This is a genomic window from Dyella sp. LX-66 (genome assembly GCF_018599165.1).
In the GTDB taxonomy this organism is placed as follows: domain Bacteria; phylum Pseudomonadota; class Gammaproteobacteria; order Xanthomonadales; family Rhodanobacteraceae; genus Dyella_D; species Dyella_D marensis.
Map to the genome: position 1 here is coordinate 230,687 of NZ_JAHFVJ010000005.1, position 115,343 is coordinate 346,029.

Here is a 115,343-nt window from a genome sequence, read left to right on the forward strand (position 1 = left end):
TTTGTCGAAGGCCTTGGGCACCCAGTCGGCCGGCAGGCCGTTGTCGTCGAGCGTGGAGCTGGACCAACCCACGATCTGGCGCTGCAGCCGCGCATCCTGCGTGCGCCAGAAACCGTCGAAGCCGGGAATGCTGTCGCAGTGGCTGAACACCACGTACACCGGCAGCGCGTAGGCGAACGCATCCTGCAGCTCGTGGATGCGCGCATAGGCATAGCGGCCCATCGCCGCGCGCTGCTCCGCCGTGGCCTGGCACAGGCGCTCGGCCGAAATCACCCACACGATGCCGTCCAGCGCGCGGTCCGGGCGCAGGCTGTCGATATCGGCCAGCATCTCGCTCCAGCGCGCACCGGGTGTGTCGGTAGCGGAGCCGTCGATGCCGGCCGCGGGTTTCAGCGGTTCGCCCAGCACACTGTCCGGGTCGATCAGGATGCCGCGCTCCAGGAACAGCCACTGGCTGTTGGGCACGGCCTGGCTGAGATACGCCTCTTGCCTGGCTTCGCGCTGGTGCGTGGCGCGCTGCATGTCCTTCGGCAGCGAGGCGGCGAGGCTGCTCTTGCCGTCGCCGGGGAAGCCCATCAGCAATACCCACGAGCTCTTGTAGCGCCAGTCGCGGCGCGCCCACAGATAGCGCAGCGCGCGTTCGATCACCGCATAGCGCCGGCGCATGCCGTCGCGGAAGCGCACCCACCAGCTTTGCCCATCGCGGTTCTGCGCGGGGCGCGCGGCAATAGTCTTGGAGCGCGCGCGCCACATCAGCCAGGCGATCAGCAGGAAGGCCAGCGCGGCCAATACCGCCAGCACCAGGAACAACGGATCGAAGCCGCCACTGGACGCGGCGGCGGTGCTGGCAGCGGCAGCGGGTGCGGGGTTCGGGCTCATGTCGCTCCGCTGTTGATCGCGTCCAGCAGCGACCAGGTGAGCAACAGCCAGACCAGGGACGACAGCACCAGGTAGATCGCCGCGCCATAGGCCGCGGCGCGCAGCCACGGCGCCAGCGCGATGCGCGTGTTGTCGCGGTCGGAGACCACCGTGTAGTCATAGGCCTGCGGAAACGCGCGCGCCTCCACGCTGCCGAGCTTGCGGCCGCTGGCCAGCGGATACAGCCGGGCGCGGTACTGGCGCAGTTTCTTCAAGCCTTCGGCACCGCGGTACATGCCCTGGAAGCCCAGCTGCATCGCCAGCAGCAGTACGGCGGCAAGATCCGCATCCAGCGTGCTGCGCTCGCCCGCGCCCATCAGGTCGTCGACCAGATCGAAGAAGCGCCGGCCGGCCACGCGCGAGCGTTCCACCGTGTATTCGAGCAGGTGCTCGGGCCAGTGCTCGGCGCCGGCCCAGTGCAGTTCGAGAATGAAGATCTCGTCGGCCAGCGCCACCATCGCGTAGCGCGCGCGGCGGTAGGCTTCCAGCTCCGCGCTGGTGGCCGCGGCCTGCACGTCGCGCGACTGGCGGTCCAGCACGGCCAGCAGCCGGTGCGCGATGCGCTCCACGCTCTGGTGCGCCTCCATCTCCCCGTGCGGGTTGCCCGGCTGCAGCAGCCGCGTCAGCTCGCCCTTCTGGATGGCGAGCTTGACCTGCGCGACTTCCTCGTAGAACGCCGCGAAGCGCCCCAGCAGGAAGTTGGAGGAGGCAACCGTTCCGTTCATGGCCGCGCGGTCGCTCCCTCGCGCGGCAGGTACAGGGTGATCGCGGCGGGCACGTGCTCGTCCGGCTCGCCGAGGATGACGAAGGTGTGGCCTTCGCTGATCAGCGGCCGCGCCGCGCCGTCCTCGCCTTCGATGGTGGCGTTATTGACTTCGTAGACGAAGGCGCCGGGACGCAGGTTGATCGCGGCCACCTGCTGCGGCGTGGCCTCCTTCACCGTGGCGCCGGGATAGCGGCGGCGCACCAGCAGGTAGATCAGCTCCTCGTTGGCCATGCGCGCGCTGCCCAGCCACTGGCTCATGGTGGCGGCGTTCTGGCCGGCGCGCGGCGCCAGCTCGATCAGCAGCTTGCCGGTGTCGATGCCGCGCGGCAGCTGCAGGCGGAAGCCGGAATTGCCCACGCGCTGGAATTCCAGCACACGGAAGTTGGCATTGAGCCGGTTGAGCTGGTCGCGCACGTAGGCAATCGCGCGGGTGAAGCCCGGCACGCAGTCCTCATGCTCGTAGGCGCCCAGCACCGGCGGCGGCGGCGCGCCCGGCGTGGCGGCGACGAAGCCCACCAGCTGCGACAGGCCCAGATAAAGATCGGCCGGATGCGTATTCGGCGACTGCAGCATCACGTCGAAAGTCGGCATCGCCATCACCAGATGGCGCGCGGCCTGCACCTGCGCACTGCTCTCGCTGTCCAGGCGCGGCTGGCCGCGGTCGTCCAGGCGCACGCCGAGCAGTTCGCGGTATTTCTTCCACAGCAGTTCCGACAGCGAGGCCAGCGAGCGCTGCAGGCTGCCGTCGCCCTGGAACGCCGAGGCGCCGATGCTGAGCATGGGCGGATGGAACGGCGCCAGGTGCACGCCGCGCGAATCGCCGTACAGCTCCAGCAAGGGCACCGAGCAATAGCTCTTGGCCACGTTGTCGCCCGCGGCCAGGCTGAGCTTGGGCCGCATGCGGTCGACCACGATCTCGTCCTTGCCGGTGTTCTCGTCCGCCTCCAGGTTGCCGCGCTCGATGGTGTAGCGCTGCATGTCGCCGATATCGCTGGCCGCGCCCTTGCCGCGCACCGGCACGCGCAGATGCACGCGCACCTGCTTCTGCTGGTTCCAGTCGGTGCCGCTCAAATCCAGCGACAAGCCCGCCGGCGCGAAATGGCCGGGATAGTCGATCACCAGTCCGTCGGTCATCACGCAGCGCAGGCGCTGGAACACCACCCGGCCCTTGCTCAGCTCCGTGGGATCCAGCGCCATGTCCAGCACGCCCCAGGCATGCGGTTGCAGCATCACCAGGCGGCGGTGCAGCAGGTTGTTCCAGTAGATGTCGTTCTGCTGGAAGTGATGCGGCGACAGCAGCATGCCCTCCGACCAGGAGACCGATTCGGGCAGGCTGTCCAGCGTGTCGACGGTGGCGTTCATGGCGCTTCCCCTGCTGTCGCGTTCATGGCTGTTCGGTCACGGCGAGCTGGGTGGCCTGCAGCCACACCACCGCCCGCCTGAACTTGGTGAGATCGGCGCGCGCCTGCCCGTCCGCCGACAGATAGTTGGCAAAGGCATACACGGCCACCGCCTTGCCCGCGCGCTTGGGCAAAGGCACCGGATCGATCACCTGCGCGGGCGGGATCTCCAGATGCACCGCATCGACCGACGTGCCCAGCCCGTTGATCAGCGCAGTCTTCTGCGCGAACCACTCCGGCCCGGTCTTGGGCAGCATGGCTTCGTTCTTCAGGTCGTACAGGAACACCAGGTCCAGCTGCACCGCCGAATTGAGATTGGCGCCCGGCGGCGCGGCCACGCGCACGCTGGACAGCGTGGTGGTCGGCGTGCGGCCGAGCAGCTTGTTGACCGAGCTGCAGCCGGCCAGCGCGGCCAGCAGCAGCAACAGCAATAGAAGTCGCGCGCGCATCAGCTCAGCACCAGCACGGTGACCTGCGCGGGCGTCAGCGACACCCCCACCATGTTCGGCAGCAGGCCGTTCTGGCCCACCAGCCCCAGCATGTGCGTGCACGGAATGCCGCCCATGAACACCTTGAAGCTGCCCAGGATCGAGCGGAACGGCCCCATGAACAGATGCGAGACCACGCCGCCCTCCGCGCCCGGCTGGTCGCCGTTGCTGAGCGCGCCCACGGTGACCAGGTTTTCCGCCAGGCCGCCGCCGACGATCACCTCGAACTGCGCGGGGATGTCCGCGAACGACAAGGCGATATTCGGAAACGGCATCGGCGTGGGCACGCCCAGAATCGGCACGAAGCACACGTCCGGGAAGGCCAGGTTGAGCACGCCGAGATTGGTGTTGACGAACATGTGCTTATCCCAGGCTGATGCGCTCGGCATCGATCTTGGCGTCCTGCCGCGCGGTGATCATGGCCTGCTCGCCATGCAGCCGCAGGAACTGCCGCGCGTCGAGCAGGAACTGTTCGACCTGGCCGACATAGGTGCGCGCGGTCTGCACCAGCGACTCCGCGGCGCTGGCGAACAGCTGCCGCCCGCTGAGCGCGAGCGCGCCCTGCACCGCCGTCACCTCCACGCCCTCGCCGGCGCGCAGCGCGATGTTGCGCGTGGCGGCGATATCCACCTCGGCCTGCCGGATCGACACGGCGTCGGCGCCCGGCACCGCCAGCGTGGCGCGGCCGCCTTCGGCGCGCGCCAGCACGTGCAGCACGAAGCACTCGCCGTCGGCGGTGGCGACCAGCAGCACGCGGTCGCCCGCCTGCGGCGTGACCAGGCAGGACACCGCCTGGCGCGCGCAGCGGCCGTCGTCCAGGCGCCAGCCGTCGCGGCCGGCGGCATCGCGGATGGTGGCTTCGAACCAGGCGGGCGCGGCCGCTTGAACGGGTTTGGCTTGGCGGGCGGCGAACATCAGGCGGTCTCCAGGGCAAGGGCGCGGGCCTCGGCGGCGAGGCGGGGGGACGAGGTGCCGCGCAGGCGCTTGGTCTGCGCCGCGTGCAGGTCGGCTTGAAGAAAACGGGTGTTGTGGAAGCTGGCGTGGTCCAGCCGCGCGTGGCGGAAACCGACGCGCCCGCCGCTGGCATGGTCGAAGCGCGCATAGCTCAGCGTGGCGTGGCCGAAGTCGACCTCGGTCAGCCGCGCGTGATCCCACACGCTGCCGGTGCCGCGCGCTTCCACCAGCGACACCTGCCGCAGCTCGGCGGACTGGAACAGCGCGCCTTCGCAGGACAGGCCGGCCGCATCCACGTCATTCCAGCTGGAATCGAGCAGCAATGCATTGTCGAGTTTCGCTTCGCGCAGGCTGGCCTTGGCGAAGACAGCCTTGCGCAGATTGGCCTCGCGCAGATCGGCGCCGTCCAGCTGCGCGCCGGTGAAGTCGGCGCTTTCCAGCAGGCAGCGCTGCAGCACCAGGCCGCGCAGGTCCATGCCGCCGAAAAGCCCGCCTTGCAGCACGGCCGATTGCGCGACCAGGCCGGTGACGTCGATCACGCGGAAGTCCGCGCCGGGAATGACCGCCTGCGCCAGCGTCGCATGCGCAAGCACCAGGCCAGCGACGTCGCATTGGGTGGCGACGGTGCGATGCAGGAGCGCATGCGCGAAGCTGGCCAGGCGCAGATCCGTCTGGGTGAAGGCCGACAGCGCCACTGCCGCCTTCGTCCACGCCGACGCCGACAAGTCGACCAGCGCAAACGAACACTGCTGCAGGTTCGCTCCGCCCCAGCGCGAAGCGCCCAGCTTGCAGCGCGTGAAGCTGCAGCTTTCGAAGGTCGCGCCGCTGAAGTCGGCATCGCGCAGATCGCAGTCGATGAAATTCACATGCTGCAAGCGCGCGCCATGCAGATCGGCGCCGTGCCAGCTCACCTGGTTGAACAGCAGCGATTCGATCGCGCGCCCGCTGCCATCGAGCACGCCCAGGTCGACGCCGTTCACCGGACGCCCCAGGCGCTGCAGGTGGGCGATATCGTCCCAGGAGATGGCCGCCTCGCTCATGGCAGCCTCCGCCCCGGCTCCAGCCGCACGCCTTCCAGCCGCGCGTGGTCGAAGCGCGCCTCGGCGCATTCGGCCTGCACGAAGTTCGCCTCGCGCAGATCCGCGTCGCGGAAATCCGCGCGGCGGCACATGGCCTGGTAAAAATCCGCCGCTTCCGCGTGGCAGCCGGTCAGCTCGCCGCCCATGAACAGCGAGCGGTAGAACAAGGTGCGTTCCAGCACCGCATGCGGCAGGCGCGCGCCGCTGAAATCGCATTCGCGGAACTGCCCCTCGGCCAGGTTGGCATCGGCCAGGTTGGCGCCGCGCCAGCTGCTGTGGTCGGCGCGCACGCGCTGCAGGTCGGCGCGCGACCAGTCCGCGCCGCCGCCGCCCTGCACGCGGGCCAGGTCGGCGCCGGCCCAGTGGCTGTCGGTAAGGCGGCATTCCATCAGCACGCTGCGCGACAGCGCCGCCTCGCGCCAGTCGCTGCCGGCCAGGCTGGACCCCAGCGCCACTGTGCGCTGCCAGGCCGCATGCGCCCAGCGGCTGCCGTCGGCCTTGGCATGCAGCAGCACGCAGTCGGCCAGGGTGGCGTGTTCCAGATTGGCGCCTTCGAGCACGATGTTCGGCGCGATCCAGCGCTCGAAGCGCGCACCGGCCAGATCCGCGCGGCTCCAGTCGGCATCGCCGGCCTGCGTGCCGGCGAAGCTGGCGCCGCGGAACACGGCATCGTGCGCGCGGGTGCGGGCGAGGTTGGCGCCATCGAAGCAGGCGGCGGCGCAGTTGGCCGCATCCATGGTGGCGCCGGTCAGCGCCACTTCGCTCAAGTCCGCGCCGTCGAGCTGGGCGCCGCGCAGATCGGAAGCCTCCAGCAACGCGCCACGCAGATCCGCACCGGACAGCATGGCGCCGCGCAGGTCCGCGCCGGCCAGATCGCAACCGTGCAGCGAACCGCCTTCGCGCACGCGCAGCAGCAGCCATTGGCCGATCGCGGCCGCCACCGCCGGTTGCAGCGGCAGGCCCGGCACGCTCGGCTGCGGCGAGGCCAGGCGGCCCTTGCGCTGCAGTTCGTGAATCTGTTCCACCGCTACCGCCGGCACGCCGGCCAGCGCGCCGAACTCGCTGAGCGCGCCCATCGCGCCACCCTGCCCGGCCGCGCGCGCCAGCGCTTCCTCGGTGGTGGTCGGCACCGCGGGCGGCAGCTCCGGCAACTGCGCCAGCTGCGCGGCGGCTTCGTCGCGCCGCGCCTGCGCCTGCTCCTTCGCTTCGCGTCCGATGCGTTCGACGGCGTCGAGCATCGGACTGAGATCGAAATCGCCGCGGCGGATGGCGGCTTCGCCAGGTGCCGGCAAATCCACCGCCAGCGGTGCTGGCGCCGGCGGCGGCGCGGGCATGCCGGACGAGGCTTCGAATTCCGCGGCCAGGCCCGCCTCGCGCGCCGCGCGCACGGCGACGCGGCGCTGCTGTTCTTCCTGCACTTCCGTCTGCCGCGCGGCGCGCAGGGCGGCGTCGGGTTCCGGCGTCAGCTGCGCTTCGTTGAAGACATGGCGCGCGGCGGTATCGCGGTTGAGCCGCAGCGCCAGCACCTCGCCGTAGTGCGACAGCGCACGCGGCGCATCGTCGGCATGTTCGTAGGCCACCATCAGCGCTTCCACATCCAGCGCCAGGCTGTCCTCCACGTCGATCTCGCCGCGGTGGATGGTCACGCCCAGCTCCGCATCGGGGAAGAACCACACCGTGTCGAAGAACAGCGCCACCTCGTCCACCGCATCCGCCGGCTGGCCCGCGCGATGGGCAAACGCGCGCGGCCGGAACTCCGGCAGGCAGCCTTCGATCACCGGCAGGCGCGGATGCATGCCTTCCAGGCGATACGCTTCGCCGCCGGCAAAGAAGCCTTCGATGCGCTGGTCCAGCGGCGCCGCGTTGAAGAATTCCGGATGCGTATCGTCGGCCAGCCCCGGATAGGCCTCGCTGCGCCAGCGCTTGCCGTAGCTGCCGATCCACTGCCGCCGCGGCGTCCAGCCCACGTCGAGCTGGCCGAAGCCGGCCGGCGCATAGCGCCGGCGCGGGCCGCGCACGGGCCGCTGCGGCGGTTCCACATTCGGCATGTCGCCGTGGTTGCGGCCGAAGAACGCGGCGAGCGGATTGCGCGCGTAGCCGCGGCCTTCCGGATTCGCCGGATGGCCCGCACCGCCGTAGGCGCGGCTCCAGGTCAGCGGCATCTGCGTAAACGGCAGTGGCTCGGTCACCTGCAGCCAGGGCAGCATGCCGTACATCCACTGGCGGTCGCCGACCACGCGCAGGCGCTTGTCCACGCCACTCAGTTTCGCACCGCCGGATTTCGTGTCGCCCACCACCAGGCGCACCATCTGCTCGGTCACCGCCAGCCCGTTCGCCGCATGCGCGCTGCCGGCCAGCAGCACTTCGCCGCGGGTCTTGGGCATCAGCTCGTCCAGCGGCCGGCCCGGCGGCAGCGCTGACATCACCTTGCGCCACTGCAGGTTGTCGCGCAGCAAGGCATCCGGCCGCCCGCCCAGCGCAAAGAAACCCAGCGTCGCCACCAGCAGGCGGTCGCGCCCCTGCCAGCGGTAGGGGCGGTGCATCAGGCCGAGGGTCATCGGTTTGACGATCTTCATGCGCGCCTCATACGTAGATATAGACCACCGGAATCGACACGCTCAGGCCGACGATTTCCATCGAGATGCGTGCGCCGGCAATGGTCACGGAGGTGCCCACGCCGGTGATGTCCACCGTGCTGGACGAACCGTGGATGCTCATGCGCGTCTCGCTGCCGGTGACGCCGACTTCGGTGCTGTCGCCAGTGACGGTGATGCCGGTGCTGGCGCCGGTGACGTTCATGCGGGTGGTACTGCCGGTGACGCCGATCTCGGTGCTGACGCCGGTGACGTTGACGCCGCTGCTGACGCCGGTGACACCGATATTGGTGGAGGTGCCGGTGACATTGGTCTGGATGGCGCTGCCGGTCACCGAGGTGGACTCGCTGCTGCCCGTCGCCGAAACCTGCGCGGAGATGCCGGTGACCGACGTGCTGTCGCTCATGCCGGTCAGCGAGGTCTCGGTGCGCACCCCGGTAAGCGAGAGCTGGTCGGCCAGGCCGGTCAGCGAGATGCCGGCGCTACGTCCGACGGTGGACATGCTGGTGGTCATGCCGGTGGTGTCCACCGCGTTGTTCATGCCGGTGGTGCTGATGCTGCTCTGCACCGCCGTGGTGCTGACGTTGTTGACGATGTTCTGGGTGGTGATGCGGGTGGCCGTGCCTTCCACTTCGTCCTGCGAATAGGTATCGCCGGTGATCGTGCTGTAGCTGGTGCTGTCGCCGATGGTGCTCTTGCTCCAGGTCACCGCCGCTTCCATGGTGCTGTAGGTGCTGCCATAGGATTCGGAGCGGCTGAGCAGGCCGCTGGCGCCGTTCTCGGAGGTGGAATAGCTGTAGCTGGCGCCCTGCGAAAAGCTGGTGTCGCGGTACTGGCCGCTCTCGTAGGCGCCGTTGACGATGCTCACCGCGTGGTCGAGGTTGTAGGCCGAATGCAGGCCGTAGCGGATGCTCTGCCCGTCGCCGTAGCTGGTGGAGTAGTTGCTGCCCACATGCGTGTTGGCGGTCCAGCCCGACGGGGTGACCACCAGGCTGCCGTTGGGTGCGATCAGCTGCTGCACTTCCGGCAGCTCCGACTCGTCGCTGGCGCGCGTGACCAGCACGGTGGCGCCGATCTCCGGCACCGTGTTCATGCTGGCCGACAGCTTCACCCACACCGGCCCGGTTGCCGCGCCGGGGCTGGAGAACTGCACGTACACGCCCTTGGCCATCAGGTTCGGCGGCGCGGCCTGGCTGTCGCGCAGGCGGCTGGTGGCCGGATCGAAATTGGCCGGCTCGTAGTAGCGCCAGTCGGTGGGGCCGCGCCCGGCCATGTCCACCACCTTGGCCAGGATGCCGCCCTGCTGGGTGTCCTGCACCGAGAACGCGGTGAGCATGGCCGCCGCGTCGGTGGATTCGAACTGGTTGGTATAGCCGCCGTCCGCCGTGGCTTGGTGCGTGACCTTGCTCAGCACGAAGGCCTTGTTCTCCAGCGACGGGCGCACCGGCGCGGGCGCCGTGCCCTCGGCCATGTCGCCGCGCATGGTGAACTGGGTGCCGACGCGAAAGCCCGCGCAGGTGCTGCTGCCGGTGAGCTGCCGGCCGGAAGCAACCAGCGTCGATGCGGTGGTGCGCACGTACTCGCGCACGGTGCCGCTGCTCATTCCGTACTGATAGGTGCGGTACTGGTTGAACGGCAGTTCGCCCGGATCCGCCGGCGTGAACGCGCCGAAGGTCTGGAAGGTGGGGATCGGATCCTCGTCCGGCGCGTTTTCCTGGTGCGCGAAGCGGCCGCTGACGCCGGTGCTGGTCAGCGACTGCTGGTAGCTGTACTGGAACACCACGTCGTCCTGCTGCATACCCAGTTCGTCCAGCGCGGTGTAGGTGTAGCGCAGCGGACGGTCGAACGCCTGCAGGTAGGCCGGACGGTTGGCGAACACCACCGTATGCCCGTTGCCGGTGTGCTTGAAGTAGTAATAGATATGCGCCTTGGACATGATCCGGCGCAGGAATTCGTAGTCGCTTTCGCCGGCCTGCAGCCAGTCCTGCACGCGGGCGATGGCGATATTGTCCTCGCCGGAAACGGCATCCAGCGAATAGTCGATGTAGTGCTTGCGCATCAGGTCCGCGATCACATCGCGCACGCTCATCTGGGCATGCACTTCGTAGCGGTTGGTCAGGTTCAGCCGCCACAGCGCGGGCTTCATGCCGACGCGATAGACGCCCGGCTCGTCCATGGCGAAGGAGCCGACGATGCCGTTGTAGAAACTCATCGACGGCGCCGAACCGCTGCGCAGCGCCTGCGCGAAACGCGCGGCGGCATCCGGCGCCTGGCCTTCCACCGGGCGGTTCAGGCCTACCGTGACGGGGCGGCCGACCAGCGCGTCGAAGGTGAGCGGTGGATTGAGTTTCGGATCGGTATTGCCGCGCAGCTGCAGCTGGAAATCGAAGGGCTCGGACACCGATTCCTGACCCTCGAACGAGAGCAGGCGGAAGGTCTCGTCGGCCAGCCAGCGGTTGCCCGACAGCCCGATGCCGCAATGCAGGTACAGCAGAGGCGAACTGGCCTGGCCCTGCTGGCCGATCGGATCGATCGCGGTGCGGCCGGCGGTGTCGGTGGGCAGCGCGCTCATGCGGCCTCCTGCACGTCGTCGGCGCGGATGGTGAAGGTCACCTCGCGCTTCGCTTCGGGACGTCCGCTGACCCAGGCGGTCTGGCCCAGGCGCAGGCCGTGGCCGCTGCCGAACCCGGCGAGGCGGCGCGGCTTGCCCATCCACGAGGCAGGGATATCGGCTTCGTCCACTTCGATGGTGACCACCGCGTCGACATGGCGATCGAACAGGTAATGCACCATCGCGGCCAGCCCGCGGTAGCCGTTGCCGAACTGCGCGTCGTGCGCGCCGCCCGGCAGGTGCGCGCGATCCGGCAGCAGCAGGCACAGGCGCGCATACGGCACCGGGCCGATGCGCAGGCCGATCGCCGCATGGTTCACCCATACGCGCTGGCCCAGCGGCGCGCCGTCGCCCAGCACGCGCCGGCCGAGCAAGGTGCGGTCGCGCGCTTCGATGTCGCGCCAGGCGCCGACCAGCGCCTGCACCTGCACCGGTGCCTGCAGATACACGCCCAGCACGATCTGCGCCTGCGCCGCGCTCTTGCGTCCGTTCGCCACCAGGCCGGCCAGGGCCAGCAGCGCGCGGCGCGGCACCGGCACGCGGCGCGCGAGAATCGCCGCGCCCTCGCCTTCGAAGGCCGACAGGCCCATCAGCGCGCCGGCCGCATCGGCCTGGCGTGTGTCTTCCGGCCGCACCGCGTCGAAGGCCGGCACACTGGCGGCCTTCAATTCATAGCGCAGCGTGCTGAGCCGGTGATTGAAGATGTCCAGGAACTGCGCCATCGCCGGATCGCGCTCGGCCAGGCGCTGGCGCGCCCAGTCGGCGAAGCTGTCCGGCATCGGCCCCAGCACGCCGGACAAGGCGAAATTGGCCACGAACAATTCCAGCCGCGGATCGTCCAGCGCCATGCTGCGCTCTTCGCGCAGGCGGCCCTTGGAGATCTCGCTGCCGGGAAACACCGGTGACATCTCGCCGCGGAAGCGCAGGCGCGGCGACACGTAGCGCGCGCCGTCGCGGCGCGCAGGCGTACCGCGGCGCGGCCACGACTGCAGCCGCACCCACTGGAAGAAATCGAAGCTGGCCGGCCGCCGCAGCAGCCGGTCGGCTAGAGGCTCACCTGTGCGCCAGTCAGGGGTGGCCATGACTTGAGCTCTCCTCGGCGGTCGGAAGATTCGAGAATCAGTTCGATGACGGTATTGACCTCCGCATAGAGCGCCAGGAAACGGTGCAGCACGCTGCCGAACAGCACCGCGCTGCCGCCTTCGAAATGGCCCAGGTCCACTTGCAGGCGCACCTGCAGGCAATCGACGAAGCCGCGCCAGGCATCGCGGCGCGGCATGCGTTTCTGCACGCGGCGGGTGGACATGGCGCGCAGGCCGTCGATCTGCCGGTAGCCAGTCAAACTCGCCGGCCCCACATGCAGGCGCAGCATGTTCTTCAGCACCGGCGGGCCGCGCTGGCCGTCCACCAGGGACAGATGATTGAGCGACAACTGCGACACCAGCGCCCACGGCCGCTCGCCGACCATCTGCGGCGGCTGGTTCGGCGTCGGTTTGCACGCCACCCGCAACGAGGTCACGGGGCCGGCACCTTCCAGGAACAAGGTGGTGCCCACCACCAGCTGCGACGGCAGGCGGCGGTTGGTGCACAGCGCGGTGCCGCCGATCATTTCCTCGGCCGGCAGCACGGTGTCGAATTCCGGGTCCAGGAAGGACACGAAGGTTTCCGTGCCGTGCACCGCGCCGGTCTGGTTGACCTCGCGGCGGGTGGCATAGAAGTAGTCGATCTTGTCCAGCCGCTGCATCTCGTCCAGCGCGAAGTACGGCGCGATCGGACGCGGGCTGCGGTCCGGGCGGATCGAGACCAGCTCGTCCAGGCTGTAGATCTCGCAGTAGCGGTGGTTCTGCTGGTCGGCGACCAGGCGGTATTCGTACTGGCGCTGGTCCAGCACGAAGGGCTCGATGCGCTGCGGAAACAGATTGATCAGCGGCAGGCAGTTCAGCCGCAGCAGATGCTTGTCGTAGTGGTGGTCCTTGGACGGCGGCACGTCGAGCAGGAACAGCAGCTCGAAGTCCTTGTCCACGCCGGACAGGTCCATGCCGGCCACGTCGAAGAACAGGAATTTCTGCGGGAAGGCGAAGTATTCCTGCACCAGCCGGTAGCCCGGATGGGTCAGCGGATTGGCGCCCAGCACCGCCTCCTTGTCGTCGAAGCCGCGCCACTGCAGCTGCGCGGCATCGAGATAGCGCAGCTCGCCGGTGGCGCGTACGCGCACCGCCATGCGCACCAGGTGCATGGCCAGGCCGTCGTACAGCGAATACGCCAGCTTGTGGTCGGCGTGGATGCAGAAGCGCAGCGACTTCATCTGCATCGCATGCACCGGCTCCTTGCCGGTACGCGTGATGGTGGCGCTGAGGATGGACGCGGTGCGGGTGTCGTTCGGGTCCAGCGGATAGGCGTTGGCCGCCATCGACTCCACGTGGGTGATCTTCAGCGGCCACAGCGGCGTGTCGTAGCAGGTGCGGAAGCGGCAGCGCACCTGCTGGCCGAATTCGTTGGTGGCCAGCGCGTAGACGTAGCGGCCGCGCTCCAGGGTGGCGCCGTGCGCGAAGTTGGCGCCGTCCGGGCGCACCTCGATCTCGCCCACCAGCATCGAGGGCAACGGCGCCTCCAGATGCGGATACAGCAGGCTCATCAGCGCATTGGGCAGCACCGCCTGGTCGGTCTCGAGCTGGTAGCGCAGGCGCCCCGCCATCCAGGCGAAGGACTGCACCAGCATTTCCACGTGCGGGTCGCTGCTGCGCCCGCCGCTCAGCTCCAGCGCCTTGGCGATGGCCGGGAAGGACGCGCCGAAATCCGCCGCCTCGTCGCGCAGCGACGCCAGCTCCTGCTCGAACCACATTTTGAGGCGGGGCACATCGGCATTCATGCCATGTCGTCCGGGCAAGGCAATTCGAAACGGAACGTGCTGGGCAGGTTGTCCACCTGCACGGTGCCGTGCACCACCAGCGCATACGGCTTGAGCGCCCTGCCCGTCGCCAGCCATTCCAGCCGCGGCGCGCGCAGGCGCGGTTCGAAGCGCGCGATCGCATCCAGCAACCGCGCGCCAAAACGTTCGTGGTCAGGCAGGCCGATGCCGGTGTCGACGATCGGCGGCATGCCGAAGTCGCACACCCGCGCACCGCCCAGGCCTACATAAGGCCGGCATTCGACGATGCGCTGGATCTGCGCGGCCACCGCGCCGATCGGGTCGAACGGCGGCGCCTGTCCCATGTCCGGCTCGCTGCGATTGACCAGCCGCTCGAGTAGAAATTGCACGACTGCTCCTCCACCGCTACGAGCGACTGCTAAGCCTCAATCCCCAAATTGAAATCCTTCTCCCGCCGGGAGAAGGTGCCGGCAGGCGGATGAGGGTTCGGCCGGAGCGGTGCACATCACTCTCGCGCTCCGCTCGTACCCTCACCCCAACCCCTCTCCCCGTGCACAAATTGGTAAACGGGGAGAGGGGCTCAAGCAGATCATGCTCAGGTAGTGAACTGACCGATCGGACGGTTGCGCGCGATACTCCAGCCCGACGCCAGGTTGCCCGAGGTATTCATGTCCGCCTCCTGCACCGTGTACGTCCACAGCACTTCGGTGAAGTTGAGCTTGAACTGCTCGGTGGGCATGTCGTCCGGGTTGGACTGGAACTGGATCTCGCTGATGATCGCGTCGCGCAGCTCGATGGTGAGGATGTTGGCGGTCTTCTCGCCGGAGTTGCGCGCGATATAGATCTTGGTCGGGTTCTTGTCGCCCTTGCCCAGCGGCTGCGCGCGCAGGCAGTACTCGTAGAACTTCACCGAGGTCTTGTCCACGTACTTCACGCAGGTGAACTCGGTGATGATCGGGCGGCCCGAGGTACGCGCCGAATTGCTCACGTCGGTGGTGATCTGCTGCTTCATGCCCTGGTGCACCGAGACCAGCTCCAGGCACTGCCCGAGCTTGAGCACCTCGTCGCGCCATTGGTCGTCGATCAGGCTGCCGCCGCCTTTCCAGCCGTTGGGGCCGCCGAAGATCGACGAGTCGCCGGGTTGCAGAAGTATGAGGTCCATGGTCGCTCCAGGTTCTTGATCGGGTGGCGTGTCGGGTCGCGGCTATGCGTCAGCCCGCCGGCAGATCCGCCACCAGGCGAATCGACGTGGTGAGTTCTTCCAGCTGGAAATGCGGCTTGATGAACACGGTGGCCTTGTACGAGCCGGGCGAGCCGGGCACGTCGGTCACGGTGATCTGCGCCGCGCGCAGCGGATAGCTGGCCTTGACCTCCTGCGAGGCGTTGTCGTCCAGCAGCACGTACTGGGCGATCCAGCTGTTGAGGTAGGCCTCGATATTGCCGCGGGTGAGGAAGGCGCCGATCTTCTTGCGCATGATCACCTTGATGTAATGCGCGAAGCGCGACGCGGCCAGGATGTACGGCAGCATCGCCGAGAGCTTGGCGTTGGCGTTCGCTTCGTCGCTGATGTACTGGCGCGGCAGGTTGGCGGTCTGGCCGCCGAAGAACGCGGCCTGGCCGGTGCCCTTGCAGTTGCACAGCGCGATGAAGCCCAGGTCGTTGAGTTCCTTCTCGCGGCGATCGGTGATCGACACCTCGGTCGGGCAGATCATGTTCACCAGGTCCGCGTCGTCGCGGTAGGTGAACACCGGCAGCCCGTCGACCAGGCCGCCGCCTTCCACGCCGCGGATCGCCGCGGTCCAGTGGTACAGCGCGAACGAGTTGGTGATGCGCTCCGCCAGCGCATAGGCGGCATTGCCCCACAGGAAGGCGTTGTGATCCGGGCCGTCGGGACCGGTCACCGTCTCCTCGTAGCGCAGGCCTTCGGCCGGGCGCGCATCCTTGCCGTACGGCAGGCGCAGCAGAACGTGCGGCAGGGCCAGCGCCACGTAGCGCGAGTCCTCGCTGCCGCGGAATTCCATCCACTGCGCCAGCTCGGGTGACTCGAACAGCTGGCTGAGATCGCGCGGCTTGGCCAGCTTGTCGAAGCCATCCAGGCCGAACAGGCCCGGCGCCGCCGCGGCCAGGAACGGCGCGTGCGCGGACGCGGCGATCTTGGTCATATTGGTCAGCAGCGACATGCTGGCCGGCGTGTGGTCGAATTCGTAGCCGCCCAGCAGCAGGCTGTAAGGCGAGCCGCCGTAGGTGCCGAATTCGGCCTCGTAGATCATCTTGAAGATGCAGCTCTGGTCGAACTCGGCCGCCTTCTCCAGCTCCTTGCGCAGCTCGTCGGCGCTGGCGTTGAGCACGCGCAGCTTCAGCAGGCGGCCGCTCTCGGTGCGCGACACCACGTAGAACAGGCCGCGCCAGGTGGCTTCGAGATCCTTGAACGACTTGGTGTGCAGGATCACGTCGAGCTGCCCGCCGATCTGCACGTCGATGCCGCCGGCGCGCTCGTCCATCAGGCCGTTGGAACCCAGCGCCACCTGGTGCAGGTCGTTATTGCCCAGCGGCACCAGGATCTCGTTGGTGAAGCGGCCGGCGAGGCGGCGTGCCTTGCTCAGCGGATCGATGGCAAGAAAAGCCTGCTGCCGGTCGGCCGCGACCGCTGCCTGGCGCTTGGCCAGCTCGGCGGCGGCATCGGCCTGCGCCTGCGCGGCAAGCGCGGCGGCATCGGCATCGTTCTTGGCCTTGGTCGCATCGACCACCGCCTTGTTGGCGTCGGGGACGGCGTCGCCCTTGGCCTTGCTGGCGGCGTCCTGCGCCTTGGACAGCGCGGCGGCGGCATCGCTGGCGGTCTTCTGCGCGGCGGTGAGCGCGTCCGCGGTGGTCTTGATGTTCGCCGTGGCCGTGGCCGATGCGGCGGCCGCCGCATCCGAAGCCTGCTTGGCCGCTGCCGCGGCCTGCGCATTGCCGGCCATCTGCGCGGCCAGGAAACCGACCAGCGCACCGGGCGTATCGGCGCCCGCCGCGTTCGGCGGCGGGTTGTCCTTGGCGTCGACGGCGGCGCCGGCCCAGTTGTCGGTCGCGTCGGCCGCAAACCCCACCTTCAAGGCGGTGATCGCCGCGCCGTCGGTGGTGGACCGGTCGAGCAAGGCCCCCAGCGCGTCGTTGCATTCGGCCATCGACTGCAGCGAACGCAGGTCGGCGCGCGCGTCATAGCGCTGGCGCAGGCTCGGCACCGCATTGACCACCGCCAGCGGCTCGAAATCCGACAGCGCGCTGAAATGCAGCTCGCCGGCAAGCACCTTGCCCCCGCCCGCGATGGTGTCCGCGATGCCGTTGAGTTTGATCATGGGCGAGCTGTCGGCCAGGATCTTGTCGAACGACTCGGCGTCGATATCGCGCATCCGCCGATCCTTCAGCGCCGGCAGCTCGCTCGCCGCCAACTCGCCCGACAGATTGGCGAACATGCCCACGATAAAGGCCAGCTCCACTTTCTCGCTCGAGCCGCCCGTTTCGACGTCGTAGGTGATGCGCACGCGCGGCGGCCGCACGCGCAGCAGCTTCTGTTGAATGCTCTCGACAGTCATGTACAGGCCTCGGTTCGGTGGGCGGCTGCAAAGTCCCTTCTCGCTAACGAACGCTGCCGCACGCGTTGCGGGAGGGATTATTCAAGAGGCGTGCCAACGGGTGGGAATGGCGGTGTGGTGCGGTTTCTTTGTAGTTGCGGGCAAGATCGCGCACATCAACCGTGTGTTTTTTCGCACGGCGATAGAGGGCGAAAAATGCGGCGGTTCAAGTGCAACGCGTTGAATCAAAGGCGCGTGTGATCCGCTGCATGCGGGCGAGAGAAAAAGATCACGCTGTGGTTGAAATTGCACGGCGGCGCTATCGCGCACACGGTGCTGTGCGATTTTTCAGCGCATCACGTGCAAATGAATGCTTCGATGAAGAGTTATCGCGAGCACCCACCCCTCACCCTGCCCTCTCCCCGGCGGGGAGAGGGGTGGAGTCGTGAGGTGTGCAGGAACGAAGAGCAAATGAATGCTTCGATGAAGAGTTATCGCAAGCACCCACCCCTCACCCTGCCCTCTCCCCGGAGGGGAGAGGGGTGGAGTCGTGAGGTAGGCAGGAACGAAGAGCAAATGAATGCTTCGATGAGGGTTATCGCGAGCACCCACCCCTCACCCTGCCCTCTCCCCGGAGGGGAGAGGGGTGGAGTCGTGAGGTAGACAGGAACGAAGAGCAAATGAATGCTTCGATGAGGGTTATCGCAAGCACCCACCCCTCACCCTGCCCTCCCCCCGGAGGGGAGAGGGCTGGAGTCGTGAGGTAGGCAGGAACGAAGAGCAAATGAATGCTTCGATGAGGGGTTATCGCGAGCACCCGCCCCTCACCCTGCCCTCTCCCCGGAGGGGAGAGGGGTGATGTCGTGAGGTAGGCAGGAACGAAGAGCGAAAGCTGGCCTCGGTTCTTGAACGTCCTCTCGGCCACGGCACGTTGAAGCGAGCGTTACGTAAACGCACAGTCGTTTCGTGTCGACTCTGGTTAATCCGTTGCCGCGGCCGTCCACTGCTCGTTCTAGTCGCGTCGCGAGCCTTTGCTCTTAGGCCATTTCTTTTGGGTTACTTTTTCTTTGGGCCAGCAAAGAAAAAGTGACTCGGGCGCCGGCAGGCGCACGAAATGCCCGCTGCATAAGCGGCCCATTCGCGTCACCGCGAAAATCGAGCGATACCGCCACTGGATCCCGGCCTACGCCGGGATGACGAGCAAAGAAGCCGACGACATCATTGCGACGCCGCCACAAAAAAACGCGTCACTCAGCCAAGCGGCGCAACCGCCAAATCTCCCGAGTCCCAAGCCGTCGACACTCGACAACCCCCTCCCCCTCCAACACCCTCAACCCCTCAACCACCACCTCAAGGGAAACCTCAATTCCCCCCGGCCGCAGCCACCACTGCTGAATCCCCTCAGCAGAATCCGCACAAGCTGGACTCGCCTCCAGATAGCGAGCAATCGCATCAGCCACGACACGTACGGAAGACCCAGTCACTCGCCCGCTCCGCCCGTTGGCATCACTCGTTCGAATCTTGCTCCTGTCCGACCACGGACGCGAGCCTGTACTTGCTCACCAGCTTGCTGAACGCACTGCGGTCCTGCCCCGCCATCCGCGCCGCCTGCGTGATATTGCCCCGCGCCCGCGCCATGGCCGACGCTACATAGCTGCGCTCGAAATCGGCGATCGCGCGCGCCTTGGCCTGCTTGAACGCGGCATCGTCGGCGGCCTTGGCGGGCGCTTCGGCCAGATCCTGCGGCGGGCCGCCCTGGATCAGCTGCCCCTCACACATCAGGTATTCGCGCTGCACGAAGTGCTCCAGCTCACGCACGTTGCCGGGCCAGCTGTAGCGCTGCAGCGAGGCGAGGAAGGTGGGATCGAAGCGCTTGCGCGAGGTCTGCGCGCCATACTGGCGATTGAGCCGCGCAAGGAAGGCCTCGGCCAGCTCCACCACATCGCCGCCGCGTTCGCGCAGGGGCGGCATCACCAGCGGCATCACCTTCAGGCGATACAGCAGGTCGCGGCGGAATTGCCGCGTCTTGACCAGTTCATCGAGATTGGCATTGCTGGCCGCGACCAGGCGCACGTCGGTCGAGCGTGTCTGCGTGCCGCCGACGCGCCGGTAGGTGCCGTCCTGCAGGAAACGCAGCAGCGAGGCCTGCGCTTTCGGCGAGAGCGTGTCGATCTCGTCGAGAAACAGCGTGCCGCCCTCGGCTTCGCTGACCAGGCCAGGCGAGGCCTGGCGTGCATCGGTGAAAGCGCCGCGCTCGTGGCCGAACAGTTCGCTTTCCACCAGCGAATCGGCCAGCGCGCCGCAGTTGACGGCGATGAAAGGGCGGGATGCGCGCGCACTCAAGTAGTGCACCGCTCTTGCCCCCAGTTCCTTGCCCGTGCCGGTCTCTCCCCCGATCAGAACGGTCACGTCGAATTTCGCGATACGGCGTATCTGCGCAATGACGTGAGCGAACTGCGGCGAAGATCCAAGCAAGTTGGACTCCGCAATATCGACCATGACGCCCCCTGTACGGGGCATCGCGTCCTTTGCTCCATGCGACTCCCCGGACCGCGGATGTTGCCCCTCACGGTGCGCAACCGCAATATGCATCGGCCAGGAAAAATTCGCGGAGCCCGCGCGTCGCCCTGGCGAAATGTCTTTTTCATGTGAAGACGCACATGCAGGTCGATGCGGCAGGGGGCCGTCCATCATGTTCGCCAAGCTTGGCTTGATCTTGCTGATCCTGTTGTTCGGTGCGCTCGCTTTTGCCGGCGGCATGATGGCGCCCGACGACTGGCGTGCGCCGATGCAGGCCTTCGCCGCGCGCTGGCGCGATCGTCCGGTTCCTGCAGCGCCGCATCTTCCTGCGGCAGCCGCTTCCGCCGCGGCACCGGCAACGGCCGCCAGCGCGGTGTCGACCAACGCCCTGCTGGTCACCAGCGACGTGAGCGCCGCCGCGCCCGCGCCCGGTCAACCCGCTTATGCCTTGCAGCTGGGCCAGTTCGTCGATGCCGGCGATGCGGATGCGCTGGAACGCTCGGCGCAGGGGCTGGGCCTGCCGCTGCTGCGCATCGCCGCCGTGGATCCCGACCATGCCGCATGGACGGTGCTTGCCGCGGGCCGCTTCCCTTCGCCCGCCGCCGCGCAGGATGCGGCGCCGCGCGTGCAGGCGGTGCTCAAGCTCGCCAGCACGCCGGTGATCCGGCTGCCGGAAGCCAAGCCCTCAACGTGAAAAGATGCCGGGCCGCGCGCGCGCCGGATCGCGCCAGCCGGCTTCGCCGAGTGTCGAAACGAAGCACACGGTGATCTGCGCCATGCCTTGCGAGGTGAAGAAAACGCGCTTGGTGGCGGACTGGCGGTCCGGCGTGACGAACCAGCGCTCGTCGCCTATCGCCAGGCCCCAGGACGAAACGCGGCATACCCACAGGTCGGCGATGCCGCGCGCGCTGACCAGGGCCACGCGCACCTCGGCCTCGCCCATCGTGTCGGTTACGTAGATGCGGGCCATGGCTTCCCCTGGGCGAGGGCGAGACATTGAAGCGCAATGGAGTGGACGTCAACTGCGAGCACCGACGCACGGGGTGGAATCCTTCTCCCTCCGGGAGAAGGTGGCGGCAGCCGGATGAGGGTGCGGGCGGAGCGGAGCACATCACTCTTGCGCTCCGCCCGTACCCTCACCCCAACCCCTCTCCCGATGGGAGAGGGGCTTCAGGCAAAGCGCGCGGCGTTGCCGCGAGCCCACACATCGAACGAACGCGGTGCACTCCCGGTAATGCGCTGCACCGTCGGCGTCATGGCCCGCCCGCGTCCTTCGCGCACCGCCTCCAGCGACTGCGCGATACCCCGCGCGAGCGGTTCCGGAATGCCGGTCGCCATCAAACCCTGCACGGTGTCCTCGATGCTTACGTCCACGCTGCGCAGCGTGCGGCCCAGCAAGCCGGAAAGAATGTCCACCTGTTCCGGCACGTTCAGCAGCTCGCCGCCGGTGAGTTCCAGCGTCTGGCCCGCCAGCGAAGCATCGAGCAGCGCGTGCACCGCCACCGCGGCGATGTCTTCCGGCGCGATCATCGGCGCCCTGCCGGTGCCCATGGCGTTGTAGACCACGTCCTCGGCGCGGATCGAATCGGCCCAGCGCAAGGTGTTGGTCATGAAGCCCGAGGGCCGCAGCACAGTGCTGCGCAGGCCGGATGCGGACAGCGTGTCCTCGTTGGCGCGATGCATTCTTCCCAGGAAAAACTCCGGATCGCCGGCAAGGATGCTGGAGAGAAACACCACGTGCGGCGCGCCGTTCGCCTTTAGCGCCGCGAGCAGTGCCGGAAATTCCGGCGGATTCGGCCCGGTGTTGAGGAACACCGCCTTCATCCCTAAGGCAGCCGCGCCCAGGGTGTCGGGACGGCTGAAGTCGCCGCGGGCGATTTCGACGCGCTCGGCCAGTTCGCCGAGCTTGTCCGGATCGCGTGCGAACACGCGCACCGCGTGTCCGGCTTCAAGCAATTGCCGCGCGATATGGCCGCCGATATTGCCGCTCGCGCCAGTGACCAGATACATGTCCGTTGCCTCGTTGTGGGTGGGGTGCGCAGACGATAGGCTCCGCCCTACAATGGAACAATCCGTCATTTCGCAACGTTCTGTTGCACAGGCGCAACAATCATGATCGACCTCAACGAGCTGCAGTACTTCGTGCAGGTGGCGCAGGCGCGCAGTTTCACCGCGGCGGGCGCGCACTTCGGCGTGCCCAAGTCCAGCGTCAGCCGCGCCATTGCGGCGCTGGAACAGCGCCTGGGCGTGCGCCTGATCGAGCGCACCACGCGCAGCATGGCGCTGACCGAAGCCGGCGAGATCTACCTGGAGCGCTGCCGCCGCGTGGTCGAGGAAGCGGAACTGGCCGACCTGTCGATCGGCTCCATGCAGGCCGCGCCGCGCGGGCGCCTGCGCATCGGCGCGCCGATAGCCTTCGCGCGCTTCATGCTCGGCCCGCGCCTGGCGGAGTTCTCGCGGCGCTGGCCGGAACTGCGCGTGCAGTTGCAGATCACCGCGGGCGAGTCCACACCGCAGCAAGCCAATCTCGACGTGCTGATCCGCCCCGGCCCGCTGGAGGATTCGTCACTGCTCGCGCGCCCGCTCGCCACTATCCGGCTCGGCCTGTACGCCAGCCCGGCGTATCTCAAGGGCAGGAAAGCGCCGAAGACGCCGGCGGATCTCAGCCAGCTCGACGCGCTGATCACCGCCTGCGGCCCGCTCGGCCAGCCGGCCGAACAGACCATGTGGCGCCTGCACCGCGGCAAGGAGGTGCAGGAAGTGCGCGTCGAGGCGCGCCTGTCCGTACCCGACCCCACCATCAATCACCAGCTCGCGCTGGACGGCGCCGGCGTGGCGATCCTGGCGCAGCATGGCGCGGCGCAGGCGTTGGCGAAGAAACAGCTGGTGCGCGTGCTGCCGGCATGGGAGCCGGAACCGGTGGAACTGTTCGCGTTGTATCCAGCGCGGCTCAATGCCTCGCCGAAGGTACGCGCGCTGCTGGAATTCCTGCGCGGCTGAGCTTCGTGCTCAGCCGGCGCCGTCTTCCTGCCAGCGCAGCACGCTGTAACTCAGGCCACCCTTCAGGGCCGTCAGGCGGAACGTGACGATCACGCTTGCCGATGTGCCCTGCCCGTCCGCCGCCGAGGCCACGATGGTGCGCACCAGCCCGCCGCGCCACGCACCGGCGGCCTGCCCGTTCGGCAGCACCGGCGGCGGTGCGCTGGTGGAGGTCATCGCGCGCAGCGCGGCGTAGCGTTCGGCCTTGGGCATGTCCATGTCCGGCTGGCTGGCCAGCACCAGCGGCGGCGCCAGCGCCAGGGTCGGCTCGGGGCGGCGCGACCACACCGTGATCGCGGGCGCCAGCTTGCGGTACAGCGCCGGCGTCATGCCCAGCACGGTCTGCAGCTGCTCGGGCATGTCGAATTCGCGATAGCGCGGTCCGCCGGCCAGCCCGGCTTCGGCGTAGCGCTTGGTGCCTTCTTCGCGGAACAGCTTGGCGTTCGTGTCGCGCGTTTCCTGGATATTCGCGGCGAGCTGCGTCGCAGTGGCGTCGTCGGCGCCGGCAGCGACGAACAGCCGCTGCAGCACGCGCGGATCGGCGGTGTTGATGTCGACCTTGCCCAGCTCGTCCTGGATGCGGATGTCGATATCGTGGTCCTGCAGCCGCAGGCTGTAGCGGCGCCCGTCGCCGACCCAGCGCCCGCCGCTGCGGCTGACGCATTCGGCCAGCGCGCGCATGGCGCCGGCTTCGGCCAGATAGCGCAGCTGCACGCGGTTGGAGAGATAGCGGGTCTGGATGGATTCGGTGCGCGCCAGCGTCGCGAAGCCGCCGAGCAGGATGGCCAGCAGCGTGCAGGCCCACAGCACGACGAGCAAGGCGATGCCGCGGCTGCGGCGGCGGTTCGCCACGCTCATGGCTTCGCTCCTTCCAGAGCCTTGGCCAGGGCGCCGACGTTCAGCGCATACGGGTTCTGCCGGATCGGCGCCTGCAGCCACAGCCAGGCGGTGGCGTCCTCGCGCCCGGCCCTTTTGCCCTCGTCGGCCTTGCCGCGTTCCAGTTCGATGGTCACCAGTTCCGGCGTGCGCCCGGCCACGTTCCAGCGATCGCGCCAGCTCGCATCGGCGCCTTCGCGATCGCGGCCGTAGTAGCGGAACCGTCCGCCGCGCACACCTTCCGCCAACGATTCCGATTCGAACGCCACGCTGGCGCCGCCGGAGGTCAGCGGCGCACTACCCAGCTCCAGTTTCAGGGCGCCCTTGCCGTCGTCCACCAGCATGAGCGCCTGCAGCTGCGGACCGGCGCGGTCGAGATAACCCGGCAGCGGCGCGACGAAACGCATGCTGTGTGGCTCGCCTTCGAACACCACGCCGTCGCCTTTCGCGTCCAGCTTCCACGGCAGCGCGCGCGCCTGCATCAGGTCACGACGCAGGAACTGCTGCAGCGAGCGCGCCTGGTCGTTGCTCTCCAGCGCGGCGGAGCCGGTGTTGACCGAGCGCGCGGCGGTCTGGATGCCGTAGAACACGCCAAGCAGCAGCAGGCTGAGCAGGGCCAGCGCGCTGAGCACTTCCAGCAGGCTGAAGCCGCGCGGCGCGATGCGCTGCATTACGGCATGCCGCGCCGCGCGGTGCGCAGCGTCACGTAGGTGAGCTCGCGCGGCCGCCGCGCATCGCCCCACAGCACGTGCAACTCCACGCGGTACAGCATCAGTGCCGCATCCGGCGGCAGCTCGCCGTCCTGCCAGGGCAGCACGCGCAGCCGCCAGCGGTAATCCTTGTCGAACTTGCCTTCGTGCTCGCCGGGCGCCAGCGGTTCGGCGATGCCCAGCGCATCGAGCTTACCCTGCGCGAGCATGTCGGCGCGCGTGGTCTGGCCGAGCTTGTCGGTGAGGTTCAGCGAGGCGCTGGCCACACGCATCAGCGCCGCGACGGCGATCGCCAGCAGCAGGATGGCGGCGATGGTTTCGAGCAGGCTGAAGCCTTGTTGCCGGTTCATAGGCGCACCCTACGCCGCACGCATGACAGCCAGACGCACGAAAAACACGGAAGAATTGAACCCCTGACGGACCCAGAAAAAACACGGGAGAGGCAAGCCTCTGACGCACCCAAAAAAACACGGGAGAGGCAAGCCTCTCCCGTGCGTTCCACGGCAGGTGGAACCGTCGTCGATCAGTTGATGCAGCCGTTGATCTGGGTCTGCGTGATCGGGGTGGCGCTGACGTCCAGGAACGACAGGCCGGTGCCGGCGCCGATGGTGCCCGTGGCGGCGACGATCGAGCTGTTGTACGGAGCGCCGATCAGGGCGCGCACCGAAGCGGCATCGGTGCCGTTGTTGGCGCTGTTGCCCAGCAGGTAGGACACGGCGACGATCGGATAGCCCGAGGCCGGGGTGGCATACGCGTCCGGCTTCACCAGGGCGATGCAGCTGGTGGACGGGGCGCCGGCGATCGCGGCGAAGGTCGGACGGCCGGTGTTGGCGTCCACGCCGGTGATGGCGTTGTTGTAGACCACATCGGTGCTGCCGATAGCCACCTTGTGGGTCGTCGCGTCGCCGAGGTCGGCCACCGGATCCTTGCCGTCCACCGTGGCGACCGAGCCGAACGCCGCCTGCGCGTTGGCGGCTTCGGCGTAGCCGATGGCGCCCGGCACGCTGAGGATCTGGTTGACGACGTTGGCGTTGCCGCTCTGGCCGTTCCAGTTCGGCGTGGTCGGGGTCAGCGTGAAGTACTTCTGCACCACGTTGACGTACGACTGGTCGGTGACGAAGTGCTTGGCCGGCGTGCTGCCCGGGCAGTTCTTCGACAGGAAGTTGGAGAAGCCGAAGCTGGTGCCGCTGCCGTCGGAGCGGTAGACCACCGTGATGGCGTCCGGCGAGGAACCGGAGATGCCCAGGTCGCTCCACTTGGTGATGGCGCCGCTGAACACGCCGCAGACCTGCGCGGTGGTCAGGGCCAGCGTGCCGGACACGGCGGAGTTGTTATAGACGATGGCGATGCCGCCAGCGACAGCCGGGAACTGCACCGGGAAGCTGGAGGAACGGTTGGCGACGTAGTTGTTGTAGTCGGTGGTCGACAGCGGCGAATCCGAGCCGGCGAAGTTCGGCTGGGTCAGCGTGGTGCGGCCGATGTGCGAGTCGCCGGCGGCGAAGCCGGTCGGCGTGGCCGAACCGTTCGGGCAGGCGTTCTGCACGCTGGTGCCGCTGACGCCGGCGAGGATGTTCTTGCCCGCGCCGCTGCCGGTCTGGCAGTACGAAGCGCCGGTACCCGTCACGCTCTTGTAGGCACCGAGCAGGGAGTTGGCATCCGGCGCGTAGTTCAGGCGATTCGACACGTCACCGACGTAACCCACCGCCGGCAGCGTGGCGCCACCGCCGACCTGGATGGCGGCATGAGCCGAGGAAGCGGCGGCGAAAGCCAGCACCAGGGCGCCCGCAAGCTTCTTCATGCGGGTATTTCCATTAAACCCGAAGATCATGACATACCCCTACTTTGAAAATACCTCCGGAGTGGAGGCCGTGGATTTTTTACAGGCATGGAATGACGCATCGATTAAAGCTAGATGTAATCGAAAATTTCTTTCCGATGACTCGATTTTTCCAAATAATCTAAATGACACGGCCGAAGACTTATTCGACATCGCCGTCACGCCATGCATACGAACGCGCGCGGCACGCACGTAAAAAGCGTGATCAGGCTCGCGCATCGAATTCGTGCAGCATCGAGATGACTTCCGGATCGAGCTCGCGTTCCTCGCGCAGCGCGCGCAGATCGGCGCCACCGAGTTCGCGCAGCACGCTGCGCACCGAGGCGCGGCGGCCCTCGCGGCACCAGACGTTGAAGACGCTCACCAGCAGCGGCGCGGCGCTGTGCACGCCGCGCTCGCCCGGCGGCGCGCGGCGGCGCAGGCGCGACTTCAGCAGGTAGGACAGGCGCGCGTTGAGCGAGGCGACGGGCGATTCGCTGATCTGCCGGACCAGCTCGGGACTGCATTGATCGATCAACCGCTCGGCCATTTTCTCCTGGCGCGCCTCCAGCAATTGGCGCAATGCCTCGGATAATGCGAAAGCCCTGCCTCGACCAGGCTGCTGCACGGTTATTTAACTCCCTGTCGAATGGATTTTCCCGAAAAGCGAATAAAACTCCGGACAAAATCCCGCCGTGGCGTTTCCAAGATGGAAACGCCCCATTATCGATGGCGCTGTCGATTTACTCCGCCAGCCGCTTGCGCTCGTCCGCGGTGAGCTGCTGCCTGGCGCGCGTGCTCAGCATGCCGCCGCCCAGCACCTGCACCGGGCTGCTCGGGTCGTACGGCCGCGGCGCGCCGCGGCCGTTGTCCAGGCTCGCGCTGCCGTCGCCGTAGCCGAGCACCTGCACCGAGATCACCGAAGGCTGCTTGCTGCGCGCGTCGTCCTGCTGCTGCCTGGCCATGTCCTCGGCGGCCTTGCTCACCGCGCTGGCCGCGGCGCTGGCCGCATTCAGCGCGCCGACGTTGACCGCCTGCGTCACCGGCACGCCGACCTTCTCGCCCTGCACCTGGATGTTGTCGGCGTTGACCACGCGCGCCGCCGCCACGATCAGGTTGCCCGACACGCGGATGCCGGCGTCGCCCGCATCCACCGTGCCGCGCGGCGCCACCAGATACACGCTGCCGCTGGGCGCGCCCGGCACGGTCTGCAGCGTGGCGATGCCCGCGCCGCTGACCTGGCCGCGCGCATCCAGCCGGCACCAGGCGTCGATGGTGCACAGATAGGTGGGCGGCGGAATCTCGGTGGTGGTCTTGGCGCCCTGGCCGGCGTTGATGTCGCCGTTGGAACTCCACAGCACCAGGTCGCCGCCCTGTTCGGTGAACACGCGGCTCTGCGCCAGCAGCACGCTGCGGTCGGTGAACATGTTGATGTTGCCCTGCTCCAGGGTCAGCACGCCCATGGTGTTGGGACCGGCCACCACCTTGCCCGAACTGTCGGTGATCACCGGCGGCGCCGAGGCACTGCCGAGCAGCGCCTGCCCGCCCGGCCCCAGCACGGTGACGTCGCCGCCCTGCTGGGTCTGGATGGTGGTGCTGCGCAGATCCAGATCGCCGGTATCGACGGTGTGCTGCGCACCGTTCAAGCCGCCCTGGCCCGAACCATTGGCGGTGTAGCCGTAGCCGGCCGGGAACAGCGTGTCGATCGCCGCATAGCCGCGGGCGTACTGGTTGAAGTACGTGCTGCTCTTGTCGTTGTAGTCGGCGCCCACCTTGGCCAGGATGCCGAACAGCGCTTTGGACACGAACTGCCGCTGCACGTAGTCCGGCTCCTGCGCGAACAGGCGGCGCGCGTCGGCCGGCGTCAGCGTCACGCTGAGCTTGTCCTGCGCATAACCGGTATCGACCACGCGCCCGGCCACGCGGCGCTGCATGAAATCCACCAGCTCCGGCATCAGGCTGTCCAGGCCCGGCGCGGCGGCGTCCACGTACTTGGCCATGAAGTCGGCGGTCGCCACGCCCGGCGCGATGCCGAACAGCACGCTGACGTCGGCGCTGGCATGCGGCAGATAAGGATTGAAGCGGTTGCCGATCGCCTCGATGCCGGTCTCGCCGCTGCTGCGGATGGTGATGTTGTTGGCCACTTCGCCCTGGTTGGTAAGCGGCCCGATATTGCGCCCGGCCTCGATGAGGAAACTGCCCGGCCCGCCCAGCAGCAGGGCTGGCGCGAGTTGGTAGGCACCGGGGTCGTTCTTGACGTCGGGACGGAAGGTCTTGCTCACCGCCATGTCGTAGATGTCGCGGCCGGCCGAGACCAGGGTGACGTCGGCATCGTGCACGTGCTGGCCCAGCAGCGACAGGTTGACGATGTCGCGGCCGGCGCGGATCAGCGCGGGCTTGGACGGCGTCAGCTGCAGCGAGCGGTACGGAAAGCCCGAAGCCGCGGTCACGCCGTTGGCGATATCGCCATGCAGCGCATACACGCGCACCGGTTGGTAGTCGCCGCCATGCAGCGCCACCTGCGGATGCAGCACGCTGCTGTAGACGCTGTTGAGGCTGTCCAGGTAACCCATGCTCCACAGCGCGCCGAAGTTCGACGGATCGCCCTCGCCCTGCGGATGCAGCGCCGACGGCAGCAGTCCCGCCGAAGCTTCGATCAGGCCGAAGCCGTAGGTGTTGTCGCCGGTGCCCAGCTGCATGGTGTAGACCTGCTGGCTCAGCGCGATGTTCTGATCGGCCAGCAGGCTCAGGTTGCCCAGCGCCGACGGATACAGCGCACCGGCACCGCGGATGTCCAGGCTGCCATCGAGCGCGCTCAGGCTGAGGCTGGCCGGCAGGATCGCGCCGGGATTGCGCACGGTGTCCGCGTAGCCGTAGTCGAACAGCGCGCCCGGCAGCCGCAGGCTGTCGAACACCACGTTGCCGGCGACCGAGCCGGCGCTGAAGGAGGAACCGGTGCTGTAGCTCTGCGCATCGCCGCGGCCCGCCGGCAGCACGGCCAGCGCCAGCGGGTTGGCATCGGCCAGCACGTACGAGGGGTTGTAGACGCCGCCGATATCCACGCCGGCGCGCGCGCGCACGTCCAGCTGCGCATCCTGCAGCGCGAACAGCGTGGACACCGGCGTGGTCAGGCCGCCGTACTGGCTGTCGGACGCCGGCGCGGTGAAGCTGACGTCGGCGCCGATCGCGCCCCCCGCGGCGATGCTGCCCTGGCCCTTGGCCACGAAGTAGGTGCCGCTGAGGATGTCGCCGCCGGCATGCACGTCGAGGTTGCCGCCGCCGTAGGTGGTCACGCCCTGGCCGCCGGCATTCGCCTTCCAGGTGGTGGGCAGCGAGACGGAGAGCTGGCGGATATTGCCACCCGCGTTCACCGCCACGTTGCCGCCAGCGCTCATCACGCCCTGGCCGAAGTTGGCGAAGTTGATCGACGAGGCCGAGCCGTCCGCCGCGTTGGCGGTCTGCATCCACGGCCACCAGTACTGCGAGATGTCGGTGCCGGCTACCGTGGTGGCGGCGCCGCTGGTGTCGACCACACGCTGGATGCCGTCGATGTCGCCGCGCGCATCCAGGCTCAGGTCGCCGGCATGTTCCGGATTCACCTGGCCGGTGCTGAGCATGTACGGCGTGGTGGTCAGCGGCGAGTTCCAGTTCGGCCGGATCACGCTCACGCCGGTGGACGTGCCGGTACCTTGCGCCGGCGTGCCGGCGGTGTAGATCACCGCGGGCGCCGCCGCGTCCAGCCAGCTGATGTCGCCGCCGCTGGCGATCTCGATCGAACCGCTACCGGTGCGCACCGTGGTGGGCAGCAGCACGGCCTTGCCGTTGGTCTTGCTCTGCTGGCCGGTCGGCGTGGTGGGCGTGAGCGTGTCGACCACGGCGAAGTGGCCGTCGAGGTTGACGTCGCCCGCGCCGGCCAGCGTGGCCAGCGGATCGACGGCGTCGACCTGCGCGCCGGCCACCAGCCGGTACGAGGTGCTGGAGCCGCCCAGCAGCGTTGCCGAAGCGAGCGAGGCGGGGCTGCCGAGCGAAGGCATGTTCGACGGACTGTTGTTCGCGGCGCTGGCCGGCACCGGCACCGTGGTGCCGCCGCCGGGCTTGAACGGGTCGGACTTCGGCGCGAACGGTGCGTAGAACAGCTGGCTGCCGGCGGTGACGTTGCCGACGCTGCCGGACACGTACTTGAAGTATGCGTTGTGGCCGTTGACGTACAGCGCGTAGTCGGTGCTGTACTTGCCGTAGTCGCTGTCCAGCGGCAGTAGCAGCGGCGGCGGCGTGACGATGCGCTTGGCCACCGGGTTGGTGGCGAAGTTGGCCTTCAGCCAGATCTGGTAGGCGCCGACGTAGTCCTGGTAGACCGGATAGTCCGCGGGATTCACCGGCGTCAGCGTGCTCGGCTTGTAGACCAGGAAGCCCTTGGCCGTCGGCCCGCCGATGCGGTTGAAGGTGTAGGCCCAGGCATTGGTGGTGGTGCCGTCGCCGACTTCGCCGATGTACGCCTCGTAGTTGCTGTAGTAGTCGCTCGACTGTCCGGCCAGCGGCGCCTGCAGCGCCTGGTAATACGGATCGCTGGCGATGCTGACGGTACCGCCGCCTGGCGTATAGCCCTGCGCCGCGGCGCCGTCGCGCAGCTTGATCGAACCGTTCCACAGGCCGTTGGCATCGAGGAACTGCTGCGACTTCTGGTAGTCGGCCAGCGCCTTGCCGTACAGCGGATCGCTCGGGTCGGACTTCGGCGCGAACGGCGCGTAGAACAGCTGGCTGCCCGCGGTGACATTGCCCACGCTGCCGGACACGTACTTGAAGTACGCATTGTGGCCGGTGATGTAGATCGCGTAGTTCGAGCTGTAGCTGGCGTAGTCGCTGTTCACCGGCTGCAGCAGCGGCGGCGGCGTGACGATGCGCTTGGCCACCGGGTTGGTGGCGAAGTTGGCTTTCAGCCAGGCCTGGTAGGCGGTGGCGTAGTCCTGGTACGCGGCGTAGTCGCCGACATTGAGCGGCGTCAGCGTGCTGGGGCTGTAGACCAGGAAGCCCTTGGCCGTCGGCCCGCCGATGCGGTTGTAGGTATAGGCCCAGGCATTGGTGGTGCTGCCGTTGCCGACTTCGCCGATATACGCCTCGTAGTTGGTGTAGTACGCGGCAGTCTGGCTGGTCATGGGCGCCTGCAGCGCCTGGTAGTACGGATCGCTGGCGATGCTGACGGTGCCGCCGCCCGGCGTATAGCCCTGCGCGGCCGCGCCGTCGCGCAGCTTGACCGTGCCGTTCCACAGCCCGTTCGCGTCCAGGTACTGCTGCGAGACGGTGTAGGCGGCCAGCGCGGTGCCGTAGCCGTGGTCGTCCACCGGCGGCGGCGGTGCCGGCGGATTGGCCAGGGCCGCGCCATTGTTCTGCTGATAGAAGCCGTCGGTGATGCTGGCGGCCAGATCGAGATCGCCTGCGGCGCGCACCGTCAGCATCGGCGCCATGCCGTTGTAGCGGTAGGCCAGCGCGATGCTGCCGTCGCTCTGCGTGGTGCCGGCGCCGAGGTTCCAATTGGTGAGCACGGCGATGTCGCCGCCGCGCGTGCCGTCGGCCGGATTGACCAGCTCGATACCCGGGCGCAGCTGCAGGTTGGCGATGCCGGCGTAGCGCGCGCCGAAGGCATAGCCCGGCTGCTGCACGTAGCGCATCAGCGTGCCGGCGCCCTTGCTGGCGTCGCCGCCGACGTAGCCGTAGAAACCGGCATGGTCGCCATTGGCCTGCTTCGGGACGAAATAATTGTTCTGCAGGTATTGCTTGAGCTGCGCATCGTCGGCCGGCGGCGGCAGGATCTTGCCGCTGGCGTCGGTCCAGGTGCCGGCGACCAGCGACGGCGTGCCGCCGGTATTGGTGGCATACCAGCCGGCCGGATCGATCAGCCCGTCGAAATGCCTGGACGGATCGGTCGAGGCGTCCTTGGTACTCCAGCGCGCGTAAGGCTCCAGCGTCACCACGCGCGCGCCCTTGACGTTGGCACCGCCGCCGTCCAGCGCGATGCGCACGTCGCCGTTGGCGAGCAGTGGCGCGCGCAGGCTCAGCGAACCGCCGGAGAACGCATCGGCCGAACCGCCGGACACGTCGATCAGCGCCTGCGCGCCCAGATGGATCGAACCGGAATCCGCGTACTGCACGTTCTGGTAGCCGTACTGGCTGTTGAGCGTGCCGTCCGTCTTGCCGCCGGTGCCGATCACCACGTCGCCGCCGCGCTGCGCGGCAATGCTGCTGGTGGCGATCAGGCTGCCTTCGACATCCACGCCGCGCTCGCCGTACAGCTCGATGCGGCTGCCCGAAGGCGCCGACGCATCGACGCGCCCGTCGATCGCCACCGTGCCGCCGGCCGCGGTGAGGAACACTTTCTGCGCGCGCAGCGTATTGCCGGCCGACAGATGCAGGTCGCCCGCGCCGGTGGTCAGCTGGAACAGGCCCGTGGCGCCCGCGGCCGCCGCCATCTGCGCGGCGGCATCCAGATCGATCGCGGTGCCGCTGCCCAGGGTGAGATAGCCGCCGCGGTAACCGTCCTTGGCCTGGCCGCGCAAGGTACCGGCCAGCAACAGTGCCGCGCCGGCTTCCGCATCGAGGCTGCCCGCATCGCCGCCGCCCGCGGCGCCGGAGAAGTCCAGCGTGGCGCCCTGCGCCAGGCCGATGCCGCCGTGGTCGGCCAGCAGCGTGAGCGTGCCGCCGGCCGCATAAGTGGTGGTGTCGAAGAAGGTCTTGTTGATGCCGCCGACGGTGAGCAGCGCGCCGCTGCTCATCGTCAGGTCGCCGCTGGTGGCGTGCACGCCGAGCTGGCCGGCCGGTGCCGCCACCGTGGTGCCGATCGACACGCTGCCGCCGGTGAGATTGAGCGCGCCGCCGAGGTGTTCGCCGCTGATCGCGCCCGGCGTGCCGCCGATGCGCAGCGCGCCGGTGGTGATCAGCTGCGTGTTGGCGCCGTCGCCGGCAAGCAGCCACGGCGTGCTGAGGTTGACGTCCAGGCTGCCGAAGTCGAAGCGGCCGGTGCCCAGGCCCTGCATGCCCTGCGCCGCCGTGGCGGAGAAGCCGCCGAAGCCGCGCAGGCCGGTGTTGCCGGCGCCGAAATCCACTTCGCCCGCATGCGCCGTGAACTGGCCGCTGCCGGCGGCGAACGTGCCGTTGGCCGCGCCCAGGTCGTTGGACAGGGCGAGCTTGCCGCCGGCCTGGATGTCCACCGTGCCGCCGTCGCTGGCGAAGGCGCCCGCGCTGAGGTTCAGATCGTGCGCCAGGTCGATGCGCACGTTGCCGAGGAAGTTCATGTCGCCGCGGCTGCGCAGGGTGACGCTCTGCGCGCCGCGCAGCAGATTGAGCGTGTCGCTGCCGATCACGAAACCGCTGGTGCCGCCCGGCGCGCTGGCGCCGTCGCCGAGGAAGCTGATGCGGTTGCTGTTGGCGTCGATCGCCTGCGCCGAGAGTTCCGCGCTGGCATCCACATTGGTGTTGCCGGTGGCATCCAGGGTCAGCGCCGCGCCGCCGTCGATGCGCGCGTCCGCGGCGATGCTCAGGGCGCCGCCCGGGTTCGCCGAAACGTTGTTGCGCACAATGCCTGCCGCGCCGTTCTGCGAGACGCGCAGCAGCGCGCCATCGCCGCTGACCGCGGCGATCGCCTGGCCGTTGGCGCCGGTGCCTGCAACGGCGCCGAACACCAGCGGCAGGCTGGCCACGCCGGTACCCTGCCCGCTCGCGCGCAGCACGCTGCCGGAAGCCAGCAGCACACCTTGTGCGCCCGTCTTTGTACCGCCATTGGCCGTAAGCAGGATTTCCGCGCCCTGCAGCGGATGCGCCGCGTCGTTGGCCAGCAGCACGCTGTCCGCCACCACGGTGACGTGGTCGCCATCGGTGCCGCGCTGGCGCGTGCCGCCGAGCAGCAGGCTGCCGGCGCCCAGCGTGCTCAGGCCGTCGGCCGAGAGCGTGAGATAGCCGTCGCGCGCCGTGCTGTCGGCGCCGACGACCTGGATCGCCTGCGCCGCGATATCCACCTGCGAGCCGCGCCCGCCCTTGGCCGGCGCGGCGGTGAGCGTGGCGCCGAGATCGAGCGTGCGGGTGGCGGCCAAGGTCAGCCGGCCGGCATCCGCGGCCAGGGCCGGCGCCACCTGCGCAGCCTTGCTGGCGAGGTTGCCGAAGAAGGTGTCGGCGTCGCTCAGCGTGTATTGCGAGTACTGCTGCCAGACCTTGCCCGACTGCACCAGGAAGCCGGTGTTGCGCGCATCGCGCGCGCCGCTCAGCGCGTCGGCGAAGTAGCCGCTGATCGCCAGCGTGCCGTCCGGCCGCACTGCGTTCGCGCCGAGCACGCTGTCCATCGCGCCGGTGTCCTGCACCACGCGGTAGGCGCCGGGCAAGGTCGCGTAGCGCGCCGGCAGCAGCGTGTAGTAGCCCGCCGGCAGGCCGGGTGCACCCGAGAGGTAAACCGTCTGACCCACGGCGGGGCCGGCGCCGCCCTGCTTGGCGAACGCGGCGTCGTAAGCCGACACCGGCGCCTGGTAGCCGGGCAGGATCGCGTAGATCGCGCGGCCGTCCGCGTACTGCGGCACCTGCGCGGACGCCGTGCCGCTGTAGCTGGTGCCGTACTGCGCCAGCACGTCGCGCGTGCCGCCGGTGCCGCTCACCCATTCGGCGGCCTGCAGATGGCCGGCGCCGGAAAGATCGATGCCGGCGCCCGCATCCAGCGCGAGGTCGGCGCCGTTGAGCGCGATCTGCTTGGACGGCGGCGCGGTGAGATCCGGCGTGTCGTTGGTGGGATCGGCGTCGTAGCGCCACTGCACGCCGTCGATGGTGCGCCCGTAAGGCACGGTGACGCCGCCGAGCGAAACCGAAGTGAGGCTGCCCGGCGCCAGGTGCACCGACTGGGTCACGGCCAGCGGGAACAGCTTCGGGTCTGCACCGAGCGCGCTGGCCTGCGCCGCCGCATCGGTCACGCCGAGAATCAGGCTGCCCGACGGCGCACGCAGCGTGCCCCGCTGCTCGATATGGTTGGCGCTGAGCAGCAGCGTGCCGCCGGCGGACAGCGGCGTGGTGCTGCTGCCGTTGGGCAGGATGCTGAGCGTGGTGTCGATCGCGCTGCCGTTCGCATCCTTCAGCCCCGCACCGTTCGCCACGATGGCGAAGCGGTAGTCGGTGGCCGGATACAGCTGCGCCGCCTTGAAGCTCAGGTTGCCGGTGCTGTACAGCAGGCCCGGCTGCGCCTTGCCATTGGCATAGGCGAGCAAGGCCGGCGCCTGGAAGCGGATGTCCGAAGCGGACGCAAAATCCGCCGCGCTCCAGCGCTGCAGATTCAGCCAGCCGCCGATATCGATGAAGTTCGCCTGCACCGACAGCGTGCCATCGCCGGCCATCGCTACCGGTGCCGCGCTCGGCACCACGCCACCGGTGAGGTTGACGTAGGGCGCGGCGATGCTGACGTGGCCGTTGCCGCTGGCATGAGCTGTCGCGTTGCCGGCCAGGCCGGTCGCGCCTGCCGGTAGCGCCTGGATCGCGGGAGCGTTGACGATGAAGGCGCGACCCAGCGAGAGATGCACGTCGCCCGCGAAACCGAGCGGCACGGCGGTGGCGAAGTCGGTGGTGCTGCCCTGGGACGCATCGGGGCCGATCGCCAGCGTGCCGATGCCGGAACCGGCAAGCCGGTCGGCGGCGAAATGCAGCAGACCCGAAGGCGCCGCCGACTCCACGGCGCCGCCACTTTGCGCACCCTGCGGCAGCAACATGCCGGACTGCTGGATCAACACGCCGCTCGCCTGCGGCGCACCGTTCTGGCCCTGCTTGTGGCCCAGGCCGACCAGGCTCAGCGTGCCGCCTTCGGCCTGCGCCGCGCCGCCCGTGGCCTGCAGCTGTCCGTCGAAGTACAAGCCCGCCGCCGCGGCCAACCGGATGCTGCCGGCGTCGCTCCATACCGGCGTGCCTAGGTAGCGCGTGGCCGTGCCCAGGCCGCCGGGATCGCTTGCCGGCAACTGGAAATTGTCCGCCGCACCGTCAACGTCGATACGGCTGCCCTGCTCGGCGACGACGTAGCCGCCGTTCCCTTGCAGCGTCACCGCGCCGCCATCCAGCACCGTGCCGGTGCGCGGCACCTGCGGCGTGCCGTCCGCACCGGCCACCGCGGCGGCCCAGGGATCGATCAAGGCCACACCGGAAGCATCCAGCACGGCCGACGTGCCCAGCCACACGCGCGGCGTCACCTTCGGCAGGCCCGCATTGCGCGACAGCGCATTGGTGGAAACGTTGATGTTGCCGCCCGGCGCGCTCAGCGCGCCCAGCACCGTGGTGGCCTGCGTGCCGGCCAGCGCGATGCTGCCGCCCGCATCCACCGCGATCTGTGCGCCCTCGCCCACCGACACCGAACCGCTCATGCCGGCGTACTGCGGCGCGCCCTTCGATGGATCGTTGGGATTGACCGACCAATCGAGGTACTGGCCGCTGCTCAGCGAGAAACCCGGGCCGGCGCTGCTGTCGCGCGTGGCATAGCGGTGATACGCGTCGAGCGCGCCGACCGTGGCATAGGTGCCGGCCGGATGCGCCGCATCCTGTGCATACAGGTCGCTGCCGGTCGGCGCGGTGAGCAGCGCCTGGTAGTCCGCCAGCAGGTTGCCGCGCGTCACGCGCACCTGGGTGCCCGGCGCGACGACGCCGTCGGTGATCGCGGTGAGCGCGTAGCGGTCGAAACCCTGGCCGGCGAAGAAGCCGGCATCCAGGTACAAGCCATTGGCCATCGGCATCGCCGCGCGATCGCCGCCGACCTGCACGTAGTTCGCCTGCAGGGTCAGCGTGCCGCCGCCGCTGAAGCCGTAGCCCAGCAACGTGCCGTCCAGGCGCAGCGCACCGTGGTCCAGCGCCTTGGCCTGCTGAAATTCCGCCTTGACGTTGCCATAGGTGACCAGGCTGATATCGCCGCCCTGGCCGGCCGGCACGCCGTTCTTCATCTGCACGCGCGCATCGGCGCCGACATAGCCGCCGCCGGAAACATCGAGCGTGCTGCCCGTGTCGAGCAGCACCGAACCGGTGGCATCGGAGTTGTTCGGGCCGATCGACGCATTCGCGGTCAGCGCGATCTTGCCGCCGTCGATATAACGGTTGCCCACGCGCGCATCGGCGGCCAGGCCGCTGTCGTTCACCCACAGGCCGCGCGTGCTCAGCGTCGCGCCGTTGCCGATGGTGATGTCCGGACGCAGCGTGCTGCCATCGGCCGCGTGCATGGCCGGCGTATCCAGCCCGAGGCCGTTCGAGGTGAGGCTGATCGAGCCGGACGGCGTGCTGATGTTGCCGAGCACCGTCACGCGGCTGGCGGTGTACGCCACGCTGCCGCCGGGACGCAGCGCCAGCGTGGCGCCGGCCTGCTGCAGGATCTGCGAGCCGCTGTCGCCGGTGGACAAGGCGATATTGGTAAAGCCCGCGCTACTCAGCATGCCGGTGGAGATCGGCAGCCACCAGCGCAGGTCGCTGTCGTGCGCGGTGTCGGCCGGCTGCGCGGCCGTGACCGTGTCCCACACGGTGTCCGCGTCGAAGCCCGGCGCGAGCTGGTCCAGCGCCAGCGTGGACTGCTGCAGCAGGATGCCCGGCGCGTAGTTGTAGCGCGTGTCCAGGCCGATCGGCGGCACAGTGAAACGGAAGGTGCCGCCGGCCGGCTGCTTGCCCTGCTCGACCTGGTTGCGGCCGGCGAAGGACTGCGCCGAGATAGTGCCGTCCAGCACCAGCGCATGGCCGGCCTGCACGTCGAGCGTGCCGGCGTCGCCGCCGGCGATAAAGCCGGGATCCCAGCGGCGCGAACCGGCCAGCATGCCGTTGTTGTAGGTCTGGCTGATGCCCCAGCGCACGTGGTCCTGCGTGTACTGGCCGGCATAGCCGACGTACGTCATATCGGGATCGGCCGCGGCGATGTCGTACACGCGGCCGTTGGCGCCGAGCAGGTTCGGCGTTTCGGTCCAACCGGCCTGGTAGGAGAGAAAGCCGCCGTCGAGATTGAGCTGCGAACCGGAGCGGACGATCACTTCGCCGCCGTGCAGCGACACCGCGCCGCCCTTGGTCATCAGCTGGTCGACCGCGCGCGGCACGTTCTCCACATAGCCGGCCACGTTGAGGATGGGACTGCCCACCCAGTCCAGGCCGTCCGCGCGTGTGCCGCTCTGCGTGCTGTCGACCAGCACGTTCTTCTGCGTGTACAGGAACCCGTTGCGCAGCAGCGGCGAATTGGCCAGTTCGTTCTGGCCCACGCGCGCCACGTTGACCAGCAGCGCCGACATCGGCAGCACCACGTTGGCCAGGCCGGAGACGTCGATCACCGCGCCGCTGTCCACGTAGACGCGGCCCGCCGTCGGCGAGGTGTCCTGCGCATAGGTGTGCGCGGCGATCGCCACCGCGGCGCCCGGCGCTTCGAGCAGCGAGCCGGATTGCAGGTTGACGGTGGCGCCGTCCAGGGTCAGCGTGCTGCCCTTGAACGCGGCATTCGCCGCGGCGCTGGACGAGGTGGTGCTGCCGTCCTTCTCCGGCAGCACCGTGGTGACCGAGCCCGGCGCCAGCAGCAGCACGCCGCCGCGCACGAAATCCAGCAGGCCGCCCGCACCGCTGGCCTGGTCGCGCGCATTCAGCTCGATGCTGCCCGGAAAGGCCACGCTGGTCGAAGCCAGCGCGACGCCGGCCTGGGTCACGTCGTGGCCGAGCATGTGCACGCTGCCGCGGCGCGCCTGCACCAGGCCGGTGTTGATCACGCTGCCCATCGGCGCGTTCGGGCCGGAGCCGTCGTTGATGCCGGCGATGCCGAGCGCGGCGCTGACGCCGTCGGCGCCGGCCGGGTTGTAGAACGCGGTGCCGCCGGCCAGGAAAGCCTGGCCGTCGTCGGCGACGATGGCGCCGGCGTTGGACACATGCGGCGCGGCGATCAGGGCGAAGCCCTGCTTGCCGGTGGTGATGTTGGCGCCCTTCTCGATCACCACGTCATGGCTGCGGCCATCGGTGAACACACCGTTGACCAGCAGGGCGGTGGTCGAGGCCTGGTCGGCGATGCCGCCGTTGAGGAAGCGCGCATTGCTGGTCGCGACGTCGCTGCTGAACAGGCTGAGCGAACTGGCCAGCAGCGAATGCGTATTCACCTGGCTGCCGGCGCCGAACAGGATGCCGTTGCGGTTGAGCAGGTAGACCGAACCCTCGGCTTTGATCTGGCCGAAGATCTTGCTCGGCGCGCCGCTGGGGTCCTGGATGCGGTTGAGCGCGATCCAGTCGTTGCTGCCGTTGGACTGGTTGCCGCCGCTCTGGTTGAAGTACAGCGTGGTGTTGCGGCCGACGTTGAAGCTGTCCCAGGTGAGGATGGCCTTGGACGAGGTCTGCTTCACCTCCACCGTGGTCCTGCCGCCGACCGCACTTTGCACCGGCGCGTTGGCGTTCTGCCAAAGCGCGGGATTGCGCACCACGTCGGCCGCCATCTGCAGGCCGCCCGCGGCGATGCCGTCGGGCACCGGCGACACCAGCTGCTGCGCCGCCTGCTGCGCGGCCTGTTGCGCGCTGAGCTGTGCGGCCACCGCCTGCGCGGCTTGATTGAGGTTGGCGATGGACTGCTGCACCACGCGCTGCTGCAGCAGCTGCGGCGCGTTCTGCACGGACAGATTGTTCGGCGTCGGCGCCGGTGCATTGCCGTTGGGCGCGCCCGCCTGTCCACCGCGCTGCGCCGCCAGCCAGGCCTGGCTCAGCACCGGCGGATTGCCCGCATGCGCCTGCATCGCCGCGCCCATCGCCAGCGCCGCGGCGATCCATTGCGCCAGCGGACGGCGTCCGGGGACGCTGCGTGGAGTGATGACGCTTGCCTTCGCCGAATCGACCGCCTTGATCACGCGTTTGCCTCGTTAGCTTTGTCGCGCGGCGCGCGGCCGCGGCTTCTTCCGGTTAGACCTTCACGGAGCTGAAGGACTGAACTGGTGTCATGGAAACTTCATATGGACGGCTGAATTGCTACGCATCGTCGCGTCCCCATGGCGTAGGTTGGGGTGAGCCGCAGGCGAACCCCAACGATGCGAGACGTCTGAAGGTGACGATGTTGGGGTTCGCCTGCGGCTCACCCCAACCTACGCCCGGAACGTCAGTGCCCACCGATCGCTCCCGGCGGCATCAGTTGCGGATACGTCGGCGCAGGCCGCTGCGGAACCACGCTGTGTCCAAGACTGGAACCCATGCGGTGTTCCAGCGCCGCCGCGTTGTACTGCCCCACCTGCCGGTTCGACGGTTCGCCCGCCACCGGATCGAGCAGCGGCGGCGGCGGTCCCACCGGCTTCCTGCCATCGCCGCCCAGCTGTCGGCTGAGGCAGTCGTACGCCAGCACCGCATGCTGATTGACGCTGACGTCGACGCAGCTTTCCTGCTGCGCCCACGCGTGGCCCGCGATCAGGCAGCCCCACGCGACCAGCACGCGGGCTGCCCGGCGCTTCACGGCTGCCGCCCCGCGGGCGCGGCGTAGCGCTGCTCGTACAGGCGGTCGCCATAGGCCTGCGCGGCGTTCTCCAGCTTCACCCGCGCCGACGCGGCGAACGGCTGGCGCGCACCGATCACCGAGCCCATGTCCATATGCACATAGGCGTCGAGGATCTCCTGCCCCACCTCGTACAACTTCTGGTTGCGCGCGCCGCAGGTGACCAGCGATTGCTTCGCTTCGTCGAGCTGCGTCTGGAACGCGCCGTCGCGGCCCTGCTGGTCCTTCAGCTTCGCCACCGCGTCGGCGTTGTCCTTGCGCGCCTGCTGCAAGGCCGTCTCGGCCTGCTGCCTGGCGCCGCGTTCGGCGGCCACCGCCTTGCCGTCGCCGGCGGAAGCGCGCAGCTTCGCCACCTCGGCCTGCGCCTGTTCCAGCGCCTTGCGCGCCTGGTCGCGCTCACCCTCGATGCCCGCCCTCTGCGCCTGCCATGCCGCTTGCTGCCCCTGCAGGTCCTGCAGCTGGCTGCGTGCATCGCGCAGCTGGGTGCGCAGCTGTTCTTCCAGACTTTGCGCGAACGCGCCCTGGGCCAGCATCAGCGCCGCCATGGCGACGCCCGTGCGTATCACGGTCTTCATCGTCGCCTCCATCAGAACTTGCTGTTGATCTCGAGCTGCACCACGTCGATCGACAGCGGCGGGCCGAATACCTGCTTGGCGTTGAAATAGCGCGCGGTCAGCCAGGTGCGCTCGGCGATGCCGTAGTCGGCGCTGACGATAAAGCCCTTGGCATTGGTGCCGCCGAGGTGGAAGTTGGGATCGGTGAGGCCGTCGAGCACGGCATCCGGCTGCAGGTACTTGTAGCCGAACGCCACGTTCCAGTCGTGCGCCTTCATCGGGCTGGGGTTGCCCAGGATGCCGCGCAGCAGCCAGCCCACCGGGCCGCTCTTGTACGGGCCGGATTCGTTGGCCGCGGTGCTGGCCTCGTAGTTGTTCACCGGCTGGCCCAGGCCGTTGGGATAGCGCTGGAACGCGTCCTTGGCGTGGTAGGCCATATTGCGCACGTAGTCGGCCTGCACGCGCACCGGCGTGCTGCCCACCGCGAAATCGAACTGGCTGGTGAGGTTGAGCAGGTGGTAGTCGTAGGCCAGGCCGACCAGCTGCGGCTGCGCGTAGTTACCCGGCGAGGACGGGTCCGGCACGATATTGCGCAGCAGGAATACCGAGTTGCCCTTCTGCATGTACTGCGGCGCGTCGTCGTCGGTGCTGCAGAAATTGATGCCGGTATAGATCGGGCACGGCTGCGACAGGCTGCCGCGCATCTTGTCGTAGTAGTAGTACGCCAGCGCGGCGCTCCACTGCATGTCCTCGTCGATCTTCCAGTGCGCGCCCAGCTGCACCGCGGACAGCCACTTCTGGTCGCTGCGGTTCTTCTGGTAGCCGAAGGCCTGGCTGGGCGTGTCGTTGCCGGCGTACTGGATCGGGAACACGCCGGCGTTGGCAAAGCCCTCGATATCGCTGGCCAGCTTCCAGCGGCCCTGCCCGACGATGCCGTCGAAGTTGAGCTCCGGCGAATAGATCAGGTCGGTGGCGAAGAACGGATTGGCGAAGCGGCCGGCGGTAAGCGCGCCCCACTCCAGCGGCTGCCAGCGCAGCCAGGCGCGATCCAGCCACAGGTTCTTCTTGGCCAGGCCGCCGCCCAGGGCCTGGGTGGTCGACACCGGATTGTTGTCGTTGCCCGAGCCGATGCGGATGCCGGCGGTGATGGTGTCGCCCAGCTTCACGTCCACGCCCAGGTGCGCCTGGATCGACAGGATGTTCGGGCGGTTCTGCTGGGTGTTGGCGATCGGCGGATTGACGCCGCGGCCGATCTGGTTGACATCGAACGGACCGCCGCGGTTGAGCGCGGCGTAGTCGATGAAATACGGCGAGTTGCTGCGGCTGAAGTAGCGACCCTCGTTGCGCACGCGGATGTCGCCGGACCAGGCGATGCGATCCAGCCACTCCGGCAACGCATCCGGCTGTGCCCAATGCTCGCTGCGCGCCTGCGCGATCACTTCCTGCTTGACCTGTTCGCGGATCTCGTTGCGCACGCTCTGCGGCACGTAGGGCACGCGCACGTCGCCGGGCTGCGCGCCGTCGTTCGCCGCCAGCGCGGACGAGGCCTGCGCCTTTTGCGCCTGCGTGGCTTCGGCATTCGCCTGCGCGATCAGGCCGTCGGCATCGGCCTGGGTGATCAGGCCCTTCTTCACCATCAGGCGGATCAGGTTGATGGTGGCGTTGGGCGACGGCGCGGCGTTCTGCGCCAGCGCGGCCGGCGCGGCGCCGGCCAGCAGCAGGCCGATCGCCAGGCACAGTGCGCGTTGTTTGGAAAACCTCGAAACATCCATGATCTGCTCCAAAGAAAAGAATGGCGTGTTCATACAGGTCGCCTGCCGCGGATGGATGCGCGCACCGGCATGCTCAGGCGCGGCGGTGGCGGGCTGTCGATGCTCAGGCCGCGCAGCACCTCGAGCAGCGCTTCGTCGGTGGCGGGCGCGCCGCTGGGCGCGAGCATTTCGGCGCGGGTGATGCGGCCGCTGGGGTCGATCCACAGGCTGACCTTCACCTCGAACACCAGGCGCCGCGTGCGCTCGTCGCGCTGGATCGCCTGCTGCAAGGCATAGCCCAGGTATTGCTCGTACGAAGAACCGCCGACGCCGTTGCCGCCGCCGGCGCCGACCATGCCGCCACCGTCGCCCGCGCCGATGTTGAAGCTGTCGTTGCCGGCCTGCGCCGCGCCGTTGATGGTCACTTGCCGCGCCACGTCCGGCGCTTTCGGTGCTTCCACCGGCTTGGCCGGTTCGTTCGGCTTGGGGAGTTCCTGCTTGGTCTCCTCCAGCTTCTTCGGCTCCGGCGGCTTTTCCTTCGGCGGCGGTGGCGGCGGCGGCAATGGCGTGATGGTGGGCACGCGCGGCGCCTCGCGCCGCACGCCGACCTGGTGCCCGGCGTAGTGCCACACCAGGGCGCCGACGAGCAGCAAGGCGGCGATGCCGACGGCGCGGCCGCGCCAGCGTTTCGGACTCTGTCCGGGCTTGTTCATCGTCAACCGCCCGGCGCCTTGCCGGTGACCAGGCCGACCTGCGAGAGATCCAGCCGGCGCAGCAGGTCGAGGATGTCGACCACCTTCTGGTACTGCACGTTGGCGTCGCCCTTGACGATGATCGGGAACTCCGACGTCAGCGCCTTCTGCGTGCGCAGCCGCGCTTCGAGTTCGCCGAGGGTCACCGGGAACGCATCGAGGAAGATCTGCCCGCTGTCGGACACGGTGATCGCCTTGGTCTGCGGCTTGGCCAGGCTGACCGAGGCGCTGGCCTTGGGCAGGTTCACTTTCACGCCCTGCACCGAGGCGGTGGTCATGATGATGAAGATCACCAGCAGCACGTAGGCGAGATCGAGCATCGGCGTGATGTTGATGTCGTCGTAGGGCTTGTCGTCGTCCTGTACCTGCATGGCCGCGCCCTCCCTTAAGCCGCCGCGCCGAGGTCGGCGTCGCGGTGCAGTTCGGCCAGGCGGGTGACGAACTCGTCGACGAACACCTGCATGTTCGCGGTGACTGCCTTGTTGCGCGTCAGCAGGTAGTTGTAGCCAAACAGCGCGGGGATCGCGACGAACAGGCCGGCCACCGTGGCCAGCAGCGCGGCAGAAATGCCGGGTGCGATGGCGTTGACGTTGACGTCGCCCGCGGCGGCGATCGCCGCGAAGGTGATCATCACGCCGACCACCGTGCCGAGCAGGCCCAGGAAGGGGCCGCCGGAGATGGCGATGGTAAGCATGACCATCGAGCGCGACAGCTTCTGGTTCTCGCGCACCAGGGTGGAATCCATCACCGCGCGGATCGCTTCGATCGATTCGGTGGCGATCACCAGGCGGCCCTTGGCGTCCTTGCGGCGCCACACTTCCTTCTTGCCCACTTCGTAGAGGCGGTACAGCGAGGAGTCGGCCAGGTCGCGCGGCATGCCTTCGTCGCCCATGCCGAGCAGGTTGGTGCCGAGGTCGCGGTAGCGTTCCAGGAAACGGTCGTTGGCGTTGGTGACGCTGCTGACGTAGCGGCCCTTCTGCCACATCACCATCCAGGAGATCGCCGCCATCACCAGCAGGATGGCGATCACCACCCAGGCGTCGAGCGTGACCGACTTGATGATGACGCCGAAGTAGCCGAAGCCGGCGCCGGATTTCTTTTCGTCTTCGCCGTATTGCACCAGCTTCGATTCGGCGCCCTGCGACAGCGCGTCGACGCCGATCGCGGCCGGCGAACGGGCTACGCGCGACAGGCGCACTTCGTCCATCAGGCCGAGGAAGTTCGCCAGCGCCGCACCCTGCCCGGCCGCATCGCCGCCCAGCGTGGCGGCGGAACCCAGCGCCGGCATCGCGGCGGCCAGCGTCGAATACTTCTGGCCGTTGACGTAGAGCGTGGCCTGCTGCGCGTCGAAAGTAACGGCGATCTGCGTCCACTGCCCCGCCTTGAGCGGCTCGCCCGCGGCGCTGCGCTGCGCGCCCTGGCCGGCGTTCGCTTCCACATAGGGCGCGCCGCCATCGAGGCCGATCACCACCGAGCGGCCGTCCTGGTGGCGCGCATAGATGGCGGTGGGCGTGGTGGGCAGTGCGTCCAGCTTGATCCAGGCGCTGAAGGTGAAGGCGCCGCCAGCCGCTGCATTGAGCGAAGCGCTGGAAGGTAGCGTCACCACCTGGTTGCCGTCGAAACGCGCGGCCTTGCCGACGATGCCGCCGTCCACCGGCTGCACGCTGCCGGACTGCGCATGGTTGCCGTAGGCGGTGGCGTCCTTGGGCGCGCCCGCGGCGGCTTCGTCGAAGTGGTAGACCAGGGTGTGGTCGGCGTCGAACGCGGCCGGGCCGCTGCTCTGCGCGGTGGCCTTGGGGTTGCCGTAGTACATCCAGATGGTCTGCTTGGCATTGGCCGGCAGTTCGGTCACGTCCACCCAGACCTGGCCCACGCCCATCACCGGATCGAAGCTGTCGATCTGGTAGTTCAGCGGCGTCTTGCCGTCGGCGGCGATGAAACGCAGGTCCGCGCCGTCCTTCGCCACGCCGTCGAACTGGAAGTTGCCCGGATGCAGGCGGATCAGCACCGGCATGCGGCCCGGCGACTGCGGCAGCGGCGCGCCGGTGGGGCTGGTGTCCAGCGTGATGGATTTGCGGTAGGACCAGTCGTCGTTCCACCAGGCCGACTCGGCCGCCAGCGAGAGGCGCGGCAGGCAGGCCAGGCACAGCAGCCACGCAAGGATCAGGTAACGCATCGTCGTTGCACCCCTAGAAGAAAAAGAAAACCGTGTCATCGCCGCGCTCCTCAAAGCCCGGCCTTGAGGCTGAACAGCCAGCGCCCGTCGTGGGCGCGCGTGCGCGAGCCGTCCTTGAGCGGCCAGGCGTATTCGAGTTCGCCGCTGACGGTGTCGAACAAGGTGAAGCGCGTGCCCAGGCCCGTGCTGAGCAAGGTGAAGCGGCCGCGCTGCTCCGGCAGCGGATCGATCAGCAGGATGCGCGAGCCGTCGACGAACCAGTGGAAGCGCCACTCGTTGACGTATTTGCCGAACCACGAAGCCACCGACGGGCTGCGCAGTTCCACCGTGGCCGAGCCGCCGTTGTCGCCGGTGTCTTCCGCCGACAGGAAACCGCGCACGCTGTTGGCGCCGCCGGCCGCGAACTGCTCGCTGGACACCAGCGGCGAATCGGCCAGCTGCCCGCTGGCGTGGAAAGCGAACGCATAGCCGTTGGCGAACGCACGCGTGTAGTTGGCATCCACCCGCAGGTAGGCAAAGTTCTGCCGCGCGTTGTAGCGCTGGTTGTCGAATTCGAAACGCCCGCTGCCGGCGCCGCGCACGCCGAAGTTGCCGGCGAGGGACAGGCCCAGCGAGGAGCTGTCGCGCGTGCGCTGGCCGGTGTAGGCCACCGTCAGCGGGTAGTAGGTGATCGGCACCGCCTGCTGTTGATCGCCCACGGTCAGGCGCTGGTCGAAATGCTTGCGCGCCACGCTGAGCGAGAACGACTGGCCGTAGTCGCCCAGGGTCGGCAGGTTGCGGATCGCCTGCAGGCTCACCGCATTGCCCTTGCCCAGCACGGTGGTGCCGCCGAGCGTGTTGGCATTGCTGTTGGACTTGTAGCCGGAACCGAGCAGGCTCCATTGGCTGTTCAACGGTGCCAGGTAGGACAGCGCATACACCTCGACGGCGTGGCGGTCCTGCGGCGCCACGATATAGGTGGCGGAAACGGTATGGCCCAGCTGCCACAGATTGTCGTAGCGCACGTTGCCGACGGTGCGCAGCGCGGGCGTGTCGGCGCTGTGGTCGTTGTTGACCTCAAGGCTGGCGTGCAGCGGATAGCTGTCTTCCACCTTCAGCGTGACGTCCATGGTCTGCGGCAGGCTGCCGGGCTTCAGCAGCGGCACCACTTGCCGGCCAGGCTGGCGGTTCACTTGCGCGAGCTGTTCCTGCGCCTGGTTGAAGTTCGGCACCGCGCCTTCGGCCAGCGCCGGCACCGCTTCGCGGATGGCCTGTGGCGAGTGGTAGCGCGAGCCTTCCACGCGCACGCGGCCGATGCTGTTCTCGCTGACCTTCAGCAGCAGCACGCCATCGCGCACCTGCTGCGGCGGCACTTCCACCGTGACCGACTGGTAGCCCTTGGCCTGGTAGATCTTCTGCAGCGCATCGCGCGCGCCGTGCACGTCGTCGAGGCTGCGGCCCGGACCCAGGAACGGCTCCACCGCCTGCTCGATCTCCACCGCCTGCAGCAGCGTATTGCCGCGCACCAGGTATTCGTTGACGTCGAAGCGCTGCGGCGCTTCCTGCGCCGGTGCGGCGGCCTGCTGCGCCTGCACCGTGTTCCAGGCCAGCGCCAGCATGACGGCGAGGGCCAGCGGCCGGCGGCCCTTCATCGCGACGCTCCGGTCCATTCGGTCGTCCCTTTCCTCATGTCCCCGTAGCTAAGCGCCGACGCATAACCGCCTCGCGACAGCCACATGTCCGATCCAAGGCCGGTTTTGCATGCGGGCCGTCCGGACGGCCGATCCGCTTTGACAATAAAACGCACACCATCCCCCGGGGCGCGCCACACCAGCCGCGCCCATAGCCCGATCGAGATTTCCGGCACACCCACGGCGCACCGGGCGAAGAAATTCCGGTGGGCATCCCAGCCCGTGCCGACTTCCTTTGCCCTTAGACGGAACCCTTCCGGGGGAACTGAACCTGCGTCACGAAAAATTCATGACGGGGGATGTTTCGGCTTGTTTGCGGCCCCGAGTGACATGGGAATGTCATATGGGTGGACATGCTGGACGTGGAATTCACGCGGCAAAGAAGAGCAAGCGAGAGCTTTTGCACATGAAGCAAGACTCCACGCCCCGCTCCGCCCGACCCCTCACCCTGCCCTCTCCCCGGAGGGGAGAGGGGTGAAGTCGTGAGGCGTGCAGGAACGAAGAGCAGAAGCTGGCCGCGGTTCTTGAACGTCCTCTTCGCAACGGCACGTTGAAGCGCGCGTCACGTAAACGCACAGTCGTTTCGTGTCGACTCTGGTTAATCCGTTGCCGCGACCGTCCACCGCTCCTTCTAGTCGCGTCGCGAGCCGTTGCTCTAAGGCCATTTCTTTTGGGTTACTTTTTCTTTGGGCCAGCAAAGAAAAAGTGACTCGGGCGCCGGCAGGCGCACGAAATGCCCGCTGCATAAGCGGCCCATTCGCGTCACCGCAAAAATCAAACGATACCGTCACTGGATCCCGGCCTACGCCGAGATGACGAGCTAAAAGCGCGCAAGCGCCCATCAACTCAGGAGGACGATGCCCCCCGGCAACTCCGTCACCCGAGCGCCGAAGGCCTCCCGAATCAACGTCGCAACATCCGCCAGCTGATTAAGCGAAAACCGCGCATGCACCATGCGCGTACCCAACATATCGTTGGTCAACACCAACCGCCCCGGCCGATACCGGTTGATCTCCCCCACCACATACGACAACGGCCGATTATCAAACACCAACACCCTGCGGCGCCAAGCCATAGCCTGCTCAAGATCCGCCGGCGCCGGCGGCGTAAGTTCCCGCTCACCGTAACTGGCCCGCTGCGCAGCACCGAGCGCCTCACTCTGCCCGCGGTAGTCCACGCGCACCGAGCCATCCAGCGCAGTGACCTCCACATCGCCGCCTAGGCAACGCACATTGCACTGCGACCCCGGCTTGGCCAGCAGGCCACCCTTCGCCGCCCACACCGTGAAATTCCCCGCCCCCTCAGCCAGCTGCAGCTGAATCTCCCCATCCAGCAATTCGATGCCGGCGAGCTGGTCATCCACCTTGCGCAGATTGAACGCAGTCTGCGTATTCATCTCCACCGTGACCCCAGGCGCAACCTGCACCGAACGCTGCTCACCCGTCGCGGTGCGGAAATCCGCCGCCATATCGGAGATACCGGGCCACAACCGGAACGGCGGCTGCGCCAGCAGCAACGCCGCAGCAGAAGCCGCCACCGCCCCGCCCAGAAAGGCGCGCCGCGTCATGCGCTGCGGCGCCACCGCAGGCGCGCGCTCGCGCTGAGCCACATGGGCCGCCGCGGCACCCAGCCGCTCCCACATCAACCGCGTCTCGGCGAACGCACGCGCATGCGCCACGCTCTGCGCCACCCAGTGGCGAAAACCCTGGGCATCGGCAGCCGTGGCGCGGCCGGATTTGAGCAGCAGCAGCCAGTCGCGCGCCTCGCGGTGCAGCGGCGAATCGTGGCTCAGGCTGGCGGAATTCGGTTCCATACCCTTCAAGACGCTTTTCCGGCCCCGGGACCGAACCGTTGCACCACGCGGCGATCCAGGCGCTCGCCGCAATGCTCCAGGGCCTTCTTCAGCTCCTTGCCCACCATGCGCACCGAAATGCGGAAGCGGTCGGCGATTTCCTGTTGCGGCAGGTCGTCCACCCGGGCCGCGATCAGGATCTCCCGCTGGCGCACGGTGAGCTCGCCCATGGCGTGCTCCAGCGCGGCGATCTCGATGCGGGCATGGGCGATGCGCGCCGGGTCCAGCGCCTCGTCGGCGATATGCAGCAGGTCTTCGACTTCCTCGCCGGTGAGATAGCGCGATTCGGCCTGGCGCTGGTCGGCGGCCACGTTGAGCGCCATGCGGAACAGATAGCCGGCCGGGTTGTGCGAGACCGGCGAGCTGTCACCCAGGCGCTCCACGCGCAGATAGGTTTCCTGCAATACGTCGTTGACCAGCTCGTCCGAACCCAGCCGCCGGCGCAGCCGCTTGCGCAGCTCCGGTTGCCATTGCAGGAACAGGCCCATCAGCGACAGCGAGGTCGACATCGCCAACTCAGCAGTGCGCCGGACGCGAGGCGTCGGCGGGCAGCAACAGCAGGGTCAGCGGCTGGGCCAGGCCCGGCGGCGGCGGATCGACATGCAAGCCGCCGAGGATCGACTCCACTGCCTTGTCGCGCTCTTCGCGCCCCGTGCTGCCGAGCAGCCGCAGGCGGTGCAACTGGCCGGAGCCGTCGACCCAGACCTGCAGGGCAAGGCGATATTCGCCGGGACGCGTGAGTGGCGTGCGGCAGAGCGCGGCTTCGACCGCGGTCTGCAAGGCGGCGCCGTAGCTGGCGACCACGTTGTCGGCTGTCTCGGCGGGCGCCATGGCGGGGGCCATGTTGGCCACGCCCATGTCGGCGTCCACCGCAGGCATCAAGGTAAAGGCCTTGTCCGAGGTGTAGCGCTCGCGCAGCCCCGTGCCCGCCAGCAGCCGACGCAGCGCGTCTTCCGGCGTGAATTCCCCACGCACGCCGGGGGACACACGCCCCACCAGCAGGCGCTCGTCAACCAGCAAGGCCTGTCCCGTCACGTCGCTGAATGCCCTCACCGCGCTACTCAAAGGCTGCGGACCGATGTCGAAAGACAAGCGCCCGCGCGCATCGTCGGCCGGCCCCACTTCCGCCACCTGCTGCTCCATGGCATGGCCCGCCCCCCCACAAAACCCACACGCAGCCATCAGCGCCCACCAGGCGTACTTCATAGACCGTCTCCGGATCGCCGGTCGGCCCGACCTCGCGCCGGGTGAGGCTTTATACATCGGCTACACGTTTGGGAGGCTAGCAGTGGGTTATGTCAGTTCTGTAACTGTCGCGTAAGGTAAGGCCCGGGTCACCGCGGTGCTTCGCTCAGTGAGTGGCTCCGCCCAGTCCTTCCGGATCCATCAGCTTCAACACCTCATACGCAAACTCCACCCGTACCTCGGTCGGATGGCTGCGATTGGTGAGGATCACCAGTCCCAGCTTCTTCGCCGGCACGAAGGCGATATAGGCACCGAAGCCATTGGTGGCGCCGGTCTTGTTCACCAGAACGGCGTCAGAGGGCGGACGCGGTGGCTTGATCGCGGTGACGGGCTGGTCTTCGCGGATCATCTGGCTGGCGTTGCCGCGCAGCAGGTCGTCATGGGTGACTGGATAGGGGTATTGCTCCCAGGCGAGGTCCTGGGTCATGGGGCCGCTCTGGTAGTAGGCGATGCGGGTGTCTGCGATGGCGCGGCGGGTGAGTGCGTCGACCGGTGTTTCGCCGAGTTGCACGTGGAGGTAATGCAGCAGGTCTTTTGCGCTGGAGATCACGCCGTACGCTTCGTCGCCAAGTACGCCGGGATTGACGCGCACTGGTTTATCGTCGCTGTTGTAGCCCTGCGCGTAATCGGCCTTTTTGGCATCCGGTACGCGGATAAAGGTATCGCTCAGACCCAGCTTGGGCAGCAGCGTGTGCTCGACCGCGTCGGCGTAGTGCTGGCCCATTCGGTCGGCGGTGATCAGGCCGAGCATGCCGATGCTGGGGTTGGCATAGCTGCGCTTGGTGCCTTCCGGGTAGCGCGGCTGCCATGCTTTCAGCCAATCGATGAGTTGCTGATGATTGCCCACTTCGTCGGGCACCTGCAGTGGAAAACCGCCGGCGGTATGCGTGCCCAGGCCGAACAGCGCGACCTTGCCGAACGGCTTGCCGTTGAATTCCGGCAAGTAATCCTCGACTTGGTTATCGAGCGATAGCTTGCCTTCGGCCTGCGCATAAGTAGCCAGCGTCGCGATAAAGGTCTTGCTGATCGAACCCAGCTCGAACAGCGTGTCGCTGCTGACCTTCTGCTTGCTCTGCTTCGATGCCACACCGAAGTTGTAGTAGCGCTCCTTGCCGTCCACGGTGATGGCGATGGCCATGCCAGGAATGTGGTTGTCGCGCATGAAGGTGTCGGCGGCGCGGCGCAGTTCGCTGTCGAAGTCCGGCCTGGTCGCGGCGTGAACGGAGCCTGCGGCTAGCAGCAGGCCGGCGGTGCAGAGAGCGGCGAAAGAAGATGGCAAGGTAGTGGCTCCGATCCAATGGCGGTGCGGATGGTAAAAGCCTCGCTGCACCGCCATCGGGCGAAATCCTGGCAATCGGCGGGCAAGCGCCTCGCCGATGCCAACCGGGACAGCTTCCTCAGATCAGCATGCCACCGGACACTTCGATGCGCTGCGCATTGACCCAGCGATTGTCCGCCATCAGCAGCGAGGCGATCATCGGGCCGATATCGTCCGGCAGGCCCGGACGGCCCAATGCCGTTACCTCCGTTACCCACCGGTTGACCTCCGGATTGTCGCGCACCATGCCGCCGCTGAAATCGGTTTCCACCGCACCCGGCGCCACCGTGTTGACCGCGATACCGCGCGGCCCCAGCTCCTTGGCCAGATAGCGCGTCAGCACTTCGACCGCGCCCTTCATCGAGGCATACGGCGCGCTGCCCGGGAACGAGACGCGGGTCAGGCCGCTGGAGACGTTGACGATGCGGCCGCCGTCGTTGATCAGCGGCAGCAGTTTCTGGGTGAGGAAGAACACGCCCTTGAAGTGTACGCGGTAGAGGCTGTCCACGTCCTCTTCCGCGGTTTCGGCAATCGGTGCGTGGTGCGAATTGCCGGCGTTGTTGACCAGATAGTCGAAACGCTCCGCACCCAGTGTCGCCAGCGCCTTGCGCACCTCGCCGACGAAGCCGTCGAACTGCGCGGTGTCGCCGGTATCGAGCTGCAAGGCGATAGCTTTACGTCCGGCTTCGGCGGCGAGCCGGGTTACTTCGGCGGCTTCCGCCTGATTGGCGCGATAGGTAAAGATGCTGTCCACGCCACGGCGCGCAAGGTGGAGCACGGTGTTGCGACCGAGGCCACGGCTTCCGCCGGTGACGATGGCGATCTTGTTTCCGGTGACGCTGGTATTCATGGCAAACCTGCTTGGTGGAGGAGAACGGCGGCAAGCTTAGGCGCCGCTCCCGCCGCACCGAATGCCGGAACCGGCCCTGTTCTTGCCCGATCCTGCTCCGCCCGCGCCGCGGGCTGCGCGAATGGCGCTAGCATCCATGGCGTGTACATCGAGGGTCCCGCCATGGCCGACACATTGGTCGATATCGTCAAACGCCATACCGACAAACACGGCGGCGAGGGCTTTCATGCGACACCGATCAAGGGCTTTGCCTTCCTGCGCACCGATCGCCGGCAGCAGCATCCGACGCATCTGGTATCGCAGCCAGTGCTGTGCGTGGTCGTGCAGGGCGCCAAGTGCAGCGTCTTCGGTAGCCGGCGCCACGATTACCGTGCCGGGCAGGCGCTGGTGGTCAGCGTGGACAAGATGCCGGGCCTGAGCCGGGTGACCCGCGCCAGCCCAGCCGAACCTTACCTGTGCATCGTGCTTGAATTCGACGCCGCAGGCATGCGCGAGATGCTGGAGAGCCTGCCTAGCCCGCCGCGGCTGGTCGGCGGCGCGCAACGCGGCATCTTTGTCACCGACTTCGCCGGCCCGCTCACCGAATGCGTGTTGCGCATGGCGCGCCTGCTCGATACACCCGAAGCGATCCCCGTACTCGCCCCGATGATGAAGCGCGAGCTCTACTACTGGCTGCTGGCCGGACCGCACGGCGGCGAGATCGCCAACGTGGTGCTGGGCACCGGGCATACGCAGCGCATGATGAAAGCGCTGCACAAGCTGCGCGACCAGTTCCGCGAGCCGGTGCGCATCGATGAGCTGGCCGCGATCGCCCAGCTGAGCCCCTCGGCCTTCCATCGCCAGTTCAAGGCGCTTACCGCCATGACGCCGCTGCAATACCAGAAGCAATTGCGGCTGCTGGAAGCCCGTCACTTGATGATGGCTGGCGTAGCGAACGCGGAATCGGCGGCGTACCGCGTCGGCTACGAAAGCCCTTCGCAGTTCAGCCGCGAATACGCGCGGATGTTCGGCGCGCCGCCGCGGCGGGATGTGGTGGCTTTGAACTCGGCGGTCGCCTGAGCCCCTTCCCCGCTTATTCCCGTTCCGCGGCGATGCGTTCGGCAAAGGTCGTTCCGCGCAGGGCGTCTTCCATGCGCCACAGCGGATCGAAGATATCCGCGCCGGCTTCTTTCATCAGCCGGCGATAAGCCGCCTCGAACGCCGGCCGCGCATCGAGCAGCCGCTGCGCCTGCAGCTTGCCCTTGGTGGTGAGCGCGACGATGGTGCGCCGGCCGTCCTTCGGATCCGAGCGCGTGCTGATCAGGCCCAGGCCTTTCAACTCTTTCACGCCCTTGATGACGAATGGATGCGACTGGCCGATCGCGGTCGCGATGTCCGTGACGGAGGCCGGCCCCTGCTCGAACAGCAGATGCGTGGTGGAGACCAGGTTGGTCGGGACGACAATGCCGAAGTCCGGAAAGACCTCGTCGCAGGCATCGCTGAAGCGGTTGGCCAGCCGCCGCAGGATGTGCGGCAGGAAGATCAGGCCCTGGGATTGGATGAAGTCGGTCATGGCTGGCAATCCTGGCGTGACGGCGTGCTTGCGAGGCAATTATGTCACATGTTACGTTTCTTTGAACATATGTCCGGGGGACAAGATATGCGTGGGCTGGCGCTGGCTTCGATGCTGTTCCTTTTGTGTTCGAACTCCGCGGGCGCAGCGGACCTTAGCGCACCGCCGAAATCCGGCATCGATTCCGCGGACCTGGATACCCGTGTACGGCCACAGGACGATTTCTATACCTATGCCGTGGGTGGCTGGATCCAGCGCGTCCACGGCCCCGCTTATATGCCCGGCTGGAGCGCCAACCGCGAATTGCAGTTGCGCGTCTACGAAGAGCTCGACAAGGACATTCGGCAGCTTGCACAGAACCGCGGCGCCGATGCCAACCAGCGCAAGCTCGCGGACTTCTACGCCAGCTATATGGACATTGCGCATATCGATGCCGCCGGCCTGCAACCGCTCACCTCCTGGCTCAAATCATTCGACCAGGCGGCCGCGCCTCGCGACGTGGTGCGGGCAATCGCCATGCTGTCGGCGCATGGGCTGGATCTGGGCCTGGGCACCTGGATCCACCCCGACGATCAAGACCCCACCCACTATATCGCCGACTTCGTCCAATCCGACCTCGCCCTGCCCGAGCGCGACTACTACCTGAGCGACGAACCGCGCTTTACCAAGATGCGCGAGGCCTACCGCGGCCATGTCGAACGCATCCTGGCCCTGGCCGGCTCGAAACACGCCGCGGACGAAGCGCGCGGCATCGTGTCGCTGGAAACGCAACTGGCACGTGCGCAATGGACCGAGGTGGCCAAGCGCGTTCCAGGCGCCACGACCCATCGGCAGACTCGCGCGCAACTTTCGACTGCCACACCGGGATTGGACCTGGCACTGTTCGCCGACGGTATCGGCATTCCCGCCGACACCGTCCGCTACAACCTCAGCGAGCCGGACTACTTCGCCACCTACGGCAAACTGCTGAACAACGTACCGCTGCCGACATGGCGCGCCTACCTGCGCTTCCGCCTTCTCGACCATCTCGCCCGCTTCCTGCCCGCGCCTTACCGCGACGAGGCCGATCGCTTCTACACCATGACCTTGCAAGGCGCGACGGCGGCCCGCCCGCGCTGGCTGCGCGCCATGGGCGTGCTCGAAGACGCGATGGGCGATGCGCTGGGCCAACTCTACGTGCAACGCCACTTTCCACCGGAGGCCAGAGCACAGGCCATGCACGTGCTGGACAACGTGGCCGCCGCATTCCGGCAGCGTATTCGGGCAGCGGACTGGCTGAGCGAGACCAGCAAGCAAGGCGCGCTGGCGAAGCTGGACCAGCTGGTGATCCGCATGGGCGCACCGGATCGCATCAAGGACTACTCGTCCCTGGCTACCCGTGCCGATGACCCCATCGGCAACTGGCTGCGCGCACGCGCGCTGCTGTGGCAATTCGAAGTGGACAAGCTGGGGCGCCCCGTCGACCGCGAGGAATGGACCATGTCGCCGCAATCGGTCAATGGCTACTACTCGGTCAGCCGCAACCAGGTGGTGCTTCCGGCAGCGCTGTTGCAACCGCCCTACTTCCAGATGGATGCCGACGACGCGGTGAACTACGGCGGCCTCGGCTTCTTTATCGCGCACGAACTGACGCACGCGTTCGATCGCGCAGGCAGCCAGTACGACGGCCTGGGCAAACGCGTCGAATGGATGTCGGCGACGGATCGCGGCGAGTTCGAACGCCGCACGCGCGCCTTGATCGCCCAGTACAGCGGCTACGAACTCGCGTCGGGCTTCCGCCTCGACGGCGAACTCACCATCGGCGAGAACATCGCCGACAACTCCGGCTTGGCGATTGCCTATGACGCCTACCAGCTGGCACGCGGCAATCATCCGGCGTCGGTCCTCGACGGCTTCACCGGCGACCAGCGTTTCTTCCTGAGCTTCGCGCGCATCTGGGCGGAGGAACCGGTCGCCACGCCAGCCGGTATCACACGGGCATTGGCCGATACGCATGCGCCAGACCACTACCGGGTGATCGGTGCGGTGGCGAACCAGGAGGCGTTTTACCGGGCGTTTAAGGTCAAGCAAGGCGACCGCATGTTTCTTCCCGCAGCGAAGCGAACACGGCTCTGGTAGCCGCCTCATTCGGCCACCTGTGAAAAACGAGTGAAATGACGTCCCGCATTCGCTTCTCCGGGGCAGTAGGTGTACCGTGAATCTTTCCCGCCCGCGGAGACTGTGATGAACCAGCCCCCGAAAGACATCTCGCTAGCCGAAATCCACTCCGCCTACGCGAGTAAGCCGGTTGACAAGAAAAAAGCCCCGGTTGGCGAGAAAGTGAAGAGCTATACCAAGTCCAACCACTACGACCGCGACCCGAACCATACCGGCGAAGCGCCGTCCAAGCCGGACGTCAAGCGTCCCGGCCCCCGGAAGTAACTCTCCTGTCTACGGGACACCCCGCTTCCGGGTCCTTACTTCCGCGCATATAGCCGCCCCGCCCCAGGCCGCGTCCCACGGGACTTCCGGCACGGGCGGGCCGGTGGTGAAGCCTGGGTAGACTCGCCCACCTTCCCAACGCCCCCAGCCCATGTCGGATACCGCGGTCTTTCTGGCGCATGCGGGGATCGCGGCGCTGCTCGCCCTGGGCATTCTTCTCCTACCCATCCGTGCGCAAGGGCGGCGCGCGCTGTCGGCCATCGTGGTGGGCGGGTGCCTGGTTCTGGGCTTGGCATGGCTGGCCGGCGTGGCGCTGTTGCCGGTGGTGCCGGATGCGATGAAGAACCCGCTGCGCCAACTGGCGAGTGGCACCGTGGCACTCGGCCCGTGGCTGGTGGGCATGGCGATGGTGGCGACGGTCGATGCGGCCAGGCAGCGATCCCAGGGCGCGCAGGCTGCCGCCAGGCTGGCCGCGGCGCTGTCGGTCTATATCGCGCTCAACTTCTTCGGTTTCGAGATCGGCAAGGCCTTGCACGATGCGGAGATGCGGCAGTTCTTCCAGGCTTCCGGTTATCCGGTGTGGTCGATGTATGCAGTGGTGGCCGTCGAAACCCTGAGCGCCTTTGCGCTGCTGATTCCGCGCCTGCGTCCGATAGCGGCCACCGTGCTCGCCCTGACGATGCTCGGCGCCATCGCCACGCACGCGCGCAACGGCGACCCGTTCGGCGACTCGCTCGATGCCTTGCGCATGCTGCTGGCCGCAGCCTGCGTGTTGCTGCTTACGCAGCGGCTCAAAGCACGCGGGCTATTCCGGGGATAAGCCGCAGGATCGCGGTGGTCAGCCAGCTCAGCAGCACGGTTCCCACGAAGACGATCAGCACCTTTTCGAGCGCCGGCAGCGGCCGGTCGAGCAGCTTCCACTGCAGCCAGGTCACGAACACGTAGTGCACGAGATAGATGCCATAGGCGTTGCGCGACAAGCTGTTGCCGATCCGGCCTGCGCGCTTGGAAAAGCGCAGGAACAACGCGAGGAAGGCCAGGCATGACACCGCGCAGGAAGTGACGAAGGCCAGGTTCTCGGCGATGCGCCAGATATCCGTGGACGTCCCCGCACTCTGCGCCTTGGCCAGCCCCATCTGAATGGCCACCAGCAGCACATACACCACCGGCGCCGAAATCAGCCAATCCCGCCACTGCCGCGCCAGCGGGCCATCCGGCGCGAGCAACCCCTGCTCGAACGTCATGGCGCCCATGCCGATGCCCACCACGAAGTACAGCGCATAGATCGGCGCGCGGCTGATCTGCACGAAGAACGGCCCGAAGCTGAGCCAGGCCTGCGGATCCACCGTATGCGTCACCGGCAGATAAACCAGCGCCGAGAGGCCTGCCAACAAACCGAACAGCACGACCGGCTTCTGCCCTATCAGCAGGCGCCCGAGCGCCGCGCCGGCTTTCGGCGCAACCGCATACACGCCCGCGGCGAGCACACCGAACACCAGCAATACCCAGAGAAACCAGGCCGGCCCCGCGGGCCACACGCTCAAGCGCATCCAGTCCTGCAGAAACGCCAGCACGCCAAGGCCGCCACCGCCGCCACCGCTCATTCGCCAGGCCGGGTAATACGCCAGCGGCACCAGCACGGCGGCGGCATACATGAAGGGCACGGCGAGTCGCCGCAGGCGCTCGCCGACGAAATCGACCACGCCGCGACGCGCCAGCGCCGGCCAAGCGAACAGGCCCGAGACCAGGAACATCAGCGCCATGAAGAACACGTCGTTGAAACCGACCACCCACTCAGCGCCGGGCAGCCGCACGCTGTCCACCACCGGGAAAGCCGTCCACAGCATGGCCGGTGCGGTGAACGGAGCCACCGGCGGCGCATAGGGGTGATAGGCGAGCAGGCTGTGATGCAACAGCACCAGGAGCGTGACGAAGGAACGCAGTCGATCCAGGGCTACGTTGCGCGGCGTGGCGGTCATGGGGCTCGCGGTTGAGGAGGGATGGCGGCGGTAAAGCGGCAGATTATCGTGACCTGCCGGCGCCTTCCATCCGCCGCCCGGCCCGCATGCGACGCACGCGGACCGGGCCGCTCGTTACCAGCTCATCCGAAAACCGAGCCGCAAGCTATACGCATTGCTGTCGCCATAGTGTTTCAGGCTGGTCTGCCCCAAGGCCTCGCCATACACCTGGTAACGCCCGTCCTTCCACGCCAGCGAACCGCCCACGCCAAGCCCGCCCCACAGCGGCACATCCCTGCTGTCGGCGCTGAGATCGGCCACGCCGACCTTGGTCTTGTGGAGCACGTCGTAATACAGATTGGCAATGCCGTAGACATGCGCCTGGCTGGCGCCGCCGGCTTCGCTGCGCCAGCTGTGCTCGTGGTCCACCGCCATGCCCGCGCGGGCGACCAGGCTGTCGCCGTCCTTCCGCCTCACCGAAGCGCCATAAGGGTCGGTGAAGCGGTCGAAGTCCACCGTGGCGTAGGTCAGCTGCCCCTGCGGAATCAGCGACCAGCGCTCGCTCAAGGCGAATTTCTGGCCGATCTCGACGCCGACGTTATAGCCGGAACCCTTGTTTCCATCCGCCAGCACCTTGCCCAGCGTGCGCGAACTCAGGTCGCTGTCGTAACGGTTCCACTGCGCCTGGGCGTCGACGTACAAGCCGTTGCGGCCGTACCAGGTCAAGGTGCCGCCGATGCCGTAACCGGTGCTCTTGATGCGGCCGAAACCATAGACCGACGACACGTCGGACGTGACCTTGCCGTACTGCAGCGTGGCGCCCGCGACCAGCGCGCCGGCTTCGCTTTCGCGCACCAGTCCATCGAAACCCGCCTGCAGCCGCTGCGTGCTGGCGTCGTAGTGGGTGCCGGTGGTGGAAGTCTGCGGCGCCAGGTCGGCGTGGTCGCCGTAGACGCGCACCCACGCCGCGCTGTTGCGCGCGTTCTCCGCGCCCGCCTGGCTCGATGCCATGTCGGGACTGCCGATGCGCTGCTGCAAGGTGCCGGGATCGTTGAGGCGCCGCAGCACGCCGGCATAAGCCTCGTAGACCGGCACGCTGGGCGCGTACAGCGGCGGCGGCGGCGGATTGGTCGGCGGCGGATTGTTGTCGGTCGGCTGGATCACCGCCGAGCGCAGATACCAATCGCCATCGCTGGGTGTGCTCGCGCCGCCCTTGTACAAGCGGTAGGCATAAGCGCCGGCAACCACGGCCTGCTGCCCCTGGAAAACATAATCGCCGGCCAGGTCGAAGCTGCCGTTGGAAGCGCCCTGCACGTCGACCAGCTTGATGCCTTCGACGGTCTGCGCGCCCTGCCCGCCCACGTTGACCACTTTCACGTGCGTGGTGCCGGAGGTGTCGCCGGTCACCACCAGGCGATCCGACGGAGAGCTGTCGCCGCCCAGCGTGGATTCGATCTGCAACAGGCCGCCCTGGCCCGCGTAATTGCCGGCGATGGTCAGCGTGCCGATCGAATTGCCCGGCCCCACCGTGCCCGCATTGGTGACGTTGCCGAAGATGGTGCCGGTACCGCCCAGCGTGCCGGCAGCATTCACCGTGACCGGGCTGGCGATCGAACCGTTGATCGCCAGGCGGCCGGCATCGATGGTGGTGGCGCCGCTGTAGGTGTGCGTGCCGCTGAAGACGGTGCTGCCCGTGCCCGCCTGCACCACCGCGCCCGAACCCGTGATGGTTCCAGCGAAGGTGACGTTATCCGAGCGGTTGAACACCAGCGTGCCGTTGTCGGTGACGTTGCCGGCCAGGCTGCCGCTGGCGCCGCCGTTACCGAGCTGCAGCTTGCCGCCGCTGATCGTGGTGCCGCCGCCATAGGTGTTGCCGGCCGCCAGCACCAGCGTGCCGTCGCCTGCCTTGATCAGGCCGCCGGCGCCGGTGATCGCGCCATTGAGTGTCGTCGTGGTGCCGGCATCCGTGAGGAAGCTGCCGGCGCCGCTCAACGACACGGCGCGTGCGCTGGTGACGTCCGCCGTGGTGTGCAGCGTGCCTCCGGCGATGCCGATGCCGCCCGCGGCGGCGCCGAGGTTGGCATCGCTGGCGATGCGCAACTCGCCGCCGTTGAGCTGGGTGCCGCCGGCGTAGGTGTTGGTGCCGGTCAGCACCAGCGTGCCGTCGCCGGTCTTCAACAGATGGCCATTGCCGCTGATGACGCCGCTCAGGCTCAGCGTGGTGCCGGCATCGGTGAGGAAGCCGCCGGTGCCGTTCAAGGCGACGGTGCGTGCCGAAGCCATGTTCGCGGTGCTGTTGAGCGTGCCTCCGGTGAAGCTCAAGCCACCCGAGGCATCGCCCAGGTTGGCATCGCTGCTTACGCGCAAGGTACCCGCCGCGATGGCGGTGCCGCCGGTGTAGGTATTGGTGCCGCTCAAGGTCGTGACGCCGGAACCCACCTGGCTCACCGTGCCGCTGCCGCTGATGACGTTACCGAAGGCGAGCGCGTCGCTGCGGTTGAAGGCCAGCGTGCCGTTGTCGGTGACGTCGCCGATAAAGCTGCCGGAGGTGCCGCCGTTGCCCAGCTGCAGCGTGCCCTGCTGGATGTTCCATGGCGTGGCGGTGGTGCCCGTGCCGGTCAAGGTCCAGGTGCTGGTACCGGTCTTCTGGAACAGGTTGAAGTTCTGGTATTGCCCGGTGGCGCCGATGGTCGAAACGTCGAATGTAGCGTCCGTGCTTCCGCCCAGACGGAAGGTGTTGGCAGAGCCTCCGGCAATAGCGACGACATTGCCGACGATGACCGACCCGGCCTGCAGTTCCAGCGTCAGGGTGCGCGCGATGGATCCCGTCGCCTGGATCGCATTGGCTTGACCCGCTCCGGCGCGGATCGTGCCGCTGTTGATCAAGGTAAACGATTGATTGTTGCCGAAGATCGCCAGCGTTCCGGTGCCGCCTTCGATGCTGCCGGAGTTCTGGATGATCGAGCTGCCGGCTCCGCTCACGTAGACGGCGTAACCGCCGGTGGCGGTGCCGCTCAGCGACTCGCCGCCCTTGATCGTGCCGTCATTGGTAAGCGTGCCGCCGCCGGCCACCAGTTCCATGCCGAAACCGCCGGCCGCGGTCTGCCCGACACCGCCTTGAATGGCGCCGTGGTTGATCATCGTGCCGCCGCGGCTGACGGTAGCTCCGATGCCGCTGGCAACTCCTCCGGCGCCGGAACCACCGGTGATCGTGCCGTTATTGATGAAAGTACCGACACCTTGCGCCGCACCGACGCCGCCTGCTCCAGCTCCGGCGCCGACCGTACCGCCATTGCCTCCGGTGATGTGGCCGTTATTCACGACGGACGCGGCAGCGCTGCTGACGCCCAGACCGACGCCGCCGGTGGAGGTCGCCCCCGCCACGTTCGCGCCATTGCCGCCGACAAGGGTGCCTGAAATGGTCAGCGTGGCGCCGGTCCCTGCGAAGGTACTGCTGCCTGCCGAACCTGGCGTCGTCAGGGTGAAGCCCTGGGTATCGATCGTCATCGGCTTGGTAGGCGATGGCAGCGTAACGGCCGCCAAGGTGATGTTGCTGCCAAGGGTAATCGTCGCATTCGCATCGGGATCCGCATTCGCCGCATTGATGGCCGCGATCAACTGGGCCTGGCTGGTCACGGTGTAGCTGGCGGCTTTTGCCTGGCCGGGCAAACCGCAGGCCACTGCCAGGGCCAGGCTGGTGAACGCCAGCAGCTCGCCTTTTCGATGGGCGCGTGAACGGGCTGCCTTGCCTTTGCTTCTGTTGCTCATGAGGACTTCCTCTTCGGTGGCTTTGCATCGATGGCCATGCAGGGCGAGCGATGCGGGGATGTGGGTACGCGCTTGCGTCATGGCGACGCAACCATGCGCCATGCGAACGGGCTTGGCCTCGATGCGGGGGAGCGCACCAAGGCGGGACGTGAAACACGATGGGACGGGATATGCGCGATCGCGCAATGCACGTGGAAGAGGTGCAACGCACTTACAATGCGTATCACACTTTTTTCCGAAACGGCATCCGCGATGCTTGAGCGATGCGCAGCAGGCGCAGCTAAGTGATCGGCGCGGTGATCATGGTCTCCCCCTGTGGAAACACGACAGCGGCGAGCGTGCCGGCTCCTTGCCGGCACGCTCGCCGCTCGTCAATGAGCGAACTTTAGATGGCGCATCGCGTGTGCTCAATCGCGACGTGTATCACTTGTTGCACGATGAAGCGGGCTGATAACGTTCGCGGTTGTCGTGCCTCGGCTGCGCGCCCATGCGCAGCACCTTCTTCAGGTGTCCTGCGGACTCCACTTCTGCGCAACCAGCCATTCGCTGCGCAACACCGCGGCATAGATTTCCCCCGCCTTCGCCTTGCCGCCCGTCGCCTCCATGATCGCGTGCGTGCGCGCGGCCTGTGCCGTGAGGCCAGGCTTGCGCTTCACTTCGCCCAGCAGCTGCCACCGCCCTGCTGCGGTCTGCTTCAGCACGACGAAACCAGGTGACACAGCTTGTTGCGAACGTTCCGCCATGAGAGTGCCCTCGGTTTTCGCGGCGAATACATGTCGCCGGCTGCCCCGATGGTTCATCATGTCGCTCTGCCATGACAACCCACTCGAGGAACCCACCATGAAACTCGGCATGATCGGCCTGGGCCGGATGGGCGCCAATATGGCGCAGCGGCTGATGCGCGGCGGCCACGCCATCGTCGGCTTCGATCCGCAACCGGCTGCGCGCAAGGCGCTCGAAGACAAGGGTGCCGCCTCGGCGGAATCGCTGGCCGCGCTGGTCGCTGCCCTGCCCGCGCCGCGCACGCTGTGGCTGATGGTGCCGGCGGGCGATCCCACGGATGCCAGCCTCGATACGCTGCTGCCGCTGCTCGCCGCGGGCGATACGGTGATCGACGGCGGCAACTCCTATTACAAGGACACCCAGCGCCGCGCGAAGCGCTTCGCCGAACACGGCATCGCCTATGTCGACAGCGGCACCAGCGGCGGCATCTGGGGCCTGGACGAGGGCTATAGCCTGATGATCGGCGGCGACGAAGCGGCGGTCGAGCGCTTGCGTCCTGTTTTCGAGACGCTTGCGCCGGCGCCGGATCGTGGCTGGGCGCGCGTCGGGCCGGTCGGTTCCGGCCACTACACCAAGATGGTCCATAACGGCATCGAGTACGGCCTGATGCAGGCTTATGCCGAGGGCTTCTCCATCCTCAAGCACAAGACCGAGTTCGCGCTGGACCTGCATCAGATCGCCGAGATCTGGCGCCACGGCAGCGTGGTGCGTTCCTGGCTGCTCGACCTCACAGCCGACGCGCTGGGCAAGAACCCGGAGATGGCCGGCATCGCGCCGTACGTGCCGGATTCCGGCGAAGGCCGCTGGACGGTGGACGAGGCGATCGAGCTCAATGTGCCCACGCCAGTGATCGCGCAATCGCTGATCGAACGCCTGCGTTCGCGCGACAAGGAATCCTTCGCCGACAAGCTGCTGGCCTCGATGCGCAACGAGTTCGGCGGGCACGCCATCACCAAGGAATAAGCGCTACCTGGCGAGCAGGGCTTTGGCGCGGGTGTAGACCCCGTCCGCGCTAAAGCCGAATTTCTCCAGCAGCACCTCGGCCGGCGCCGATGCGCCGAAGTGCTCGATGCCCAGCATGTCGCCGCGCGGGCCGATATAGCGCTCCCAGCCCTGGGACACGCCAAGCTCCACCGCCAGGCGGGCGCCGACCGAAGGCGGCAGCACCTCGTCGCGTTGCTCCTGGCTCAGCGCGTCGAACAGTTTCCAGCACGGCATCGACACGCAACGCACCGCCACGCCGTCGCTTTGCAGGCGTTCCGCGGCCGCGACGATCAGGCTCACTTCCGAGCCGCTGGCGATCAGGATCAGCTCGAGCTTGCGGCCCGGCGTATCGAACAGCACATAGCCGCCGCGGCGCAAGCCGTCGGCCGGCGCGCAGCGCTCGCGGTCCAGCGTGGGCACCTTCTGCCGGGTCAGCGCGAGCAGCACCGGGCGATCCTTCGTTTCCATGGCCACGCGCCATGCCACCGCGGTCTCGTTGGCATCGGCCGGACGGATCAGTAACAGGTTGGGAATCGCACGCAGGTTCGCCAGCTGCTCCACCGGCTGATGCGTCGGGCCGTCTTCGCCCAGCGCCACGCTGTCGTGGGTGAACACATGGATCACGTGCAGCTTCATCAGCGCCGCCAGGCGTATCGGCGGCCGCATATAGTCGGAGAAGATCAGGAAGGTGGAGCCGAACGGAATCATGCCGCCATGCGCCGCCAGGCCGTTGGCGATGGCGCCCATCGCATGTTCGCGCACACCGAAGTGGACGTTGCGGCCGGCATAGCTCCAGCCGGCGGAATCCGTGCCTTGCAGGTCAGCGCCCGGCCCTGCGCCGGGATGAAAATCGCCCTGGCCCTTCAGCGCCGTCATGGTCGATGGGTCCAGATCGGCGGAGCCGCCGGTGAAGCCGGGCACGTTCGACACGAAGCCATTCATCACCTTGCCGGAGGCGTCGCGCGTGGCCATGCCTTTGGCATCGGCGGGAAAGCTGGGAATGCCGGCATCCCAGTCCTTGGGAAGCTCACGCCGGATCAGCAGCTGCAAGTCGTCGTAGAGGTCCGGAAAAGCCTGCGCATAGGCCGCCATCCGTTCGTTCCACGCGGCCTCCCATTGCTCACCGCGCCGCTGCGCCTGGCGGAAATGCGCCAGCGCATCGTTGGGGATCAGGAAGTCCGGCTCCGTCGGCCAACCGAGCTTCTGCTTGGTCTTGCGTACGTTCTCTTCGCCCAGCGGCGAGCCGTGCGCCTTGAACTGGTCCTGCTCCGGCGAGCCGTAGCCCAGGTGCGTGCGCACCAGAATCATGGTCGGCCGCGTGGTCTTCGCACGCGCGGTCTCCAGCGCCGCATCCAGCGCAATCAGGTCGTTGCCATCGGCTACGGCGATGGTGTGCCAGCCGTAGGCATCGAAACGGCGCCGCACGTCCTCGCCGAAGGTGATGTCGGTGCCGGCGGATAGCGTCACCGAATTCTGGTCGTACAGGCAGATCAGCTTGCCCAGCTTGAGGTCTCCCGCCAGCGATGCGGCTTCGGAGGCCACGCCTTCCATCAGGTCGCCGTCGCTCACGAGGGCATAGGTGCAGTGATCGATCACCGTATGTCCGGGACGGTTGTAGCGCGCCGCCAGTTGCGCTTCGGCAATCGCCATGCCCACCGCATTGGCCATGCCCTGCCCCAGCGGGCCGGTGGTGGTTTCCACGCCGGGCGTGTGGCCGCGCTCCGGATGTCCCGGCGTCTTGCTGCCCCATTGGCGGAACTGCTTGATGTCGTCGAGCGAGAGCTCGAAACCGGTGAGGTGCAGCAGGCTGTAAAGCAAGGCCGAGCCGTGGCCGGCCGAGAGCACGAAACGGTCGCGATCGAACCAGTCCGGGTTGGCCGGGTGGTATTTCAGCCAGCGCGTCCACAGCACATAGGCCATCGGCGCCGCGTCGAGCGGCAGGCCGGGATGGCCGCTGTTGGCTTTCTGCACCATGTCGACCGACAGGAAGCGGATGGTGTTGATGCATTTCTGGTCGAGATCGTCCGCCATGCGGGTCACCTGAAGTTGTGGATGGAGTGCGCCGCTCAGGCGCCTGTCAGCTGCGCGCTCTTGTCGGCGATGCGCTGGAGCAGTTCCTTCCATGACTTGACGAGCGAGGCCGCGCCCTCCTGCTGCAGCTGCTGCGCGAGCGCGTCGATATCGACGCCGGCCTCGGCAAAGCGCGCCAGCACCTGCTCCGCATCGCCGCCGTCGGTGGGCATCGCGCCACCCACCGCGCCGTGGTCCGCGAAGGCGAGCAAGGTCTTGTCAGGCATGGTGTCGATGGTGTCGGGCGCCGCCAATGCCTCGACGTACAAGGTGTCGGAGGCCTTCGGATCCTTGGTGCCGGTGCTGGCCCACAACAGCCGCTGCGGACGAGCGCCGGCCTCGGCCAGCGCCTGCCAGCGCTTCGACGCCAGCTGTTGCCGGTAGGCCTGGTACACGCGGCCGCCGATGGCGATGCCAAGCCGGTTGCGCAGTTCCTCCGGCACCTTGTCCTTCACCGCCACGTCCCAGCGGCTGACGAACAGCGAGGCGACCGAACTCACGCGCGGATCCAGTCCGGCCTCCAGGCGGCGCTCGATGCCGCGCATATAGGCCTGCGCCACCGCGACGTACTGTTCGCGGGAAAACAGCAGAGTCACATTGATCGGCACGCCGGCATAAATCGATTCCTCGATCGCCGGCACACCCTCCGGCGTGCCGGGAATCTTTACGTAGAGATTCGGGCGCTGCGCCTTGTCGTGAATGTCCCTGGCGGAACGGATGCTGCCCTCGGTGTCCGCAGCCAGCAGCGGCGATACCTCCATCGACACCCAGCCATCGATCTGCTGGCTCGCCTTGAAGGCCGGGCGGAACAGATCGGCGGCGCGGCGCAGATCGTCCAGCGCCAGTTCGATGAACAAGTCCTCGCCAGCCAGGCCCGCGCGCGCCTTCGCGCGGATGTCGTTGTCGTAGGCGCGGCCTTCGCCGATGGCGGCGTTGAAGATGCTGGGGTTGGACGTAAGCCCGGTGATCGACAACTCGTCGATATAGCGGCGCAAAGTGCCGTCGTCGAGCATGTCGCGGGTGATGTTGTCCAACCAGAGGCTCTGGCCGAGCTGGCGCAATTGCTGGATGGGTTTCATGGTCGGCCTCGAAGGGATTTGCACGAGATCAACATGGCTGCGTGGTCTCCGCTTGCGGATCGCGCCAGCCGCCGTCGGGTTCGGTCAATGCGTCAGCCGCAGCCGGTCCCCAGCTGCCGGGCGCGTACTCATGCACGGGTGCGGCATGGCCCAGGATGGGCTCGACCACGGCCCAGGCGGCTTCCACGCAGGCGTCGCTGGTGAATTGCGCGGCGTCGCCGCGCAGCGCGTCGCCGAGCAGGCGCTGATAGGGCTGTTCCTCGTTCGGCGACTGATGCCGCGCCACCAGCTCCGCCGGTTCGCCGCGCATGGCTTCGCCGGCCTGCTTCACCCGCGTGCCCGCCGAGATCACCACCTCGGGACTCAGGCGGAAGCGGAAATAATTCGACTGCAACGGCGAGGCAGCATCGAACACGGCCAGCGGCGGCCGCTTCAAGGTGACGACGACTTCGCAACTGGTGATGGGCAGGCGCTTGCCGGTGCGGATATAGAACGGCACGCCGGACCAGCGCCAGGTATCGATGTGCAGGCGCAAGGCCGCATAGGTTTCCACCTGCGAATCCGGCGCCACGCCCTCGATTTCGCGATAGCCGGCGAACTGCCCGCGCACCACCTCGCGCGGCTCCAGCGGCCGCATGGCCTGGAACAGGCGCAGCTTCTCGGCACGCGTGGCTTCGGGTTCGCGCCCGACCGGCGCTTCCATCGCCAGCAGCGCGGTGACCTGCAGCAGATGGTTCTGCACCACGTCGCGCACGGCGCCCGCTTCGTCGTAGAAATGGCCGCGGCCCTGGATGCCGAAACTCTCGGCCATGGTGATCTGCACGTGCTCGACGTAGTTGCGCGACCACACCGGTTCCAGAAAGGTATTGGCAAAGCGGAAATACAGCAGGTTCTGCACCGCTTCCTTGCCCAGGTAGTGGTCGATGCGGAAGATGTTCGATTCGGGAAAGACCTCGTGCAGCGTGCGGTTCAGCCGGCGGGCCGAGGCGAGATCCCGGCCGAACGGCTTCTCCACCACGATCCTGGCGTTCTGCGCGCAGCCCGAGGCGGACAGGCCCTGCACTACCGTGCCAAACAAGCTGGGCGGAATGGCCAGGTAATGCAGCGGGCATTGCGCGCTGCCCAGGGCCTGCTTCAGGCGCTTGAAGGTATCCGGGTCGCCATAGTCGCCATCGACGTACTGCAGGCGCGCCGAGAGTTTCTGGAACGCGGCTTCGTCGATGCCGCCGTGCTCCTGCAGGCTGCTGCGGGCGCGTTCGCGCAGCTGCTCCAGGCCCAGGCTGGCCTGCCCCATGCCGCCATGCGCCACGCCGATCACCGGCATCTCCAGCTCGCCTACGCGGCTGAGCGCCTGCAATGCCGGGAACACCATCTTGTAGGCGAGATCGCCCGTCGCGCCGAAAAAGACGAATGCATCGGACCGCGCTTCGCTCATAAGGCGTCGACTCCTCGGCATGGCGCTCCAGCCGCGATTCCGGCCAGGGCAAAGCTGGACTGTGCTGCAGCGGCCGTTAAATCCAGGCATGCAAGGCGCCCACGCCATGCATGCGTGCAGGCTTCGCGCACGCTTCACGGCAATGCGCGGGGTCACGAAGGCGTAGCAGAGGCGATACATGCTTCATGCGTTGAACGGGCGTGGCAAAAGAAATGCCAACCGCGTCAACCAGGAAACACTGTGTCACCCGAGAAGCGCTGTGACTTCCGCGCCGGTGGCGATAAGCTTGCCGCCTTTGCGGAGCACACCACCGCTGCCGCAAAGACCTCTGCATCCATCCACGGAGTCCAAGCCATGACCAACAAGATCGTTACCAAAGACGGAGTCGAGATTTTCTACAAGGACTGGGGCAAGGGTCAGCCCATCGTCTTCAGCCATGGCTGGCCGCTGTCCTCGGACGACTGGGACGCCCAGATGCTGTTCTTCCTGGATCACGGCTACCGCGTGATCGCGCACGACCGCCGCGGCCACGGCCGTTCCACCCAGACCGATACCGGCAACGACATGGAGCATTACGCCGCCGATCTGGCCGCCCTCACCGAGGCGCTGGACCTGCGCGACGCCATCCATATCGGCCACTCCACCGGCGGTGGCGAAGTGGCGGCCTACGTGGCGCGCCACGGCCAGAAGCGCACGGCCAAGATCGTTCTGATCGGCGCGGTGCCGCCGATCATGGTGAAGAACGCCAATAACCCCGGCGGCACGCCGCTCGAAGTGTTCGACGATTTCCGCAAGCAGCTGGTGGCCAACCGCGCGCAATTCTTCCTCGATATTCCCGCCGGCCCGTTCTACGGCTTCAACCGTCCGGGCGCCAAGGTCTCCGAAGGCATCGTGCGCAACTGGTGGCGCCAGGGCATGATGGGCGGCACCAAGGCCCATTACGACTGCATCAAGGCCTTCTCGGAAACGGATTTCACCGAAGACCTGAAGAAGATCGAACAGCCCGCTCTGGTGCTACACGGCGACGACGACCAGGTGGTGCCGTACCAGGATGCCGGCGTGCTGTCGGCGAAGCTCCTGAAGAACGCCACCTTGAAGATCTATCCCGGTTTTCCGCATGGGATGGCGACGACGCATGCGGATGTCATCAATAACGACATCCTGAGTTTCATCAAGGCTTGATGTGCCGTTGGCGGCCTCGTGGAAGCACGAGGCCGCCTGTCCCTGATGGCACGTTGTCCACCGGCATGATCCCCTTCGAACTGCCTCTCTGACTGCTCAGTAAAGCGCCGCCAGCACGATACCCGCCGGCACGACCACCAACACCGCCGCCAGCAAGGAACGGCGTCGGGCGCCGGCGAACGATCGCCCCGATAACCACAGCGCGCCCATAAGACACGCGATGCCAAGCAGCAGGACGGTCGTGGAAATGTCGTGCTGTCTTTTGATGACGGACTCCGGCACCGTCGGTGCCGGGTCGCCGAACTGCGACATGACGCCATACCAGGCCAGCAGCCAGCCAAGCACCATCAGCGCTAAAGCCGTATTGGCGGATCGCCCCATACCCGTCCCCCCTCCTGGATAGCTGTTCCGGTCCGTCGCCTCAAGCCTGCCAGCTGCCTTCTATGCGACCGCTTTACGGCCCAGCCCGAACACGTAGTACAGCACCGTCAACGACACCAGCCACAGCGGCCCCACCACCAGGGCCACGCGCGTGTCGGGGAAATAAGCCATCAAGCCGACCACCAGCACCAGAAACGCCAGCGCCAGATACGAGGCATACGGAAAGAACGGCATGCGGAACACCAGCTGCTCGCGTGCCGCGTCGCTCAGGCTGTGGCGGTACTTCATCTGCGTGATCAGCACGATGCCCCAGGTCCAGATCGCGCCGAACGTCGCCGCCGAGGTGACCCATACGAACACCTTCGCCGGCACCAGGTAATTGAGCAGCACGCCCAGCAGCAAGGCGATCAGCGAAACCAGGATCGCCCGGTTCGGAATGCCGCTGCCCGACGTCACGGCAAACGTGCGCGGCGCCTGCCCCTGCTGGGCCAGGTTGTAGAGCATGCGGCCGGTGCTGTAGATGCCGCCATTGCAGGACGACAGCGCCGCGGTCAGCACCACGAAGTTGATGATGCCGGCGGCCGACTTGATGCCCAGCCGCTCGAAGGTCATCACGAACGGGCTGCCTTGCGTGCTCAGCTCGTTCCACGGATAGATCGACAGGATCACGAACAGCGCGCCGACATAGAAGATCAGGATGCGCCAGAACACCGAGTTGATCGCATCCGGAATGGACTTCTTCGGATTGTCCGCCTCGCCCGCGGTGAGGCCGATCATCTCCACGCCCAGATACGCAAACATCACCATCTGCAAGGCCATCAGCATGCCCTTGGCGCCGTTGGGCATGAAGCCGCCGTGCGTCCACAGGTTGCTGATGCCGGTCGGCACGCCCTGGTTGCCAAGCCCGAACACGATCATGGCGCCGCCGCCGAGAATCATGAGCACGATGGTCACCACCTTGATCATGGCGAACCAGAATTCGAACTCGCCATAGGCCTTGACCGCGGCAAGATTGACCGCGCCCATGGTCACCAGCGCCGCCAGCGCCCAGATCCACTGCGGCACGTCCGGGAACCACACGCCCATATAGACGCCCACCGCCGTGATTTCCGCGATGCAGGTCATCAGCCACATGAACCAGTAATTCCAGCCGGTGAGATAACCCGGCAGCGGCCCTAGATAATCCTGGGCATAACGGCTGAAGGAACCGGCCACCGGATTCTGCACGGCCATTTCGCCGAGCGCGCGCATGATGATGAAGATCGCCAGGCCGCCGATGACATAGGAAAGCAGGATGGCCGGACCGGCCAGCCTGATCGCATTGGCGGAGCCGAGAAACAGGCCTACACCGATGGCCGAGCCCAGCGCCATCAGGCGGATATGGCGCTCCTGAAGGCCGCGTTGCAGCGAGTCGTTGGTTTGCATGGAGAGTCCGTTAGAAGGGCGGTAGGTCTTTGCTGTTTACTGCCTGCGAACTACTTATGGTCCCGGCGGAAGAGCTCCCACTCTTCGATCCGCTCACCGCTGGGCAAGATGCAATAACCCACTTCGCCACCGTCCTTGTCTTTGGCGATCTCCAGCTTGCCGCCGAGTTGCTGGCAGTAGACGGAGGCGGGGTTGGCCATCTGCGCCGCACGTGGCGGAGTTGCTGGTTCCGGTTGCGAGGCGCATGCGGCAAGCAGGCCGGCGAGAGTCGCGAGAATGAGCAGCTTCATGGCCCGACGCCCCTGGGAGGATGGTTGGCGGAGTCTACGGCGGTGAGGCTTGGCGGAACACCCTTGGCGTGTATCCGTGGCCTCATGCTCCCGACCTGACCTCCGAATCCGGCCATGCGAGCTGCCACATGACTGGAGCCGGGAAATAAGCATCGAAATGAAGCTTGGCTTCGCCAGCCAGCGAGGTATGGAACCTTTGCGCCCGACTCAGGACATCCTCGCCCCGCCCCATCCGCCAGAACATATCCGATGGCTCGATATCCGGATGCGCCAGCCACGGCGGCGCCTGAAACGGTACCGGCCATGGCGCCAGCTCCGCTCGAACCTGTTCGAGCAACTCCCCAAGCCGATTCCTGCCGCTGCCGTCGCCGCCATCGGCCCAATACCGATCGTTCTTCGTATGTTCGACCAGCGCGGCACTCCCCGTAGAAGCCAGTGCCGCGGCAAGTGCAGGATGCTGCTCGAACTTTGCGCGCAACGCTTTCAGCATCACGCCATCGCGCAACACATTCCAATCCGGCCTGAAAGAACGATGGCGCTCACGCCCCAGCTGCGCGGCCAGGAACGGCGTCTTGGCATCGGCCACGGCATCGACGTCGGCTGCGTCGGAGAATTTGGCCGCCTGGAAGAAATGCTCCGTCGTCGGCCAGACGCGGCCCTCGATAAGAACCGAGTGCCTGGAGAAGTTGGAAAAACAGCCGTACGGCTTGTCCGTTTCGTAGAAAAATATGTCGATCATCGATGCTCTCGCCTGCCCCTCTTGCACTGGCGGAACTAACGCCTGACATCCCATCGATTGAAGCTTTGCCCGCCAAGGGCCTTGCCTCATCGCTTAGCCTCTGGTCTCCCCGACCATTTGCCTGCCGAGGCTTCAGGCAAGCTGAATCACCCCAGCGTACGCACCCGAAAATTACGCCCCTTGATCTTGCCGGCGCCCAGACGCTCCAGCGCCTTGCTCGCCAGGGATCGACTTATAGCGACGTACGCCCGGGTGGCAAACACATCGATCTTGCCGACGTCGTCCGCCTTGAGGCCCGCATCTCCGGTAAGCGCGCCGAGAATATCGCCAGGACGAAGCTTGTCCTGCCGGCCCGCATCGATCACCAGCGTTTTCATCGGCGCCAGGTTCAAGGTCTTGCCGCGCGGAGCCGACAGTTTGAGCTGTTGCCACGGCAGCGGCTGGCCCAGGACCTGCTCGATATTGTCGGCCTTCGGCTTCTCGCGCGGCGTGCACAGCGTGATCGCCAGGCCGGTCTGCCCTGCCCGCCCCGTGCGGCCGATGCGGTGAGTATGCGTGTCCGGATCGTGCGCGATGTCATAGCTCACCACCAGCGGCAAGGCAGTGATGTCGAGTCCGCGTGCGGCCACGTCGGTGGCCACCAGCACCGCGCAACTGCGATTGGCGAATTGCACGAGCACTTCGTCGCGGTCGCGCTGTTCCATGTCGCCGTGCAGGGCGAGTGCGGAGAAACCGCGCTGGTCCAGCTCCAAGGCCACGGCATCGACATCGCGGCGCATATTGCAGAACACCAGCGCATGCTGGCCGCGTTCGCCGGTAAGCAGTTGCGCGAGCGCATCGAGCTTGCGCGCAGGATCGACCTCGACGAAGCGCTGCTCGATGGCGGGCTTGGTATCGGCCGGCGCCTCCACCGTGATCTCCACCGGATCGCGCTGCAGGCGCCGGCTCACCTCGCGGATGTCTTCCGGATAAGTGGCGGAGAACAGCAGCGTCTGATGGTGCTTGGCGATGCGCCCGACGATGTCGTCGATGGCCTCGCTGAAGCCCATGTCCAGCATGCGGTCCGCCTCGTCCAGCACCAGCACCTGGATGCCGCCGCCATGCAGGCTGCCGCGCTTGAGGTGTTCCTGCACGCGACCGGGCGTGCCGACCACGATGTGCGGATCGTGCGTGAGCGAAGCCAGCTGCGGCCCCAGCGGCATGCCGCCGCACAGGGTCAGCAGCTTGACGTTGGGAATGTTGGCGGCGAGCTTGCGGATGGACTTGCTGACCTGGTCGGCCAGCTCGCGTGTCGGGCACAGCACCAGCGCCTGCAGCCGGATCGTCTCCACGCTCAGCGACTGCAGCAGGCTGAGGCCGAAGGCGGCGGTCTTGCCGCTGCCGGTCTGCGCCTGGGCGATCACGTCGCGCCCCTCCAGCATGGGCGGCAGGCTCTGCGCCTGGATCGGGGTCATCTCGTCGTAGCCCAGCGCCTGGACGCTGGCGAGCAAGGCGGGCTTGAGGGGGAGCGTGGTAAAGGCGGTCATGCGGCATGATCGCACGGGCAGCCGCATAAGACATGTCCTAGCGCCGGGAAACTCCTCTGTCAGCGAACTCCCGACTTACGTAGGGGAACGCCTTTTTTATGTAGGCCCGCCCAGAGAAGCCCGCGAAATTTGCAAAACTTGCGGACGAAGCGATATTGATCGCTGTATATCGATGCTATACAGTACGCATCGATCGTCCATCCGTGATCGCCAGACTATCGACATGGCGGAATGAGGCCCAGAAACCTCATGCACGGGCTCAACCAGTCTCTGGGGCAGGCAGATGATCAGGAGCTTTCGCCATAAGGGCGTAAGGAAATTCTATGAGACCGGCTCGATCGCAGGCATCCAGGCTCATCACCGATCGCGCCTGCGCATCTTGCTTACAGCGCTGGATGCAGCCATCGCGCCCTCCGACATGGGGGCGCCAGGCTGGGAGCTTCACCCGCTGAAAGGCGAGCTCGCAGGGCTTTGGTCGGTCAAGGTCAATGGCAACTGGCGGCTGACCTTCGCCTTCGAAGGCAAGAACGCCATCCTGGTGGACTATCAGGACTATCACTGAGGAAACATCATGTCCCGCATGCACAATCCCGCCCACCCCGGCGAAGTACTGCGCGAATACCTCGGCGATCTTTCGGTCACGGAAGCGGCGGAGCGCCTTGGCATCACGCGAGTGTCCCTCTCCCGCATCCTCAATGGCCGCAACGGCATCTCCGCCGACATGGCCTTGCGCCTGGAAGCGGCGCTCGGCACCAGCGCGGAAATGTGGACGACGATGCAGGCTCAGTTCGACCTGTGGGAGGCGCGGCGGAAGAAGCGTCCGAAGATCGTGCCGTTTCCGCCGGCGGCTGCCTGAGCGGCTGGCGGCGTCGCCGTCATCTCTCCGGCCAATACCACGCCGGCTCGTCCAGCTCCCTCAAGCCCACCACCCGCGTCTGACTCAGGTTCTTCTCCAGCGCCACTACGTTGCAACCCGGCGCGTCCTCCAGCGCCGCGATCAAGCGCCCCGCGTGCGACACCACCCATACCTGGCTGCGCTTCGAAGCCTGCACGATCAGCCTCGCCAAGGCCGGCAGCAGATCCGGATGCAGGCTGGTCTCCGGCTCGTTCAGAACCATCAGCGGAGGCGGCCTGGGGGTGTGCAGTGCGGCGATCCAGAGCAGGTAGCGCAGCGTGCCGTCGGAGAGTTCGGCGGCGGAGAGCGGGCGCAGCAGGCCGTGCTGGGAGAACAGCAGATTGAAGCGGCCGCCGCGGGTCTCGACATGGACGGAGCCGCCCGGAAAGGCATCTTCCACCGCCGCGGCCAGCGCCCGCGTATCGCCGATCTCGACGATGGTCTGCCAGGCCGCCGCGAGATCGCCACCGTCGTGGCTGAGCACCGGCGTGCGCGTGCCCAAGGGAGTCATGCGTGCGGGAGCGTCGCGGTCGGAACGGAAATGGTCGTAGAAGCGCCATTGGCGGATCCTCTCGCGCATCACCATGGCTTCGGGGGCACGCTCGCCGTCCGCCAGCTGGGTGAACAGGCTCTCGAATACGTTCAGATGTTCGGCCATCACGCGCCAGTTGCGGCCCTCCTTGGTCCGGGCCAGAGCGCCGCGGCGATCGATCAGTACGTTGGCCGGACGCAGGAAAGGACCGGCCCAGATCGCTTCGCGCTTGATCTGCGGATCGAATTGGAAAGCCGTCGGAAAATCGGATGGCGGTGGCAAGCCCAGGTCAATGGCGTAACCGAAATCGTCGCCGGCAAAACCCAGCTTGAGCGCCACCGGCTCCTGCCGCGGCAGCCCCTGGATCGGTATCTCGCCAGTGATCATGCGGCGCGTGATCTTCTCCGGCCCCGCCCACAAGGTGGACGACAAACCACCTTCGCGCGCCAACGCACTCACCACGCCGCCGTGCGCGGTTTCCGCCAGCAAACGCAGGGCGCGGTAGAGGTTGGACTTGCCGCTGCCGTTGGCACCGGTGATGAGGTTGAGCTGGCCGAGCGGGATGGTGAGCGAGCGCAGGGAGCGGTAGCTGGCGACGGCCAGGGTGTTGATCATGGGGTGCGTCCAGGCAAGGGCCGCTTTAGCGGGATGCCCTGGATCGTCCGTGGCCTACGGCTCAAACATTGAGACCGGCATTATCCAAATGCTTGAGATCTATCGCCCCGTCTTCTGCAGTTCGCTGGCAAAGGGATTGAAAACGACAAAATGAGGTGAGTTCGAGAAAACGGGCAGCTTGTCCGCAAGATGCTCGTGGCTAAATGCAGGCCCCATGCTTTCCATGCGCCCGGCGGCCGCGGTGAGGAAGGAGGCTATCTGCCGCAGTTCCTCGGGGCCGGCGACCAGCGTGATTTCCGCCAGATCCATCGGCTCTATGAGTTCGGGCGGCAATTCCCGATCGGCATATCCGTAAATCTTCATGGCATTCCTTCATTCCAGACCATCATTTCAAGCTTCGCTGCGCTTGGTCGTCTTACGAGTATCCGAAGCCGCTAACTGCTTAAGGTAAGCACAGAACATGTCGGACATGGCATCCGCATACGCCGTGATCTCCCCTGCAGTGCGCGGACTCTCCGAAAACTCCTTCCCCACCGCACTCATCGTCGCCTTCACCAGCTCTGCCGCCAATTCCCGCCTAGCCTTAGGCGCCTTAGGCAACACCTCCCGCATAAACGCCTGCATCGCTTTCTCCCCAGAAGCCTTCACCTCCTTCGCCTCCGGCGCATCGCGATAAAGCGGCGCGGCGTCGCTCAGCGCCACGCGCATCGCGGCCTCTTCGCATTCGGAGCGGATAAAGGCGTGGATCAGGGCGCGCAAGCGATCGAGCGGCGCCCTGCTCTTGTCCTGCAATATCTGATGCAGCAAGCCCGTGGTCTGCTGCCATTCGTCGCTCTGCAGACGGAACAGGATCGCCGCCTTGTTCGGGAAATACTGGTAAAGCGAGCCGATGCTGACACCTGCCTTCTCGGCCACCCGCGCGGTGGTGAACCGGTGGGCGCCCTCCTTCGCCAAAACCTGAGCAGCCGCTTCGAGAATGGCGGCGACCAGCTCGTTCGAGCGGGCCTGTTTTGGCTGTTTTCGCGAGGAAATCCTGGGGTTCTTGGGTTCGCTCATGGCCGCTCCGGCAATGCGAATAGGAAAACTGACGAATTACTCGCATTCTAATCCGACCCCGCAACACCCATGCAAGTACCGGAGAAAACCATATGACTACCCTTGCCACTGCCCCGCTCGCGCCGCTGCTGGAAGACCTCTTCGCGCAGTCCCAGGCGAACAGCCCGAACTGGTCCGATTTCCCGCGCGAGGAACTGAACCGGCTGATGCACAGCAAGACCGAGTATCGCGATCTTTATGAGCGCATGAAGGACTTGTGGCTCCCCGTGTCGCGTGAAACGGCGCAGCTGCTCTACATGCTGGTGCGCAGCAGCCGCGCAAAGACCATCGTCGAATTCGGCACCTCGTTCGGCATTTCCACCCTGCATATGGCCGCGGCCCTGCGCGACAACGGCGGCGGCCGCCTGATCACCACCGAGTTCGAACCGGCCAAGGTGGCCCGGGCGCGCGAGCACCTGAAAGCCGGTGGCGTGATCGACCTGGTGGAGATCCGCGAAGGCGACGCGCTGAAGACGCTGAGCACCGACCTGCCCGATGCCATCGACCTCGTGCTGCTCGATGGCGCCAAGGCGCTCTATCCGGAAGTACTCGCCCTGCTGGAAAGCCGCCTGCGCCCCGGCGCCCTGGTGGTGGCGGACAACGCCGACTACAGCCCGGAATACCTGGAACGCGTGCGCGCCCCGGCCAGCGGATACATGTCGGTGCCGTTCGCAGAAGACGTCGAGCTGTCGATGCGGTTCGGCTGATGGAGCACTGACCGGCCTTGAACATGCCGGCCTTGAACAGGGCCGCGGAGGACAACGATGAGCAACAGTCTGCTGCTGCATATCCTTGCTCTGGCGGAACGGGTCGAGCCCGACCGCGAGGCGATCTGGGAGTGGTTCTTTCGAACGCCCATTTCGCCTTACGGGAGGACGGCTTATGAGCTGGGAACAGACGACCGGGGAGATGCGGTGATCGCCTTCCTCGAACATATCCTTGGCGATGACCGCCTGAAATAACCCGGCGCACCGACAGCCGCACTGGCCGTAAGCGTTTCACGTCAGGCAACGCACCCATTTCACCGATCGGCATCGACGCAGCAGGCCTGTCGGTCGACCCAACGCCTGGAACACCCATGACTTCCACTTCCGCGCGCGACCCCGTACAGGGCCGCCTCCTTCTGCTGACCGCGATTCTGTTTATTTCCTATCTGTGCATCGGCATCTCCCTGCCCATCGTGCCGGTCTACGTCACCACCAGGCTGCAACTCGGCAATGCCTGGGCCGGCCTTGGCATCGGCATCGCATTCTTCGCCACCATTGCCACGCGCGGCTACGCCGGCGGCATCTCGGATCGCCGCGGCGCCAAGCTCGCGGTGGGACGCGGCCTGGCCTTCTATATGGCCGGCGCGCTGGTTTCGCTGATCGCGGACTTCTTTCTGCCGTCGGCGTGGATGGTTTATACATGCCTGCTCGCGGGACGATTGCTGGTCGGGCTGGGCGAAAGCCTGGTCGGTGTAGGCATCGTGGCCTGGGGCATCGGCATCGCCGGCCCTGCCCGCTCCGGCCGCGTCCTCGCCCTGATCGGCGCGGCCATCTACGGTGCGCTGGCGGTGGGCGGCCCGATCGGCGTGGCGCTGCTCGGCCACCTCGGCTTTGCCGGCGCCATGGCGATCAGCGCCGTGCTGCCATGCCTGGGATGGCTGACCATCGCATTCATCGCCGGTGTACCGGCGCACCCGGATAGCGCGCGCCCGTCGTTCCTCAGCGTGCTAAGCAGGATCTGGCTGCACGGTTCCATCGTCTGCCTGCAAGGCATCGGCTTTGCCGCCATCGGCGCGTTTTTCACGCTGTACTTTCTCGACCGGCAATGGAGCTACGCCGGACTTGGACTGACGGCCTTCGGCACCGGCTTCGTGCTGATGCGCGTGTGCTTCGGCCATCTGCCGGACCGCATGGGCGGCCTGCGCGTGGCGATCGGCTCGCTGGCCATCGAAGCCGTCGGCCAGGTCTTGATCTGGAGCGCGCACGATCCGGCGCTCGCTTTCGTCGGCGCCTTCCTCACCGGACTGGGCTGTTCGATGATCTTTCCGGCCATGGGGCGCGAAGTGGTGCAGCTGGTGGAACCGCAGCTGCGCGGCACGGCCCTGGGCGGTTTTGCGGCATTCCAGGATGTTGCTTACGGCCTCACCGGCCCCTTGGCCGGATTATTGGCCGACCGGGCGGGATACGGCAGCGTGTTCCTGATCGGCGGCGTGGCGGCAGGCATCGGTCTGCTGATCGCGGCAAGTCTTCGCCGGGCACGCGCCATCGTGCTGGAAAGATGACAAAAGCCATCGCGCCGCGCTGGCCATTCGGTGGATACCGCGCCCCGCCGGCAGCGGGCTAGCATCGGTGCGTTTCGCGCCACGCCAAGGAGTGCACCGATGCCACGAAACCTCCGCCTCGCCGGCCTCGCCCTCGCGGCGCTCGCCTCCACGCCATGCATGGCGCAGCACGACCACCGCTCCATGGTGCCGAACGGTTGCCAGCCGCTAGGCACGCACAAGGTGGGCGACACCGGTTGCTATATCGTCGCGCAGGAGTCGATGGCCGATCCTCCCGCCGGGCCGCTCTACTGGCATCTCGATACCTTCGCCAATGCCAGGGCGGCGCGCACGGCGCGCGGCAGGAACGGCAGCGTGATCGAAGCATTTGGGCAGGTGTGGCTGCTGACCATCGCCGAGGAAAGCTGGCGCCCGGAAGGCGGCAGGCACGTCGCCACGATCGGCCCGTTCACGCCGCAGACCGATGGCGTGCAGACGGCGACTTATATGGTCGCCACCACCGACGCCAATATGGATTCACCGCCGCATACCCATCCTGGCCCGGAAGTCTTCTATGTCGTCGAAGGCGCGCAATGCCTGGAAACGCCGGACGGCACGCAGACCCTGCAGGCGGGCGAAGGCAGCGCCGTAGCCGGCGGCGTGCCGATGAAGCTCTATGGCACCGGAGATACCGCGCGTCGTGCGCTGGTGCTGGTGCTGCACGACGCCGCGCAGCCCGTGGTGATTCGCAACCCGCCGTGGAAACCCAAGGATCTGTGCCTGGAGCAAACTGGAAGAACGCCGGGCAGCGCGATCAGCCAACCGGAATATCAATCCGCTCGATGAATTTCCGCCGCGGAAACCACTTCACTCCCGCATCGCGCAGCTTCGCGGCCAGCTTGGGCATGGCCTCCAGCGTGGCGGGAATGGCCTGGTAGACATTGGTCGCCGCGGTTTCCCAGCGTGCGAAATGCATGTCGCCCAGCGCCTGCTTGAACTGCTCCATGGTGATCGGCTTGCCCATGATGCCGGCGCGGGCCGCCATGGGATGCACGATCTCGAACAGCAGGTCGTTGCGGATATTGAGATGCAGAATGCAATCGTCGTAGCGGCGCTGCACGGCTTCCACCTGCACGATCAGGTGGGCATCGCCGCGCTCCACCAGAAAGGTCAGGTCTTCCGCGCGCTGGCGCGCATGGCTGCTGGGCGGATTGGGAAACGCGCGCAGGTTGGAAATCTGATGCCAGGTGTCCTTGCCCTTGGTCAGCTCGGCCTGCACGGTGGAGAGGTAATGCGCCTGCGATACCAGCACCAGGATGGCGCGGTTGATCGCGCCGGCACGCAGTTCCTCGCGCCGCACGGCTTCGTTGATGCCCTGGTATTTGAAGGCGAGGATCGCGCCGAGCAGCGTGCCCACGAAGGGGAACGTCCAGGTCGCCAGGTCCTTGGGCGCGACGGCTTCCGTGTAGAACGCCACGGCCACCAGCAGCCCTACGAACAGCAAGGCAAGCAGCGCGAGCAGCCCACCACCTACGCCAGACAGTCTCATGGGATCACCCTTCGGTCACCAGTCCGGTCCCCCTGGTCGATCGACGATGTTCGCACAGCATAGTGTGAAGGCACCGGCGGGCCGGCTCTCGACGGCAGCCGAAGGGGGCTGCCGTTCAGCCAATCGGCGTTGCGCTTATTTGCCGCCGTTTTCGATGCTGTGGTGGTCGTAGCTGACCACGCGCGTCAGCTGCCATTGGCCCTTCTGGTAGCGCCAGATATGGAGGAACTTGCCCTCACCCTGGCAGGTCTTGCCGCCGATCTGGCAGAAGCGGTGCGTGCCGGTCTCGATCGCACCGTAGTCCTTGATCGGATACACCTCCAGCGTGCCGACCAGCTCACGCCGCACCTTGTGGCAGATATTGCGGCGGGTGGCTTCGACCACCGGTTCGCGGCCGAGCATCAGGCCGCCGTTGTCGTGATAGAACTCGATGTCGGCGCTGAAGAAATCGCCGAAGGTCTTCAGGTCGCAGCTGTTGTAGGCATCGAAGACCTTCTTATCCAGTTCGTTGACGGTGCGCACCAGCGCATCGCCTTGCGGAATGGCGGCAGGCGTCGCTGCGTGGACAACGCCGCCAACGAACAGCGGGACCAGCCAAAGGGCGAGACGGCGCGAGTCGAACATGGAAGGCTCCTGGTCGGCGGTTGGCAACCGCGCTGCGGTCGGCCCCTGAAGCCTAAGCCTTCAGGAGCCCACGCACAGCATGCCTGATGGCATCCCGCTTCAGCCCTGCAGTTCGGCCAGCCGGCGGCGCAGTTCCTCGTTCTCCGCGGTCAGCTCGGCCACGCGCTGCCGCAGCATCAGCAGCTCTTCGCGCTCTTCCATCTCCGCGGGCTCGGCGGCGGCCTCGCCTTCTTCCTGCTCTTTTTTGCGCGGCTTGCGCTTCGACTCGCGCACCCGCTTGGCCGCTTCCTTCAATTCCTTCCCACCCGCCTCCGCCGCCGCGCGCTGCTCCTCGGCCGGCAGGCTGGCCACCGCGGCGGCGGCATTGATCGACAGCACGCCGGACTTCACCGCGGCCACCACTTCCTCGGTGGCCTGCTTCTGGATCTTCTCGATCAGGCCGACCTGGCTGTGGCTGAGGCGCGCCTCACGGGCGAGGTCTTCGCGGCTGGGCACGGGCTCGGGCGAGGCCACCGGCGTTTCCGCGGCGACCGCTTCGGCGAGTGCTTCGGGCGCAGCATCGACCTCAAAAGGCGGCGTCTCGTCTTCGGCTTCCTTTACCCGCCCACGCCGCGCCGCCAGGATCTCGCGCTTGCGCAGCGCCAGTACGCCGCGCTGGAACGGCGACACGCTGCGCCGGCCCAGGTGCTGCTCGATCATCCACAGGTGCACGTCCTCCATCGACTGGAAGCGCGTGTTCTGGATGGTCTGGAACGGCAGGTCGTGCTTGCGGCAGACGCTGTAGCGGTGATGGCCGTCGACCAGGGTGTCGCCCCACAGCACCAGCGCGTCGCGGCAACCCTCGGCCAGGATGCTGCGCTCCAGCGCCTCGTACTCGTCGGGCGTCATGGGGTCGATATAGGCCTTGAGTTCCTCGTTGACGACCAGGTCTGCCATCGCTTGTCTTCCGGAAGGGCAAAGGGTGCGCATTGTAGAGAGGGCGAGGCGCCAGCGCTGCCTTGACGCGGGGCGGCATTTGTCCACCGCTTTTTGCCAACCGGGCGCAAGTGGCGGCGGCCGGCTTCCAGGCCGTGGCCGCGCCGCGCTATCGTGCGCGGCGGAGTACCCTCGATCTCCCCACAACACGCTCATCCGGGAAGCCAGCCCATGGCCAGCAATCACCCGCATCTCTCCGCGCCCAGCCGCGAGCAGGCCCTGCACGCGCTGTACGAGGCGGCGGAGCTCGAACACTGCCTGATGTGCACCTATCTGTACGCCGCCTTCTCGCTGAAGACCTCGGTGGACGAAGGACTGACGCCGGCGCAGCTGGAAGCCGTGATGCGCTGGCGGCGCGCCATCCTGCAGGTGGCGACGGAGGAGATGGGCCACCTGGTGGCGGTGTGGAACATCACGGTTGCGCTGGGCGGCGCGCCGCGCATCGGCCGCTTCAACTTCCCGCTGGACCCCGGCATCTTGCCGGCCGGCGTGGTGGTGAAGCTGGCGCCGTTCAATGTGGCCACGCTGCAGCATTTCATTTACCTGGAACGCCCCGCCGGTTCGGACGAACCGGATGGCGAGGGCTTTACCTCGGACCGCAGCTTCGTGCGCGGCGCCGACGGCCCGCGGCTCACGCCGATGGGCGTGGACTACGACACCGTGGGCCAGTTCTACGAAAAGCTCGGCGAAGGCCTGCGCCGCATGGTCGACACCTATGGCGAAGCCGGCGCGCTGTGCGGCACGCCGGAGTTGCAGCTGACCGACGCGGACGCCAACCTGCCCGGTTGCAAGCGCGTGATCTGCCTGAAGACGGCGCTGGCCGCGTTCGATGCCATCGTCACCCAGGGCGAAGGCGCGCTGGAGAACGTCGAAGACTCGCATTACCGGAAGTTCGCCGCGATCCGCAAGGAATACCAGGCGCTGCTGGCCGACGATCCCCATTTCACTCCCGCCTTCCCCGCCGCCACCAATCCGGTGATGCGCCGGCCGCCGCGTCCCGAGGGCCGCGTGTGGATCGAGGATGCGCGCGCCATCGCCACGGTCGATCTGGCCAATGCCGCGTACGGGCTGATGCTGCGGCTGCTCGGTTATGCGTATGCGGTGCCGTCGCCGGATCCGGACAAGGCCTTGTCGGTGGACCTGGCCGTGGGCCTGATGCGGGCGATCGCGCCGCTGGCCGAACGCGCGGCGCGCCTGCCGGCGGGGCCGTCGAATCCGCAGTGCCATGCGGGGCTGTCGTTTATCGCGTTGCGTGATGCGTCGGCGTTTCCGCCGGGGCCGGGCGCACGGCGTTTCTTCGTCGAGCGGCTGCAGCAGTTGACGGAAGCGGCGCTGCGCTTGAACGAGCAAGGCGATGCGCGCACGGCAGCGGCGGCGGCGTTGCTGCAGCGACTGACGCAGAGCGCGACGCAGGGTTTCGAGCTGGACCGCGCGGCGAGCACCGCGAGCGCACCTGCTCCCGCCGTCGCCGCTCCGCCGGCGCCGTCCACGCCGTCGACCGTCGAAGACGGCATCGAACGCGTCGAGGGCGAGAAGCTCACGCTGCTGTTCGAAACCAAGCGCTGCATCCATGCCCGCTTCTGCGTCACCGGCGCACCCACCGTCTTTCTCGCCAACGTGCAGGGGCCATGGATCCATCCGGACACCATGGACGTGGAACGCCTCGCCGACATCGCCCACGCCTGCCCTTCCGGTGCGATCCAGTACCACCGCCGCGATGGCCGCCCCGATGAAACCGCGCCACCGGTGAACCTGGCCGGCACGCGCGAAGCCGGACCGTATGCGTTCCGCGGCGAGCTGTATCTGAACGGCGTGCCGGCCGGTTATCGCGCCACGCTATGCCGCTGCGGCGCGTCGAAGAACAAGCCGTTCTGCGATGGCTCGCATCACGATGTCGGCTTCACGGCCAGCGGCGAACCGCCGACCGGCAAGGCCACCGACATGCTGGCGGTGCGCAACGGGCCGCTGCATGTGGAGCCGCAGCCGAATGGGCCGTTGAAGGTGCGCGGGAACCTGGAGATCGTCAGCGGCACCGGGCGGATGGTGGCACGGGTGACCAGTGCGTTTCTGTGCCGGTGCGGCGGGAGCAAGAACAAGCCGTTTTGCGATGGGACGCATGCAACTATCGGGTTTGTGGCGGATTGATGGGGCAGGCTCCGGCCGCCAGAGCCGTCATTCCGGCGTAGGCCGGGGTCCTTTTTGCGGTATCGCTTGGTTTTCGCGGTATCGCGAATGGGCCGCTTATGCAGCGGGCATTTCGGACGCCTGCCCTTTGCTCGTCATTCCGGCGTAGGCCGGAATCCAGTGACTGCGTCGCTCGGTTGTCGCGGTACCGCGAATGGGCCGCTTATGCAGCGGGCATTTCGGACGCCTGCCCTTTGCTCGTCATTCCGGCGTAGGCCGGAATCCAGTGACTGCGTCGCTCGGTTGTCGCGGTACCGCGAATGGGCCGCTTATGCAGCGGGCATTCCGGACGCCTGCCGGCGCCCGGGTTACTTTCTCTTTGCTGGCTCAAAGAGAAAGTAACCAAAGAGAAATAGCCTCAGAGCAAAGGCTCGCGACGCGACTAGAAGGAGCGGTGGACGGCTGCGGTAGCCTGATTAACCTGGGTCTACACGAAGCGGGAGTGCGGTTTCGTGACGCGTGCTTCAACGTGCCGTGGCGAAGAGGACGTTCAAGGACCGAGGCCAGCTTTTGCTCTTCGCTCCTGCATGCGACACCACCGCACTTCTCCCTCTCCCCTCCGGGGAGAGGGTCGGGGTGAGGGGTCGGGCGGAGCGTGGCGTTGGATCTCACCTCGACCTGATCTGTAAGTCTTCGCCGATCTTCAGGCCTTTGCGGGTGAGGTATGGCAGATCTTCAGCTCCGCCCGGCCCCTCACCCTGCCCTCTCCCCGGAGGGGAGAGGGGTGAAGTCGTGAGGCAGACAGGAACGAAGAGCCAAAGCTGGCCTCGGTCCTTGAACATCCTCTCGGCAACGGCACGTTGAAGCACGCGTTACGCAAACGCACTGTCGTTTCGTGTCGACTCTGGTTAATCCGTTGCCGCGGCCGCCATCGCTCCTTCTAGTCGCGTCGCGAGCCGTTGCTCTCAGGCCATTTCTTTTGGGTTACTTTTTCTTTGGGCCAGCAAAGAAAAAGTGACTCGGGCGCCGGCAGGCGCACGAAATGCCCGCTGCATAAGCGGCCCAATCGCGGCCACGCAAAAACCAAGCAAAAAACAACGAGTCAAGGCGACTCGTCGAGATCCAACGACTTCGCCAGAACAGCGGCCTGCGTCCGCGAACGACAATCCAATTTCTTCAACACCGCGGTCACGTGAATCTTCACCGTGTTCTCAGCCAACCCAAGCTGATCCGCAATCTGCTTGTTAAGCAGGCCCTCGGCCAACAACATCAACACCCGTAACTGTTGCGGCGTCAACTGCGCCAACCGCGCCGCCAGCGCCGCGTCATCCTCGCTGCGCTCCGCCTTCGCGGCGGGAAACCAGCTCCCGCCCGCGAGCACCTCATGCACCGCGCTGCCCAGCGCACCGACCGGCGCGGACTTCGACACGAAGCCGGCCGCGCCGAACTGCTGCGCCCGCCGCACCGTCCGCGGATGGTCGTTGGACGAAATCACGATCACCGGCACTTCGGGCCGCTCGCCGCGCAACAGCACCAGCGAGGAAAAGCCCATCGCGCCGGGCATGGCCAGGTCCAGCAGGACGAGGTCGATCACCGGCTCCTCGGCCAGCGCCGCCTCGACGGCGCTCTGGCTCGCCACCTCGAGCATCCGGCCGTCGGGCAGCGCCTCGCGCAGTGCGTGCAGCACCGCGGCGCGGAACATCGGGTGATCGTCGGCGACAAGAATGGTTTGCACGGTGGACCCCGTCGGATCGGCCGCGCCCGGCCGGGCGCAACCGGGAAGTGTTTTAGCAGAGGCCTGCCGCCACGGCTATCGGAAGGCTTGACCCTTACGTAACGTAAGGCCCCAGTGTGCGGCCCGCACCGAAGGAGAACTCCATGCTGCTGACCGTTGGCGAACTTGCGCGGCGTTGCGGGCTTACCGTCCGCACCCTGCACCACTACGACGCCATCGGCCTGCTCAAGCCTTCGGTGCGTTCCGCTGCCGGTTATCGACTCTACGATCGGGCCAATATCGAACGCCTGCACCGTATCCGCGCCCTGCACCAGCTGGGCCTGTCGCTGGCCGCCATCGGAGACGCCCTGTCCGGGCCGCAGGCGCCGCTGGCCGAGCTGATCGACCGCCAGCTCGCGCAGATCGAGCGTGAACTGGCGCGTGCCGAACGCCTGCGCGAAAAACTCATGCACCTGCGCACGCAGGTGGCCGCCGGACAGCCCCCCGACCTGGCCGAATGGCTGGACACGCTGGAGCTGATGACGATGTACGAGAACTACTTCACCCACGAGGAAATCAAGCAACTGCCGCTGCTGCACGACGCCGACGTGCGCGCGGAATGGGGCGCCATGGTCACTGCGGTCAAGGCCGCGCTGGAACGCGGCGTCGGCCCGGAAGCGCCGGAGGCGCAGATTCTCGCGCTGCGCTGGATGCGCACGCTGTACCGCGACACCGGCGGCAATCCCGACTTCCTGGTGCGCCTCAACCGCATGCACGACAGCGAGGCCGGCTCGTGGGAAGCGATGGGCGTAAGCCCGGCCGTGCGCAGCTTCGTCGAGCAGGGCTTCATCGAAGGGCGGCTGGCCATCTATCAGCGCTATCTCAAGCCGGAGGAATTCGCCTTCATGCGCGCGCACTACGGCGAAACCTTCCACGAGTGGCCCGCGCTGCTGGTCGCCCTGCGCAAGGCCATGGAGCGCGGCGTGCCGCCCCAGGAAAGCGAAGCACGCGAACTCGGCGCACGCTGGGCCATGCTGTTCCGCCGCTACGCCGGCGACGATCCGGCCACCCACGAACGCATCCGCGAAGCCCATGCGAACGAACCGGAGCTCACCGAAAGCTCGTGGTCCGACGAGGCGCTGATCGGCTATGTGAGGAGCATCCTGGCCGTGCTGCCGGCCACGCCGCGCCAGCATTGAGACGGCCATACACGACAAGGGCGGCACCTGGCCGCCCTTGTCCTTGCCACGCTGTGCGTGCGCTTACTTCTTGGCGAACAGGTGCTCGACCGCGGCGCGCTCTTCGCGCAGTTCCTTGTCGGTCGCTTCCATGCGGGCGCGCGAGAAGTCGTTGATCGCCAGGCCCTGCACGATCTCGTACTTGCCGTTCTTCACCGTCACCGGATAGCCGTAGATCACGCCCGGGGCGATGCCGTACGAGCCGTCGGACGGGATGCCCATCGAGACCCAGTCGCCGTCCACGGTGCCCAGCGCCCAGTCGCGCATATGGTCGATCGCGGCCGAGGCGGCCGAGGCAGCCGACGAAGCGCCGCGCGCCTTGATGATCGCCGCGCCGCGCTGCTGCACGGTCGGGATGAAGTCGGTCTCGTACCAGTTCTGGTCGACCTGCTCGAGCGCGGCCTTGCCCTTCACCGAAGCCTGGTGCAGGTCCGGGTACTGGGTGGAGCTGTGGTTGCCCCAGATGGTGACCTTCTTGATGTCGGTGGTGTGCGCGCCGGTCTTCTCGGCCAGCTGCGACAGGGCGCGGTTGTGGTCCAGGCGCACCATGGCGGTGAAGCACTTCGGATCGAGGTCCGGGGCGTTCTGCTGGGCGATCAGCGCATTGGTGTTGGCCGGGTTGCCGACCACCAGCACGCGCACGTCGCGCTTGGCGTGGTCGTTCAGGGCCTTGCCCTGCGGGCCGAAGATGGCGCCGTTGGCTTCCAGCAGGTCCTTGCGCTCCATGCCCGGGCCGCGCGGACGCGCGCCGACCAGCAGGGCGTAGTCCACGTCCTTGAAGGCCACGTTGACGTCGTCGGTGGCCACGATGCCGGCCAGGGTCGGGAAGGCGCAGTCGTTCAGTTCCATCACCACGCCCTGCAGCGACGGCAGCGCCGGGGTGATTTCCAGCAGGTGCAGGATCACCGGCTGGTCCTTGCCGAGCATGTCGCCGGCGGCGATGCGGAACAGCAGGGCATAGCCGATCTGGCCGGCAGCGCCGGTAACGGCAACGCGAACGGGGGCTTTCATCACTTGCACTCCTTCATGGTCGGGTGGGCCATGCCCACCGAATGGTGTTGGCGGGCCCTGACGACCCACCGATACGGATGGATCAGCTCAGCTGCGCGAAGAAGGCCTGGATGCGTTCGAGGCCCGGCTTCAGCTGCGCCGTGGGACAGGTGTAGGAGATGCGCATCGCGCGCGGCTCGCCGAAGGCCGAACCCGGCACGCAGGCCACGCCGGTGGCTTCCAGCAGCACGGCGCAGAACTCCACGTCGTTGGAAATCTTGGTGCCGTTATGGCTCTTGCCGAAGGCCACGGAGATGTCCGGGAACGCATAGAACGCACCCTGCGGACGCGGGCACACCACGCCGGGGATGGCGCTCAGCGCCTCGAACACCACGTCGCGCTTGCCGGCGAATTCCTCGCACTTGGCGCGCGGCACGTCCTGCGGGCCGGCGAAGGCCGCCACGGCCGCGGCGGTGATCACTTCCGGCACGCTGGTGATGTGGTTGGAGTTGAGCGTGGTCACCGCCTTGGCCACCGACTCGGGGCCGGCGATCAGGCCGACGCGCCAGCCGGGCATGCCGTAGGTCTTGGACACCGAGTCGACGAACACCAGGCGGTCGCGCAGCTCCGGGCGCGCGAACACGAAGTTGTTGTAGCCCAACCCGTCGAACACCATCGAGTTGTAGATGTCGTCGGTGATGATCCAGGTGTCCGGATACTTCGCCAGCACGTCGGCCAGCGCGGCGATTTCCTCGCGCGTGTAGACCATGCCGGTGGGATTGGACGGGTTGTTGAACAGGAACACCTTCGGCTTGCGCTGCAGCGCGGCTTCGAGCTGCGCGGGCACCAGCTTGTAGTTCTGTTCCGCGCCGCAGTGCAGGACGTTGGCCTTGGCGCCGACGATGTCGGCGATGTCGTGGTAGGTGGTCCAGTACGGGGCGGCGAAGCAGATCTCCTCGCCCTCGTTCAACATCGCCTCGGCCAGGTTGTACAGCACCTGCTTGGCGCCGATGCCGATGGAGAGGTTGCTGCGGCCGTAGCCGCTGAAGCCCAGGGCCTCGATGTGCTGGAGGAAGGCATCCAGCAGCGCGTCGGCGCCGCGGTTGCTGCCGTACTGGCCGGAGTCGTGCTTGAGCGCTTCGCGCGCCGCCTCGTACACGTGCTCGCCGGGCAGGAAATTCGGCACGCCGATGGAGAAGCTGATGATGTCGCGGCCGGCAGCCTTGAGCTGCTTGGCCTTCTCGGCGATGACCATGATCGCGCTGGGCTTGGCGCGGCCGACACGCTGGGCTAGCTGGGGCATGACTTCCTCTGGTTCGGGGGGACGGAGGCAGCAAACTCGCGGATTTTAGCATGCGGCGCTGCCGCATCCGGTGTTGCCGCAAGTCCTTGCCGGCGCAGGAACTACCCGGTGCATTCGTCCACGGGGCGGGGCATGATGCGCACGCTACCGGCCGCTACGGCGCCGCCAGGACCGGGGCAGCGGGCCGATTCGGAGGCGCCCGCCAGCGGTACTCAGGGGACGTTGCCAACCATGACGGAGGAACGGGTATGCATTGGCTTTGGGTAATCATCGTCGGTCTGATCGTCGGCCTGCTCGCCAAGGCCATCATGCCGGGCAAGGACCCGGGCGGCTTCATCATCACGGCCCTGCTGGGCATCGCCGGCTCGTTCATCTCCACCTGGGCGGGCGAACAGCTCGGCTGGTGGCCGGAGTCGGGCTTCATGCACTTCGTCGGTTCGATCATCGGCGCCGTGGTGCTGCTGGCGATCTACCACTTCGTGTTCAACCGCAACCGCACGGCCTGAGCATGAAAAAAAGCCGCCGGCGGGTCGCCCCGCCGGCGGCTTTTTCGTATCTGGCCTTGACTTAAGCCTGGGCCTTGTTGCCGCCGAGCAGCGAGCCGGCCAGCGAGGCCAGCGAACCCAGGTCGATGCCGCTGCCGCCCTGCGGCACCTGGCCGTCGGGGGTGAGGTGATCCACCGCGTGCGGCAGCACCTGCGACAGCTGGCCCAGCAGGTCGCCCGGATTGACGCCGAGCTTGCCGGCCGCATCCTGCACGATCGAGCCCAGGCCGCCGTTCTGCAGCGCCTGGCCGAGCTGGTCGCCGGATACCGACTGGTTGGCGCCGGTGCCGACCCACGACTGCGCCGCTTCGCCCAAGCCATGCTGCTGCAGGATGTTCAGCAGCCCCTGCAGGCCGCCGGCCTTGTCGATCAGCTGGCCCGCCACGGAAATCAGCGAGCCGCCCTGCCCCTCCTGGCCGCCCTGCCCCAGCAGACTACCCAGGCCGCCAAGCAGATCATTGAGTGATGCCATGTTTGCTCTCCCTAAGATTGAAGGACCTACCCCGGTAGCGCACGTCTGGCGCGTCCGCCGATTCTACGTAGGCTTCGGCTAGCCGCATGTGACGGCACCGTTAACGAACGAAGGCCGCTGTCGTCGCCGACAGCGGCCTTTGCGTGTTCGCAAGAAAGCGAGGCTCAGCCGCGCTGGTCGAGGATCGCGTTCCATTCCTTGATGCGGTCGGCCTGCGCGGCCAGCAGCGCGTCCACGTCGCCTTCCACGGTGGCCTTCTCGATCACGTCGTCCTGGCGGATGGCATCGACCACCTTCTGGTCTTCGGCGCTCACGATTTCGCCGAACACGCTGTGCTTGCCGTCCAGCCACGGCGTGGCGCCGTGGGTGATGAAGAACTGGCTGCCATTGGTGCGCGGACCGGCATTGGCCATCGACAGCACGCCCGGCTTGTCATGACGCAGGGCCGGATTGAACTCGTCCTCGAACTTGTAGCCCGGGCCGCCGCGGCCGCTGCCCTCGGGGCAGCCGCCCTGGACCATGAAGTCGTTGATGACGCGGTGGAAACTCAGGCCATCGTAGTAACCGCGGCGCACCAGGTTGACGAAGCTGGCCACGGTCACCGGCGTCTTGTCGTCGTGCAGGCGCAGGTGGATGGGGCCGCGATTGGTGGTGAGGGTCACGTTGATGGTCATCGGTATTCCTTGGGCTGGCGGAGGTCGGCAAGGATACTCCAGCCGGCCGCCGCTGGCTCGGCGAGGGCAGCCCTCAGGGCAGGCCCAGCGCGGCCCGCTCCAGCGCCGCGGCGCCGCGCGGCCGGGCCGCCGGCAGGGCCGGCGCCTGGAGCGGCCACGGCGCGTCCTCGTACAGGTGGCTCCACAGTCGGTCCAGCGCCAGGTAGCCATAGGGCAGCAGCGGCACGTGGCGGTCGCCGAAGCCCGGCAGTGGCAGGAAGGCGTCGAAGTGCTGCGCGTACGGCACCTTCCAGTACAGCGGATGCAGGCCGTGCACGCGCAGCCAGTCCACATAGGGCTCGGAGGTGAAGGCGGTGGGCAGCAGGCCGTCCTCGGCGCCGTGCAGTACCCACAGCGGCAGCCCGGGACGCGGCAGCCGCGCCGAGGTGGCGGCGACGCTGGCATGCAGACCGAGGACGTCCGTGCCGGCGCCGTCCCACAGCGCGCGCAGGCAGCGGATGCCGGGCAGTGCGGGATCCGCTGACGCATCGATACCGCCAAGCAGTGCAATGCCATTGCCCGGCGGAATGCCGCCGCCATCGGCCCACCACGAGGCGCGCATGGCCGGTGTCGCGTCCGCCGTGGTGGCGTAATGGAAACCACAGGGCATGTCCGCCGCGCCGCGGCGCAGATAGGACGATGCATAACCCGCCGCAATCGCACGCCACAGATCGAACGCCTGCGTGCTCGCCGCCACGCTGAGCGCGGCATCCGTCCAGCCACCCGCACGCAGATGCTCGTAAGCCTGCGCCGCCTGTGCCTGCGGCGTGGCGCCGCTCACCAGGCCCTGCTCGCGCAGGCTCGCGCAGCGGGCGAGCCAGGCGGCCGGCGGCTTGCCGTCCTTGCCGCGCGCCAGCGGCGTGTTGTCGAAGCGTGCGTCGCTCAGCGCGCAGGGCAGCCATAGCGCGGCGTCGGTGGCGTAGTCGTAGAGCGCGCGGCCATAGCCTTCGACGTGCACGTTCGGTTCCAGCGCCACCACGCCGGCCAGCACGCCTTCGCTGTCGAGGCCGGCCGCCTGCAATACCGCGCCGCCGCCGTTGGAAAGGCCGGTGGCGATGATGCGCGTGTTCTGCGGCGTGAACGGCGCCTGGTCCGGATACGCGCGGTCGAGCATGGCCAGGCCGAAGCGCGCGGCCTGCAGCACGTGGCGGCCCCAGTCGGCTTCGGGGTTGTCGCCGGAATGCAGATGCTTGATGGCGACGCCGGCATCGGCGGAAGCCTTCGCCGGCTCGAATTCCAGCGGCGCCGCACCGCGCTTCGCGCGCGTGCCGTCGAGCTGCACACCGGTGTCGTCGGCGTAGTCGAAATACCCCGCGCCCGTGCCTTTGTCGGTGTAAGCCACCGCGCAGCCGCGCGGCAGACCCCAGGCGCCAGCCAGCGCGATGGCGCCATAGATGCCGCGCGAACCGGACGAAGCCGTGACCACCAGGCAGCGCTTGCGCGTATCGAAAGCATCCGGCACCTGCAGCAGCACGCGATGCGGCGCGTGCGCGCCGGGAATGCGCGCGAACGCCTGGTACTCGCGGCCCGGCACGTCGGGTACGGCGCCGTAGACACGCCCATAGCCGCCGAGCGGGCCGAGATCCGCAATGCCCTTCCAGCTGTTCTGGATCGCCCGCCGGCGCAGTTCCTGCGGCGTGGGATGCAAGGCATCGGCATACGGCGACGGCACGCCCGCCAGGCCGGCAAGGCCCAGCCCCGCGCTCAGCAGGTCGTCGCCGTTGCGGTGCTCGCTGGCGCGCACTCTGCCTTCGATGAAATCCGGATCGTGCATGAAACCCTGTCCCGATCGATGAGAGGAAGGCGGCTGCGCCGCGCAAGCGGCCAGCAGCGGCACCAGCAACAGCCAGGAGCGATGGAGGATGGTCATCGCGCCACCATAGCAACCGGCGGTTGGCGCGCTATCGTACGAAGGTACAGCGCTTCTGTTTCGTGTGCCCCTCAGTTCCTCAACCTGTAATCCTTCTCCCTTCGGGAGAAGGTGGCGGCAGCCGGATGAGGGTACGGGCGAAGCGCAACGCTCCGCCCGTACCCTCACCCCAACCCCTCTCCCAAGGGGAGAGGGGCTTTGCGCCGCGCCCTGCGCAAGCTAACGTCGCAAGTCATGCCCACCCTCCTGATCGCCGACGACCACCCGCTGTTCCGCACGGCCCTGCGCCAGGCCGTCACCGAAAGCGTCGCCGACTGCCGCATCCACGAAGCCACCGACCTGCCCGGCGCACTCGCCGCGCTGGCGGCCGAAGCCGACACCGACCTGGTGCTGCTCGATCTCAACATGCCCGGCAGCCAGGGCCTCTCGGGCCTGGCCGCGCTGCGCGGCCAGCATCCGGGCGTGGCCGTGCTGGTGGTGTCCGCGCACGACGAAGCGCGCACCGTGCGCCGCGTGCTCGACCATGGCGCCGCGGGTTTCATCGCCAAGAGCGCCTCGCCCGCCGATATCGGCGAAGCCGTGCGCACCGTGCTCGCCTGCGGCACCTGGCTGCCGCCGGCCCTGGCGCAGGCGGTGGCGGCGCTGCCGGCCGATCCGGCCGATGCCGATCTGGCCGCGCGCCTGGCGCGGCTCACCGAACAGCAATACCGCGTGCTCACCCTGCTCGGCGAAGGCCTGCTCAACAAGCAGATCGCCGACCGCCTGTCGATCCAGGAGCGCACGGTGAAGGCGCACGTCACCGCCATCTTCGAAAAGCTCGGCGTGCGCAACCGCACCCAGGCCAGCCTGCTGCTGAATTCGCTGGCGCTGAGCGAACCGGCGCTGTAATCAAACCATCGCCGCGGCGAGCCGCTGCAGCACCTGCTGCATGGCCAGCGGCTTGAGCGGCTTGTAGAGCACCATCGCGCCGGCATCGAGGATGCGCTGGCGCAGTTCGCCGTCGCGGTCGGCGGTGAGGATCAGTGCCGGCACGGCGGGATGTTCGCGGCGCAATGCGCGCAGCACGTCCAACCCGGTGACGCCGTGGTCGAGGTGATAGTCGAGCACGAACAGATCCGGCGGCCATGGCGCATCCATCGCCTGGCGCGGCTGCGCGGCGACGTGCACCTGCCAGCCCCAGCCCTGCAGCAGCGTGGCCAGCGCGGTGCGCGCCGCGGGTTCGTTGTCCAGCACCACCGCGCGGCCGGCCGCCACGCCCTGCGCGATTTCTGCCGTAGTAGCCACCGGCACGGACACCGGCTGCGCACGCGGCACGTCGAGATGGAACACGCTGCCACGCCCCGGCCACGAGCGCAGGCCGAGCGGATGTTCGAGCAATGCGGCCATGCGCTGCGCGATCGACAAACCCAGGCCCAGCCCCTGCCCGCCCGCCTGGTTCAAGCGATGGAAGGCCTGGAAGATGCGCTCGCGCTCTTCCGGCGGAATGCCCGGCCCGGTATCCCACACTTCCAGCCGCAGGTATTCGCCGTGGCGGCGCAGGCCGAGCAGCACGCGTCCGCGTTCCGAATAGCGCAGCGCGTTCGACAGGAAATTCTGCAGCACACGGCGCAGCAGCAGCGGATCCGAGCGCACCCAGGCCGCGCTGTCCACCACGCTCAGCCGCATGCCGCGATCGAGCGCCATGGCCTGGAATTCCGCCGCCAGCGGCCCGAGCACTTCGCTCAGCGCGAACTCGCGCGGCTGCGCGCGCAGACGGCCGCCTTCGAGGCGCGCGATATCCAGCAGACCCGCCAGCAAGCCTTCCGTCGCCGCGAGCGCACCTTGCAGATGGCGCACCGTGGCCGCTTCGCCGCCGCGTTCGGCCAGGGCATGCGCGAACAATTGCGCGGCATGCAGCGGTTGCATCAGGTCGTGGCTGACGGCGGCGAGGAAGCGGCTTTTCGCGGTGTTCGCGCGCTGCGCCTCGGCGGTGGCGTCGGCCAGGGCGCGCGTGCGTTCTTCCACGCGCAGTTCCAGTGTCTCGTTTGCGCCGCGCAGCGCATCTTCGGCATGGCGGAACGCGGTGACGTCGGTAAAGGTGGCGACGAAGCCGCCGCCCGGCATGGGATTGCCGCGGATCTCCACCACCGTGCCGTCGGGAAAACTGCGTTCGGACAGATGCCGCGTACCGGCGCGCATATGGGTGAGGCGCCGCTGCACGCGCGCTTCGACGTCGCCCGCGCCGATCATGCCGCGCGCCACGTTGTAGCGCGTCAGATCCGCCACCGGCCGCCCCACCTGCAGCAGCCCGTCGGGATAGCCGAACAGGCTGGCATAGCGGCGGTTCCACGCCACCAGGCGCTGTTCCGCGTCGACCACGCAGATGCCCTGGCTCATGTTTTCCAACGCAGCTTCCAGCACGCGCTGGTTGAAGCGCAGATCCTGCGCGGCCTCGCCGACGATGGCGGCGACGGTGTCGAGCTCGTCGCGGCGCTGCTGCCGCACCACTTCCAGCAGCAGGCGCGCGGAGGCCGCGCCGATCACCGCGGCCAGCTCGTGCTCCACCTCGGCCACGCGCGCCGCGCTGGCGCTGCCTTGCGACGGTGCGTCTTCGAACAGATGCGCCACGCGTTCGGCCGGCAGGAAGCGCGAAGCCAGCGCGTGCAGTTCGGCGACGCCGATGCTGCCCACCGCCGCGGGCTTGCGTGCGCGGCCGAAGCGCGAACCGGCTACCGCGAACATCATGGCGACATTGGCGGCAAGGCCGGCCGCCACGGCGCGGCCGAGCCGGCTCCATTCACCCAGCCCCAGGAAGCCGTCCGGTGACAACCAGCGCAAGCCGTACGGCCAGCCGCTCCACCACGCCGCGGCCTCGGGAAACATCGCCGGCAGCAGCACGTACAGCCACACCAGCGTGCCCGCGGCCAGGCCCGCCGCCACCGCGCGCGGCCCGAGCTGCGGCCGGTACACCGCGGCGAGCAGGGCCGGCGCCAATCCCGCCAGCGCGGAAAACGAAATCGCACCGATATCCGCCAGCACGTCGTTGCGCGCCAGCACGCGGCTGTAGGCCCAGGCCAGCAGGATCACCGCCAGGATCGCCACGCGCCGCTGGTTGATCACCTGCCCGCGCAGATCGCCATGCTCGCCGCGCCCCCAGCCCGCCTGCACGCGCAGCGGCGCGATCAGGTGATTGACCACCATCAGGCTCAGCGCCAGCGTCGCCACCACCACCATGCTGGTCGCCGCACTGAGGCCGCCGAGAAAAGCGAGCAGCGCAAGACCGTGCTGTCCGCGCGCCATCGGCAGCGCCAGTACGTAGAGATCGGACGGCACGCCACTAGGCGCCAGCCACGCATCGCCCAGCCGCGCCAGCGGCAGGATCGGCAGCGCGATCAGCAGCATGTACAGCGGAAACAGCCAGCGCGCGGTACGCAGGTGCGCACCGTCGCGGCATTCCACCACGCCGGCATGGAACTGATGCGGCAAGGTGAACATGGCCAGCGCGCCGAGCAGGATCATGGCCGGAAAGCCGATGCTGTCGTGCGGCGGCGGTGCGGCGGCGGCCACGCCCGCCGGCAGCGGCGCGAACAGCAAGCTGCCCAGCGCCAGCATCGCCGCCAGCTTGAACAGCGATTCGAACGCCATCGCCAGCACCAGTCCGCGGTTGTGCGCCATGGTGGAAGCGCGGCGGGTGCCGAACAGCATGGCGAACAAGGCCATCAGCAGCGCGACGTAGAGCGCACTGTCCTGCCACGGCGGCGACTCGGCCACCTGACCGCGGCCGAGCATGGCGAAACTCATCGCCACCGCTTTCAGCTGCAGAGCGATATACGGAACGATGCCGATCAGCACCACCACCGTCACCAGCGCGGCGAGGCCGGAATGGCGGCCCAGGCGCACCGCAATCAGATCGGCCAGCGAACCCGCGTTGTAGTCGCGCGCCAGCTGCACCAGGCGACGCAGCACGGCGATGCCGAACAGGTACATCAGGATCGCGCCGACGAAGGTCGGCGGCAGCCACCAGCCGGAGCGGCTGGCCTGGGTGACGGTGCCGTAGAAGGTCCAGGAGGTGCAGTGGATCGCCAGCGACAGCGCGTAGACGATGGACCAGCGCTTTTCGAACAGTGCGGGGCGGCGTTCGCCGAGCAGCGCGACGCCGAAGAGCAGACCGAGCCAGATCAGGGCGGCGGTGGCGATGATGGTGGGAGTCAGCATGGCGGGTGCTTATCCAAGCGCATGCGCAAGCCCCGGCCCCTCACCCCAACCCTCTCCCCGGAGGGGAGAAGGAGATGACGGGCGGGGCGAAAATCCAGCGAAGAACATGCGGCGCAGCCGCGGCGTTCCGCTTGCGCGCTTCTGCCTTTGATCTTCAGGGCCCCTTGGCGCCGGCGGTGAGGGCTGGACGAAAAGGCCCCCGCAGGGGGGCGAGGACAGGAGTCCTCGCCTTTTTGATCAGGGCATGGATGCCCTGTCAAAAAGCCCGGCCAGCCCTCACGGACCCTCAGCAGCTTCGCTGCTGAGGGCGCCAAGCAGGGTGCCCTCTCTTTTTGGTTACTTTTTCTCTGGGCACGCAGAGAAAAAGTAACTCGCCCCGCGGCAGCGGGGCGAAACCCTCGCCAAAGGCGAGACACATACGCGACAGCACTCACTTCGCGGACGGCAACCCGAGCGCCTCCACGGCACGCACCAGCCAGCGCAGCTGCACACCCTGCCGCGTGTCGTAATTCGCGCCCGAATATCCCCACCAATCCCAGCATGCCTGCGGATTCAAAGGCGCCATGCTGGCGCGCGTCTGAGGATACAGGACGGCCACACCATACACGTCGGCCCAGCGGTTGAAGCCGGCGTCCTTCACGAAGGCCTCGCCCACCGCGGTAGCGTTCTGCTTGCAGCCATGAAACGCGACCAGCAGACCGCACGGCTTGCCGGCGAGACACGACGGCGGCACGTAGACATAACCCTCGTCGGCGAGGAATGCATCAGCGCCGTCCGGCTTGTACGCATTCTGGTCGAAGCGGCGCAGCTCGCCCTTCGCCTCACCCACCGCATGCCCCGGCTTGCCGAACAACTCGGCGAAGATCTCGCCCGCCGCATCGAACCCGCAATGCCCGAGATACGGCGACACCGACTTGTCGCAATCGTCGCCCTTTGCCGCAATCGGCAGGTTATGCGCGAAATCGCGCCCGCCATCGTCATGCACCTTGAAGTTCTTCAGTGCCGGATCGGCCGCGCGCAACTTCTCGTAGAAGCTCGCCGCAGCCTCCGCCACCGAGGGCGCCACCAGTGCATCGCCCTTGCCGTGCAGCAGATACACCTTGCCCTTGGCCAGCGCGGCCAGCGAACCGATCTCGCCTGCCTTGGCGCGCTGGCGCGCCTTCTCCACCAGCGCCGGCACATCCGCGGCCGGCGCGCCCTTCATGCAGGTGATGAGCGCTACGTCCAGCTTGCCATCCGCGCATCCGTACGGCCCGCCCGCCACCAGCGCGGCGGCGGGAAAGCGCTCCGGATACGCCATCTGCACCTGGGTCGCCATGTAGGCGCCCGAAGACAACCCGGCCACCGCGACGCGCGATGCGTCCAGCTTCAACGACGGCAGCGCCGCCACGTCCGCGGCGTGCACCGCGCCTGCCGAGGCCAGCAGCGCGCACGCTGCCAGCCAGTTCCCCCATCGATGCTTCATCGCCTTGCTCCGCGCCATGTCCATGCTCAGAAGTTGTAGCGCGCGCTGACATACCAGTTGCGCGGCATGCCGTAGTACGCCGTGCGGATATTGCCCACGCTGGAGAACTCCTGCCCGTCGGTCTTGTACACCTTGTTGGTGGCATTGCGCACGCCGGCGCGGAACTGCCAGTGGCCGTCCAGGGTGTCGTAGATGCCGAACAGGCCCAGCAGGGTGTACGCCTTCTGGCTCAGCGCTGCGTAGTTATCCACGCTCAGCCAGGTCTCGCTGCGGTACGACACGTCGCCGCCCAGGGTCAGCGTGCCGGCGTCACCGATGTTGAAGCTCTGCGTCAGCGCCACGCGGCTGGTCCACTTCGGCGAGAACGGCACGTACTTGTGCAGGTTCGGGTTGTACTGCGGGTCGCCGGGAATCAGGCGGTGATCGTCGAAGCGGTCGTAGCGCGCATCCAGATAACCCACCTGCGCCTGCAGGCGCGTGCCCTCGCCCAGCACGGCGGCGCCTTCGAATTCGATGCCGTCCATCTTCAGCTTGGCGGCGTTGATCACCGGGAAGGCGAAGGTCGGCGTGATCGAACCGGGGTTCTGGATCTCCGACACGCGCGCCTGGAAATCCTTGTAGTCGCTGTGGAAGGCGGCGATGTTGGCCTGCAGGCGCTGGTCGGCGGAGCGCCATTTCAGGCCCAGCTCGTAGGTCCACACGTATTCCGGCGCGAACTGTGGATTGCGCGCTTCGTTGGCATCGTTGGCGCGGCCGTTGAAGCCGCCGGACTTGAAGCCGCGCGCGGCCGAGACATACACCATGGTCTGCGGATCGAGCTGCTTCTGCAGGCTCACGGTGGGCGTCCATGCGCTCCAGCGCTTGCTCTTGTCCAGCGCCACCGTGCCGTTGAGCGCGGTGAACGGCACGCCCCAGAAGGTGCTGGTGGTGCGGTAGTAGTCCTTGTCGTCGCTGCTGTAGCGCACGCCCGCGGCCAGGGTCCACGAGGGCACGAACTGCCAGTTGACGTGGGCGAAGCCGGCGTAGCTGGTGGTCTTCAGATCGTCGTCGATGGTGCGCAGGAAAGTGATCTGGCGGCCGGCCAGCGCGAACAGGTCGTTGGCATAGGCTTCCTGGTGCGAGGGCACCGTCTCGCGCAGGTAGTACAGGCCGTACACCGCCTGCAGGTTGCTGCCGTTGTCGTACTGCAGCTGCAGTTCCTGGCTGGTCTGCTTCTGGTGGAAATCCACCAGCACGTCGCCGAGCTGGTACTGCGAGGCGTCGATGTCGATGTACGAATCGCTGTTGAGCTTGCGGAACGCGCTGATGCTCTTGAGCGTCCACTGGTCATTGAGCTTCCAGCTCAGGTTGAGCGCGGCGCCTTCGTGCTTGAGCTTCTGGCCCTGGTCGGGATCGAACGAGGTGCGCGTCTGGAAGTTGTACTTCTGGTCGAGGTCGGGCTTGTACAGCACCACCGGACCCAGCACCAGGTCGGTGCGGATCAAGGGGGACACCGGCTGGCCCAGGGTCAGGCCGGTGTCCTGCTTGGTGTAGTCCAGGCTCAGCACCGCGTCGAAGCGATCGGAGGGGTGGTAGCGCAACTTGGCGCGTACCGCCTTGGTGTCCTCGTCGTTGTATTCGTGGTTGGTCGACGGGTCCTTGACGTAGCCGTCCGTCTTGGTCGCCACGCCGGCGATCGAGGCCGACCAGGCGCCGCCCAGCGAGCCGCTGAGATAGAACTTGCCTTCGCGCCGGCCGAAGCGGCCGAAGGTCACTTCGGCCGAGCCTTCGGTCTGCTCGCCGGGGTTGCGCGTCACCACCTTCACCGCGCCGCCGGTGGAGTTCTTGCCGTACAGCGTGCCCTGCGGGCCGCGCAGCACTTCCACGCGCTCCACGTCGAACAGGTTCAGCAGCGCGCCCTGGATGCGCGAGTAGTAGACGTCGTCCACGTACATGCCGACGCCGGGGTCGAAGGTCTGCAGCGCGTCGGGCTGGCCGATGCCGCGGATGAAAATATTCACCGCCGAGGACGAACCGCGCCCCTGCACGATATTGAGATTGGGCACCGCGCCCTGCAGGCCGTCGATATTCATCGCCTGCAGGTCTTTCAGGTCTTCGCCGCTGAAGGCGGTGACCGCGACCGGCACCTTTTCCAGCGACTCCTCGCGGCGCCGCGCGCTGACGGTGATCTCCTCCAGCTGCTTGGCCTCGGTCTTCTTGGCGGCCGGCTGACTGCTGCTGTCCGCCGCCTGCTGCGCGTGCAGCGGCAGGCAGGACAGGCTCACGACCAGGCCGATGGCCAGACTCAAACGCGTGCGCTTCATGGTTCCCCTCGCAATGAAGAACAGCCCCTCACCCGGGCTGCCGATGCCGGGCAATGTAGGCAGGGCCGGCGGGCGGGGCACTTGTACCTTCGTACAGTGCCGTGACTGAAGGCACATCCGGATACTCGCCGCCGTTGCGTCTTTTGGCGTCGCCGCGAGGAAGTTCCCGGATGTCGTTCCTGATCGTGCTGGCCGCACTGTGTTTCCTGATGCTGGCGGCTTACCGCGGCTACAGCGTGATCCTGTTCGCGCCGCTGGCCGCGCTGGGCGCGGTGCTGCTGACCGACCCGTCCCTGGTGGCGCCGATGTTCACCGGCCTGTTCATGGACCGCATGGTGGGCTTCCTCAAGCTGTACTTCCCGGTGTTCATGCTGGGCGCGGTGTTCGGCAAGCTGATCGAGATGTCGGGTTTCTCCAAGGCGATCGTGGCCGGCACCATCGGGCTGGTCGGGCGCGGGCGGGCGATGCTGTCGATCGTGCTGGTGTGCGCGCTGCTCACCTACGGCGGCGTGTCGCTGTTCGTGGTGGTGTTCGCGGTGTATCCGTTCGCGGCGGAACTGTTCCGCCAGGCGGACATCCCCAAGCGCCTGATCCCCGGCACCATCGCGCTGGGCGCGTTCACCTTCACCATGGATGCGCTGCCGGGCACGCCGCAGATCCAGAACATCATCCCCACTTCGTTCTTCGGCACCACGGCATGGGCCGCGCCGTGGCTGGGCACGCTGGGCGCGGTGTTTATCCTGATCGTGGGCCTGGCCTATCTGGAATCGCGCCGCCGCCGCGCCGCGGCCGCCGGCGAAGGCTATGGCCAGGCGCTGGCGAACGAGCCGGCGCCGTTCGAAGGCGCGCGCCTGGCGCATCCGCTGGTGGCGCTGCTGCCGCTGGTGGTGGTGGGCGTGGCGAACAAGCTGCTGGCCGACGCGATGCCGCGCTTCTACGGCGCCACGCAATCCTTCGTGCCGGCGGTGATCGGCGACGCGAAGCCCGTGGTGCAGGAGGTATCCAAGCTCGCCGCGATCTGGGCGGTGGAAGGCGCCCTGCTGCTGGGCATCGCCTGCGTGCTGGCGTTCGCGTGGAAGCCGGTGAAGCAATCCTTCGCCGAGGGCAGCAAGGCGGCGGTCGGCGGCGCGCTGCTGGCTTCGATGAATACCGCTTCGGAATATGGCTTCGGCGCGGTGATCGCCGCCCTGCCCGGCTTCAAGCTGATCGCCGACGCGCTGCACGCCATTCCCAATCCGCTGGTGAACCAGGCCATCTCGATCACCGCACTGGCCGGCATCACCGGCTCGGCTTCCGGCGGCATGGGCATTGCGCTCGGCGCGATGGCCGACACCTTCATCAAGAACGCGCAGGCCGCCGGCATTCCGATGGAGGTGCTGCACCGTGTGGCGGCGATGGCCTCCGGCGGCATGGACACGCTGCCGCACAACGGCGCGGTGATCACCTTGCTGGCGGTGACCGGGCTGACCCACCGCCAGTCTTACCGCGACATTTTCGCCATCACGCTGATCAAGACCGCGGCTGTCTTCGTGGCGATCGGCGGCTATTACCTACTGGGCCTGGTCTAGCTCCACGAAGTCCGGCCCATGGCGGAACGCGTCGCTTGCGATACGGAGCCGTGCCTTGCGCGCGGTTCCACACCGTTCCGCCACGGCGGGACTCGTCAAAGCGAAGGGAGCGAAAGCGCGATGTCGATCGAACGATGGGGTAAGAGCCTGCTGGCTCTGTTGTTGCTGATACCGGCGGTAAGCCTGCATGCCGCCTGCGTGGACAGCGTGGTGCTGGTGCACGGCAATACCGGCAGTCCCAGCGATTTCCAGAACACCTACGACGCACTGGTGCAGCACGGCTACACGGACGCGCAGATCTACGCGCCGAGCTGGGGCAATGCGCTGTGCGCGGCCTGCAACGACCATAACGGCAGCGAAGAAACGCCGGTGGCGAATGCGCTCAAGGCGGCGATCGCCAGTTCGTGTACCGGGCGCATCGACGTGCTCGGGCATTCGATGGGCGCCACGCTGGCCGCGCATGAGATCGACAAGCTCGGTCTGTCCAGCAAGGTCGACGTGTTCGTCGGCATCGCCGGTGCGTTCCATGGGCTGTGGTCGTGCGGCACCTATCCGTTCAACGTGGTGACCAGCACCTGCGGGTATTGGGGCCTGTCGGTGGGCAGCCCGCTGCTGGGCAGCCTGGCCGGAAAGCGCTTCGGGCAGAAGATGTATTCGATCAAGTCGTGGATCGACGAGATCAACTGCTATGGCGGCGTGTGCACGGTGGGCGGGGTGCATACCTCGAGCATCGACGGCGAGAACGGCAGCCTGACGTATGCGTATGGGCATTACGGCCTGCTGTGGTACACGGCGGCGGATCAGGTGTCGCTGCTGCAATAGCGCCCAGTGTAGGTTGGAGTGAGCAACGCGAACTCCAACACCGGCCTGGCCGCAGCGACCGTTGGGGTTCGCTGCGCTCACCCCAACCTACGCCACTCTCATCCGCACGCTATCATCGGGCACTTCCACCGAAGGAAGCCCGCATGCCCCCGCGCTGGAAAACCCGCCTGCTCGCCGCCCTGCTCGCCTGCGCGTCCCTGCCCGCGGCGGCGGCCGACACCTTGCTGCTGCCCGCGCGCGTCTGGACCGGCGACGGCAACCAGGCCCACGCCGGCTGGGCCGTGCTGGTCCACGACGGCGCCATCGCCGCGGTCGGTCCGGCTGCGGGCATCCAGGCGCCGGCTGGCGCGCGCCGCGTCGAACTGCCCGGCGCCACCCTGCTGCCCGGCCTGGTCGACCTGCATTCGCACCTGTTCCTGCATCCGTACAACGAGACGCTGTGGAACGACCAGGTGCTGAAGGAGCCGCAGGACTACCGCACGCTGGAAGCCGCCAGGCACGCGCGCGACACCTTGCTGTCCGGCTTCACCGCGCTGCGCGACCTGGGCACCGAAGGCGCCGGCTATGCGGACGTGTCGGTCAAGCGCGCCATCGACGAAGGCCTGATCTCGGGACCGCGCCTGTTCGTCGCCACCCGCGCCATCGTCGCCAGTTCCAGCTACGGCCCCGGCCCGCGCGGCTTCCGCCCGGACCTGGACCTGCCCGGCGGCGCGCAGGAAATCAGCGGCGCGGACGAAGCCATGCGCGCGGTGCGCGAACAGGCAGGCCGCGGCGCGGACTGGATCAAGCTGTATGCCGACTACCGCGTCGGCCCCGGCGGCGGCACCGCGCCCACGCTTACCGCGGCGGAACTGAAAGCCATCGTCGACACCGCCCATCTCTCCGGCCGCCCGGTGGCCGCGCACGCCGCCAGCGATGCCGGCGTGCGCATGGCGGTGGAAGCCGGCGTGGACAGCGTCGAGCACGGCTACGGCGCCAGCGAGGCGACCTTCCGCCTGATGAAGCAGCGCGGCGTCGCCTACGAACCGACGCTCACCGCGGTCGAATCCACGGCCGAATATTTCGAGCACTACGTGCCCGGCAAGAGCGAGCCGACCGAGCGCATGAAGGAAGCCGGGCGCGCCTTCCGCACCGCCATGAAACTCGGTGTGACCATCGGCAACGGCAGCGACGTCGGCGTGTTCGCTCACGGCACCAACTGGCGCGAGCCGGTGGCGATGGTGCATGCGGGCATGACGCCGGCGCAGGCGCTGCATGCCGCCACCGACGTGGCGGCGCGCATCCTGGGCGAGCAGGAGCGCTTCGGCCGCATCGCGCCGGGCCTGCGCGCCGACCTGGCCGCGTTCGCCGGCGATCCCAGCGAGCGCATCGACGATCTGCAGCACCCGGTGTTCGTGATGAAGGACGGCACCGTCTATCGCACTCCCGACGACAAGCCCACCAGCAGCGAACCATGAGCGAACCTTTTCTGATCCGCCCCATCGAGCCGCGCGACGATACGGAAGTCGCCGCGATCATCCGCGCCGTGATGCCGGAGTTCGGCGCCGACGGCCCGGGCTTCGCCATCCACGATGCCGAGGTAGACGGCATGCATGCCTCGTATGCGCGCCCGCGCAGTGCCTATTTCGTGGTCGAGGTGAACGGCCGGGTGGTGGGCGGCGGCGTGGCGCCGCTGGAGAACGGCGACGCCGGCGTATGCGAGCTGCGCAAGATGTATTTCCTGCCCGCGGCGCGCGGCATCGGCGCCGGCGGCGCGATGATGGAGCGCTGCCTGGAAGCCGCCCGCGCCCACGGGTTCAAGCGCTGCTATCTGGAAACGCTCACCGGCATGGACGCGGCGCAGTCGCTGTACCGCCGCAGCGGCTTCACCACGCTGGACGGCCCGATGGGCGGCACCGGGCATTTCAGCTGCGACCAGTTCTTTATCCGCGAGCTGTGAGGACAGCGCCATGAGCAGCCACGATCCGCGCATCGATGCGTATATCGCCAAGTCCGCCGAGTTCGCGCGGCCGATCCTGGAACAGATCCGCGCCACCGTGCATGCCGCCTGCCCCGAGGCGGAAGAAACGCTGAAATGGAGCATGCCGTACTTCAGCTACCGGGGTGCGCTGATGTGCGGCATGGCGGCGTTCAAGCAGCATGCGAGCCTGCATTTCTGGCACTACAAGGAACTGTTCGGCGAGGCGGCCGAAGACGCCGGGGAAGGCATGGGCCAGTTCGGCAAGCTCGCTTCCGTGCGCGACCTGCCTGCGAAGAAGGAACTGGCCGCCTACGTAAAGAAGGCGATGAAGCTGATCGAAGGCGGCGCCACGCGCGCCCGGCCGAAAGCCGCGCCGAAAGCGGCGCCGGCCATGCCGGAAGATCTCGCCGCCCTGCTCGCGCAGAAGAAGCACGCCGCCGCGCGCAAGACCTTCGACGGCTTTACCGCCAGCATGCAGCGCGAATACCTTGAGTGGATCGGCGAAGCCAAGACCGGTGCCACCCGCCAGAAACGCCTCGCCACCACTCTGGAATGGCTGGCCGAGGGCAAGCAACGCAACTGGAAGTACATGTGACTACGCGACCGCAGCTCAGCTTCGCCATCGAGGATCCGGGCACGCCGGACATCCTGCCGTTGACCCAGCAATTGGACGGCTATCTGGCCGGGCTCTATCCGACCGCGAACATCCAGCCGGTGGCGCTGGACGAACTGCGCCGCCCCAACGTCGCCTTCGTCACCGCCCGCGTGGACGGCACGCCGGTGGCCTGCGGCGCCTGCGTCGACGAAGGCGACTACGTGGAGGTCAAGCGCATGTACGTGCTGCCGGCCTGCCGCGGACTGGGCCTGGGCAAGCAGCTGCTGGAAGCGCTGGAGCAGCACGTGCACGCACGCGGCGGCCGCGTCGTGCGCCTGGAAACCGGCACGGCCCAGGCCGAGGCGCTGGAGCTGTACGAGCGCGCCGGCTATCGCCGCTGCCCGCCGTTCGGCAGCCATCGCGCCAACCCGCAGAGCGTATGCATGGAAAAGGTGCTCGCATGATCCGCATTGCCGTTCCTGAAGATGCCGCCGCGATCCATGCCATCTACACCCCGCATGTGCTGCAGGGCATGGCCACGTTCGAGACCGAACTACCTGGCGAAGCCACGATGCGCGAACGCCTCGTGGCGCGGCTGCAGCACTATCCGTGGATCGTGTGGGAGGAACAGGGCCGCCTTCTCGCCTATGCCTACGCCAGCCGCTTCCGCGAACGCGCGGCCTACGACTGGATCGCCGAAACCTCGATCTACGTGCACGAAGACGCACAGCGCCGCGGCATCGCGCGCCGGCTCTACGGCGTGCTGCTGGACGGCATGCGCCTGCAGGGCATCAACCAGGCGATGGGCGTGATCACCATGCCCGGCGCGGCCAGCGTGACCATGCACGAGTCGATGGGCTTCACGCCCGCCGGCATCTGGCGCAAGGCCGGCTACAAACTGGGGCAATGGTGGGACGTGGGCGTGTGGCAGAAGGAACTGCAGGCGCCGGTGGTGCCACCGCCCGCAGTGATTCCGTTCGCGCAGCTGCGCGAGCGGGACGAGTGGAAGGCGCTGCTGTAGCAAACGGCGCGGCTTCGATTAGGATGGCCGCGCCGCCCCGCCGGGGCACCCCACGCAAAGGAACTGCCATGAAGCCCCTGCCCCAGAAGCCCTCGCCCGCCTTTATCGCCGTGTCCTGGGCGGCCCTGCTGGCGGGCTTCCTGGCCTTCGTGACCGGGCTGTGGAACGCCGGCATGCAGCTCAACGAGAAGGGCTATTACTTCACCGTGCTGATGTACGGCCTGTTCTCCGCGGTGTCGGTGCAGAAGAGCGTGCGGGACCGCCTGGAAGGCATCCCGGTCACCAATATCTATTACGGCCTGAGCTGGGTGTCGGTGCTGCTGAGCATCGTGCTGCTGGTGGTGGGGCTGTGGAATGCCACCCTGGCGCTGAGCGAGAAGGGCTTCTACGGGATGTCCTACGCGCTGGCCCTGTTCGCGGCGATCGCGGTGCAGAAGAACACGCGCGACAGCCAGGCGGCGGAAGGCGCCGACGGCAAGGATTACGCCGGCGCCGAATAAGCCAGGTTCCGCGCCGCCGCGAGCGTGGCCCCCAGGTCCTCGGCTACCATTCCGCTTTTCGGCATCCCGAGGACGTACCCATGCAGCTCCAGCAGGTCAAGGCGATCATCACCGGCGGCGCCTCCGGTCTCGGCTACGCCGTGGCGCAGCGCCTGGTCGCCACCGGCGGCCAGGTCGCGCTGTTCGACGTGAACGAGGACAAGGGCCAGGAAGCGGCCAAGGCGCTGGGCGCCGCCGCCCGCTTCCTGCGCACCGACGTCACCTCCGAAGACGGCGTGTCCGCCAACGTGGCCGCGGCCCACGACGCCATGGGCGGCCTCAACGTGGTGATGAACTGCGCCGGCATCCTCGGCGCCGGCCGCGTGCTGGGCAAGGAAGGACCGATGCCGCTGGGCACCTTCGCCAGCACGGTGATGGTCAACCTGGTGGGCAGCTTCAACGTGGCCAAGGCCGGCGCGGCCCTGATGCAGTCCAACGAAGCGGGCGAGGACGGCGAGCGCGGCGTGATCCTCAACACCGCCAGCGTGGCCGCCTACGAGGGCCAGATCGGCCAGGCCGCGTATTCGGCCTCCAAGGGCGGCGTGGTCGGCATGACCTTGCCGATGGCGCGCGAGCTGTCGCGTTTCGGCATCCGCGTGGCGACCATCGCGCCGGGCATCTTCTGGACCCCGATGGTCGACGGCATGCCGCCGCAGGTGCAGGAGGCGCTGTCCGCTTCCATCCCGTTCCCGTCGCGCCTGGGCAAGCCGGAGGAGTTCGCCGAGCTGGTGGCCTTCATCCTCACCAACCGCTACATCAACGGCGAAACCATCCGCCTCGACGGCGCGGTGCGCCTGCAGCCGAAGTGAGCGCCTGAGCGCTCACCCGTTCCCCGATCCCTCCACTGCGGTCATCCCATGAAAGCTTCCGACGTCAAGAAAGGCAACGTGATCGAACACGAAGGCACCGTGTACCAGGTGCGCGACATCGAGCGCAGCTCGCCCACCGCGCGCGGCGGCAACGTGACGTTCCGTTTCACCCTGTATTCGATCCCCGGCGCACGCAAGTTCGACCTGAGCCTGCGCGCCGACGACGACCTGAAGGAAATGGACCTGGTGCGCCGCGCGGCCAACTATTCCTACAAGGACGGCGAGGCGTTCGTGTTCATGGACGCGGAGGACTACACGCAGTACCTGCTCGGTCCGGAACTGGTCGGCGAGAACGCCGGCTATATCGTCGAAGACACCGAAGGCTTCTACGTGCAGCTGATCGACGATGCGCCGGTGGGCCTGCAGGTGCCGACCAGCGTGATGCTGGAAGTGGTGGACACCGCGCCGGAACTGAAGGGCGCCAGCGCCACCAAGCGCACCAAGCCGGCCAAGCTCAGCACCGGCGTGGAAATCCAGGTGCCGGAATACATCACCAACGGCGAGAAGGTGTGGGTGAACACCACCACCGGCGAATTCGGCGGCCGCGCTTCGTAAACCTTGCGCGCAAAAAAAGGCCCGTGAAAATCACGGGCCAAAATGGGCATCACCCGATTCACCCTTGGGAGGCCGTCGCACCGAAGCGCGCCAGCCTCCCCCTTCCTGCGCGGGCCGCGCGCTCCCGGTCGCGCGGCTCCGCCTTGATCGTTGCGCTCATGCGCCTGTTGCCGGCGAGGCCCCTGCCTCGCCGCAAGGTTTACGGGTCCAGCGCTTCATGCGCCGGACCCGCCCCCTGCTGACCCCGCCCGGCGCGCTGATCAGCTGCGGCACATCCTGTGCCCGGCGCTTCCATTCGCCGCAGGGAAACCCGGCTCCATGGGCATCCCTGCTTCCAAACCCCCGTTGATCCGGTCAGACCGCTTCGGCCAGCCCCTGGGTACCGGCCAGGGAAGCCGCCGCCGGGCGCATCAGCGCCAGCTGCGCGGTCCAGAACTGATCCCACAGATCGCAATAGCGCAGGCATAGCGACTGCACGCGCGGATAGTGTTCCGGCGTGAGCGCCTGTGTCAGCGCAAGCCAAAGGTCGTTCTCGTGATCGTCGTCAGCCGCTTCGGCACTGACGTCCTCGCTGACGCCGTGCACGAAGTAGTAGCCGTCGTCGACATCGAAGCCCAGCGCGCGGGTGGCTTCGCGCAGCGGCGGGCTGTACAGGATCACTTCCTCTTCCGCGGCGGCGAGCAGCACCACCACGTCGAGGTAATCGCCATAGCTGTGTTCGAGGAATTCGCGCACCTTGCGCGAGATGCGGCTGGCCGGATACGACTGCCGCTGCTGCAGGCTGATGCCGTAGTCGTCCAGCACGCGCTCGAACAGCGGGTAATGCGCGTAGGCCGGATTGCCGCGGTAATAGCCTTCGGCGTCGAGGCCGGGGCGGAAGCCGAATTCGTCCAGATCGTTGAGCGTGATCAGGAACCGCGGCGCGAGCTTGGAACCCGGCGGCAGGCGCGGTTCCAGCTGGCGCGTCTGCAGCTGCGCGGCGAGCAGTGCGTCGGTAAAGATCTGCACGATCGCGTGGCGGTATTCCAGATGGATCGTGCGCATCGCTTCGAGATCGAGCGTACCGCTGTTGAGCACGCCGATCGCGCGATGGCGCGCCACCGGATGCGTGGAGATCAGTTGCCGAAGGTTTTCCACGAAGCCGGCATTCCGTTGCCAGAGGGCCGGCGCAATGCTCGCCCGCATGGCGGCGATCGCCTTTCTGCGGGGTTGATCAAGATCAGCCATCAACGAAGGCATGGTTGTTCCCCCTGGGTTTGCCTGCACGAACAGCCAAAACCAAACGTTTGGTTTTCTACCAGACGGTACGCCCCCGTGTAAAGCGCTTTTTTCGGAGCTACAAGAGGTTACGCACCTGTTTACTGCATTCCCGCAAGGCTTCCTCTTCCCCGGCGATCTGCAGCCAGATCACCGCCCCCTCGATCCGCGCCAGGGCGTCCGTGGCCAGGCTGCGGGCCTGCGCCTCGCCGTGGCGGGGGGCCAGCAGGCCGGCCAGCAGGTCGCGCCAGTCGCGGAAGAACTGCTGGATCATGCCGCGCGCCTCCTCGCTCTCCTGCAGGGCGTCCGGCCATAAGTGAACCAGCGCGCAGACCCGGTGCTGGATGTAATAGCTCTCCACCGCGTCGACCATGCCGTCCAGCCGCTGCTTCTCGCTCAGGTCGGTGCGCCTCGCCTCCTCGAAAACGCCGTTCTCGAACAGTCCGATGACGTGCTGAACCACTTCGATCAGCAAACGCTCCTTGTTCGGAAAGTGGTGATAGATGCTGCCCTTGAGCAATCCGGTCGCCCGGCCGATGTCGGCCATCGAAGTGCGCCGGTATCCCTTGCTCCTGAACAGCGACAGCGACACCTCGATCAGATTGGATGGATCAGTTTTCATAATGGCCTTCCAGATTGCACAAAACCGGGCATCCATCCCGGGACACCGCGGCGACCTACTGTAAGTGATTTGACTGTAAGCGATTTGGGCACCGAACGGCCCCGGCCGCGCCCGCCCTTCGACCTATGCACTTTCGCCAGGAAATAAAGCCCTCGGCATTCGCTTACGGCACGCGCTGCTTCCCACCCTCTTCAGCCCTGCTCAGGCAGAATCCCTTAAATCGTTTAGGAGCGAACGAGAACCCATGCCCGCCAGCGGCTATTCGCTACGCGCCACTGTCATAGAGAGCCTGCTGACCGCCAAGCGCCCCGACGTGCCGCCGCGCGTCGTGCTGCGCAATACCGCCGCGGTGATCCTGCCGCTGGGGCTGGGCCTTGCCACCGGCCATGCGGAAATCGGCCTGGGCGTGGCCGCCGGCGCCCTGGACACCATGTTCTCGGACCAGCCCGGCCCCTATCGCCAGCGCATGTGGCAGCTGTTCCTCGCCTCGCTGGCGGCGGGGCTGGCCTCGGTGCTGGGTTTCCTGCTCGGCGACCAGCTGGCGCCGATGCTGGTGGCCACGGCGGCCTTCGGTTTCTTCGGCGGCCTGCTGGTGGTGTTCGGCACCGACATCGCGCGCGTGGGCATGACCAGCATGATCCTGCTGGTGGTCACCGCCGCCTCGCCCACCACGCTAATCGGCGCGCTGAGCGGCGCGGGGCTGATCTTCGCCGGCGGCCTGCTGCTGGCGCTGTTTTCTGTGGCAGCGTGGCCGCTGCAGCGCTATCGGCCGGAGCGGCATGCGCTGGCCGCGGTGTATCGCGGCCTGTCCGGCCTGGCCAGGCAGCAGGCGCACGACGACGCCGACGTGCCTGCGCTCACCGACGCGATGACCACGCTGCAGCACACCCTGCTCGGCCGACATCACGCCAACGGGCGCGCGATGGAAGCGTTCCGCGTGCTGCTGGAGATCGCCGAGCGCATCCGCCTGGAACTCACCGCCATGGCCGAACTGCGCGCCAACCCCGGCGTGCATGCGATGTTCCGCGGCGACGCCGCGCGCGTGCTCGCCGCCATTGCCGACGCACTGGAAGCCGCTGAACCGCCCCAGCAGGCCGAGCGCGCGCTGCAGACCTTGCAGGCCAGCGAGAACGCCCTGCTCGGCCGCGGTGGTTCCGGCGATGGCCTGGCCGCGCATATCCATGCCTTGTCGGGCCAGCTCGCGGCGGCGGTGCGTAACGCCAACTGGGCCGGCAGCCGTGGCGAGCTGCGCGCCTCGGCGGCAGAGACGCCGCTGCCTACCGCACTGCGCGCGGATTCCGCGCTGTCGATCCTGCGCGCCAACCTCACGCCGCATTCGGTGGCGTTCCGCCATGCGGTGCGCAGCGCGGTGTGCCTGAGCGTGGCCTTGTTCGTCGCGCGCAAGCTGGCGCTGCCGCATGGCTACTGGCTGCCGATGACGGCGGCCATCGTGCTGCGCCCGGATTTCGGCGCCACCTTCAATTTCGGCCTGCTGCGCGTGGTCGGCACAGTGCTCGGCCTGGTGCTGACCACCGCGGTGCTGCACTTCACGCCGCACGATCCATGGGCGCACCTGGCGGTGATGGCGGTGCTGTGCATGTCGTTCCGCTATCTGGCCAATGCGCACTACGGCATCGCGGTGGCGGCGCTGACCGGCACGGTGGTGATCCTGCTTTCGTTCGAAGGCGTCAATTCCAGCGCCGCGGTGGCCGACCGCGTGCTCAACACGGCGCTGGGCTGCGGCATGGCCCTGCTCGCCTACGTGCTGTGGCCGACCTGGGAGCGCGGCCGCGCGCGCGCCGCCCTGGCCGACATGCTCGACGCCTACGCCGGCTATCTGCAGTGCCTGGCGCGCCCCGGCCGGCGCGACGCGCAGCGCGAGTCGCGCACCGCCGCGCGCACCGCGCGCAGCAATGCGCAGGCCTCGCTGGACCGCATGCGCGCGGAACCGGCCACACCCGCGCACCTGATGGACCTGGCCAGCACGCTGTTCGCCAACGGCAACCGCCTGGCGCGCACCGCCATGACGCTGGAAGCGGTGATCGACGACCACGAAGCCCTGCCCGAATCCACCGAGATCGGCGCCTTCGTCGAACACGTCGCCGCCGCCCTGCACACCATCGCCACCGCCCTGCGCGATCACCGCGCGCCCACCGACCTGCCCGACCTGCGCGCACTGCAGCGCAGCCTGGCCTCGCTGCTGGCGATGGCCGAGGACCGCCGCGCGGCGGAGCTGCTGGAGCGCCTGAGCGACCGGCTGGTGGACAACGTGAATACGCTGGCGCACATCGTGGGGCGCGGCGAGCGGGAGAAGACGGCGGCCGCGGCGTAAACCGTCATTCCGGCGCAGGCCGGAATCCAGTGACGGTAGCGCCCGATTGTCGCGACAGCGCGAACCAGCCAGGCGCATTCGCGACAATCAGACCGTGACGCCACTGGATTCCGGCCTACGCCGGAATGACGGCTTTGCCGCGCCGCGACAAGGCACCGCCACCCCAAGCGCCTACACTCGCGGGCATGCTCAAGATCGACACCCACGCGCACGTCCTGCCCCGCGACTGGCCGAATCTTGCGGCCAAGTTCGACGACCTCCGCTTTCCCGTGATGAGCCATCACGACGGGCGCCACCGCATCTACAAGGACGGGAAATTCTTCCGCGAAGTGTGGGAATCGGCGTTCGACCCGCAGCATCGCATCGACGACTACGCGCGCTTCGGCGTGTCGGTCCAGGTCGTTTCCACCGTGCCGGTGCTGTTCTCCTACTGGGCGCCCGGCTACCAGGCGCTGGAGCTGCACCGGCATCTGAACGACAACATCGCCGGCCTGTGCCGCGACTATCCGCGCCACTACGCCGGCATCGCCACGGTGCCGCTGCAGTCGCCGGACCTGGCCATCCGCGAGCTGGAGCGCTGCATAGACGAGCTCGGCCTGCACGGCGTGCAGGTCGGTTCGCACTGCAACGACTGGAACCTGGACGCGCCGGAGCTGTTCCCGTTCTTCGAGGCCGCGGCCGACCTGGGCGCGGCGGTGATGGTGCACCCCTGGGACATGATGGGCGCCGCCAGCATGCCCAAGTACTGGCTGCCCTGGCTGGTCGGCATGCCGGCCGAGCAGTCGCGCGCGGCCTGCTGCCTGGTCTTCGGCGGCGTGCTGGAGCGGCTGCCGCGGCTGCGCGTGATGCTGGCCCATGGCGGCGGCAGCTTCCCCTCGACCATCGGCCGCATCGAGCACGGCTTCCGCATGCGCCCGGACCTGGTCGCCACCGACAACCCGCGCAACCCGCGCGAATACCTCAAGCGGCTGTATTTCGACTCCTGCGTGCACGATCCGCAGGCGCTGCGCTATCTGCTGGATGTGACCGGCGTCGAGCGCGTGATGCTCGGCACGGATTATCCTTTCCCGCTGGGGGAGCAGCACCCGGGCAGCGGCATCGAGGCCCTGGGGCTGGACGAGGCGGCGCGAGCGCGCCTGTTCCACGGTACGGCCCTGGAATGGCTGGGCCTGCCCCTCTACCGTTTCGCATCCGACTGACTTCACGAGAGCACACCCGGCATGAGTTTCCTGCGCAACACCCTCCTGGCCAGCGCCCTGCTGCTGGCCGGCGCCGCCCACGCGGGCGAGGTGGAGATGGCCCACGGCACCGTGCACT

The 115,343-nt window shown here is 67.5% G+C and carries 95 protein-coding genes (2 of these 95 running past the window's edge); 31 read left to right on the top strand and 64 right to left on the bottom strand.

The window, feature by feature from the left end; translation table 11 throughout:
* The 15 genes from KK141_RS11865 to KK141_RS11935 all read right to left on the bottom strand — a co-directional run.
* A protein-coding gene (locus KK141_RS11865) for a type VI secretion system protein (protein WP_214571760.1) crosses the window boundary here: on the bottom strand, positions 1-879 show its 5' end (the start). The gene continues 3,138 nt to the left of window position 1, outside the view; the window shows 879 of its 4,017 coding nt (coding positions 1-879); the start codon lies at positions 877-879; the stop codon falls past the left edge of the window.
* Complete coding sequence (locus tag KK141_RS11870) at positions 876-1,643, bottom strand: DotU family type IV/VI secretion system protein (protein WP_214571761.1); 768 nt, start codon at positions 1,641-1,643, stop codon at positions 876-878. Before KK141_RS11870 ends, KK141_RS11865 begins: the two co-directional genes overlap by 4 nt.
* The gene (gene tssK, locus KK141_RS11875; protein WP_214571762.1) at positions 1,640-3,046 is read right to left on the bottom strand and encodes a type VI secretion system baseplate subunit TssK; all 1,407 of its coding nucleotides are present in this window, start codon (positions 3,044-3,046) and stop codon (positions 1,640-1,642) included. The genes KK141_RS11870 and tssK overlap by 4 nt, the downstream gene beginning before the upstream one ends.
* 22 nt (positions 3,047-3,068) lie before the next feature.
* Positions 3,069-3,533, bottom strand: a complete 465-nt coding sequence (locus tag KK141_RS11880) for a hypothetical protein (protein ID WP_214571763.1) — start codon at positions 3,531-3,533, stop codon at positions 3,069-3,071.
* Entirely contained in the window at positions 3,533-3,931 is a 399-nt protein-coding gene (locus KK141_RS11885) for a DUF4150 domain-containing protein (RefSeq protein WP_214571764.1), read from the bottom strand. The genes KK141_RS11880 and KK141_RS11885 overlap by 1 nt, the downstream gene beginning before the upstream one ends.
* A 4-nt stretch (positions 3,932-3,935) precedes the next feature.
* A complete protein-coding gene (locus tag KK141_RS11890) occupies positions 3,936-4,487 on the bottom strand; it encodes a DUF3540 domain-containing protein (protein WP_167257421.1) in 552 nt (183 codons plus the stop codon).
* On the bottom strand, positions 4,487-5,566 hold the full coding sequence (locus tag KK141_RS11895) for a pentapeptide repeat-containing protein (protein ID WP_214571765.1): 1,080 nt from the start codon (positions 5,564-5,566) through the stop codon (positions 4,487-4,489). The genes KK141_RS11890 and KK141_RS11895 overlap by 1 nt, the downstream gene beginning before the upstream one ends.
* Positions 5,563-8,181, bottom strand: coding sequence for a DUF2169 domain-containing protein (locus tag KK141_RS11900; protein ID WP_214571766.1), 2,619 nt, complete (start codon positions 8,179-8,181; stop codon positions 5,563-5,565). Before KK141_RS11900 ends, KK141_RS11895 begins: the two co-directional genes overlap by 4 nt.
* Before the next feature lie 7 nt (positions 8,182-8,188).
* Positions 8,189-10,771 (bottom strand): contractile injection system protein, VgrG/Pvc8 family, encoded by a 2,583-nt coding sequence (locus tag KK141_RS11905; protein WP_214571767.1) that lies wholly within the window; start codon positions 10,769-10,771, stop codon positions 8,189-8,191.
* Complete coding sequence (tssG, locus tag KK141_RS11910; RefSeq protein ID WP_214571768.1) at positions 10,768-11,892, bottom strand: type VI secretion system baseplate subunit TssG; 1,125 nt, start codon at positions 11,890-11,892, stop codon at positions 10,768-10,770. Before tssG ends, KK141_RS11905 begins: the two co-directional genes overlap by 4 nt.
* Positions 11,856-13,667 (bottom strand): type VI secretion system baseplate subunit TssF, encoded by a 1,812-nt coding sequence (tssF, locus tag KK141_RS11915; protein WP_214571769.1) that lies wholly within the window; start codon positions 13,665-13,667, stop codon positions 11,856-11,858. The genes tssG and tssF overlap by 37 nt, the downstream gene beginning before the upstream one ends.
* Positions 13,668-13,675: 8 nt before the next feature.
* Entirely contained in the window at positions 13,676-14,068 is a 393-nt protein-coding gene (locus KK141_RS11920) for a hypothetical protein (RefSeq protein WP_214571770.1), read from the bottom strand.
* Between the two features lie 206 nt (positions 14,069-14,274).
* Positions 14,275-14,841, bottom strand: coding sequence for a type VI secretion system tube protein Hcp (locus KK141_RS11925; RefSeq protein WP_214571771.1), 567 nt, complete (start codon positions 14,839-14,841; stop codon positions 14,275-14,277).
* 49 nt (positions 14,842-14,890) lie between these two features.
* The gene (tssC, locus tag KK141_RS11930; protein ID WP_214571772.1) at positions 14,891-17,251 is read right to left on the bottom strand and encodes a type VI secretion system contractile sheath large subunit; all 2,361 of its coding nucleotides are present in this window, start codon (positions 17,249-17,251) and stop codon (positions 14,891-14,893) included.
* Positions 17,252-18,736: 1,485 nt separating this feature from the next.
* Positions 18,737-19,750, bottom strand: a complete 1,014-nt coding sequence (locus KK141_RS11935) for a sigma-54 dependent transcriptional regulator (RefSeq protein ID WP_345777596.1) — start codon at positions 19,748-19,750, stop codon at positions 18,737-18,739.
* Between the two features lie 172 nt (positions 19,751-19,922).
* On the opposite strand from KK141_RS11935, the gene KK141_RS11940 reads away from it, so the two are divergent.
* On the top strand, positions 19,923-20,444 hold the full coding sequence (locus KK141_RS11940) for an SPOR domain-containing protein (RefSeq protein ID WP_214571774.1): 522 nt from the start codon (positions 19,923-19,925) through the stop codon (positions 20,442-20,444).
* Here the strand turns inward: KK141_RS11940 and KK141_RS11945 are convergent.
* Together KK141_RS11945 and KK141_RS11950 are read right to left on the bottom strand one after the other, a co-directional pair.
* Positions 20,436-20,720 (bottom strand): DUF6150 family protein, encoded by a 285-nt coding sequence (locus KK141_RS11945; RefSeq protein ID WP_214571775.1) that lies wholly within the window; start codon positions 20,718-20,720, stop codon positions 20,436-20,438. The two genes, KK141_RS11940 and KK141_RS11945, sit on opposite strands and share 9 nt — an antisense overlap.
* A gap of 200 nt (positions 20,721-20,920) precedes the next feature.
* Complete coding sequence (locus KK141_RS11950; RefSeq protein ID WP_214571776.1) at positions 20,921-21,760, bottom strand: NAD(P)H-binding protein; 840 nt, start codon at positions 21,758-21,760, stop codon at positions 20,921-20,923.
* 102 nt (positions 21,761-21,862) lie between these two features.
* On the opposite strand from KK141_RS11950, the gene KK141_RS11955 reads away from it, so the two are divergent.
* Positions 21,863-22,750: a LysR family transcriptional regulator gene (locus KK141_RS11955; protein ID WP_214571777.1), complete on the top strand. Its 888-nt coding sequence runs from the start codon at positions 21,863-21,865 to the stop codon at positions 22,748-22,750.
* A 9-nt stretch (positions 22,751-22,759) separates the two neighbouring features.
* On the opposite strand, the gene KK141_RS11960 is transcribed toward KK141_RS11955, so the two are convergent.
* From KK141_RS11960 to KK141_RS12045, 18 genes are all read right to left on the bottom strand, one after another.
* A complete protein-coding gene (locus KK141_RS11960; RefSeq protein WP_214571778.1) occupies positions 22,760-23,647 on the bottom strand; it encodes a type II secretion system protein GspK in 888 nt (295 codons plus the stop codon).
* Positions 23,644-24,336 carry a prepilin-type N-terminal cleavage/methylation domain-containing protein gene (locus KK141_RS11965; protein WP_214571779.1) on the bottom strand — a complete coding sequence of 231 codons (693 nt, stop codon included), beginning with the start codon at positions 24,334-24,336 and terminating at the stop codon, positions 23,644-23,646. Before KK141_RS11965 ends, KK141_RS11960 begins: the two co-directional genes overlap by 4 nt.
* On the bottom strand, positions 24,336-24,725 hold the full coding sequence (locus tag KK141_RS11970; RefSeq protein ID WP_214571780.1) for a prepilin-type N-terminal cleavage/methylation domain-containing protein: 390 nt from the start codon (positions 24,723-24,725) through the stop codon (positions 24,336-24,338). The genes KK141_RS11965 and KK141_RS11970 overlap by 1 nt, the downstream gene beginning before the upstream one ends.
* Positions 24,726-24,898: 173 nt before the next feature.
* Entirely contained in the window at positions 24,899-26,173 is a 1,275-nt protein-coding gene (locus KK141_RS11975) for a substrate-binding domain-containing protein (protein WP_214571781.1), read from the bottom strand.
* A gap of 244 nt (positions 26,174-26,417) precedes the next feature.
* Entirely contained in the window at positions 26,418-26,741 is a 324-nt protein-coding gene (locus KK141_RS11980) for a hypothetical protein (protein WP_214571782.1), read from the bottom strand.
* A 193-nt stretch (positions 26,742-26,934) separates the two neighbouring features.
* Positions 26,935-40,029: a filamentous haemagglutinin family protein gene (locus KK141_RS11985; RefSeq protein WP_214571783.1), complete on the bottom strand. Its 13,095-nt coding sequence runs from the start codon at positions 40,027-40,029 to the stop codon at positions 26,935-26,937.
* A gap of 245 nt (positions 40,030-40,274) precedes the next feature.
* The gene (locus KK141_RS11990; protein ID WP_214571784.1) at positions 40,275-40,622 is read right to left on the bottom strand and encodes a hypothetical protein; all 348 of its coding nucleotides are present in this window, start codon (positions 40,620-40,622) and stop codon (positions 40,275-40,277) included.
* On the bottom strand, positions 40,619-41,236 hold the full coding sequence (locus KK141_RS11995; RefSeq protein ID WP_214571785.1) for a hypothetical protein: 618 nt from the start codon (positions 41,234-41,236) through the stop codon (positions 40,619-40,621). Before KK141_RS11995 ends, KK141_RS11990 begins: the two co-directional genes overlap by 4 nt.
* Positions 41,237-41,247: 11 nt before the next feature.
* The gene (locus KK141_RS12000) at positions 41,248-42,987 is read right to left on the bottom strand and encodes a putative porin (protein WP_214571786.1); all 1,740 of its coding nucleotides are present in this window, start codon (positions 42,985-42,987) and stop codon (positions 41,248-41,250) included.
* 29 nt (positions 42,988-43,016) lie between these two features.
* On the bottom strand, positions 43,017-43,679 hold the full coding sequence (locus tag KK141_RS12005; protein ID WP_214571787.1) for a TonB family protein: 663 nt from the start codon (positions 43,677-43,679) through the stop codon (positions 43,017-43,019).
* Positions 43,680-43,681: 2 nt separating this feature from the next.
* Positions 43,682-44,089, bottom strand: a complete 408-nt coding sequence (locus KK141_RS12010; protein ID WP_214571788.1) for a biopolymer transporter ExbD — start codon at positions 44,087-44,089, stop codon at positions 43,682-43,684.
* Between the two features lie 14 nt (positions 44,090-44,103).
* A complete protein-coding gene (locus tag KK141_RS12015; protein ID WP_214571789.1) occupies positions 44,104-45,894 on the bottom strand; it encodes a DUF2341 domain-containing protein in 1,791 nt (596 codons plus the stop codon).
* A gap of 50 nt (positions 45,895-45,944) precedes the next feature.
* A complete protein-coding gene (locus KK141_RS12020; RefSeq protein WP_214571790.1) occupies positions 45,945-47,543 on the bottom strand; it encodes a ShlB/FhaC/HecB family hemolysin secretion/activation protein in 1,599 nt (532 codons plus the stop codon).
* 862 nt (positions 47,544-48,405) lie between these two features.
* On the bottom strand, positions 48,406-49,377 hold the full coding sequence (locus tag KK141_RS12025; protein WP_214571791.1) for a DUF4880 domain-containing protein: 972 nt from the start codon (positions 49,375-49,377) through the stop codon (positions 48,406-48,408).
* 5 nt (positions 49,378-49,382) lie between these two features.
* On the bottom strand, positions 49,383-49,925 hold the full coding sequence (locus KK141_RS12030; protein ID WP_214571792.1) for an RNA polymerase sigma factor: 543 nt from the start codon (positions 49,923-49,925) through the stop codon (positions 49,383-49,385).
* 7 nt (positions 49,926-49,932) lie between these two features.
* Positions 49,933-50,622 carry an STN domain-containing protein gene (locus tag KK141_RS12035; RefSeq protein WP_214571793.1) on the bottom strand — a complete coding sequence of 230 codons (690 nt, stop codon included), beginning with the start codon at positions 50,620-50,622 and terminating at the stop codon, positions 49,933-49,935.
* 145 nt (positions 50,623-50,767) lie between these two features.
* Positions 50,768-51,940: a class C beta-lactamase gene (ampC, locus tag KK141_RS12040; RefSeq protein WP_214571794.1), complete on the bottom strand. Its 1,173-nt coding sequence runs from the start codon at positions 51,938-51,940 to the stop codon at positions 50,768-50,770.
* 118 nt (positions 51,941-52,058) lie between these two features.
* On the bottom strand, positions 52,059-52,829 hold the full coding sequence (locus KK141_RS12045) for an SDR family oxidoreductase (RefSeq protein ID WP_214571795.1): 771 nt from the start codon (positions 52,827-52,829) through the stop codon (positions 52,059-52,061).
* 162 nt (positions 52,830-52,991) lie between these two features.
* On the opposite strand from KK141_RS12045, the gene KK141_RS12050 reads away from it, so the two are divergent.
* On the top strand, positions 52,992-53,888 hold the full coding sequence (locus KK141_RS12050; protein WP_214571796.1) for an AraC family transcriptional regulator: 897 nt from the start codon (positions 52,992-52,994) through the stop codon (positions 53,886-53,888).
* Between the two features lie 13 nt (positions 53,889-53,901).
* Here the strand turns inward: KK141_RS12050 and KK141_RS12055 are convergent, their stop codons facing one another.
* A complete protein-coding gene (locus KK141_RS12055) occupies positions 53,902-54,381 on the bottom strand; it encodes a MarR family transcriptional regulator (protein WP_214571797.1) in 480 nt (159 codons plus the stop codon).
* On the opposite strand from KK141_RS12055, the gene KK141_RS12060 reads away from it, so the two are divergent.
* The 3 genes from KK141_RS12060 (at position 54,364) to KK141_RS12070 (ending at position 57,622) form a co-directional block, all read left to right on the top strand.
* The gene (locus tag KK141_RS12060) at positions 54,364-56,499 is read left to right on the top strand and encodes a M13 family metallopeptidase (RefSeq protein ID WP_214571798.1); all 2,136 of its coding nucleotides are present in this window, start codon (positions 54,364-54,366) and stop codon (positions 56,497-56,499) included. The genes KK141_RS12055 and KK141_RS12060 overlap by 18 nt on opposite strands.
* A gap of 105 nt (positions 56,500-56,604) precedes the next feature.
* The gene (locus KK141_RS12065) at positions 56,605-56,802 is read left to right on the top strand and encodes a hypothetical protein (RefSeq protein WP_214571799.1); all 198 of its coding nucleotides are present in this window, start codon (positions 56,605-56,607) and stop codon (positions 56,800-56,802) included.
* A 151-nt stretch (positions 56,803-56,953) separates the two neighbouring features.
* Positions 56,954-57,622, top strand: coding sequence for a DoxX family protein (locus KK141_RS12070; RefSeq protein WP_214571800.1), 669 nt, complete (start codon positions 56,954-56,956; stop codon positions 57,620-57,622).
* Here KK141_RS12070 and KK141_RS12075 read toward each other — a convergent pair.
* The 3 genes from KK141_RS12075 to KK141_RS12085 all read right to left on the bottom strand — a co-directional run bounded on the left by KK141_RS12075 (position 57,594) and on the right by KK141_RS12085 (position 63,271).
* A complete protein-coding gene (locus KK141_RS12075) occupies positions 57,594-58,781 on the bottom strand; it encodes an acyltransferase (protein ID WP_214571801.1) in 1,188 nt (395 codons plus the stop codon). The genes KK141_RS12070 and KK141_RS12075 overlap by 29 nt on opposite strands.
* Positions 58,782-58,895: 114 nt before the next feature.
* Positions 58,896-62,528, bottom strand: a complete 3,633-nt coding sequence (locus KK141_RS12080) for an autotransporter outer membrane beta-barrel domain-containing protein (protein ID WP_214571802.1) — start codon at positions 62,526-62,528, stop codon at positions 58,896-58,898.
* Between the two features lie 503 nt (positions 62,529-63,031).
* The gene (locus KK141_RS12085; protein ID WP_214571803.1) at positions 63,032-63,271 is read right to left on the bottom strand and encodes a hypothetical protein; all 240 of its coding nucleotides are present in this window, start codon (positions 63,269-63,271) and stop codon (positions 63,032-63,034) included.
* A gap of 97 nt (positions 63,272-63,368) precedes the next feature.
* On the opposite strand from KK141_RS12085, the gene gnd reads away from it, so the two are divergent.
* Entirely contained in the window at positions 63,369-64,274 is a 906-nt protein-coding gene (gene gnd / locus KK141_RS12090) for a phosphogluconate dehydrogenase (NAD(+)-dependent, decarboxylating) (RefSeq protein WP_214571804.1), read from the top strand.
* A 3-nt stretch (positions 64,275-64,277) separates the two neighbouring features.
* Here gnd and tkt read toward each other — a convergent pair whose 3' ends face one another.
* The 3 genes from tkt to zwf are packed head-to-tail and all read right to left on the bottom strand — an operon-like array spanning position 64,278 to position 68,879.
* On the bottom strand, positions 64,278-66,326 hold the full coding sequence (gene tkt, locus KK141_RS12095) for a transketolase (protein WP_214571805.1): 2,049 nt from the start codon (positions 66,324-66,326) through the stop codon (positions 64,278-64,280).
* Between the two features lie 35 nt (positions 66,327-66,361).
* The gene (gene tal / locus KK141_RS12100) at positions 66,362-67,444 is read right to left on the bottom strand and encodes a transaldolase (protein ID WP_214571806.1); all 1,083 of its coding nucleotides are present in this window, start codon (positions 67,442-67,444) and stop codon (positions 66,362-66,364) included.
* A gap of 28 nt (positions 67,445-67,472) precedes the next feature.
* Complete coding sequence (zwf, locus tag KK141_RS12105; protein WP_214571807.1) at positions 67,473-68,879, bottom strand: glucose-6-phosphate dehydrogenase; 1,407 nt, start codon at positions 68,877-68,879, stop codon at positions 67,473-67,475.
* A 354-nt stretch (positions 68,880-69,233) separates the two neighbouring features.
* Between zwf and KK141_RS12110 the strand changes: the two genes are divergently transcribed.
* Complete coding sequence (locus KK141_RS12110) at positions 69,234-70,061, top strand: alpha/beta hydrolase (protein ID WP_214571808.1); 828 nt, start codon at positions 69,234-69,236, stop codon at positions 70,059-70,061.
* A gap of 96 nt (positions 70,062-70,157) precedes the next feature.
* Here the strand turns inward: KK141_RS12110 and KK141_RS12115 are convergent, their stop codons facing one another.
* From KK141_RS12115 to dbpA, 5 genes are all read right to left on the bottom strand, one after another.
* The gene (locus tag KK141_RS12115) at positions 70,158-70,442 is read right to left on the bottom strand and encodes a hypothetical protein (RefSeq protein ID WP_214571809.1); all 285 of its coding nucleotides are present in this window, start codon (positions 70,440-70,442) and stop codon (positions 70,158-70,160) included.
* A 60-nt stretch (positions 70,443-70,502) separates the two neighbouring features.
* Positions 70,503-71,867 carry an amino acid permease gene (locus KK141_RS12120; RefSeq protein ID WP_214571810.1) on the bottom strand — a complete coding sequence of 455 codons (1,365 nt, stop codon included), beginning with the start codon at positions 71,865-71,867 and terminating at the stop codon, positions 70,503-70,505.
* 50 nt (positions 71,868-71,917) lie between these two features.
* Positions 71,918-72,157 carry a DUF333 domain-containing protein gene (locus tag KK141_RS12125; protein ID WP_214571811.1) on the bottom strand — a complete coding sequence of 80 codons (240 nt, stop codon included), beginning with the start codon at positions 72,155-72,157 and terminating at the stop codon, positions 71,918-71,920.
* Positions 72,158-72,239: 82 nt separating this feature from the next.
* A complete protein-coding gene (locus KK141_RS12130; RefSeq protein WP_214571812.1) occupies positions 72,240-72,896 on the bottom strand; it encodes an NADAR family protein in 657 nt (218 codons plus the stop codon).
* A gap of 146 nt (positions 72,897-73,042) precedes the next feature.
* Positions 73,043-74,422, bottom strand: coding sequence for an ATP-dependent RNA helicase DbpA (gene dbpA / locus KK141_RS12135; RefSeq protein WP_214571813.1), 1,380 nt, complete (start codon positions 74,420-74,422; stop codon positions 73,043-73,045).
* Positions 74,423-74,705: 283 nt separating this feature from the next.
* Between dbpA and KK141_RS12140 the strand changes: the two genes are divergently transcribed.
* Both KK141_RS12140 and KK141_RS12145 read left to right on the top strand, forming a co-directional pair.
* Entirely contained in the window at positions 74,706-74,984 is a 279-nt protein-coding gene (locus tag KK141_RS12140; protein WP_214571814.1) for a type II toxin-antitoxin system RelE/ParE family toxin, read from the top strand.
* A gap of 9 nt (positions 74,985-74,993) precedes the next feature.
* Entirely contained in the window at positions 74,994-75,278 is a 285-nt protein-coding gene (locus KK141_RS12145) for a HigA family addiction module antitoxin (protein WP_214571815.1), read from the top strand.
* Between the two features lie 19 nt (positions 75,279-75,297).
* On the opposite strand, the gene KK141_RS12150 is transcribed toward KK141_RS12145, so the two are convergent.
* The 3 genes from KK141_RS12150 to KK141_RS12160 all read right to left on the bottom strand — a co-directional run bounded on the left by KK141_RS12150 (position 75,298) and on the right by KK141_RS12160 (position 77,520).
* On the bottom strand, positions 75,298-76,464 hold the full coding sequence (locus KK141_RS12150; RefSeq protein ID WP_214571816.1) for an AAA family ATPase: 1,167 nt from the start codon (positions 76,462-76,464) through the stop codon (positions 75,298-75,300).
* Positions 76,465-76,563: 99 nt separating this feature from the next.
* On the bottom strand, positions 76,564-76,827 hold the full coding sequence (locus tag KK141_RS12155; protein WP_214571817.1) for a hypothetical protein: 264 nt from the start codon (positions 76,825-76,827) through the stop codon (positions 76,564-76,566).
* A gap of 27 nt (positions 76,828-76,854) precedes the next feature.
* Positions 76,855-77,520 carry a TetR family transcriptional regulator gene (locus tag KK141_RS12160; RefSeq protein WP_214571818.1) on the bottom strand — a complete coding sequence of 222 codons (666 nt, stop codon included), beginning with the start codon at positions 77,518-77,520 and terminating at the stop codon, positions 76,855-76,857.
* 92 nt (positions 77,521-77,612) lie between these two features.
* On the opposite strand from KK141_RS12160, the gene KK141_RS12165 reads away from it, so the two are divergent.
* The 4 genes from KK141_RS12165 to KK141_RS12180 all read left to right on the top strand — a co-directional run bounded on the left by KK141_RS12165 (position 77,613) and on the right by KK141_RS12180 (position 80,653).
* A complete protein-coding gene (locus KK141_RS12165; protein WP_214571820.1) occupies positions 77,613-78,266 on the top strand; it encodes an O-methyltransferase in 654 nt (217 codons plus the stop codon).
* A 57-nt stretch (positions 78,267-78,323) separates the two neighbouring features.
* Positions 78,324-78,521, top strand: a complete 198-nt coding sequence (locus KK141_RS12170) for a hypothetical protein (RefSeq protein ID WP_214571821.1) — start codon at positions 78,324-78,326, stop codon at positions 78,519-78,521.
* Between the two features lie 116 nt (positions 78,522-78,637).
* Positions 78,638-79,828 (top strand): arabinose transporter, encoded by a 1,191-nt coding sequence (locus tag KK141_RS12175; RefSeq protein ID WP_214571822.1) that lies wholly within the window; start codon positions 78,638-78,640, stop codon positions 79,826-79,828.
* A gap of 99 nt (positions 79,829-79,927) precedes the next feature.
* The gene (locus KK141_RS12180; protein ID WP_214571824.1) at positions 79,928-80,653 is read left to right on the top strand and encodes a cupin domain-containing protein; all 726 of its coding nucleotides are present in this window, start codon (positions 79,928-79,930) and stop codon (positions 80,651-80,653) included.
* On the opposite strand, the gene KK141_RS12185 is transcribed toward KK141_RS12180, so the two are convergent.
* The 3 genes from KK141_RS12185 to KK141_RS12195 all read right to left on the bottom strand — a co-directional run bounded on the left by KK141_RS12185 (position 80,622) and on the right by KK141_RS12195 (position 82,916).
* Positions 80,622-81,356: a hypothetical protein gene (locus KK141_RS12185; RefSeq protein WP_214571825.1), complete on the bottom strand. Its 735-nt coding sequence runs from the start codon at positions 81,354-81,356 to the stop codon at positions 80,622-80,624. The genes KK141_RS12180 and KK141_RS12185 overlap by 32 nt on opposite strands.
* 135 nt (positions 81,357-81,491) lie before the next feature.
* On the bottom strand, positions 81,492-81,980 hold the full coding sequence (locus KK141_RS12190) for a nuclear transport factor 2 family protein (RefSeq protein ID WP_214571826.1): 489 nt from the start codon (positions 81,978-81,980) through the stop codon (positions 81,492-81,494).
* A 99-nt stretch (positions 81,981-82,079) separates the two neighbouring features.
* Positions 82,080-82,916, bottom strand: coding sequence for a plasmid replication/partition related protein (locus tag KK141_RS12195; RefSeq protein ID WP_214571827.1), 837 nt, complete (start codon positions 82,914-82,916; stop codon positions 82,080-82,082).
* Positions 82,917-83,126: 210 nt separating this feature from the next.
* On the opposite strand from KK141_RS12195, the gene KK141_RS12200 reads away from it, so the two are divergent.
* Positions 83,127-85,100 carry a ferritin-like domain-containing protein gene (locus KK141_RS12200; RefSeq protein WP_214571828.1) on the top strand — a complete coding sequence of 658 codons (1,974 nt, stop codon included), beginning with the start codon at positions 83,127-83,129 and terminating at the stop codon, positions 85,098-85,100.
* A 1,081-nt stretch (positions 85,101-86,181) separates the two neighbouring features.
* Here KK141_RS12200 and KK141_RS12205 read toward each other — a convergent pair.
* Complete coding sequence (locus tag KK141_RS12205; RefSeq protein WP_345777614.1) at positions 86,182-86,814, bottom strand: response regulator transcription factor; 633 nt, start codon at positions 86,812-86,814, stop codon at positions 86,182-86,184.
* Positions 86,815-86,957: 143 nt separating this feature from the next.
* Between KK141_RS12205 and KK141_RS12210 the strand changes: the two genes are divergently transcribed.
* A complete protein-coding gene (locus KK141_RS12210; RefSeq protein ID WP_214572393.1) occupies positions 86,958-87,992 on the top strand; it encodes a MerR family transcriptional regulator in 1,035 nt (344 codons plus the stop codon).
* A gap of 63 nt (positions 87,993-88,055) precedes the next feature.
* Here KK141_RS12210 and KK141_RS12215 read toward each other — a convergent pair whose 3' ends face one another.
* Both KK141_RS12215 and KK141_RS12220 read right to left on the bottom strand, forming a co-directional pair.
* Positions 88,056-89,042 carry a malate dehydrogenase gene (locus KK141_RS12215; RefSeq protein ID WP_168648502.1) on the bottom strand — a complete coding sequence of 329 codons (987 nt, stop codon included), beginning with the start codon at positions 89,040-89,042 and terminating at the stop codon, positions 88,056-88,058.
* Positions 89,043-89,124: 82 nt separating this feature from the next.
* Positions 89,125-90,324, bottom strand: a complete 1,200-nt coding sequence (locus KK141_RS12220; protein WP_214572394.1) for an aminotransferase class I/II-fold pyridoxal phosphate-dependent enzyme — start codon at positions 90,322-90,324, stop codon at positions 89,125-89,127.
* A 248-nt stretch (positions 90,325-90,572) separates the two neighbouring features.
* Here KK141_RS12220 and KK141_RS12225 point away from each other — a divergent pair, with 248 nt between their 5' ends.
* Positions 90,573-90,830: a GlsB/YeaQ/YmgE family stress response membrane protein gene (locus tag KK141_RS12225; protein ID WP_214572395.1), complete on the top strand. Its 258-nt coding sequence runs from the start codon at positions 90,573-90,575 to the stop codon at positions 90,828-90,830.
* A 61-nt stretch (positions 90,831-90,891) separates the two neighbouring features.
* On the opposite strand, the gene KK141_RS12230 is transcribed toward KK141_RS12225, so the two are convergent.
* The 3 genes from KK141_RS12230 to KK141_RS12240 all read right to left on the bottom strand — a co-directional run bounded on the left by KK141_RS12230 (position 90,892) and on the right by KK141_RS12240 (position 93,924).
* Positions 90,892-91,341 carry a YidB family protein gene (locus KK141_RS12230; protein ID WP_214572396.1) on the bottom strand — a complete coding sequence of 150 codons (450 nt, stop codon included), beginning with the start codon at positions 91,339-91,341 and terminating at the stop codon, positions 90,892-90,894.
* A 164-nt stretch (positions 91,342-91,505) separates the two neighbouring features.
* Positions 91,506-92,015: a peptidylprolyl isomerase gene (locus KK141_RS12235; protein WP_214572397.1), complete on the bottom strand. Its 510-nt coding sequence runs from the start codon at positions 92,013-92,015 to the stop codon at positions 91,506-91,508.
* A gap of 73 nt (positions 92,016-92,088) precedes the next feature.
* On the bottom strand, positions 92,089-93,924 hold the full coding sequence (locus KK141_RS12240) for a 3-hydroxybutyrate oligomer hydrolase family protein (protein WP_214572398.1): 1,836 nt from the start codon (positions 93,922-93,924) through the stop codon (positions 92,089-92,091).
* A gap of 234 nt (positions 93,925-94,158) precedes the next feature.
* On the opposite strand from KK141_RS12240, the gene KK141_RS12245 reads away from it, so the two are divergent.
* Positions 94,159-94,812 carry a response regulator transcription factor gene (locus KK141_RS12245; protein ID WP_214572399.1) on the top strand — a complete coding sequence of 218 codons (654 nt, stop codon included), beginning with the start codon at positions 94,159-94,161 and terminating at the stop codon, positions 94,810-94,812.
* Here the strand turns inward: KK141_RS12245 and KK141_RS12250 are convergent, their stop codons facing one another.
* From KK141_RS12250 to KK141_RS12260, 3 genes are all read right to left on the bottom strand, one after another.
* Positions 94,813-98,118, bottom strand: a complete 3,306-nt coding sequence (locus KK141_RS12250) for a PAS-domain containing protein (RefSeq protein ID WP_214572400.1) — start codon at positions 98,116-98,118, stop codon at positions 94,813-94,815. It abuts the gene before it with no gap.
* 430 nt (positions 98,119-98,548) lie between these two features.
* Positions 98,549-99,583 (bottom strand): PHB depolymerase family esterase, encoded by a 1,035-nt coding sequence (locus tag KK141_RS12255; protein ID WP_214572401.1) that lies wholly within the window; start codon positions 99,581-99,583, stop codon positions 98,549-98,551.
* Positions 99,584-99,609: 26 nt separating this feature from the next.
* Positions 99,610-101,886 (bottom strand): TonB-dependent receptor, encoded by a 2,277-nt coding sequence (locus tag KK141_RS12260; RefSeq protein ID WP_214572402.1) that lies wholly within the window; start codon positions 101,884-101,886, stop codon positions 99,610-99,612.
* Positions 101,887-102,056: 170 nt separating this feature from the next.
* Between KK141_RS12260 and KK141_RS12265 the strand changes: the two genes are divergently transcribed.
* From KK141_RS12265 to yeiP, 10 genes are all read left to right on the top strand, one after another.
* Complete coding sequence (locus KK141_RS12265) at positions 102,057-103,454, top strand: GntP family permease (RefSeq protein ID WP_214572403.1); 1,398 nt, start codon at positions 102,057-102,059, stop codon at positions 103,452-103,454.
* Between the two features lie 120 nt (positions 103,455-103,574).
* Complete coding sequence (locus KK141_RS12270; protein ID WP_214572404.1) at positions 103,575-104,276, top strand: alpha/beta fold hydrolase; 702 nt, start codon at positions 103,575-103,577, stop codon at positions 104,274-104,276.
* A gap of 143 nt (positions 104,277-104,419) precedes the next feature.
* Positions 104,420-105,733, top strand: coding sequence for an amidohydrolase family protein (locus KK141_RS12275; protein ID WP_214572405.1), 1,314 nt, complete (start codon positions 104,420-104,422; stop codon positions 105,731-105,733).
* On the top strand, positions 105,730-106,215 hold the full coding sequence (locus tag KK141_RS12280) for a GNAT family N-acetyltransferase (protein ID WP_214572406.1): 486 nt from the start codon (positions 105,730-105,732) through the stop codon (positions 106,213-106,215). Before KK141_RS12275 ends, KK141_RS12280 begins: the two co-directional genes overlap by 4 nt.
* A gap of 10 nt (positions 106,216-106,225) precedes the next feature.
* Positions 106,226-106,831 (top strand): YdeI/OmpD-associated family protein, encoded by a 606-nt coding sequence (locus KK141_RS12285; RefSeq protein ID WP_214572407.1) that lies wholly within the window; start codon positions 106,226-106,228, stop codon positions 106,829-106,831.
* The gene (locus tag KK141_RS12290; protein WP_214572408.1) at positions 106,828-107,295 is read left to right on the top strand and encodes a GNAT family N-acetyltransferase; all 468 of its coding nucleotides are present in this window, start codon (positions 106,828-106,830) and stop codon (positions 107,293-107,295) included. The genes KK141_RS12285 and KK141_RS12290 overlap by 4 nt, the downstream gene beginning before the upstream one ends.
* The gene (locus KK141_RS12295; RefSeq protein ID WP_214572409.1) at positions 107,292-107,852 is read left to right on the top strand and encodes a GNAT family N-acetyltransferase; all 561 of its coding nucleotides are present in this window, start codon (positions 107,292-107,294) and stop codon (positions 107,850-107,852) included. The genes KK141_RS12290 and KK141_RS12295 overlap by 4 nt, the downstream gene beginning before the upstream one ends.
* A 68-nt stretch (positions 107,853-107,920) precedes the next feature.
* Positions 107,921-108,352 (top strand): inner membrane protein YiaA, encoded by a 432-nt coding sequence (yiaA, locus tag KK141_RS12300; RefSeq protein ID WP_214572410.1) that lies wholly within the window; start codon positions 107,921-107,923, stop codon positions 108,350-108,352.
* An 80-nt stretch (positions 108,353-108,432) separates the two neighbouring features.
* Complete coding sequence (locus KK141_RS12305) at positions 108,433-109,200, top strand: SDR family NAD(P)-dependent oxidoreductase (protein ID WP_214572411.1); 768 nt, start codon at positions 108,433-108,435, stop codon at positions 109,198-109,200.
* Between the two features lie 48 nt (positions 109,201-109,248).
* Positions 109,249-109,815 (top strand): elongation factor P-like protein YeiP, encoded by a 567-nt coding sequence (yeiP, locus tag KK141_RS12310; protein WP_214572412.1) that lies wholly within the window; start codon positions 109,249-109,251, stop codon positions 109,813-109,815.
* Positions 109,816-110,169: 354 nt separating this feature from the next.
* Here yeiP and KK141_RS12315 read toward each other — a convergent pair whose 3' ends face one another.
* Together KK141_RS12315 and KK141_RS12320 are read right to left on the bottom strand one after the other, a co-directional pair.
* Entirely contained in the window at positions 110,170-110,952 is a 783-nt protein-coding gene (locus KK141_RS12315; RefSeq protein WP_214572413.1) for an iron-containing redox enzyme family protein, read from the bottom strand.
* Positions 110,953-111,151: 199 nt separating this feature from the next.
* Positions 111,152-111,694 (bottom strand): TetR/AcrR family transcriptional regulator, encoded by a 543-nt coding sequence (locus KK141_RS12320; RefSeq protein ID WP_167258130.1) that lies wholly within the window; start codon positions 111,692-111,694, stop codon positions 111,152-111,154.
* Positions 111,695-111,938: 244 nt separating this feature from the next.
* On the opposite strand from KK141_RS12320, the gene KK141_RS12325 reads away from it, so the two are divergent.
* From KK141_RS12325 to KK141_RS12335, 3 genes are all read left to right on the top strand, one after another.
* Complete coding sequence (locus KK141_RS12325; protein ID WP_214572414.1) at positions 111,939-114,026, top strand: FUSC family protein; 2,088 nt, start codon at positions 111,939-111,941, stop codon at positions 114,024-114,026.
* Between the two features lie 185 nt (positions 114,027-114,211).
* Positions 114,212-115,225, top strand: coding sequence for an amidohydrolase family protein (locus KK141_RS12330; RefSeq protein WP_214572415.1), 1,014 nt, complete (start codon positions 114,212-114,214; stop codon positions 115,223-115,225).
* A gap of 21 nt (positions 115,226-115,246) precedes the next feature.
* Positions 115,247-115,343, top strand: the beginning of a protein-coding gene (locus tag KK141_RS12335) for a hypothetical protein (protein ID WP_214572416.1). The gene runs 410 nt beyond the window's last position; the window shows 97 of its 507 coding nt (coding positions 1-97); the start codon lies at positions 115,247-115,249; its stop codon lies off the right edge, out of view.

Bases quoted from the DNA above. Each gene is read 5' to 3' on its own strand.
- KK141_RS11870 (WP_214571761.1), bottom strand. From the start codon at position 1,643: ATGAACGGAACGGTTGCCTCCTCCAACTTCCTGCTGGGGCGCTTCGCG.
- tssK (WP_214571762.1), bottom strand. From the start codon at position 3,046: ATGAACGCCACCGTCGACACGCTGGACAGCCTGCCCGAATCGGTCTCC.
- KK141_RS11880 (WP_214571763.1), bottom strand. From the start codon at position 3,533: ATGCGCGCGCGACTTCTATTGCTGTTGCTGCTGCTGGCCGCGCTGGCC.
- KK141_RS11885 (WP_214571764.1), bottom strand. From the start codon at position 3,931: ATGTTCGTCAACACCAATCTCGGCGTGCTCAACCTGGCCTTCCCGGAC.
- KK141_RS11890 (WP_167257421.1), bottom strand. From the start codon at position 4,487: ATGTTCGCCGCCCGCCAAGCCAAACCCGTTCAAGCGGCCGCGCCCGCC.
- KK141_RS11895 (WP_214571765.1), bottom strand. From the start codon at position 5,566: ATGAGCGAGGCGGCCATCTCCTGGGACGATATCGCCCACCTGCAGCGC.
- KK141_RS11900 (WP_214571766.1), bottom strand. From the start codon at position 8,181: ATGAAGATCGTCAAACCGATGACCCTCGGCCTGATGCACCGCCCCTAC.
- KK141_RS11905 (WP_214571767.1), bottom strand. From the start codon at position 10,771: ATGAGCGCGCTGCCCACCGACACCGCCGGCCGCACCGCGATCGATCCG.
- tssG (WP_214571768.1), bottom strand. From the start codon at position 11,892: ATGGCCACCCCTGACTGGCGCACAGGTGAGCCTCTAGCCGACCGGCTG.
- KK141_RS11925 (WP_214571771.1), bottom strand. From the start codon at position 14,841: ATGGACCTCATACTTCTGCAACCCGGCGACTCGTCGATCTTCGGCGGC.
- tssC (WP_214571772.1), bottom strand. From the start codon at position 17,251: ATGACTGTCGAGAGCATTCAACAGAAGCTGCTGCGCGTGCGGCCGCCG.
- KK141_RS11935 (WP_345777596.1), bottom strand. From the start codon at position 19,750: ATGCCCCGTACAGGGGGCGTCATGGTCGATATTGCGGAGTCCAACTTG.
- KK141_RS11940 (WP_214571774.1), top strand. From the start codon at position 19,923: ATGTTCGCCAAGCTTGGCTTGATCTTGCTGATCCTGTTGTTCGGTGCG.
- KK141_RS11945 (WP_214571775.1), bottom strand. From the start codon at position 20,720: ATGGCCCGCATCTACGTAACCGACACGATGGGCGAGGCCGAGGTGCGC.
- KK141_RS11950 (WP_214571776.1), bottom strand. From the start codon at position 21,760: ATGTATCTGGTCACTGGCGCGAGCGGCAATATCGGCGGCCATATCGCG.
- KK141_RS11955 (WP_214571777.1), top strand. From the start codon at position 21,863: ATGATCGACCTCAACGAGCTGCAGTACTTCGTGCAGGTGGCGCAGGCG.
- KK141_RS11960 (WP_214571778.1), bottom strand. From the start codon at position 23,647: ATGAGCGTGGCGAACCGCCGCCGCAGCCGCGGCATCGCCTTGCTCGTC.
- KK141_RS11965 (WP_214571779.1), bottom strand. From the start codon at position 24,336: ATGCAGCGCATCGCGCCGCGCGGCTTCAGCCTGCTGGAAGTGCTCAGC.
- KK141_RS11970 (WP_214571780.1), bottom strand. From the start codon at position 24,725: ATGAACCGGCAACAAGGCTTCAGCCTGCTCGAAACCATCGCCGCCATC.
- KK141_RS11975 (WP_214571781.1), bottom strand. From the start codon at position 26,173: ATGAAGAAGCTTGCGGGCGCCCTGGTGCTGGCTTTCGCCGCCGCTTCC.
- KK141_RS11980 (WP_214571782.1), bottom strand. From the start codon at position 26,741: ATGGCCGAGCGGTTGATCGATCAATGCAGTCCCGAGCTGGTCCGGCAG.
- KK141_RS11995 (WP_214571785.1), bottom strand. From the start codon at position 41,236: ATGAAGACCGTGATACGCACGGGCGTCGCCATGGCGGCGCTGATGCTG.
- KK141_RS12000 (WP_214571786.1), bottom strand. From the start codon at position 42,987: ATGGATGTTTCGAGGTTTTCCAAACAACGCGCACTGTGCCTGGCGATC.
- KK141_RS12005 (WP_214571787.1), bottom strand. From the start codon at position 43,679: ATGAACAAGCCCGGACAGAGTCCGAAACGCTGGCGCGGCCGCGCCGTC.
- KK141_RS12010 (WP_214571788.1), bottom strand. From the start codon at position 44,089: ATGCAGGTACAGGACGACGACAAGCCCTACGACGACATCAACATCACG.
- KK141_RS12015 (WP_214571789.1), bottom strand. From the start codon at position 45,894: ATGCGTTACCTGATCCTTGCGTGGCTGCTGTGCCTGGCCTGCCTGCCG.
- KK141_RS12020 (WP_214571790.1), bottom strand. From the start codon at position 47,543: ATGGACCGGAGCGTCGCGATGAAGGGCCGCCGGCCGCTGGCCCTCGCC.
- KK141_RS12025 (WP_214571791.1), bottom strand. From the start codon at position 49,377: ATGGAACCGAATTCCGCCAGCCTGAGCCACGATTCGCCGCTGCACCGC.
- KK141_RS12030 (WP_214571792.1), bottom strand. From the start codon at position 49,925: ATGTCGACCTCGCTGTCGCTGATGGGCCTGTTCCTGCAATGGCAACCG.
- KK141_RS12035 (WP_214571793.1), bottom strand. From the start codon at position 50,622: ATGAAGTACGCCTGGTGGGCGCTGATGGCTGCGTGTGGGTTTTGTGGG.
- KK141_RS12045 (WP_214571795.1), bottom strand. From the start codon at position 52,829: ATGAATACCAGCGTCACCGGAAACAAGATCGCCATCGTCACCGGCGGA.
- KK141_RS12050 (WP_214571796.1), top strand. From the start codon at position 52,992: ATGGCCGACACATTGGTCGATATCGTCAAACGCCATACCGACAAACAC.
- KK141_RS12055 (WP_214571797.1), bottom strand. From the start codon at position 54,381: ATGACCGACTTCATCCAATCCCAGGGCCTGATCTTCCTGCCGCACATC.
- KK141_RS12065 (WP_214571799.1), top strand. From the start codon at position 56,605: ATGAACCAGCCCCCGAAAGACATCTCGCTAGCCGAAATCCACTCCGCC.
- KK141_RS12070 (WP_214571800.1), top strand. From the start codon at position 56,954: ATGTCGGATACCGCGGTCTTTCTGGCGCATGCGGGGATCGCGGCGCTG.
- KK141_RS12075 (WP_214571801.1), bottom strand. From the start codon at position 58,781: ATGACCGCCACGCCGCGCAACGTAGCCCTGGATCGACTGCGTTCCTTC.
- KK141_RS12080 (WP_214571802.1), bottom strand. From the start codon at position 62,528: ATGAGCAACAGAAGCAAAGGCAAGGCAGCCCGTTCACGCGCCCATCGA.
- KK141_RS12085 (WP_214571803.1), bottom strand. From the start codon at position 63,271: ATGGCGGAACGTTCGCAACAAGCTGTGTCACCTGGTTTCGTCGTGCTG.
- gnd (WP_214571804.1), top strand. From the start codon at position 63,369: ATGAAACTCGGCATGATCGGCCTGGGCCGGATGGGCGCCAATATGGCG.
- tkt (WP_214571805.1), bottom strand. From the start codon at position 66,326: ATGGCGGACGATCTCGACCAGAAATGCATCAACACCATCCGCTTCCTG.
- tal (WP_214571806.1), bottom strand. From the start codon at position 67,444: ATGAAACCCATCCAGCAATTGCGCCAGCTCGGCCAGAGCCTCTGGTTG.
- zwf (WP_214571807.1), bottom strand. From the start codon at position 68,879: ATGAGCGAAGCGCGGTCCGATGCATTCGTCTTTTTCGGCGCGACGGGC.
- KK141_RS12110 (WP_214571808.1), top strand. From the start codon at position 69,234: ATGACCAACAAGATCGTTACCAAAGACGGAGTCGAGATTTTCTACAAG.
- KK141_RS12115 (WP_214571809.1), bottom strand. From the start codon at position 70,442: ATGGGGCGATCCGCCAATACGGCTTTAGCGCTGATGGTGCTTGGCTGG.
- KK141_RS12120 (WP_214571810.1), bottom strand. From the start codon at position 71,867: ATGCAAACCAACGACTCGCTGCAACGCGGCCTTCAGGAGCGCCATATC.
- KK141_RS12125 (WP_214571811.1), bottom strand. From the start codon at position 72,157: ATGAAGCTGCTCATTCTCGCGACTCTCGCCGGCCTGCTTGCCGCATGC.
- KK141_RS12130 (WP_214571812.1), bottom strand. From the start codon at position 72,896: ATGATCGACATATTTTTCTACGAAACGGACAAGCCGTACGGCTGTTTT.
- dbpA (WP_214571813.1), bottom strand. From the start codon at position 74,422: ATGACCGCCTTTACCACGCTCCCCCTCAAGCCCGCCTTGCTCGCCAGC.
- KK141_RS12140 (WP_214571814.1), top strand. From the start codon at position 74,706: ATGATCAGGAGCTTTCGCCATAAGGGCGTAAGGAAATTCTATGAGACC.
- KK141_RS12145 (WP_214571815.1), top strand. From the start codon at position 74,994: ATGTCCCGCATGCACAATCCCGCCCACCCCGGCGAAGTACTGCGCGAA.
- KK141_RS12150 (WP_214571816.1), bottom strand. From the start codon at position 76,464: ATGATCAACACCCTGGCCGTCGCCAGCTACCGCTCCCTGCGCTCGCTC.
- KK141_RS12155 (WP_214571817.1), bottom strand. From the start codon at position 76,827: ATGAAGATTTACGGATATGCCGATCGGGAATTGCCGCCCGAACTCATA.
- KK141_RS12160 (WP_214571818.1), bottom strand. From the start codon at position 77,520: ATGAGCGAACCCAAGAACCCCAGGATTTCCTCGCGAAAACAGCCAAAA.
- KK141_RS12165 (WP_214571820.1), top strand. From the start codon at position 77,613: ATGACTACCCTTGCCACTGCCCCGCTCGCGCCGCTGCTGGAAGACCTC.
- KK141_RS12170 (WP_214571821.1), top strand. From the start codon at position 78,324: ATGAGCAACAGTCTGCTGCTGCATATCCTTGCTCTGGCGGAACGGGTC.
- KK141_RS12175 (WP_214571822.1), top strand. From the start codon at position 78,638: ATGACTTCCACTTCCGCGCGCGACCCCGTACAGGGCCGCCTCCTTCTG.
- KK141_RS12180 (WP_214571824.1), top strand. From the start codon at position 79,928: ATGCCACGAAACCTCCGCCTCGCCGGCCTCGCCCTCGCGGCGCTCGCC.
- KK141_RS12185 (WP_214571825.1), bottom strand. From the start codon at position 81,356: ATGAGACTGTCTGGCGTAGGTGGTGGGCTGCTCGCGCTGCTTGCCTTG.
- KK141_RS12190 (WP_214571826.1), bottom strand. From the start codon at position 81,980: ATGTTCGACTCGCGCCGTCTCGCCCTTTGGCTGGTCCCGCTGTTCGTT.
- KK141_RS12195 (WP_214571827.1), bottom strand. From the start codon at position 82,916: ATGGCAGACCTGGTCGTCAACGAGGAACTCAAGGCCTATATCGACCCC.
- KK141_RS12200 (WP_214571828.1), top strand. From the start codon at position 83,127: ATGGCCAGCAATCACCCGCATCTCTCCGCGCCCAGCCGCGAGCAGGCC.
- KK141_RS12210 (WP_214572393.1), top strand. From the start codon at position 86,958: ATGCTGCTGACCGTTGGCGAACTTGCGCGGCGTTGCGGGCTTACCGTC.
- KK141_RS12215 (WP_168648502.1), bottom strand. From the start codon at position 89,042: ATGAAAGCCCCCGTTCGCGTTGCCGTTACCGGCGCTGCCGGCCAGATC.
- KK141_RS12220 (WP_214572394.1), bottom strand. From the start codon at position 90,324: ATGCCCCAGCTAGCCCAGCGTGTCGGCCGCGCCAAGCCCAGCGCGATC.
- KK141_RS12225 (WP_214572395.1), top strand. From the start codon at position 90,573: ATGCATTGGCTTTGGGTAATCATCGTCGGTCTGATCGTCGGCCTGCTC.
- KK141_RS12230 (WP_214572396.1), bottom strand. From the start codon at position 91,341: ATGGCATCACTCAATGATCTGCTTGGCGGCCTGGGTAGTCTGCTGGGG.
- KK141_RS12235 (WP_214572397.1), bottom strand. From the start codon at position 92,015: ATGACCATCAACGTGACCCTCACCACCAATCGCGGCCCCATCCACCTG.
- KK141_RS12240 (WP_214572398.1), bottom strand. From the start codon at position 93,924: ATGACCATCCTCCATCGCTCCTGGCTGTTGCTGGTGCCGCTGCTGGCC.
- KK141_RS12245 (WP_214572399.1), top strand. From the start codon at position 94,159: ATGCCCACCCTCCTGATCGCCGACGACCACCCGCTGTTCCGCACGGCC.
- KK141_RS12250 (WP_214572400.1), bottom strand. From the start codon at position 98,118: ATGCTGACTCCCACCATCATCGCCACCGCCGCCCTGATCTGGCTCGGT.
- KK141_RS12255 (WP_214572401.1), bottom strand. From the start codon at position 99,583: ATGAAGCATCGATGGGGGAACTGGCTGGCAGCGTGCGCGCTGCTGGCC.
- KK141_RS12260 (WP_214572402.1), bottom strand. From the start codon at position 101,886: ATGAAGCGCACGCGTTTGAGTCTGGCCATCGGCCTGGTCGTGAGCCTG.
- KK141_RS12265 (WP_214572403.1), top strand. From the start codon at position 102,057: ATGTCGTTCCTGATCGTGCTGGCCGCACTGTGTTTCCTGATGCTGGCG.
- KK141_RS12270 (WP_214572404.1), top strand. From the start codon at position 103,575: ATGTCGATCGAACGATGGGGTAAGAGCCTGCTGGCTCTGTTGTTGCTG.
- KK141_RS12275 (WP_214572405.1), top strand. From the start codon at position 104,420: ATGCCCCCGCGCTGGAAAACCCGCCTGCTCGCCGCCCTGCTCGCCTGC.
- KK141_RS12280 (WP_214572406.1), top strand. From the start codon at position 105,730: ATGAGCGAACCTTTTCTGATCCGCCCCATCGAGCCGCGCGACGATACG.
- KK141_RS12285 (WP_214572407.1), top strand. From the start codon at position 106,226: ATGAGCAGCCACGATCCGCGCATCGATGCGTATATCGCCAAGTCCGCC.
- KK141_RS12295 (WP_214572409.1), top strand. From the start codon at position 107,292: ATGATCCGCATTGCCGTTCCTGAAGATGCCGCCGCGATCCATGCCATC.
- yiaA (WP_214572410.1), top strand. From the start codon at position 107,921: ATGAAGCCCCTGCCCCAGAAGCCCTCGCCCGCCTTTATCGCCGTGTCC.
- KK141_RS12305 (WP_214572411.1), top strand. From the start codon at position 108,433: ATGCAGCTCCAGCAGGTCAAGGCGATCATCACCGGCGGCGCCTCCGGT.
- yeiP (WP_214572412.1), top strand. From the start codon at position 109,249: ATGAAAGCTTCCGACGTCAAGAAAGGCAACGTGATCGAACACGAAGGC.
- KK141_RS12320 (WP_167258130.1), bottom strand. From the start codon at position 111,694: ATGAAAACTGATCCATCCAATCTGATCGAGGTGTCGCTGTCGCTGTTC.
- KK141_RS12325 (WP_214572414.1), top strand. From the start codon at position 111,939: ATGCCCGCCAGCGGCTATTCGCTACGCGCCACTGTCATAGAGAGCCTG.
- KK141_RS12330 (WP_214572415.1), top strand. From the start codon at position 114,212: ATGCTCAAGATCGACACCCACGCGCACGTCCTGCCCCGCGACTGGCCG.